General features: G+C 57.9%; 96 protein-coding genes and 22 pseudogenes (2 of these 118 only partly in view). 66 read left to right on the top strand and 52 right to left on the bottom strand.

Translation table 11 applies throughout. The features are described from left to right. Positions 1-141: the start of a transcriptional regulator NodD2 gene (nodD2, locus tag AM571_RS24610; RefSeq protein WP_004677768.1), read on the bottom strand. The gene continues 816 nt to the left of window position 1, outside the view; only the first 141 of its 957 coding nucleotides appear in the window; it begins with the start codon at positions 139-141; its stop codon lies beyond the left edge, outside the window. Positions 142-528: 387 nt separating this feature from the next. Here nodD2 and AM571_RS36590 point away from each other — a divergent pair. Beyond that, positions 529-696: pseudogene (locus AM571_RS36590) on the top strand (IS3 family transposase); the annotation flags it as partial. A gap of 111 nt (positions 697-807) precedes the next feature. Here AM571_RS36590 and AM571_RS24600 read toward each other — a convergent pair. The 4 genes from AM571_RS24600 to AM571_RS24585 all read right to left on the bottom strand — a co-directional run bounded on the left by AM571_RS24600 (position 808) and on the right by AM571_RS24585 (position 4,897). Then, positions 808-2,397: a class I tRNA ligase family protein gene (locus AM571_RS24600; RefSeq protein WP_074063730.1), complete on the bottom strand. Its 1,590-nt coding sequence runs from the start codon at positions 2,395-2,397 to the stop codon at positions 808-810. 1 nt (position 2,398) lies between these two features. Continuing rightward, positions 2,399-2,728, bottom strand: coding sequence for a cupin domain-containing protein (locus tag AM571_RS24595; protein ID WP_004677772.1), 330 nt, complete (start codon positions 2,726-2,728; stop codon positions 2,399-2,401). Positions 2,729-2,749: 21 nt separating this feature from the next. After that, on the bottom strand, positions 2,750-3,529 hold the full coding sequence (locus AM571_RS24590) for a phytanoyl-CoA dioxygenase family protein (RefSeq protein ID WP_004677773.1): 780 nt from the start codon (positions 3,527-3,529) through the stop codon (positions 2,750-2,752). 81 nt (positions 3,530-3,610) lie between these two features. Beyond that, complete coding sequence (locus AM571_RS24585) at positions 3,611-4,897, bottom strand: lysine N(6)-hydroxylase/L-ornithine N(5)-oxygenase family protein (protein ID WP_004677776.1); 1,287 nt, start codon at positions 4,895-4,897, stop codon at positions 3,611-3,613. Between the two features lie 681 nt (positions 4,898-5,578). On the opposite strand from AM571_RS24585, the gene AM571_RS24570 reads away from it, so the two are divergent. Beyond that, positions 5,579-6,681 (top strand): IS3-like element ISRel21 family transposase gene (locus tag AM571_RS24570; protein ID WP_085994809.1). Its coding sequence is split into 2 segments (ribosomal slippage): positions 5,579-5,840 and positions 5,840-6,681, totalling 1,104 coding nucleotides; the frame shifts between segments, so codons are not numbered across the junction. 301 nt (positions 6,682-6,982) lie between these two features. Here AM571_RS24570 and AM571_RS24565 read toward each other — a convergent pair. After that, positions 6,983-7,897, bottom strand: a complete 915-nt coding sequence (locus tag AM571_RS24565; protein ID WP_010034735.1) for a hypothetical protein — start codon at positions 7,895-7,897, stop codon at positions 6,983-6,985. 935 nt (positions 7,898-8,832) lie between these two features. Here AM571_RS24565 and nodA point away from each other — a divergent pair. Next, the gene (gene nodA, locus AM571_RS24545; protein ID WP_004679687.1) at positions 8,833-9,420 is read left to right on the top strand and encodes a nodulation N-acyltransferase NodA; all 588 of its coding nucleotides are present in this window, start codon (positions 8,833-8,835) and stop codon (positions 9,418-9,420) included. Positions 9,421-9,830: 410 nt separating this feature from the next. Here nodA and AM571_RS37100 read toward each other — a convergent pair. Continuing rightward, positions 9,831-10,289, bottom strand: a pseudogene (locus AM571_RS37100) (GDP-mannose 4,6-dehydratase). Between the two features lie 231 nt (positions 10,290-10,520). On the opposite strand from AM571_RS37100, the pseudogene AM571_RS35900 reads away from it, so the two are divergent. The 9 genes and pseudogenes from AM571_RS35900 to AM571_RS24475 all read left to right on the top strand — a co-directional run bounded on the left by AM571_RS35900 (position 10,521) and on the right by AM571_RS24475 (position 18,639). Next, positions 10,521-11,465 (top strand): annotated as a pseudogene (locus AM571_RS35900) (IS630 family transposase). Positions 11,466-11,715: 250 nt separating this feature from the next. Continuing rightward, positions 11,716-12,609, top strand: coding sequence for a nitrogenase iron protein (gene nifH / locus AM571_RS24520; RefSeq protein WP_004675840.1), 894 nt, complete (start codon positions 11,716-11,718; stop codon positions 12,607-12,609). Positions 12,610-12,716: 107 nt separating this feature from the next. Further along, a complete protein-coding gene (nifD, locus tag AM571_RS24515) occupies positions 12,717-14,219 on the top strand; it encodes a nitrogenase molybdenum-iron protein alpha chain (RefSeq protein WP_010023084.1) in 1,503 nt (500 codons plus the stop codon). 123 nt (positions 14,220-14,342) lie between these two features. Then, positions 14,343-15,884, top strand: a complete 1,542-nt coding sequence (gene nifK / locus AM571_RS24510; RefSeq protein ID WP_004677342.1) for a nitrogenase molybdenum-iron protein subunit beta — start codon at positions 14,343-14,345, stop codon at positions 15,882-15,884. A 58-nt stretch (positions 15,885-15,942) separates the two neighbouring features. Further along, positions 15,943-16,245: pseudogene (locus AM571_RS24505) on the top strand (nitrogenase component 1); the annotation flags it as partial. Positions 16,246-16,278: 33 nt separating this feature from the next. Further along, positions 16,279-16,767 carry a NifX-associated nitrogen fixation protein gene (locus AM571_RS24500; protein WP_004679071.1) on the top strand — a complete coding sequence of 163 codons (489 nt, stop codon included), beginning with the start codon at positions 16,279-16,281 and terminating at the stop codon, positions 16,765-16,767. Positions 16,768-16,791: 24 nt separating this feature from the next. Beyond that, positions 16,792-16,995: a CCE_0567 family metalloprotein gene (locus AM571_RS24495; RefSeq protein ID WP_009991124.1), complete on the top strand. Its 204-nt coding sequence runs from the start codon at positions 16,792-16,794 to the stop codon at positions 16,993-16,995. Next, complete coding sequence (gene fdxB / locus AM571_RS24490) at positions 16,992-17,309, top strand: ferredoxin III, nif-specific (protein ID WP_004677870.1); 318 nt, start codon at positions 16,992-16,994, stop codon at positions 17,307-17,309. The genes AM571_RS24495 and fdxB overlap by 4 nt, the downstream gene beginning before the upstream one ends. An 874-nt stretch (positions 17,310-18,183) precedes the next feature. Next, complete coding sequence (locus AM571_RS24475) at positions 18,184-18,639, top strand: phasin (protein WP_012489581.1); 456 nt, start codon at positions 18,184-18,186, stop codon at positions 18,637-18,639. Positions 18,640-18,652: 13 nt separating this feature from the next. On the opposite strand, the gene AM571_RS24470 is transcribed toward AM571_RS24475, so the two are convergent. Further along, positions 18,653-18,883, bottom strand: a complete 231-nt coding sequence (locus AM571_RS24470; protein WP_225880318.1) for an NAD(P) transhydrogenase subunit alpha — start codon at positions 18,881-18,883, stop codon at positions 18,653-18,655. 478 nt (positions 18,884-19,361) lie between these two features. On the opposite strand from AM571_RS24470, the gene hemN (AM571_RS24460) reads away from it, so the two are divergent. Then, positions 19,362-20,714 (top strand): oxygen-independent coproporphyrinogen III oxidase, encoded by a 1,353-nt coding sequence (hemN, locus tag AM571_RS24460; RefSeq protein WP_004674397.1) that lies wholly within the window; start codon positions 19,362-19,364, stop codon positions 20,712-20,714. A gap of 965 nt (positions 20,715-21,679) precedes the next feature. Here hemN (AM571_RS24460) and AM571_RS24445 read toward each other — a convergent pair. Together AM571_RS24445 and AM571_RS37095 are read right to left on the bottom strand one after the other, a co-directional pair. Further along, positions 21,680-22,123: a pseudoazurin gene (locus tag AM571_RS24445; protein WP_004674399.1), complete on the bottom strand. Its 444-nt coding sequence runs from the start codon at positions 22,121-22,123 to the stop codon at positions 21,680-21,682. Positions 22,124-22,429: 306 nt separating this feature from the next. Beyond that, positions 22,430-23,147: pseudogene (locus tag AM571_RS37095) on the bottom strand (cyclic nucleotide-binding domain-containing protein); the annotation flags it as partial. 241 nt (positions 23,148-23,388) lie between these two features. Between AM571_RS37095 and ccoN the strand changes: the two are divergent. The 10 genes from ccoN to AM571_RS24390 all read left to right on the top strand — a co-directional run bounded on the left by ccoN (position 23,389) and on the right by AM571_RS24390 (position 32,332). Beyond that, entirely contained in the window at positions 23,389-25,011 is a 1,623-nt protein-coding gene (gene ccoN, locus AM571_RS24435; protein WP_004674403.1) for a cytochrome-c oxidase, cbb3-type subunit I, read from the top strand. Positions 25,012-25,019: 8 nt separating this feature from the next. After that, positions 25,020-25,754, top strand: a complete 735-nt coding sequence (ccoO, locus tag AM571_RS24430) for a cytochrome-c oxidase, cbb3-type subunit II (protein ID WP_004674404.1) — start codon at positions 25,020-25,022, stop codon at positions 25,752-25,754. 8 nt (positions 25,755-25,762) lie between these two features. Next, positions 25,763-25,915 (top strand): cbb3-type cytochrome c oxidase subunit 3, encoded by a 153-nt coding sequence (locus AM571_RS24425; protein WP_004674411.1) that lies wholly within the window; start codon positions 25,763-25,765, stop codon positions 25,913-25,915. Between the two features lies 1 nt (position 25,916). Continuing rightward, entirely contained in the window at positions 25,917-26,780 is an 864-nt protein-coding gene (ccoP, locus tag AM571_RS24420) for a cytochrome-c oxidase, cbb3-type subunit III (protein WP_004674413.1), read from the top strand. A gap of 11 nt (positions 26,781-26,791) precedes the next feature. Beyond that, positions 26,792-26,977 carry a hypothetical protein gene (locus tag AM571_RS24415; RefSeq protein WP_004674416.1) on the top strand — a complete coding sequence of 62 codons (186 nt, stop codon included), beginning with the start codon at positions 26,792-26,794 and terminating at the stop codon, positions 26,975-26,977. A 167-nt stretch (positions 26,978-27,144) separates the two neighbouring features. Next, positions 27,145-28,719, top strand: a complete 1,575-nt coding sequence (ccoG, locus tag AM571_RS24410; RefSeq protein ID WP_004674417.1) for a cytochrome c oxidase accessory protein CcoG — start codon at positions 27,145-27,147, stop codon at positions 28,717-28,719. Then, the gene (locus AM571_RS24405) at positions 28,716-29,201 is read left to right on the top strand and encodes a FixH family protein (protein WP_004674419.1); all 486 of its coding nucleotides are present in this window, start codon (positions 28,716-28,718) and stop codon (positions 29,199-29,201) included. Before ccoG ends, AM571_RS24405 begins: the two co-directional genes overlap by 4 nt. Beyond that, positions 29,198-31,480 (top strand): cation-translocating P-type ATPase, encoded by a 2,283-nt coding sequence (locus tag AM571_RS24400; protein ID WP_004674422.1) that lies wholly within the window; start codon positions 29,198-29,200, stop codon positions 31,478-31,480. Before AM571_RS24405 ends, AM571_RS24400 begins: the two co-directional genes overlap by 4 nt. Beyond that, positions 31,477-31,635 (top strand): cbb3-type cytochrome oxidase assembly protein CcoS, encoded by a 159-nt coding sequence (gene ccoS, locus AM571_RS24395; RefSeq protein WP_004674425.1) that lies wholly within the window; start codon positions 31,477-31,479, stop codon positions 31,633-31,635. The genes AM571_RS24400 and ccoS overlap by 4 nt, the downstream gene beginning before the upstream one ends. A 31-nt stretch (positions 31,636-31,666) precedes the next feature. Next, complete coding sequence (locus tag AM571_RS24390; RefSeq protein ID WP_004674428.1) at positions 31,667-32,332, top strand: Crp/Fnr family transcriptional regulator; 666 nt, start codon at positions 31,667-31,669, stop codon at positions 32,330-32,332. A gap of 274 nt (positions 32,333-32,606) precedes the next feature. Here AM571_RS24390 and AM571_RS24385 read toward each other — a convergent pair whose 3' ends face one another. Together AM571_RS24385 and AM571_RS24380 are read right to left on the bottom strand one after the other, a co-directional pair. Further along, positions 32,607-32,810, bottom strand: coding sequence for a hypothetical protein (locus AM571_RS24385; RefSeq protein ID WP_004674430.1), 204 nt, complete (start codon positions 32,808-32,810; stop codon positions 32,607-32,609). A 214-nt stretch (positions 32,811-33,024) separates the two neighbouring features. Further along, positions 33,025-33,342, bottom strand: a complete 318-nt coding sequence (locus AM571_RS24380) for a hypothetical protein (RefSeq protein WP_018247218.1) — start codon at positions 33,340-33,342, stop codon at positions 33,025-33,027. A 118-nt stretch (positions 33,343-33,460) separates the two neighbouring features. Between AM571_RS24380 and AM571_RS35885 the strand changes: the two are divergent. Continuing rightward, a pseudogene (locus AM571_RS35885) lies at positions 33,461-34,405 on the top strand (IS630 family transposase). A gap of 140 nt (positions 34,406-34,545) precedes the next feature. Here AM571_RS35885 and AM571_RS24365 read toward each other — a convergent pair. After that, positions 34,546-34,921: pseudogene (locus AM571_RS24365) on the bottom strand (nodulation protein NodZ); the annotation flags it as partial. 125 nt (positions 34,922-35,046) lie between these two features. Between AM571_RS24365 and AM571_RS24355 the strand changes: the two are divergent. Further along, positions 35,047-36,149, top strand: a protein-coding gene (locus AM571_RS24355; protein WP_085994809.1) for an IS3-like element ISRel21 family transposase whose coding sequence is annotated in 2 segments (ribosomal slippage) — positions 35,047-35,308 and positions 35,308-36,149 — 1,104 coding nt in all. Because the reading frame shifts where the segments join, the coding sequence is not laid out codon by codon here. Between the two features lie 104 nt (positions 36,150-36,253). Here the strand turns inward: AM571_RS24355 and AM571_RS38260 are convergent. Next, positions 36,254-36,623 (bottom strand): annotated as a pseudogene (locus tag AM571_RS38260) (nodulation protein NodZ); the annotation flags it as partial. A gap of 401 nt (positions 36,624-37,024) precedes the next feature. On the opposite strand from AM571_RS38260, the gene nodB reads away from it, so the two are divergent. The 9 genes and pseudogenes from nodB (at position 37,025) to AM571_RS35880 (ending at position 43,861) form a co-directional block, all read left to right on the top strand. Continuing rightward, complete coding sequence (gene nodB, locus AM571_RS24345) at positions 37,025-37,684, top strand: chitooligosaccharide deacetylase NodB (protein ID WP_004679213.1); 660 nt, start codon at positions 37,025-37,027, stop codon at positions 37,682-37,684. Further along, positions 37,684-39,015, top strand: a complete 1,332-nt coding sequence (gene nodC, locus AM571_RS24340) for a chitooligosaccharide synthase NodC (RefSeq protein ID WP_004679211.1) — start codon at positions 37,684-37,686, stop codon at positions 39,013-39,015. Before nodB ends, nodC begins: the two co-directional genes overlap by 1 nt. A 15-nt stretch (positions 39,016-39,030) precedes the next feature. Further along, positions 39,031-39,648, top strand: a complete 618-nt coding sequence (gene nodS / locus AM571_RS24335) for a nodulation methyltransferase NodS (protein WP_010028264.1) — start codon at positions 39,031-39,033, stop codon at positions 39,646-39,648. Between the two features lie 36 nt (positions 39,649-39,684). Then, the gene (locus tag AM571_RS24330; RefSeq protein WP_004679207.1) at positions 39,685-39,942 is read left to right on the top strand and encodes a carbamoyltransferase N-terminal domain-containing protein; all 258 of its coding nucleotides are present in this window, start codon (positions 39,685-39,687) and stop codon (positions 39,940-39,942) included. 66 nt (positions 39,943-40,008) lie between these two features. After that, positions 40,009-40,301: pseudogene (locus tag AM571_RS36580) on the top strand (carbamoyltransferase C-terminal domain-containing protein); the annotation flags it as partial. Positions 40,302-40,400: 99 nt separating this feature from the next. After that, positions 40,401-41,315, top strand: coding sequence for a nodulation factor ABC transporter ATP-binding protein NodI (nodI, locus tag AM571_RS24320; protein ID WP_018247215.1), 915 nt, complete (start codon positions 40,401-40,403; stop codon positions 41,313-41,315). Positions 41,316-41,318: 3 nt separating this feature from the next. Continuing rightward, positions 41,319-42,107 carry an ABC transporter permease gene (locus tag AM571_RS24315; RefSeq protein WP_004679202.1) on the top strand — a complete coding sequence of 263 codons (789 nt, stop codon included), beginning with the start codon at positions 41,319-41,321 and terminating at the stop codon, positions 42,105-42,107. Positions 42,108-42,313: 206 nt separating this feature from the next. Continuing rightward, positions 42,314-42,730: a cupin domain-containing protein gene (locus tag AM571_RS24310; protein WP_004679201.1), complete on the top strand. Its 417-nt coding sequence runs from the start codon at positions 42,314-42,316 to the stop codon at positions 42,728-42,730. Positions 42,731-42,915: 185 nt separating this feature from the next. Beyond that, a protein-coding gene (locus AM571_RS35880; protein WP_165918605.1) for an IS630 family transposase occupies positions 42,916-43,861 on the top strand; the annotation gives its coding sequence in 2 pieces (ribosomal slippage) (positions 42,916-43,254 and positions 43,256-43,861; 945 coding nt in all). A 268-nt stretch (positions 43,862-44,129) separates the two neighbouring features. Here the strand turns inward: AM571_RS35880 and nodD1 are convergent. The 6 genes and pseudogenes from nodD1 to AM571_RS24275 all read right to left on the bottom strand — a co-directional run bounded on the left by nodD1 (position 44,130) and on the right by AM571_RS24275 (position 49,910). Next, a complete protein-coding gene (gene nodD1 / locus AM571_RS24295) occupies positions 44,130-45,074 on the bottom strand; it encodes a transcriptional regulator NodD1 (protein ID WP_018247214.1) in 945 nt (314 codons plus the stop codon). 166 nt (positions 45,075-45,240) lie between these two features. Then, positions 45,241-45,573 carry a nodulation protein NolE gene (gene nolE / locus AM571_RS24290; RefSeq protein WP_018247213.1) on the bottom strand — a complete coding sequence of 111 codons (333 nt, stop codon included), beginning with the start codon at positions 45,571-45,573 and terminating at the stop codon, positions 45,241-45,243. Between the two features lie 542 nt (positions 45,574-46,115). Then, positions 46,116-46,660, bottom strand: a pseudogene (gene istB, locus AM571_RS24285) (IS21-like element helper ATPase IstB); the annotation flags it as partial. Then, positions 46,626-46,929, bottom strand: a pseudogene (locus AM571_RS35875) (transposase); the annotation flags it as partial. The pseudogenes AM571_RS35875 and istB, both read right to left, overlap by 35 nt. Before the next feature lie 74 nt (positions 46,930-47,003). Then, the gene (locus tag AM571_RS24280) at positions 47,004-47,450 is read right to left on the bottom strand and encodes an FkbM family methyltransferase (protein WP_269466793.1); all 447 of its coding nucleotides are present in this window, start codon (positions 47,448-47,450) and stop codon (positions 47,004-47,006) included. A gap of 402 nt (positions 47,451-47,852) precedes the next feature. After that, the gene (locus AM571_RS24275) at positions 47,853-49,910 is read right to left on the bottom strand and encodes a carbamoyltransferase (RefSeq protein WP_004679190.1); all 2,058 of its coding nucleotides are present in this window, start codon (positions 49,908-49,910) and stop codon (positions 47,853-47,855) included. A gap of 1,350 nt (positions 49,911-51,260) precedes the next feature. Here AM571_RS24275 and AM571_RS24260 point away from each other — a divergent pair. Further along, positions 51,261-51,935, top strand: a complete 675-nt coding sequence (locus AM571_RS24260) for a transcriptional regulator (protein ID WP_008536492.1) — start codon at positions 51,261-51,263, stop codon at positions 51,933-51,935. A 128-nt stretch (positions 51,936-52,063) separates the two neighbouring features. Then, a complete protein-coding gene (locus AM571_RS24255; RefSeq protein ID WP_004679185.1) occupies positions 52,064-52,603 on the top strand; it encodes a hypothetical protein in 540 nt (179 codons plus the stop codon). A gap of 550 nt (positions 52,604-53,153) precedes the next feature. Here the strand turns inward: AM571_RS24255 and hemN (AM571_RS24245) are convergent. The 4 genes and pseudogenes from hemN (AM571_RS24245) to AM571_RS24230 form a co-directional block, all read right to left on the bottom strand. Beyond that, positions 53,154-54,500 carry an oxygen-independent coproporphyrinogen III oxidase gene (gene hemN, locus AM571_RS24245; protein ID WP_018247211.1) on the bottom strand — a complete coding sequence of 449 codons (1,347 nt, stop codon included), beginning with the start codon at positions 54,498-54,500 and terminating at the stop codon, positions 53,154-53,156. An 88-nt stretch (positions 54,501-54,588) separates the two neighbouring features. Continuing rightward, positions 54,589-54,786, bottom strand: a pseudogene (locus tag AM571_RS24240) (hypothetical protein); the annotation flags it as partial. Between the two features lie 107 nt (positions 54,787-54,893). After that, positions 54,894-55,787: a nitrogenase iron protein gene (gene nifH, locus AM571_RS24235; RefSeq protein ID WP_004675840.1), complete on the bottom strand. Its 894-nt coding sequence runs from the start codon at positions 55,785-55,787 to the stop codon at positions 54,894-54,896. An 887-nt stretch (positions 55,788-56,674) separates the two neighbouring features. Further along, the gene (locus AM571_RS24230) at positions 56,675-57,379 is read right to left on the bottom strand and encodes a nitrogen fixation protein NifQ (protein ID WP_004673813.1); all 705 of its coding nucleotides are present in this window, start codon (positions 57,377-57,379) and stop codon (positions 56,675-56,677) included. Between the two features lie 1,290 nt (positions 57,380-58,669). On the opposite strand from AM571_RS24230, the gene AM571_RS24220 reads away from it, so the two are divergent. From AM571_RS24220 to fni, 10 genes are all read left to right on the top strand, one after another. Then, complete coding sequence (locus AM571_RS24220) at positions 58,670-59,107, top strand: DUF3846 domain-containing protein (RefSeq protein ID WP_004673815.1); 438 nt, start codon at positions 58,670-58,672, stop codon at positions 59,105-59,107. A gap of 64 nt (positions 59,108-59,171) precedes the next feature. Beyond that, positions 59,172-59,342: a CCE_0567 family metalloprotein gene (locus AM571_RS38500; protein ID WP_004673816.1), complete on the top strand. Its 171-nt coding sequence runs from the start codon at positions 59,172-59,174 to the stop codon at positions 59,340-59,342. A 1,579-nt stretch (positions 59,343-60,921) separates the two neighbouring features. Continuing rightward, on the top strand, positions 60,922-61,101 hold the full coding sequence (locus AM571_RS37685; protein ID WP_004673817.1) for a hypothetical protein: 180 nt from the start codon (positions 60,922-60,924) through the stop codon (positions 61,099-61,101). Between the two features lie 68 nt (positions 61,102-61,169). Continuing rightward, positions 61,170-62,450 carry a cytochrome P450 gene (locus AM571_RS24195; protein WP_004673818.1) on the top strand — a complete coding sequence of 427 codons (1,281 nt, stop codon included), beginning with the start codon at positions 61,170-61,172 and terminating at the stop codon, positions 62,448-62,450. Positions 62,451-62,455: 5 nt separating this feature from the next. Next, the gene (locus tag AM571_RS24190; RefSeq protein ID WP_004673819.1) at positions 62,456-64,057 is read left to right on the top strand and encodes a cytochrome P450; all 1,602 of its coding nucleotides are present in this window, start codon (positions 62,456-62,458) and stop codon (positions 64,055-64,057) included. Further along, positions 64,044-64,886: an SDR family oxidoreductase gene (locus AM571_RS24185; protein ID WP_018247209.1), complete on the top strand. Its 843-nt coding sequence runs from the start codon at positions 64,044-64,046 to the stop codon at positions 64,884-64,886. Before AM571_RS24190 ends, AM571_RS24185 begins: the two co-directional genes overlap by 14 nt. Continuing rightward, complete coding sequence (locus AM571_RS24180; RefSeq protein ID WP_018247208.1) at positions 64,886-66,229, top strand: cytochrome P450; 1,344 nt, start codon at positions 64,886-64,888, stop codon at positions 66,227-66,229. Before AM571_RS24185 ends, AM571_RS24180 begins: the two co-directional genes overlap by 1 nt. Before the next feature lie 773 nt (positions 66,230-67,002). Beyond that, the gene (locus AM571_RS24170; protein WP_018247207.1) at positions 67,003-68,556 is read left to right on the top strand and encodes a hypothetical protein; all 1,554 of its coding nucleotides are present in this window, start codon (positions 67,003-67,005) and stop codon (positions 68,554-68,556) included. Next, the gene (locus tag AM571_RS24165) at positions 68,553-69,455 is read left to right on the top strand and encodes a terpene synthase family protein (protein WP_004671966.1); all 903 of its coding nucleotides are present in this window, start codon (positions 68,553-68,555) and stop codon (positions 69,453-69,455) included. The genes AM571_RS24170 and AM571_RS24165 overlap by 4 nt, the downstream gene beginning before the upstream one ends. Further along, positions 69,442-70,608: a type 2 isopentenyl-diphosphate Delta-isomerase gene (gene fni / locus AM571_RS24160; protein ID WP_018247206.1), complete on the top strand. Its 1,167-nt coding sequence runs from the start codon at positions 69,442-69,444 to the stop codon at positions 70,606-70,608. Before AM571_RS24165 ends, fni begins: the two co-directional genes overlap by 14 nt. Positions 70,609-70,796: 188 nt before the next feature. Here the strand turns inward: fni and AM571_RS24155 are convergent, their stop codons facing one another. The 4 genes and pseudogenes from AM571_RS24155 to AM571_RS24145 form a co-directional block, all read right to left on the bottom strand. Then, the gene (locus AM571_RS24155; protein WP_004671969.1) at positions 70,797-71,726 is read right to left on the bottom strand and encodes a polyprenyl synthetase family protein; all 930 of its coding nucleotides are present in this window, start codon (positions 71,724-71,726) and stop codon (positions 70,797-70,799) included. Positions 71,727-72,562: 836 nt separating this feature from the next. Next, positions 72,563-72,702, bottom strand: a pseudogene (locus tag AM571_RS37090) (IS5/IS1182 family transposase); the annotation flags it as partial. 86 nt (positions 72,703-72,788) lie between these two features. Next, positions 72,789-72,905 (bottom strand): transposase, encoded by a 117-nt coding sequence (locus AM571_RS36575; RefSeq protein WP_008536526.1) that lies wholly within the window; start codon positions 72,903-72,905, stop codon positions 72,789-72,791. A 32-nt stretch (positions 72,906-72,937) separates the two neighbouring features. Then, positions 72,938-73,213 (bottom strand): hypothetical protein, encoded by a 276-nt coding sequence (locus AM571_RS24145; protein ID WP_004671970.1) that lies wholly within the window; start codon positions 73,211-73,213, stop codon positions 72,938-72,940. Positions 73,214-74,827: 1,614 nt separating this feature from the next. On the opposite strand from AM571_RS24145, the gene AM571_RS24135 reads away from it, so the two are divergent. Beyond that, positions 74,828-75,331: a helix-turn-helix transcriptional regulator gene (locus AM571_RS24135; RefSeq protein WP_018247203.1), complete on the top strand. Its 504-nt coding sequence runs from the start codon at positions 74,828-74,830 to the stop codon at positions 75,329-75,331. A gap of 512 nt (positions 75,332-75,843) precedes the next feature. Here the strand turns inward: AM571_RS24135 and AM571_RS24125 are convergent. Further along, a pseudogene (locus AM571_RS24125) lies at positions 75,844-76,523 on the bottom strand (IS481 family transposase); the annotation flags it as partial. A gap of 63 nt (positions 76,524-76,586) precedes the next feature. Between AM571_RS24125 and tnpA the strand changes: the two are divergent. From tnpA to AM571_RS24100, 4 genes are all read left to right on the top strand, one after another. Beyond that, positions 76,587-76,994, top strand: coding sequence for an IS66-like element accessory protein TnpA (gene tnpA / locus AM571_RS38495; protein ID WP_074063725.1), 408 nt, complete (start codon positions 76,587-76,589; stop codon positions 76,992-76,994). Next, entirely contained in the window at positions 76,991-77,425 is a 435-nt protein-coding gene (gene tnpB / locus AM571_RS24110) for an IS66 family insertion sequence element accessory protein TnpB (protein WP_018247201.1), read from the top strand. Before tnpA ends, tnpB begins: the two co-directional genes overlap by 4 nt. Then, a protein-coding gene (tnpC, locus tag AM571_RS24105) for an IS66 family transposase (RefSeq protein ID WP_100225622.1) occupies positions 77,401-79,033 on the top strand; the annotation gives its coding sequence in 2 pieces (ribosomal slippage) (positions 77,401-77,873 and positions 77,872-79,033; 1,635 coding nt in all). The genes tnpB and tnpC overlap by 25 nt, the downstream gene beginning before the upstream one ends. Next, complete coding sequence (locus AM571_RS24100) at positions 79,033-79,332, top strand: hypothetical protein (protein WP_004671980.1); 300 nt, start codon at positions 79,033-79,035, stop codon at positions 79,330-79,332. The genes tnpC and AM571_RS24100 overlap by 1 nt, the downstream gene beginning before the upstream one ends. 27 nt (positions 79,333-79,359) lie before the next feature. Here AM571_RS24100 and AM571_RS24095 read toward each other — a convergent pair. Beyond that, positions 79,360-79,627, bottom strand: a pseudogene (locus AM571_RS24095) (IS481 family transposase); the annotation flags it as partial. Between the two features lie 442 nt (positions 79,628-80,069). Between AM571_RS24095 and AM571_RS24090 the strand changes: the two are divergent. From AM571_RS24090 to AM571_RS24075, 5 genes and pseudogenes are all read left to right on the top strand, one after another. After that, a complete protein-coding gene (locus AM571_RS24090) occupies positions 80,070-80,576 on the top strand; it encodes a helix-turn-helix domain-containing protein (protein ID WP_004671987.1) in 507 nt (168 codons plus the stop codon). Between the two features lie 447 nt (positions 80,577-81,023). Beyond that, positions 81,024-81,200 (top strand): annotated as a pseudogene (locus AM571_RS38255) (hypothetical protein); the annotation flags it as partial. A gap of 42 nt (positions 81,201-81,242) precedes the next feature. Then, a pseudogene (locus AM571_RS24085) lies at positions 81,243-81,790 on the top strand (adenylyl-sulfate kinase); the annotation flags it as partial. A 158-nt stretch (positions 81,791-81,948) separates the two neighbouring features. Next, complete coding sequence (gene hisC, locus AM571_RS24080) at positions 81,949-83,052, top strand: histidinol-phosphate transaminase (RefSeq protein WP_004671991.1); 1,104 nt, start codon at positions 81,949-81,951, stop codon at positions 83,050-83,052. A 533-nt stretch (positions 83,053-83,585) separates the two neighbouring features. Continuing rightward, positions 83,586-84,542, top strand: a complete 957-nt coding sequence (locus tag AM571_RS24075) for an IS481 family transposase (RefSeq protein WP_010030077.1) — start codon at positions 83,586-83,588, stop codon at positions 84,540-84,542. Here the strand turns inward: AM571_RS24075 and AM571_RS24070 are convergent. The 17 genes from AM571_RS24070 to AM571_RS36570 form a co-directional block, all read right to left on the bottom strand. Continuing rightward, on the bottom strand, positions 84,539-85,477 hold the full coding sequence (locus AM571_RS24070) for an SIR2 family NAD-dependent protein deacylase (RefSeq protein ID WP_004678511.1): 939 nt from the start codon (positions 85,475-85,477) through the stop codon (positions 84,539-84,541). The two genes, AM571_RS24075 and AM571_RS24070, sit on opposite strands and share 4 nt — an antisense overlap. A 30-nt stretch (positions 85,478-85,507) precedes the next feature. Then, entirely contained in the window at positions 85,508-85,720 is a 213-nt protein-coding gene (nifT, locus tag AM571_RS24065; RefSeq protein WP_004678514.1) for a putative nitrogen fixation protein NifT, read from the bottom strand. Between the two features lie 4 nt (positions 85,721-85,724). Further along, positions 85,725-86,042: a nitrogen fixation protein NifZ gene (locus AM571_RS24060; protein WP_004678515.1), complete on the bottom strand. Its 318-nt coding sequence runs from the start codon at positions 86,040-86,042 to the stop codon at positions 85,725-85,727. Positions 86,043-86,106: 64 nt separating this feature from the next. Next, positions 86,107-86,313, bottom strand: a complete 207-nt coding sequence (locus tag AM571_RS24055) for a 4Fe-4S binding protein (protein ID WP_008536545.1) — start codon at positions 86,311-86,313, stop codon at positions 86,107-86,109. Between the two features lie 34 nt (positions 86,314-86,347). Continuing rightward, positions 86,348-87,826, bottom strand: a complete 1,479-nt coding sequence (gene nifB / locus AM571_RS24050) for a nitrogenase cofactor biosynthesis protein NifB (protein WP_004678520.1) — start codon at positions 87,824-87,826, stop codon at positions 86,348-86,350. A 213-nt stretch (positions 87,827-88,039) separates the two neighbouring features. Further along, positions 88,040-89,728: a nif-specific transcriptional activator NifA gene (gene nifA, locus AM571_RS24045; RefSeq protein WP_018247198.1), complete on the bottom strand. Its 1,689-nt coding sequence runs from the start codon at positions 89,726-89,728 to the stop codon at positions 88,040-88,042. Positions 89,729-89,948: 220 nt separating this feature from the next. Further along, complete coding sequence (locus AM571_RS24040) at positions 89,949-90,248, bottom strand: ferredoxin family protein (protein ID WP_004678523.1); 300 nt, start codon at positions 90,246-90,248, stop codon at positions 89,949-89,951. Positions 90,249-90,260: 12 nt separating this feature from the next. Beyond that, the gene (locus AM571_RS24035) at positions 90,261-91,568 is read right to left on the bottom strand and encodes an FAD-binding protein (protein ID WP_004678525.1); all 1,308 of its coding nucleotides are present in this window, start codon (positions 91,566-91,568) and stop codon (positions 90,261-90,263) included. Positions 91,569-91,577: 9 nt separating this feature from the next. Next, positions 91,578-92,687 carry an electron transfer flavoprotein subunit alpha/FixB family protein gene (locus AM571_RS24030; protein ID WP_004678527.1) on the bottom strand — a complete coding sequence of 370 codons (1,110 nt, stop codon included), beginning with the start codon at positions 92,685-92,687 and terminating at the stop codon, positions 91,578-91,580. Positions 92,688-92,702: 15 nt separating this feature from the next. Then, the gene (locus tag AM571_RS24025; RefSeq protein WP_004678528.1) at positions 92,703-93,551 is read right to left on the bottom strand and encodes an electron transfer flavoprotein subunit beta/FixA family protein; all 849 of its coding nucleotides are present in this window, start codon (positions 93,549-93,551) and stop codon (positions 92,703-92,705) included. Between the two features lie 176 nt (positions 93,552-93,727). Beyond that, positions 93,728-94,111: a nitrogenase stabilizing/protective protein NifW gene (gene nifW / locus AM571_RS24020; RefSeq protein ID WP_004678534.1), complete on the bottom strand. Its 384-nt coding sequence runs from the start codon at positions 94,109-94,111 to the stop codon at positions 93,728-93,730. 339 nt (positions 94,112-94,450) lie between these two features. Next, positions 94,451-95,647, bottom strand: a complete 1,197-nt coding sequence (gene nifS, locus AM571_RS24015; RefSeq protein WP_004678544.1) for a cysteine desulfurase NifS — start codon at positions 95,645-95,647, stop codon at positions 94,451-94,453. 969 nt (positions 95,648-96,616) lie between these two features. Continuing rightward, entirely contained in the window at positions 96,617-96,934 is a 318-nt protein-coding gene (locus AM571_RS24005; RefSeq protein ID WP_004678546.1) for a HesB/IscA family protein, read from the bottom strand. Positions 96,935-97,462: 528 nt separating this feature from the next. Continuing rightward, on the bottom strand, positions 97,463-98,914 hold the full coding sequence (gene rpoN / locus AM571_RS23995) for an RNA polymerase factor sigma-54 (RefSeq protein WP_004678547.1): 1,452 nt from the start codon (positions 98,912-98,914) through the stop codon (positions 97,463-97,465). A 75-nt stretch (positions 98,915-98,989) separates the two neighbouring features. Then, positions 98,990-99,529 carry a peroxiredoxin gene (locus AM571_RS23990; protein ID WP_004678566.1) on the bottom strand — a complete coding sequence of 180 codons (540 nt, stop codon included), beginning with the start codon at positions 99,527-99,529 and terminating at the stop codon, positions 98,990-98,992. An 862-nt stretch (positions 99,530-100,391) separates the two neighbouring features. After that, positions 100,392-101,108: a Crp/Fnr family transcriptional regulator gene (locus AM571_RS23985; RefSeq protein ID WP_026188843.1), complete on the bottom strand. Its 717-nt coding sequence runs from the start codon at positions 101,106-101,108 to the stop codon at positions 100,392-100,394. 446 nt (positions 101,109-101,554) lie between these two features. Then, positions 101,555-101,878, bottom strand: a complete 324-nt coding sequence (locus AM571_RS36570) for a hypothetical protein (protein ID WP_132662505.1) — start codon at positions 101,876-101,878, stop codon at positions 101,555-101,557. A 306-nt stretch (positions 101,879-102,184) separates the two neighbouring features. On the opposite strand from AM571_RS36570, the gene AM571_RS23980 reads away from it, so the two are divergent. The 3 genes from AM571_RS23980 (at position 102,185) to AM571_RS23970 (ending at position 104,395) form a co-directional block, all read left to right on the top strand. Further along, the gene (locus tag AM571_RS23980; protein WP_018247194.1) at positions 102,185-103,363 is read left to right on the top strand and encodes a cytochrome P450; all 1,179 of its coding nucleotides are present in this window, start codon (positions 102,185-102,187) and stop codon (positions 103,361-103,363) included. Between the two features lie 20 nt (positions 103,364-103,383). After that, entirely contained in the window at positions 103,384-103,638 is a 255-nt protein-coding gene (locus tag AM571_RS23975) for a ferredoxin (protein ID WP_004678571.1), read from the top strand. Positions 103,639-103,867: 229 nt separating this feature from the next. Then, positions 103,868-104,395, top strand: a complete 528-nt coding sequence (locus AM571_RS23970) for a nuclear transport factor 2 family protein (RefSeq protein WP_004678573.1) — start codon at positions 103,868-103,870, stop codon at positions 104,393-104,395. A 393-nt stretch (positions 104,396-104,788) separates the two neighbouring features. On the opposite strand, the gene AM571_RS36565 is transcribed toward AM571_RS23970, so the two are convergent. Then, a complete protein-coding gene (locus AM571_RS36565) occupies positions 104,789-105,184 on the bottom strand; it encodes a hypothetical protein (protein WP_155774533.1) in 396 nt (131 codons plus the stop codon). Here AM571_RS36565 and AM571_RS38490 point away from each other — a divergent pair. Continuing rightward, entirely contained in the window at positions 105,138-105,353 is a 216-nt protein-coding gene (locus AM571_RS38490; protein ID WP_348646384.1) for a hypothetical protein, read from the top strand. The two genes, AM571_RS36565 and AM571_RS38490, sit on opposite strands and share 47 nt — an antisense overlap. A gap of 140 nt (positions 105,354-105,493) precedes the next feature. Here AM571_RS38490 and AM571_RS23960 read toward each other — a convergent pair. From AM571_RS23960 to speD, 3 genes and pseudogenes are all read right to left on the bottom strand, one after another. Then, positions 105,494-105,781 (bottom strand): annotated as a pseudogene (locus AM571_RS23960) (reverse transcriptase domain-containing protein); the annotation flags it as partial. Positions 105,782-105,919: 138 nt separating this feature from the next. Further along, positions 105,920-106,018, bottom strand: a pseudogene (locus AM571_RS38485) (IS630 family transposase); the annotation flags it as partial. Between the two features lie 173 nt (positions 106,019-106,191). Next, on the bottom strand, positions 106,192-106,677 hold the full coding sequence (gene speD, locus AM571_RS23955; protein WP_018247191.1) for an adenosylmethionine decarboxylase: 486 nt from the start codon (positions 106,675-106,677) through the stop codon (positions 106,192-106,194). A gap of 53 nt (positions 106,678-106,730) precedes the next feature. On the opposite strand from speD, the pseudogene AM571_RS23950 reads away from it, so the two are divergent. Beyond that, a pseudogene (locus AM571_RS23950) lies at positions 106,731-107,910 on the top strand (IS256 family transposase). Positions 107,911-107,941: 31 nt separating this feature from the next. On the opposite strand, the gene AM571_RS23945 reads toward AM571_RS23950, so the two are convergent. Further along, the gene (locus AM571_RS23945) at positions 107,942-109,276 is read right to left on the bottom strand and encodes a hypothetical protein (protein WP_225881315.1); all 1,335 of its coding nucleotides are present in this window, start codon (positions 109,274-109,276) and stop codon (positions 107,942-107,944) included. 559 nt (positions 109,277-109,835) lie between these two features. Here AM571_RS23945 and AM571_RS23940 point away from each other — a divergent pair. The 5 genes and pseudogenes from AM571_RS23940 to nifK (AM571_RS23920) form a co-directional block, all read left to right on the top strand. Continuing rightward, positions 109,836-110,524: pseudogene (locus AM571_RS23940) on the top strand (transposase). A 33-nt stretch (positions 110,525-110,557) separates the two neighbouring features. Then, positions 110,558-111,232 (top strand): annotated as a pseudogene (locus tag AM571_RS23935) (IS3 family transposase); the annotation flags it as partial. Between the two features lie 418 nt (positions 111,233-111,650). Then, positions 111,651-112,544 (top strand): nitrogenase iron protein, encoded by an 894-nt coding sequence (nifH, locus tag AM571_RS23930; protein WP_004675840.1) that lies wholly within the window; start codon positions 111,651-111,653, stop codon positions 112,542-112,544. 107 nt (positions 112,545-112,651) lie between these two features. Further along, complete coding sequence (gene nifD / locus AM571_RS23925) at positions 112,652-114,154, top strand: nitrogenase molybdenum-iron protein alpha chain (protein ID WP_018247185.1); 1,503 nt, start codon at positions 112,652-112,654, stop codon at positions 114,152-114,154. A gap of 123 nt (positions 114,155-114,277) precedes the next feature. Then, positions 114,278-115,343: the 5' portion of a nitrogenase molybdenum-iron protein subunit beta gene (nifK, locus tag AM571_RS23920; RefSeq protein ID WP_018247184.1), read on the top strand. 476 nt of this gene lie beyond the right edge of the window; only the first 1,066 of its 1,542 coding nucleotides appear in the window; its start codon is at positions 114,278-114,280; its stop codon lies off the right edge, out of view.

Raw genomic sequence — 115,343 nt, 5'->3', positions numbered from 1 at the left:
ATAGTCCCGAAGCCTACCAATGGCGGCACTCATTGCTGGTTGACTTAGATTGATACTACGTGCGGCAGCCGTTAGGTTGCGCTCGGTCGTGAGCGCATCCAATGCAACGAGCAGGTTTAGATCAAGGCCCTTGAAACGCATCTTTAGTCACATCCAAACAACGGATATTTTATATCCAAACAATCGATTTTTCCAGTACAGAACCTTCCAGCATAGATCCAATGAAGGTTCGTCGAAAAGGCTTAGGTTAGTTTGGTGATCAATTAAGTAGGCCGCATAGTTACGATAGACGTTATAGTTGCAGATAATCCACTTTAAATATCGAATGGCACCTTAGCAATAGGCGATGTGGAGCGGCGTCACCGAGCGACATGAAATGCTAGTGAACGGATGGGCGGAAGTAGGTTCATCATATCGCGATACCGGAGAGGCTTTGCCGTACGCTGGCTATCGACTGGCGGGCTCCTTCTGTTTGGAAGCATGTTCAAGATATTGGTGGCGTGCCAGTAATTTGTGATGAAAAGATCAACGCGCCTGAAGGCGCTTGAGGAAGAGAACGCCACACTGAAGAGACTGCTCGCCGAGCAGATCCTGGATACGGCCCCACTTCCCGAGCTCCTTAAAAAAATAGAAAGGCCCGCCGCCAAGCGCGACGCCGTCGCACGCCAGAAAGCCGTCGTGGGCCTTTCGGAACGAAGTAGGTCGCCCGACTGCCGCCTTGCGTTCTCCGCTATCGAGATGCCGTCATCCGGTCGGCGTCCGCGTTACTCGCCTCGGGATCGTCAAAGCGGTTGCCGTCATTAAAAGCTAAGAATTCGGCCGGACTTGCCTAAATCGTCTTTCATAAGCCTCTATGAAGGCTTCCGGAATCGGGTCGCTAAACAATGGGAAATCAACCGGTTTGCGTAAGCCGGTGCTTGGCCGGATAGTGCCGCCATCGAGCCCCGGCCGCCATCCGGCTCCGAAAAAGAAAGCACCATACCGCGCCGCAAGCATCGGGGTCACAGGATTAAGAAGGCTTAGAAATACGGAAACTTCCGCTGCGCTGACTGAGGTATCTGCCCTTGAAAAAGACGCAACGTCGAAAAAGGCGTCTATGGCGTCCATGGCATCCCAGACGCGCAAGTCCTGCACCGCTTCGGAATATCGTTTAACATTGTGGTTCTGCTCGACTGTCAGCTTGTCGGCCGTCAGCGTCTCGTTACATCCGGCGTACTTGCGCAAAGCCGTTTCGAAAGCACGAATTCTAGCCGCGGTCTGAAGCAGCCCCTCGATCAGAAAATCGTTGTCGTTTGCGCCAAATGGCTTGGCGATGCTAGCCAAATAGTAGCGCAGCACGTTCGTGTCGATATCTGCTGCCACCTCGTCAGCCCACACAGCGTGGTCACGGCTAGTAGAAAATTTCGCCCCTTCGAGCTTATAAAAGTCCTGAATTGCATGGTTGTATGGAATCGCATAACCGCGCGAGAACAAACTAGCAGTAACGCCGATCGTGTAATAAAACCGGTTATCCTGACCCATGAAGAATACGAGTCTCGTGCTCGCGTTGCGCATAGTGTCATCGAGATCTGCGCCATTTTGCTTGCAGAGGCGTTCGATTCCTGTCTCATAGCACCACAATCCTTCAAACCAAGTCATTAAAGTTTGGCCTGCCACCTCCACCGGGGAGTTCAAAGTCACACCACGGTCGAAATGCCGCGACATCGGCAATGCCATCAGTTTTGACCGTAGCCAGTCAAGTTCTTTGCGCTTTATGGATTCCGGCCATCCGCTCGCCTCAATGGCGTGATCGAGCCCCGGAGCAAATTTTTCAAGCTGAAAATGAACCTGTCGAATCGGGCGCAAGATAAGGCTCTGGCCGCATGTCGTGTGAATCGGGTTGCGTAGTAGATTGTGTTGCAGCGCCGAGCCGCAATCTTCGCAAAGGTTACTATCTGTTGGCGCGTTACAAGCTGGACACTCTCCGACCGCGAGTGAGTCTGCGGCGAACTCTTCGCACGTCCCGCAATACAGTTGCTCTCCGTCGCGCAGCTCAACGTAGCCGGACGCTCTTAGTTGGTCGTAGATCGCCAAGCTGCGGTCTTTGTGGTCTTCGCTTGAAGTCCTTACAAATACGTCCGGTTCAATATCAACTGACCGCAGACACTGCAGAATTTCTTCAATGTGCATGTGTGCGACGTCATCAACCGGCCTGCCAAGCTTTCGGGCTTTCACCAGCGTGTAAGTGCCATGTTCGTCCGCACCTGTCACGTGATAGGCCGCGTTGCCTACCATGCGGTGGTAGCGTACGAACACGTCGGCGAGAAGGTACACGCCACCTATATGCCCAAGATGCAGCTTGCCGTTCGGGCACGGCGGCGCCGAGCAGGCAAAAAAAGTATGTTGGTTTGCTCTCAATTCAATCCCACCATATCGAAAGGAACTTTAAGCTGGTTTGAGGGCTGCTATTTTTGATCGCGTGTTTTTGGTGCGGCGCTATATAGACCATCGTGTCCCCACTGACTGCGGAGGTTTCTCCATCGGATTGAAACACGCCGCTGCCCGAGATCAATACCCAGAGTTCGTGCTCTGGGTGCGAATGAAGATCGACCGCATCGCCAGGTACCACCTCCACAATCGATGTGCCGAAAGCCGTTGCGACTGCCTGCGGTAGATGCTCAAGTAACCGGCACACCAGAACGCCATACTCCTGGCGCATGATTGAGCGGTCGATCTGTTTCGTATACATGTTTGCCTCTGTCCTCTGCCTTCAATCGCGATAGAAAATGCCGTTCGGCGGCTTGAGCTCGTCGATGTTGGAGACCTTGCCCTCGGGAGGGTTGTAGGCGCGTTTCAGTTTGTTGTATTCGGCCCTCGTTGGCCCACCAGTTGAGGCACGCTGGAACACGAGATAAATCACCCTTCGAGAATTTTCACTTTTGTTGGGCTTTGAGTAATGTGGGGCATAGTCGTCAAAGATGAAAATGTCACCGGCCTTCCACGTTACGGGCTCCCAGGCCAGCCTGTCCGCGACCTCGGGGTACATTACGCCGCCGGCGTCCATTGGGAACACGCCCTTTTTGTGGTTCCCGGGGCTGAAGAAAAGCCCTCCGTTGTCTGGGCCGGAATCGTCGATGCCTATTGCAACAATCGCGTGCACCATCCGGTCTGGTAGCTTATGTGGGATATGGTAGATGTCCTGATGCGGGCGATAGCCGCCGCTGTCGGAGTACTTAAAGATCAGCAACTCTTTGAGCATGCGGGCATCTTCCCCCAGTAACTCTTCGACGATCGACTCGATACGGTGGTCAGCCAGCAGTAAATCACGCAGGGGGGCGTTAAATTCGAGGAAGTTCTCGACCTTCGAAATGATCCTCCTACCGTCAGTTGTTTTTTCGAACCATATCAGCCATTTGTCTTCACTTGTCTCCCAGCACGAAACATCAGCCACAAGAGCTGAAAGTTTATCTCGGCTTTCTAGATCGAGAAATGACTCAATCCTAATGTATCCAACGTCATCCCATGTTGATTTTTGTTCTTTGGTTAACATGTGTAACTCCTTTTTAGATTTAAAGCCGCCTGGTAAAGCTGCGTCGTGAGCAGGCGCCCCGAGCTGCACTGCACTGGAGTGTTATCTTGCGTTTTGTGTCTCTTGAGCGGGAAGTAAACCTAGGCACCCAAGGATCGGCCGATCTGGGACGTTCAGATAGTATTCACGCCGAAGCAGGCTATTGATGATGCGACCGTTTCGGTAGGCGACGAGCGATAGATTCACACTCTGCAAGCCACTTTGGACTGGGGATCGGTTTTGCAGATATACCTGGCCGGCGGCGTTGTCCTCGAATTGAACGGAGTAATCGTCCTTCACGACCGGCAGACCGCCTTCCATAGAAGCGGAAGCCAATAGGCGATCGATAAACGCTAGCGGGCGAGGCTCGAAACCGGTGGCGAGTACGACCCGATCAGCCACTACAGTCGGTCGCTGACAGGTGCCGTGCGAAGCCAACAGCGCGTGCCAACCGTCCGCATGAGGAGACAACTCCTTCATGACGACTGCGGGTAGCAGTTGAATGACATCGTCAATATTGCCAGTCGCGCTGCGGTGATAGATAGTTTCGTAAATGCGGTTGCTCAATTCTGCTGAAATGCCGTCACTGGTGAGTTTTTCGTCGTCGACAATAGTGCGACGTTTTTTAAGTGGCAGCGAATGAAAGCGCTGGCTGTAAGACGGCGTGTATGACACGTTGATAAAAGAGCTGTCATCCCTCGTGAACAGGTTCCCGCGTGACGTCACCCATGTAATTTTACCGATACCCGGACTGCCCAATAGGTGTTCAACAACCTCCGCACCGCTCTGCCCCCCACCAACGACTAATACGCGTTCACCGATGTCGATTTGTGGCCGATCCAGATAGCTCGCCACATGGTAGACCTTCTCGCCCAGCCAAGGTTTGGCGCATTCGGGAATTGTTGCAACGACACCGACGCCAATCGCAACTGAGCGTGCATGGTAGTGATCTCGAGTCGTCGTCACGCGGTAACCCTCGTCTAATCTGGTTACGTCGGTAACCTCCTCCCCAAACCGGAGTTGTGGCAACTGATGCGCAACCCATTGGAAATACTGTGTGAACTCTCTTCGCGACGTGGTCGCGTCGCACCGGTTTACGAAGCTGTACAGCCGTCCATGCACCGCGAGGTAGTTGAGAAACGAAAACGGACTGGTCGGATCTGCAAGTGTCACACAGTCCTTCAGCGGAGATACCTGCAGGCGACTGTTGGGCAGCAGCAGCCCAGGATGCCAATCGAAGCCGCTTTCCTTTTCGAAAAAGGCAGTGCGCAGCGGCGTCGGACACGCGAGTGCTGCAAGACTAAGATTAAAGGGTCCGATGCCTATACCGATGAGATCCAGCACTTGCATAAACACACTTCCTTTGGTTGGGCGGGCACGTGGGCAGCGATACGGAAATCATTATCGAAGGACGTCTGTCTCCTACACCGCCCTCCACAATGTCTGACTGGCGATTGCGATGTTGAAACGAACCCACGAAAATAAGCGAGTGTAAAGACTTGGGAGGCCGTTGAGATTGACAGACCACGTTCGCCAGCGAGGTTCACCACCATCGCATTCAAGGTCGAATAAGTGAGACCGTAGCCTATCGCAAAGAGAACGGTGGCGACGACGTACAGCAGCTCGCTTCCCGGGTTCAAAACCAAAAGTCCGATCCCAATCAGTGTCGTCACGAAGAGGGTGAGTGCTAGGCGCCCAAGCGGCAACTTACCGATCATACCCGCGACGGAGAATCGCAATGTGACAGTCGTGACGGTGAATGTCAGAAAGAAGACATTCGGTGAGAGTCCGCGCGTTTCGGCATATATGCTTTGAAACGTGGACAGGCCTGCGAACGTACAAGCACCGATCGCCAACATGACCACCGGCAACACCGTTCTCCCCCACAAAATAGACATGGTCGTCGGATCGGATAAGCGACGGCGCTGGTAGAAAGTTGCGGCTGATGCTGATCTGAACCCTTCAAACTGGACCAGTTTTGGTTAGAGTTTTCCGGTGCATTTTCCTGGCTGGGAAAGGGACCAGAAGACGATGAAAGCGTCGCAGTTTTCGGACGCTCAGAAGGCGTTCATTCTGAAGCAAGGTGATGAAGGCGTGTCGGTTGCTGAAATCTGCAGGAAGGCGGGGATCAGCCAGGCGACTTATTTCAACTGGAAGAAAAAATACGCGGGCATGCTGCCACCGGAGATGAAGAGGCTGAAACAGCTCGAGGACGAGAATTCGCGCCTGAAGAAGATCGTCGCGGATCTGACGCTGGACCGCGAGATGTTGCAGGATGTCATCCGCCGAAAGCTCTAAGGCCTGCTCGGAAGCGGGAGATGGTGAAAGGCATGTGCTGCGATTGGGCGATCTCGATCCGACGTGCTTGTGGAGCGTTGAACTTCGATCGATCAACTCACCACTATACCTCTCGCCGTGCTGATCAGGCCGGTCTGGAACGTCGTATTCGCGAGATCTGCGAGATCCGTGTGCGGTACGGCTATCGCCGCGTGCATGTGCTGTTGGAACGCGAGGGTTGGGGCACCAACATCAAGCGAACCTACCGCATTTACAGGGACTTGGGGCTACAGTTGCGGAACAAGACACCGAAGCGGGGGGTAAAAGCCAAGCTTCGCGAGGATCGGCACATGGCCGTCGGACCCAACGACGTCTGGGCGATGGACTTCGTTCACGACCAACTCGCAACGGGTAAGAAACTGCGCGTGCTGACGGTGGTCGACACCTTCTCGCGCTACGTGCCGGTGCTTGATCCACGTCATAGCTATAGAGGCGAAGACGTTGTGCAAACCCTTGAACGGGTGTGCCAAAAAGCCGGCTATCCGAAAACGATCCGTGTCGACCAAGGGACCGAGTTCGTGTCGCGCGACTTGGACCTGTGGGCCTATTCCAAGGGTGTGACGTTGGACTTCTCACGCCCCGGCAAGCCGACTGATAATGCTTTCATCGAAGCGTTCAATGGCCGCTTCCGTGCAGAATGCCTGAACCAGCATTGGTTCCTGACCCTTGCGGATGCCCGCGAAAAGATGGAGGATTGGCGTAGATACTACAATGAGGAAAGACCTCATGGTGCGATCGGCAACAAGGTGCCGATCTCGTTGGTGAATTCGGGAGGCGCAACCAGCCCGCCTCCCTGAATGAAGCCGGAAAACTCTAGCATCCGGTGGTCCAACGTTTGGGAGCGTTTCAAAGACCGCCGAGGCTCTAATCGCCGCCGGATGAAAATTCAGTGGCAGGTCATTTGGTCTCGATGTTGCACAAGGAGCCAATTCCAGCGGCCACGAAGTACTTGGTATGCACCCGTGGGAACAACATGGGCGCTTCAATTGAACGGAAACTCAAATTTATGGCTGGCTCTGACAAATTACGGACGATCAGCGATAGTTCGGGTCTCCAGCGGGATTGCAGCATGAGGCCGGCAGTCAATACCAAAGGACATTACTGCGACTTCGCCGAATGCCGGTAATAGACATCCGCCAGAATGTGGTGGTCATGGCGGTAGACTTCGGCCATGATATTATAGAGGCTTGGATCGTGAGCCTCGAAATCTTCTGATGTGGCAATGGTGAGATTGCCTCGGCTGTAAGCCAAGTTCGTATTGAACCAAAATCGCGTGCCCTCGGCCCAATACTCATCGACGTTGTTCTCCATATAGGAACACGCCCAGAGGCCTTTCTCGTAGGCGTGCGAATAGGCACGTTCAACTCGTGCAACGAGATCAGGATCTACCGTGCGCAGCGCGTTGAAAATATTATGTGAGAATTCGTGAACAAGAATGTTCCCGCCGTAATACCGCGTGCCCGGCACGCCCATCAAATTCTCCACAGCTCCCGTCGTGTAGAGCCCGCCCATGCCGCGCGCCCTTTGTGCCCAGTAGTCTCGGGCAGTCATCTTGCCGATCGTGTTGGCGTAATCCCGCCGCTCGTCAGGGGTGAGACGTGGATCATCGGGAAGAGGCTTCTTCCAATCCCGCTGCTCGGGAATATCAGTCGTCGTCTCGTCAATTGCCATGACGCCCACCCGCGCTCCAGCCTGGATTAAAGCATCGCGGACATCACGGCGTTCTGACAACATGTAGAGGACAATGTCACGTGAGATCAATAGTGCCGTGTCTGGAACCTTGTTTGACGAAATAATAGGTATGCCCGCTGCGTCAGCATATTTGGCATAAAATGGATCCAGATTGAGTGATGTCGGTGGGCTGCGAACTATGAAAGTCTCGAAACTCGATACATCAGCCGCGGACAAAGGCGAGTCAGATAAGACATTCTCAGCGCCGCCGAGTCTGCCTGCGGATGCAGCAAGAAGGTACCCACCGCACAACACCATCCCCATCGAGCATACATCCATCATCGTGACCTCTCGTTAACGGCTGTCTTTCGTGAGACGACGCAACAACCGTGCCAGTCACTAAGTATTTCCTCGGGGGCTCATCGGCGCCGCCGGCTCTGTACCAGACCATGTGCGTGACGATCGGCAACCGGTGACCAGGGTATGACGATCACCTCATACCGTTATCTAGGAGAAAATTGCGATCTCGCGGCCGCCTCGCCAGTCCTGGGAGGCGTTTGCTGTGTCCGGGGTCCTAAAAGCTTGCACCGGAAACGCACTGATCTAGGAATCCATTCCTGTACCCATCATCTTCTCCCGAGGTCGGGATCGCCAGGCAAGTATGTCCTCTGGCAATCTTCGCCGATACCCAGCGTGCCGGTCCATGGGCTGCGATAGCCAAAGCGAACCAGGGCGTTTTGCGAGGGGAACCCCTTTCAGATTCAACAGGAGAATGCTGCTGCCTATCGCCGCGTCCCATTTTGTGTGGAATCAGACTGTCGCAAACCGAACATTCCGAAAAAACCCCTCCGCCAGGTCGGGTCGTTCGACGACTTTCGACGCCGGGATAGACCAGCCCGGTTCCGCCGAGGGTTCTAATGTGATCTCGACAATTTGCCTGATTATCGCCGAAAACGTCTTTGGCTTGCTTCTGCCTGAGTAGCGAGCCTCTCAGTCATGGTCAACTTTTCAGTTCAATGTCCTGGATGCCTGATCAAGATGATCCAGCATGATGGACAAGGCGGCATGTTCACGAAGAAGTTGGAGCAGCCGCTTCATCTGGCGTCGGCAGCCGATGGCAGGCCGATTGATTGGAACGCATCCATTGGACGGATGAGTTCCATCCAAACAAATGATTTCACCAGCTTATACCAGTGCCATTAGAAGCGCCCCAACGAGTGCGTATCAAGTAGTTGCTCTGTCGACGCCTGGACAGAGTATTAAGTGGAGGTTTAGGTATGAGCCCTCAGGTGCGGTGGAAAGTGTGCTGGGAAAACGAGTTGGAGCTCTCTGACCACACGGAGCTCGCAGATTTCTTTCGGAAGACCTATGGGCCAACTGGAGCTTACAACGCCCTTCCATTCGAAGGTGCTCGTAGTTGGTCAGGAGCTAGGCCCGAGCTTCGCGTAATAGGCTATGATGCGCACGGTGTGGCCGCTCACATGGGGTTGTTGCGTCGTTTCGTTCGGGTTGGCGAGGTCGATCTACTCGTATGCGAGCTTGGATTGTGGGGCGTGCGTCCAGATCTTGAGGGGTACGGCATTAATTCGATGCGCATTGTTTACCCAGTGCTGCAGCAACTTGGCGTTCGGTTTGCGTTCGGCGGTGTTCGGCAGGCGTTGCGCAACCTTGTTCTCAGGCTCTGCCGAAATGGTCTTGCGACGGTTTTGGAAGGGGTACGCGTGCGATCCACCCTTGCCGATGTTTATCTCAACCTCCCGCCGACGCGCTGTGAAAACGTAATTTTGGTAGTATTCCCAATAGGATGCTCAATGAGTGATTGGCCATCGGGGACCTTGATCGAGCGGAATGGCCCTGAGCTATGAAAGAGCATGGTCCCATAGCTGAAGTTATCCGAAGAGACGGTGGCGGCCCAGTGATCGGTGCGTCTATTTAACCCTCGATGACGGACCGACCCACACGATGACACATCCCGCACCTTTCGATCTGCGAACGCTTAGACGTCAAGCGTGAGATATTCGAGACAAGCAGGACCATCAGGAACATATGCCCCGAAGCCTCGGTACCGCAATCCGGGCACCTGGTGGAAGTATGAACATCATCGGCTAATGCCGTATTTTTGCGCGCTCGCGGGTTCACGATCCGCGCTCCTCGTTCGACCCGCTAACTGACGCCACTGCCGCAGAGCACGGCATCGGAGCCTGCGCACAAGCGCACTGCCGACCATACTGCGATGGCCGACAACCCAGATCTTCTTGTTGGACAAGTCGTACACTCAGAGCTCTTCCCGGCTGTTCAGGGCCTTCCAGTGCTTGACATCCTCGCGCACCATCTCGGCGACGAGCTCCTGAACCGGGGCCTTGTGTTGCCAGCCCAGCTTCTGGCGGGCCTTGGTCGGATCACCGGCAGAAGATCAACTTCCGTCGGGCGGAGGTATCGAGGATCGACTTCAACAAGGCAGGCACCGGACGCGGAGTCGTAGCCAGTCGACGCCGGACGCCTTCCATTCCAAAGTAATGTTCACGTCGGCAAAAGCCCGCTCGAGAAATTGGCCGACACTCGTCGTCTCGCCGGTCGCCAAGACGTGGCCATCCGGTTTGTCCTGCTGCAGCATGCGCGACATGCCCTCGACATACTCACGTGCGTGGCCCCAGTCGTAGCTCCTGGCGCTGTTTTTGGCCAGCTGTCGGGCGCGGCGGGCCTGCGCGATCGAAGTTGGCTTGTTCAGCCACAAGGCGAAGCTCTATCACCTGGGCGCTCGCAGCGTCTCCCGTGCGATACGCCATTTCTCTCTTGGCTACAGGGATGTGCGATTGTCTCCTGTTTTCAAAGCTCTTTGTCCTGCTGATGGTCGCGGTCGCGCTGGCGCGCGGTCGACCTAGACATGTCCTGCGATTGATGAATCGATTGTGAGGTGACGAGAGCGACCGAAGCTGATTCAACATCCACAGCGGAGAGGTGGATGATGGGACAGGCCCTGAGCGATGATCTCCTAATACGGGTTTTGAAAGCGTCTGCGGCGGGCATGTCGGCTCGACAGGCTGCGGCTCGTTTCGGAGTTGGGATTTCGACGGCGATCCGCTGGATTGAAGAGCGAAAGAGGGTGAGTTAACTGCTCTGCCACAGAGCTGGAGACGACCTTCGGCAGTGGATGCACACGAGGAATTCGTTGTCGCGTTGATCAACGAGCGTAGGGATGTGACGCTCGATGAGATGGTTGAGCGCTTGTCCGTCGAGCGGCAGGTGAAGATCAGCCGCAGCGCACTTGGCGCCTGGCTTCGAGGCCGTGGGTGGACCTTTAAAAAAAGACCGCACACGCACTGGAGCAGGACCGACCGGACGTCCTGAAGCGCCGGCGCGCCTGGTTCGATGGTCAATTGGACCTCGATCCGGAGAAACTGATCTTCATCGACGAAACCGGCCTCTCGACCAAGATGTCACGGTCTGCGCGGACGTGTATTGCGAGGTGAGCGTTTGCCGTGCCGGCGTGCCGCACGGCCATTGGAAAACAACGACTTTCACCGGTGCGTTGCGCCTCAGCGGAATGACCGCCCCATTCGTCTACGATGGCGCGATGAACGGCAACGTCTTCCTTGCGTATGTCGAACAGGTGCTGGTGCCGCCCCTGGAGATCGGCGACGTCGTCATTATGGATAACCTGCCTGCACACAAGATAGCCGGTGTCCGCGATGCCATCGAACGTGCCGGCGCCAAGCTCATGTTCCTGCCGCCCTATAGTCCGGACTTCAATCCAATCGAGAACGCATTCTCGAAGCTGAAAGCCATGTTGCGAGGCCGAGCCGAGCGAAAGATCGATGCTCTATGGGATGCGGTCGGGGCCTTGATACCTCGCTTCACTGCGGCAGAATGCGCAAACTACCTTAAGGCCGCTGGATATGACCCAGATTGAGCAGGATTTGCTCTAGCGGTGCAAGTGATGCCATCACGACACCGTCTGTCGGCTTTGTCTGATCGGCGACATTAGGTTTGTTTGGCAGTTTCCTGTGGTGGTTCGGAGTAACTTTCTGAAACCCAACAAAAGGATCTTTCCTTTGGCTCGATCGGCCCACATGGCACGGGTTTTGAAGATTGCCATGCGAGGCGGCGCGAGCTGCCTGCCTTTTACTCAGCGATGGATGGAACGAAAGAAGGAAGGCGATATGTCAGATTTGCGTCAAATCGCATTTTACGGCAAAGGGGGGATCGGCAAGTCCACCACCTCCCAAAATACGCTCGCAGCGCTTGTCGACCTCGGGCAGAAGATCCTGATCGTCGGATGCGACCCGAAAGCCGACTCCACCCGGCTGATCCTGAACGCCAAAGCACAGGACACGGTTCTGCATCTGGCAGCGCAGGAAGGTTCGGTGGAAGACCTTGAGCTCGAGGACGTGCTCAAGGCCGGCTACAAAGGCATCAAGTGCGTGGAGTCCGGCGGTCCGGAACCGGGCGTCGGCTGCGCCGGGCGCGGCGTCATCACCTCGATCAATTTCCTTGAAGAGAACGGTGCATATGACGATGTCGACTACGTCTCCTATGACGTGCTCGGCGATGTGGTGTGCGGTGGCTTTGCGATGCCGATCCGTGAGAACAAGGCCCAGGAGATCTACATCGTGATGTCCGGCGAGATGATGGCGCTCTATGCCGCCAACAACATCGCCAAGGGCATCCTGAAATATGCCCATTCCGGCGGCGTGCGGCTCGGCGGCCTGATCTGTAACGAGCGCCAGACGGACCGCGAGCTCGACCTCTCCGAGGCGCTGGCTGCCAGGCTCAATTCCAAGCTCATCCACTTTGTGCCGCGTGACAACATCGTCCAGCACGCCGAGCTCAGGAAGATGACGGTGATCCAGTACGCGCCGGACTCCAAGCAGGCCGGGGAATATCGGGCGCTAGCCGAGAAGATCCATGCCAATTCGGGCCAAGGGACCATTCCGACCCCGATTACCATGGAAGAGCTCGAAGACATGCTGCTCGACTTCGGCATCATGAAGAGCGACGAGCAGATGCTGGCCGAACTACAGGCCAAGGAGTCAGCGGTGGTTGCGGCTCAATAACTGCCGCTGTCGACAGGACGCGCTGGCCCTTGCGCCAGCGCGTCCTTCCAAGAAAGCCGCTTCGGCGACGACGACCTAACCCGAACCTTGAAAGGGGGCAGGGGCCCATGAGCCTTGATTACGAGAATGACAGCGTTTTGCATGAACAGCTCATTGCGGAAGTATTAGCGCAATATCCAGACAAGGCGGCGAAGCGCCGCAAGAAGCACCTCAGCGTCGCAACGAGCGGCGACGAGCCTGGCGATGAGCCGAAGGCCCTTTCCGAATGCGACGTCAAATCGAACATCAAGTCCATTCCGGGCGTGATGACGATCCGCGGCTGCGCCTATGCCGGTTCCAAAGGCGTGGTATGGGGGCCGGTCAAGGACATGGTCCACATCTCGCACGGGCCGGTCGGTTGCGGTCATTATTCCTGGTCGCAACGCCGCAACTACTACGTCGGCCTGACGGGCATCGACACGTTCGTGACGCTGCAGTTCACCTCAGACTTCCAGGAAAAGGACATCGTGTTCGGCGGCGACAAGAAGCTTGAACAGGTCATCGACGAGATCGAGGAGCTTTTCCCCCTCAACAACGGCATCAGCGTGCAGTCGGAATGCCCGATCGGGCTGATTGGCGACGACATTGAGGCGGTGTCGCGCAAGAAGGCCAAGGAGCACGAAAAGACGATCGTGCCGGTACGCTGCGAGGGCTTCCGCGGCGTCTCGCAATCGCTCGGCCACCACATCGCCAACGACGCCATCCGTGACTGGGTTTTCGACAAGAACGAAGTCGAGTTTGAGACCGGCCCTTACGATGTCAACGTCGTCGGCGACTACAATATCGGTGGCGACGCGTGGGCTACGCGCATTCTATTGGAGGAGGTGGGGCTGCGCGTGGTCGGCAACTGGTCGGGTGATGCCACGCTCGCTGAGGTCGAGCGCGCGCCAAAGGCCAAGCTGAACCTCATCCACTGCTACCGCTCGATGAACTACATCTGTCGGCACATGGAGGAAAAATACGGCATCCCGTGGATGGAATACAATTTCTTTGGTCCGTCCCAGATCGAAACCTCCCTGCGCGAAATAGCCAAGCACTTCGGTCCGGAAATCGTCGACAAGACCGAGGCTGTCATCACCAAGTACCGGCCCCTGGTCGATGCTGTCGTCGACAAGTACCGGCCGCGCCTCGAAGGCAAGACGGTGATGCTCTATGTCGGCGGCCTGCGTCCTCGCCACGTCATCACGGCCTATGAGGACCTCGGCATGCGGATCGTCGGCACCGGCTACGAGTTCGCCCACAACGACGACTATCAGCGCACCGGCCATTATGTGAACAAGGGTACGCTGATCTATGACGACGTGACCGGTTACGAGCTGGAAAAGTTCATCGAAGGCATCCGCCCCGACCTTGTTGGGTCCGGCATTAAAGAGAAGTATCCGGTGCAGAAGATGGGCATCCCCTTCCGCCAGATGCACTCCTGGGATTATTCCGGCCCGTATCACGGCTATGACGGCTTCGCCATATTCGCCCGCGACATGGATCTGGCCATCAATAATCCGGTGTGGGATCTCTACGACGTCCCCTGGAAAAAAGAGGCCGCGCCAGCTGAGGCGGTTGCGGCCGAATGAGAGCCTGGCCTGTCTTGGGAAGGGGCAGGCCAGGCTCTTCCTATCGGACTTGATCCGCACTCGTGACAGATGACATCCCATTGCCGCCACCGGTGCGGCGCGATGAAAAGAAAGGTGCTTACTATGCCGCAGTCGGCGGAAAAAGTTCTCGACCATGCTCCCCTGTTCCGCGAGCCGGAATACAGGCAGATGCTCGCCGAGAAGAAAGCCAATTTCGAATGCCCCCACCCGGATCAGGTCGTTGCCGATCAAAACGACTTCACGAAGACCTGGGAGTATCGCGAAAAGAACCTGGGCCGCGAAGCCCTGGTCGTGAACCCGGCCAAAGCCTGCCAGCCGCTCGGTGCCGTCTTCGCAGCCGCAGGCTTTGAGCAAACGATGTCCTTCGTCCATGGCAGCCAGGGCTGCGTCGCTTATTACCGTTCGCATCTGTCGCGTCACTTCAAGGAGCCTTCATCAGCGGTCTCGTCCTCGATGACGGAGGACGCGGCAGTGTTCGGCGGGTTGAAGAACATGGTCGACGGGCTCGCCAATACATACAAGCTCTACGATCCGAAGATGATCGCCGTCTCGACCACCTGCATGGCCGAAGTCATTGGAGACGACCTCCACGGCTTCATCGAAAACGCAAAGAACGAAGGGTCGGTCCCGCACGACTTCGATGTTCCTTTCGCCCACACGCCTGCCTTCGTCGGCAGCCACGTCGATGGCTATGACGGCATGATCAAGGGCATTCTGGAGAACTTCTGGAAAGGCAACGAGCGGAAGGAGGTTGCTCAAGCCATCAACATCATTCCCGGCTTCGACGGCTTCTGCGTCGGCAACAACCGCGAACTGAAGCGCCTGCTCGACATGATGGGCGTATCCTACATCTTCATCCAGGATGCCTCCGACCAGTTCGACACGCCGTCTGACGGTACGTACCGCATGTATGACGGCGGCACGAAGATCGAGGACTTGAAAACGGCGTTGAATGCCGAAGCGACCCTGTCGCTGCAGCACTATAACACGCGCAAAACGCTGGAATATTGCAAGGAGGTCGGTCAGGTTACGGCTTCGTTCCATTATCCGCTGGGTGTTCAGGCGACCGACGAATTCCTGATGAAGGTCTCGGAGATTACCGGCAAGGAAATTCCTCCGGCAATCGGCCTGGAACGCGGCCGTCTCGTCGACGCTATGGCAGATAGCCAAGCCTGGCTGCACGGGAAGAAATACGCGATCTACGGCGATCCTGACTTCGTCTACGCCGTTGCCCGGTTCGTCTTGGAAACCGGCGGTGAGCCGACCCACTGCCTTGCTACCAACGGCACGTCGGCCTGGGAAGCCGAGATGAAGGCGTTGCTCGCATCCTCGCCCTTCGGCAAGGATGCCCAGGTCTGGGCGGGCAAGGACCTGTGGGCGTTGCGCTCGCTGCTCTTTACCGAGCCGGTTGATCTTATGATCGGCAATTCCTATGGCAAGTATCTCGAGCGCGACACCGGCACCCCATTGATCCGGCTGACCTTTCCGATATTCGACCGGCACCATCACCACCGTTTCCCGCTCATGGGCTACCAAGGCGGCCTGCGCGTCCTGACGACGATCCTCGACAAGATCTTCGACAAGCTCGATCGCGAGACGAGCGAGCCGGGTGTGACGGACTATTCTTACGACCTGACCCGCTAGGAGCGGCGGCGGTCGGCCTTGTGAGGCCGGCCGCCTTCATCTGAACTTGGAGACCGCAATGCCCTTGCTCAATGCTAAAGTCCAGGATGTCTTCGACGAGCCTGCCTGCGAGAAGAACCGCAGCAAGGATTCCAAGGCGCGCAAAAACGGCTGTTCGAAGCCGCTGATCCCCGGGGCGGCAGCCGGCGGATGCGCTTTCGATGGCGCCAAGATCGTGCTGCAGCCGATCACCGACGTCGCGCACCTGATCCATGGGCCTCTCGGCTGTGAGGGCAATTCCTGGGACAATCGCGGATCGGCTTCCTCAGGTCCAACGCTCTGGCGCACGAGCTTCACGGCGCTGACCGAAGCAGGCGCCATTGAAAAGAAGCCTTTCGATGAGGAGGACTAAGAAATGGGTACATTGACAGGAAGTACGAATGGCCCTGCTGTCAACGAAGATGGGGATCTCGCCACCCCTTTTCTCAGATGCCTGATAAGGCTCATCCGCGCTCAGGATGCCCATGGGGCGTGGGAAGGCAAATCGGACGCTGACCTGCTGGCCGACTTCATCCTCACCAAGGAGCAGCGCCGTAAGATCCCGATCATAGGCGATCCGGATCCTGATGTGCTGTGGAGGCTACAGAATTTTTACAGTTGCGTGGGGCTTGTGATCGAAGAGTGCACAGGCCTGTTGGCATCGCCGATCATGACGATCGGCCATGAGGGCTTCGGCCGCTTGCTTTTCACGACTGGACGGTTGGTCGTTCTGTCGAAGACCCTGCGCGATGTCCACCGGTTCGGCTTTGAGACGCTAGGCAAGCTCGCCGAGACCGGCACGAAAATGGTCGATGACGCTATTGAAGTTATCGAAACCTATCCCGACGTGGCGCGGGCATCATGAAATCAATTTTCGAGGAAAGAGATCATGTCAGACATTGTGGAGCAGCTGAAGAAGGTCCGCAAGCTGCAGTCCCGCGCCGCCGCTGCGAAGATGGAGTTGCACGATCTTGCCGAGGACCTTCCGATTAATTGGGCTAGAATCAAGACCATTGCAGGAGAGACGTTCGACGCCTTCGCCGAGTTGAACGCTGCGAAGGAAGAGCTCGCTGCATTGGAGAATTCACGATGACTGGCCCTTTCGTCACGCGCGACGGCTCCAGCTGGGTGCCGGAGTACCTGACCTGCATCGATGCTACAACCTGCATCGGCTGTGGCCGATGCTTCAAAGCCTGCTCTCGCGAAGTCATGCACCTCTATGGCGTCGGTGAAGCGGGTGAAATCCTCGGCATCTGCGACGACGAGGAGGAAGACTTCGATGGCGAGCTCAATCGTATGATCATGGTTGTCGATGAGGCCGGCCGCTGCATTGGTTGCGGCGCCTGCGCGCGCGTCTGCCCGAAGAACTGTCAGACCCATGTCGCGGCAGACAAGGTTACTGCGTGATCTCGCGAACAAGTCAACGCTGTTACCTTCAGATCGTTTGTTGTCTCCTGCTGCTCGTCGTCTGCGCAAACGAACGAACGTAGTTACTTCGTGTGGCATTCCATCCACAAAGTTAGCGCTGCGATGGTGGCTAGTTCGTCGCTTCTTTCAATAGGACTTTTTTAAAAGCGCGAAGTGGCGATCGCTGTCTCGTCGCCCTCGGCGATGAACTTATCCGGTTGCCAAGGCAGATGCCCCGCGATTGGATCGCCACAGATCGTGCCGTTCGTGTCCCATGCCTGATCCGCGGATGCGGCGGTTCTAATCAATGGCGGCCGGTGCAAAGAAGGCACTGCAATTGCACGCAATGTCTCGCGCAAGCTGACCGTCAAGGTAAGCACCAGTGCGCAGCTGACGGAGGCACTTGCGGCGAGGACCGCAACGCCACTTTCCACCCCGCAGGCTCAATACGATCCGACACAGGACGATCCTGAGCGCGGTTGAATTACATGCTAATTCCCTTGTCCCCAGCGCAACCGTCGACATTTCTCGCAAATGTCGGGCATCCGCCACTTTTGTCAGGTTTGTCGTGATTGGAACGTTTTGTTCGCCGGTCTCTCCGTCAAATACACATCAACCTGCCCTCAACCCGCCCATTGATAAAAGAAAATCATCTTCTTGGCGCGTCGGAGCAGTTGGCATGGTGTTTGCTGATCCCTGGTTACAAGCGGCAGAAAGCAGTCTGCATGATGCCGGTTCATGAAACGAACGGAACGGAGGCCACCTGACCGTTCGTCATCGGATCCGCGTTCTACCAAGCGGCCATGCATCCGCCGGCGGAAGGGTCAATCCCGATGTCACAGCTTGCAACCAACTCAAAGAGAAGGAAAATGCAATGACCAAGATTTCCGAAAGATCCTTTGAAACGATCGAAAACCCGGGGTCATCGTCGCTCAAGGTGCCAGATCAGTTCGGCGCATCTGTTGAAAAGGGGAACAAGAAGGTGACAGAGGCTCTTTTGAAACTTGCGTCCGGCGCTGAAGCGACACAGAAAATGCTGCCTCCGATCCTCGAAACGACAAGTCTATTCGGCAACGAATTGTGGTGGAAGACGATCGCTGCACTGCAGGCCGACGCCGAGGCCAGCTTCTCACATTTGCAAGCTTTGCTGGGCGCGAATTCGCCGTCGCAGATCCTCGAACAGCAGTCGACCTTTTTCCGCAAGCGCGTTGAGACAAGTTTGCAGCACGCCAAGGAAGTCCGGGTGCTCTCAAGCAGGGCGGTGGAGGAAATCTCAAAGCCGGTCAAGGATGCTTTTGACAAGGTGCTGACGGACCTCAAGGCGACGTAAAACTGAGGAGACCCTAGAAATACCGCGCGGTGATCTGCCCGGTGAAGAAACACCTGAAGTTCGCACTCGCTTCGATGACCGCCCGGTAACCCCGATCTTTCCCATTCATCTTCTGTGCACGGCTGATGCGCGGGACCATGTCTATGGCGCTTATATTCGCGCCCGAATGCAGAGCCCGCTTGAGCAACTCATTGTTGGCTGCGGGATAGAAGAAAGCGATTAGCGTCTTTTCAGGCGACAGCAGGGCGACCTCATTGATCGAGGCGCACCTTGACGATCACGTCGGCGGCCGCGGCGAGGGCCTGTGGAATTGGAAAACGACCACGACTTCCGCGTTTCGGTAGGCTTCGCTCGAGATTCCCGCCGTTAGGCCGGCACCAGTTCCACTGGCGATCAACAAACTATCGCCGGGGGCCAGCGCATGGAGCGAGCCGAAACCGTGGGATGGCTCGACCGGCGACAGCACGCGGACACCAATTTGTTTCACCCGTTTTGCGTATCAGTCATTCTTGCTCATTTCCTTGTGGCACGTCTCTTCGAACAGCCGGGACCGCGGCTCGACCCATGTCAGAACGAGATGTTAGGCGGGTTCGAAAGTGCTGACTTTCACAGCGGACAAAGATCCGGCTGATTCTGGCCTGAGACGTCATCATTGATTTGGGACAAGGAAGCCGGCGCGGCCGGAGGTCATAAAGCATCCTGTTTTGAAAAGGGATGCGAAAATGTCTGATGATCTGATCGCCAAATACGGCGATGCGCGGATTCCGCGTTATACGAGTTACCCGACGGCGGCGGCTTTTTCTGCAGCCGTGGGGCCGGATGAATATGCCGGCAATCTCGCCCATATCGCCGCGGCTGGCCCGGTTTCGGTTTATCTCCACGTCCCGTTCTGCCGTTCGATATGCTGGTACTGCGGCTGCCACACGACCATCACCCGGCAAGACGCTCCGGTCGCCGACTATCTCGACGTGATGAAGGAAGAGATCGAGCTCGTCTCTTTTGCGGCCGGAAACGACGTGCCCGTCAAGTACGTGCATTTCGGCGGCGGCACGCCGTCGGTCATGAAGCCGCAGGAATTTTCGGCTCTAATGGCAAAGCTCAGGAGTGCCTTCACGTTTGAAGCGAAAGCCGGCGTCGCAGTCGAGATCGACCCTCGCACATTGGTCGCCCCCATGATCGATGCGCTCGCCGAAAACGGCGTCGACCGCGCAAGCCTCGGCGTCCAGAGCTACGATCCGATCGTGCAGGCCGGTATCAAGCGGCTGCAATCCTTTGAGCAGACGGAAAGGGCGGTCGCCGGGTTGCGCTCAGCAGGCGTCAGCAGCATCAACTTCGACCTAATTTATGGCCTTCCGAAACAGACTGTCCAATCTTGCATCGAGACGGTCCGGCTGGCTGCAGAACTGCGTCCCGAACGTTTCGCCGTTTTCGGTTACGCTCACATACCCGCTTTTAAGAAACATCAGCGCCTGATCGACGAAGCATCGCTGCCGGACGCAAAACAGCGGAACGAGCAGGCGGAAGTGATCGCCGAGGAGCTCCAGAAGGCCGGATATCTGCGCATTGGGCTCGATCATTTTGCACTGCCGAACGATCAGTTGGCGCTCGCCGCGCGCAACAGAACGCTGAGGAGAAACTTCCAGGGCTATACCACGGATGATTGCGATAGCCTGATCGGCCTCGGCGCATCTGCGATCGGGCGGCTGCCGGCCGGCTATATGCAGAACCACGTGCCTCTCGGCCTCTATGCCGAGCGAATTGCCTTCGGGGTGCTGCCGACCGCCAAGGGATATCTTCTCAGCGAGGAGGACAAGCTTCGGGCGAGGGTCATCGAGAGGCTGATGTGCGATTTCGAAGCCGATCTCGGCCAGTTGAGCAGCGGATCGGGTTTCGACACCGGCTTCCTTGTCGAGCGCAACGACCGTCTCGGCGAGCTCATGGCCGACGGCGTCGTGACGATCAGCGGTGAGCGGATTGTCGTATGCGAGGAGGCGCGCTTCATGGTCCGTGCAGTCGCGGCGGCATTCGACGCCTATTTTAGCTCGCACGGGCACACGCACAGCAAGGCAGCCTAGTACTTGTCGCCGGAAGTGTGCATCGGTTCCGGCGACACGAAACGCATCAAAGGCCGCGCGAGAAGACATCGAGTTCCCGTTTCTCGATCGAGGACCCTGCAGTTATCTTCCCAGGAGTCCCGTCGACAACGGCACGTCGAGGAGGATCGACGTCGCAAGTTCGTGTGAAGCAGGGCGGGCGCACTCACAAATACGGTCATCGGGCCGCCCTGTCACAAGTAGATGGGCGCCCGTATCACCGCCTGGACGTCGAGGTCGTTATCGTCGAGCTTTTCGGCTCATTCAAATACAGCTCGATCTCGGCAGGCCCCGGCCCAGGGTATCGTTGGCGACTGACGTCGAACCTTTAAGGTGGCGTGGGCAAGCGCCGGTCCGCAGAGTTGTGCCCATCGCGATTATGGCGGCCGCGCAGGCGCCTGAAGGAGCCTTTTCGCGAGGTGAGCTACCGAGCGCCACATGATCGACGGCTCTCGCCCTCTCACGAACGCGGTTGTTCGAGCACGTCGAAGGACGAGGCAGGGGTCTCCTAGTTGTAGGACTTGCCTGCCGCGGGGATTTCGATCAAACGTTCGACGGCGCCTTCCGTGCAATTCTTGGGTAACCAGAACGAGACCCCGGGTTTTGGCTGGCATCTCCTTCGCGACTGCCGCGCAAAAAAACGACCTCGTTATATTCGTCGTCAGCGAGATTGCCGCCGGGCTAGTGATCTTGCCCACGCGTTCCTTCACAGGTCTGCCGTGCAGATCATAGCTCTTTTCACAGGCCACATTCACTTTCTCGACGGTCCCACCAGGTTTCGGCATCGGCTTTGCCGACAACCGTGTCCGACCACTGCCTTGGACGTCTTGCCTGACAGCGCCTGGCTCTGCTCGATGCTCACTGAGCATCAGCTGCTCCTGGCGAGGCAAACAGCTGCCACGAAAGCCATCGTCATGGGCTGCGCGGTCATCCGCACCTGCTGTGTCTCACTGGGTGATGTTTGTGAGGTCGGCATCGAGCCGCTTGCGCACCATGTTCGGCACCTTTGCAGTCTTGATCGCTTCGAGATTGGGCGGACTGTCACCCACCTGGATCAGGGCAACCATGCCCATGCCGGAATGTGGGGTGCATTTCAGGACATAGACGCCTGGAACATCGAATTTCGCGCGATATAGCTCATTCGGCTTTGACTTGAAGTCGGCAACGCCATCCGGAATGAGGCCTTTGAAGGTTTCGACGTTGTGGCCCTTGTCGGTGGGGATGAAGGTGACGGTGTCGCCGGGGGCGATCTTCAGGAAGCCAGGCTCGAACACCATCGCGCCTTCCGTGCCTTTGTTGAGCATCCGAACCTGGTGGTCGGCCGCCATCAACGGCGCTGCCGAAACAATCAAGGCTGCCGCTGCAGCGATCAGACCGAATTTTAACCGCATTTGCAAGCTCCTTTTCTGCGAGACCCAATCAGCCTCATGAATGTGTCTTAGCAGATGCCGGAATTGGGCTCTTTGACGCCCGTCAAATTCGGGGAAAAAAGGCAGAAGGTCCCAATTTTTGCCTGCTTGCCCAGCGCCCTTGCGAGGGACATGGCAGCCTGCAAGCGATGTAGGAATCACCGAAGGACAAGCACGCTCGGCGAACGTCGGCGCTGCTGAACAGCTTAGGATTGCCGTGACTGAGCTCATATCGCGTCGAGAAGTTCGCGGAGGGCATGAATGTCGATCCCGCGGCTTGTCGCGTGTGTTGAGGTTTACCCTCTGACAGAAATCCTCGGAAAAATCATCAGTGTCGCCCGATAACCGTACCAGCGGGCAAGATTGACGTTCCGCAGGTCGTGCCTGCCCTCGGGAATAACGATGTTGCGCGACGCAAGTTTCGTAACGGTGTGGGCCAGGGTCTCAATGGTCAGGCCGAGATGATCCGCAATGTCTTGACGATTCATGGAAACGCGCAACGGACCTTGGCGGACGCGGGTTGCGCCGGAATGCAAGCTTCACGATGAAGCTGCAGGGGCGCTCCTCGGCGTTCTTCTTCGGCAACAGCACCATCTGTTCATGCGAAGCGGCCGCCTCCTGCCAGAGCAACGAGAGCTAGGTCGAGCGAGCGCATTAGACCGAGCGACTTCCCCGTGGAAACTCATGTGCGATATCCGGCGGATCTTGCATTTCGTGACGGCCTCAGCCGTAAATAGGAAATCGTTTTGCAGCGACGCGCCGTTGAGATCGCCGGCGAATTGAAGAGCGATTATCACCCGACGATCTTTCGCCGATGATACGAAGCAGGCGCACGACACCTTCTTCCACCTGGACAAGATGGTTGCTTATCACCCTCCCACCAAATCGCCTTACCGGCTGCGACGGCCTCGGCCGCCGAGCCTACGAACAGCGAAGAGAGGGATTGGCCGGCATGTATGGCTTCGCGCCCCTTCGCGCCATTGTCGAACGCGTGGTTGTTCTGCACAGCATCTTCATCGCCCCTTGTGGCAGTGGGTGCGGTAGAAAGCAGCTGCGTCACACGGGAGTAAGCGGGCGGTGCCAAAGGGGGAAGTTTGCAACAGAGTGTAACAACGTCGGTTCGTCCACCGCTTCCAGTCCGCTTGTTGATGTAGATCAAGGAGCCGTTCCCGTCTTCGTGACAGTCCTGCCTCGAAATCCGAGAAAGCCGGCCGCGAGGCGGTCGTCTGCGCACTGGAGACGACATCATGAATTACACGACAGAAACGATGGTGATCGCGGTCGCAGCGTTTCTGGCGCTGCTCGCGGCCGCATTCGCGCACGATCATCTGTTTGCAGTCCATATGGGTATACTTTGCCTCTGCCTGGTTGCGGGAACGCTGCTGCTTGTCAGAAACGCAGAGTTTTCGCCGACGGGCCAACAGCGCAAAACAGAGCTTACGGGCTATTGCGACGAGGTAATCCGCTACGGCCTGATCGCTACGGTGTTCTGGGGCGTCGTCGGCTTCCTCGTCGGCGTGATCATCGCGCTGCAGCTCGCCTTTCCCGACCTCAACATCGCGCCCTATTGGAATTTCGGAAGATTGCGGCCGGTTCACACATCGGCGGTGATCTTCGCCTTCGGCGGCAACGCGCTGATCATGACATCCTTCTATGTGGTGCAACGCACCTGTCGCGCGCGTCTCTTCGGAGGAACACTCGCCTGGTTCGTCTTCTGGGGCTACCAGCTGTTCATCGTGATGGCTGCGACCGGCTACGTGATCGGCATCAATCAGTCGCGCGAATATGCCGAGCCCGAATGGTACGTCGACCTGTGGCTTACCATCGTCTGGGTCGCCTATCTGGCCGTCTATCTCGGAACGATCCTGAAGCGCAAAGAGCCGCATATCTACGTGGCAAACTGGTTCTATCTCAGCTTCATAGTCACCATTGCGATGCTGCATGTGGTCAACAACCTCGCTGTTCCGGCGTCGTTCCTCGGCTCCAAGAGCTATTCTCTCTTCTCCGGCGTCCAGGATGCACTCACCCAATGGTGGTACGGCCACAACGCCGTCGGCTTCTTCCTCACCGCCGGCTTCCTGGGGATGATGTACTATTTTGTGCCGAAGCAGGCCAACCGGCCGGTTTATTCCTACCGGCTGTCGATCATCCACTTCTGGGCCCTGATCTTCATGTATATCTGGGCCGGCCCGCATCATCTGCATTACACGGCGCTGCCTGACTGGGCGCAGACGCTCGGAATGGTCTTCTCCGTCATGCTCTGGATGCCCTCCTGGGGCGGCATGATCAACGGTTTGATGACCCTTTCGGGCGCCTGGGACAAAATTCGCACCGACCCGATCATCCGGATGATGATCGTCGCCATCGCATTTTATGGGATGTCGACCTTCGAAGGCCCGATGATGTCGATAAAGGCTGTCAATTCGCTCAGCCACTATACCGAATGGACGATCGGTCACGTGCATTCCGGAGCACTTGGCTGGGTGGGTATGATCACCTTCGGGGCGATATACTACCTGACGCCGAAACTGTGGGGGCGCGAGCGCCTCTACAGCCTGCGGATGGTCAACTGGCACTTCTGGCTCGCGACGCTCGGGATCGTGATCTACGCCGCGGTGCTCTGGGTCGCGGGCATCCAGCAGGGGCTGATGTGGCGAGAATACAATTCCCAGGGCTTCCTCGTCTATTCCTTCGCTGAAACGGTCGCGGCGATGATCCCCTATTACGTGCTGCGTGCCGTCGGCGGAGCACTCTACCTAGCGGGTGGCCTCGTCATGGCCTGGAACGTGTTCATGACGATCCGCGGCCACCTGCGCGACGAAGCGCCAATCCCGACCAGTTTGGTGCCCCAGGCACAGCCTGCCGAGTGAGGTGAGACATGGCATCGTTACTTGATAAACATAAGACCCTCGAGAAGAACGCGACGCTTCTTCTGGTCGGCTCGCTGCTGGTCGTCAGCATTGGCGGCATCGTTGAAATCGCACCGCTGTTCTACCTGCAGAACACGATCGAAAAAGTGGAAGGCATGCGGCCCTACACGCCGCTAGAGCTCGCCGGACGGAACATCTACATCCGTGAAGGCTGCTATCTCTGCCACAGCCAGATGATCCGGCCGTTCCGTGATGAGGTCGAACGTTACGGCCATTATTCGCTCGCCGCGGAATCGATGTACGACCACCCGTTCCAATGGGGATCCAAGCGGACAGGGCCCGATCTGGCCCGCGTCGGGGGGCGTTACTCGAACGAATGGCACGTCCAGCATCTCGCAAATCCGCGGGCCGTGGTGCCGGAATCAATCATGCCGAGCTACGCCTTCCTCGAAGAGAAGGAGGTGACGGTCAGGAGTATCGGAGAGGACCTCAAGGCCAATGAGGACGTGGGCGTGCCTTACAGCGACGACATGCTGGCGAATGCCGAGGCCGACATGAGAGCCCAGGCCGATCCGAACGCGGACACGGCGGCTCTACTCAAGCGCTACCCAAATGCGAATGTCGGCGATCTCGACGGCGATCCAACCCGGCTGACCGAGATGGACGCGCTGGTGTCCTACCTGCAGATGCTCGGAACGCTGGTTAATTTCTCGACCTATGACGACGCGACCGGCTACCGGTGAGGTGATCCATGGAAACTTACACTGCAATGAGACACTTCTCCGACAGCTGGGGCCTCCTGGCAATGGCCGCATTCTTCGTCGGCGCGGTCATGCTCACCCTTCGCCCAGGTAGCAAGCAGACGGCCAAAGATGCCGCCGATATTCCCTTGAAGGACGATTGAGATGTCGCAAAAGCATATCGATGAACTGAGCGGCGTCGAAACGACGGGTCATGAATGGGACGGCATCCAAGAGCTCAACAATCCCATGCCGCGCTGGTGGATCTGGACCTTCTACGTGACGATCCTCTGGGCGATCGGCTACGCCATCGCTTACCCGGCCATCCCGATGATCACTTCCGCCACTAACGGCTATCTCGGTTATTCAACGCGCGCCGAGCTGCAGCAGGACCTCAATCTCGCTAAGTCATCGCAGACGGAGTTCCATGACCTGATCGCTGCCAAGACAGTGGAGGAGATCGACGCGGATCCTGCTCTTCGTAAATTCGCGATCGCTGGCGGCGCATCCGCTTTCAAGGTGAACTGCGCGCCCTGCCATGGATCGGGAGCGAGCGGCGGTCCGGGGTTTCCGAATCTCAACGACGACGACTGGCTGTGGGGCGGGGATCTGAATGCCATCCAGGCCACGATCTCTCATGGCATCCGCTTCGACGGCGATACGGATAGCCATTCCTCCGAAATGCCGCCCTTTGCCGGTGTTCTGGAGCCCATCCAGATGAAGCAGGTCGCCGCCTTTGTCTGGGGGCTGACCAATACGCCCTCGGATGTCGGTCTGGCGGCGGCCGGAAAACAGGTTTTCTTCGACAATTGCGCCCCATGTCACGGCGAGGACGCCAAAGGAAAGGTGGAAATGGGTGCGCCGGATCTCGCCGACGCAATCTGGCTGAAGTCGCGGGGTGAAGACGCCATCCTTCGTCAGGTTGCCTCTCCCAAACATGGCGTAATGCCTGCCTGGGCAGCGCGCCTGGGGGACACAACGGTAAACGAGCTTACTATTTTCGTTCATGCGCTCGGCGGCGGCACGTAAGGAGAAAAGACATGACAGCCCACGACCGCAATCCGATCCTCCCTCTCTACGGCGCGCCGCGTGCTGTTATCCGATCGCGTGTCTCAGCCCGCGCCCAACAGATGCCTGCGTCTTCGGAGCAGGACGACCCGGCAAAAATCGGCAATTCGATGGTGAGTTTGATCTGCCTCAAAGACCACAAGCAGACGAGCCGATAGTTTCAGCTCCTGTGGAGGACGTCCCAGCGGTTTCTCCGCCGCTGTCCTCCGGCCACGCCCTTACTCTGGGGCGTGGCCTTTTCGCTTCTGCACGGTCGTTCTTGATCTGCATCAAGGAACGGATCCGCCACGGCTGGGAAAAGAGTGGTGAAAATCGGACAGGTCCTATGAATCTCTATACCCGCCCTAATCTAAATGACATTGACCACGTTCGCGTCGAACCCGTCAACGCCCGGCGCAACCGCCAGTCTCTCTATGCGCCGCGCAAGAAGATCTTTCCGAAACGAGCCGAAGGGCCCTTTCGCCGGTTCAAATGGGTCTTGATGCTGCTCACGCTTGGCACATATTACCTCGCGCCGTGGATTCGCTGGGACCGCGGTCCCTATGCGCCCAATCAGGCAATCCTCGTCGACCTCGCCTCGCGGCGCTTCTTCTTTTTCTTCATCGAGATCTGGCCGCAGGAATTCTACTATGTGGCGGGCCTGCTCGTCATGGCGGGCTTCGGCCTCTTTCTCCTCACCGCCGCTGTCGGCCGCGCCTGGTGTGGCTATGCCTGTCCGCAGACCGTCTGGGTCGATCTCTTTATCGTCGTCGAACGCGCCGTCGAAGGCGACCGAAACGCTCGGATGAAGCTCGATGCCGACCCCTTCACTTTCGACAAGCTCAGGAAGCGGGTGATCAAGCACGCGATCTGGTTGCTGATCGCCGTCGCCACGGGCGGAGCATGGATCTTCTATTTTGCCGACGCGCCGAGCCTGGCGGCTTCACTGTTTGACGGCAGCGCTCCTGCCGCTGCGTATGCCACGATCGCCACCCTGACCGCGACGACCTATGTGCTTGGCGGCCTCATGCGCGAACAGACATGCACCTATATGTGTCCGTGGCCGCGCATTCAGGGCGCGATGCTGGATGAGAATTCGCTTGTTGTCACCTACAACGACTGGCGGGGCGAGCAGCGGTCGCGCCATGGCAAGAAGGCTCAGGGTCTGCCGGTGGGCGATTGCGTGGACTGCAATGCCTGCGTCGCCGTCTGCCCGATGGGGATCGACATCCGCGACGGCCAGCAGATGGAATGCATCACATGCGCCCTCTGCATCGACGCCTGTGGCGGCGTCATGGACAAGCTCGGGAAGCCACACGGCCTGATCGCCTATGCGACGCTCAAGGAATATTCGAGCAACATGTCGCTTGCTACTGACGGAGGACGGACAGCCATCCAGCCCTCCAATGTCCGAAACGACGACGGAAGCTTCATGCCAGCTGTCCGGAATTTCGACTGGCGCATCATCTTCCGCCGAAGAATTGTCTTCTACGGTGTCGTCTGGGCATCGATCGGCGTCGCCATGGTCGTCCATCTCGCCTTACGCGATCGGCTCAGGCTCAACGTTATCCACGACCGGAACCCTCAATATGTTCTGGAAAGCGACGGCTCCATCCGAAACGGCTACACGCTGCATGTCCTCAACATGGTGCCGAAGCCGCGGGACGTGACCATCACCCTCGTCGGGCTGGAGGGGGGCACAATGCGCATTCCCGAGTTCGGCAGGCAGGATGCCCGCAGCTTCACCGCTCACGTCGAACCCGACGCGGCCACGACGCTCAAGGTCTTCGTCACGCGCGCCCCAGACGGGGCAGAGATCAACGAATTCCTCTTCGTCATCGAAGATATAGGTCAAGACGCAGGTCAAGCCGACCGGGCGAGCTATCGCGCCGCGTTCAACGCGCCGGGAGACGTGAAATGAAGACTTCTACTCAGGGCTTTACCGGCTTGCACGTGCTGCTTGCCACCTCGGCATTCTTCGCCGTAGTGATCGCCGTAAACGCCACCATGGCCTTCTATGCTGCGTCCAGCTGGAGTGGCATCGTCGTGGAAAACACCTATGTGGCCAGCCAGGAATTCAACACCAGGGCGGCAGCGATGAAGGCAATGGCCGCCTCCGGCGTCGAGGGCGCGCTCGTCGTTAAGGGCATCCAAATCCGTTACGACATCCACGACAAGGCCGGCACGCCTGCGATCATCGATGATGTCACGCTGAACTTCAAACGGCCCGTCGGCGATCATGAGGATTTCCGCGTGACGCTCCGGAAGACGGGCGAAGGGCGGTTCGAAGCCGATCACCAGGTTGTCGCCGGCGACTGGATCGTCGAGGCCATATCGAGAATGAACGGGGCGGTCGTCATGCATGAGGCCAAACGCTTCGACACCGCGGAGTTCCGCCAATGACCTGCTGCTCGATGGATGCGGAAAGCGTTCTCGGCCTCAGCGCGACATCCGCCAGCGCCGAGGAGGTATGCCTTGCAAGCCACCCGCTCGGGGCAGGGTTACGCCAGATCGACCTCAGCGTACCCGACGTCCACTGTGGCGGCTGCATATTGACCCTCGAAAAAGCGCTGTCGGCGCTTGCGTTCGTCAGGAAAGCCCGGGTCAATCTCACCGCCCGGCGTGTCACCTGCGTCTATCAGGAAGAGATCGAGGCGAAGGCGACCGATCCCTCCGAAATCCTCGCCGCGATCACCTTGGCCGGATACCGCGCCCATCTCATCACGTCGACAGCACCCGAAACCGACAGGATCCGGAACCAGCTACTGCTGGCGATTGGAGTTTCCGGCTTTGCGGCCGCCAACATCATGATGCTCTCGGTGTCGGTATGGTCGGGCGCCGATGCGGCCACGCGCGACATGTTTCACTGGATCTCGGCGATGATCGCGGCGCCGGCGCTGATTTATGGTGGACGCTTCTTCTTCAAATCGGCCTGGAGCGGGCTCAAGCGTAGGCGCACCAACATGGATGTTCCGATCTCGCTTGCAGTGACGCTGTCCTATGCGGTCTCCCTATGGGAAACCATGCACCATGGCGAACATGCCTGGTTCGACGCGTCGGTGTCTCTGCTGTTCTTCCTGCTGATCGGCAGAACCCTCGATCATGTAATGCGGGAAAAAGCCCGCGCCGCGATCAACGGGCTTGCCAGACTGGCGCCGCGCGGGGCGCAGCTGATGATGCCGGACGGGTCGCGGCACTACATCCCGGTCGAAGAGATCGCCGTCGGGGATAACATCGCGATTGCCGCCGGCCGACGCATTCCCGTCGATGGCATGATCGTCAGCGGCGAGAGCGATGTTGACCTCTCCATCGTCACCGGTGAAAGCAGCACGGTCGCCGTCGCCGCAGGCAGCGCGCTGAATTCGGGTGCGATGAACCTGACCGGTTCGCTCGTCCTGCGGGCGACCAAAGTGGCAAGGGATTCGCTTCTTTCCGAGATCATCGGCCTGATGGAAGCGGCCGAGGGCGGCAGGGCTCGTTATCGCCGGGTCGCCGATCGCGCCGCAGCACTTTATTCTCCCGCCGTGCACCTGTTGGCGCTGGCTTCCTTTCTCGCCTGGGGCTTGCTTGGGGGCGATTGGAAACAGGCCATGCTGGTCGCGGTCGCGGTGCTGATCATCACATGCCCCTGCGCATTGGGCCTTGCTGTACCGGTGGTCCAGGTGGTCGCCGCCGGCGAACTTTTCCGCAGGGGCATCGTGGTGAAGGACGGTTCGGCGCTCGAAAGACTGGCCGACGCGGACATGGTGGCCTTCGACAAGACCGGCACCCTGACGATGGGCCGGCCCCGCCTCGTCCGAAGCGACGCGATCGCGGGCAATAGCGCCATCGTTTGCGCAATGGCGGCGCATTCACGGCATCCGCTTTCCCAGGGTCTGGTGCGGGACATAGACATCTCTTACCCCTTCGCCTTCGACAGGGTCACGGAAATCGCCGGCGGGGGGCTGGAAGCCTGGAAAGGAGCGGACTTCTATCGGCTCGGCAACCGGGCCTTTGCCTGCGGAACCGGGCTCACGCCCGCGGGCGATACTCCGTTTTCGGAGGTGGTCCTGTCGAAAAACGGCGTCGATCTCGCCCGTTTCCTGTTTGACGACACGCTTCGTCCGGGCGCCGCCGAGGCTTTCCGCCAGCTCGCTGCAGCCGGTATCGAAACGCTGATAGTATCCGGCGACAGGCAGGCCGTCGTCGACAACACAGCGCGGGCTCTCGGTATCGGCAAAGCTCTGGGCGACCTGGCGCCGAAACAGAAGGTCGAGGAACTCCAGAGGCTGGGCGCCGAGGGCTATCGTGTGCTCATGGTCGGCGACGGGATCAACGACGCACCGGCGCTGGCCGCCGCGCAGGTCTCGATGGCGCCCGCAACCGCATCCGACGTCGGCAGGCAAGCTGCCGACCTTATCTTCTTCAACGATCGTCTCGATGCCGTTCCTGAGGCAATCGCCGTTGCGCGAAGATCCGCCAGCCTCATTCGACAGAACTTTGCTCTCGCCATCGGTTACAACGTGCTTGCGGTACCGATCGCAATCGCCGGCCTGGCAACGCCGCTGATAGCGGCGGTGGCCATGTCGACTTCGTCGATCATCGTCGTGACGAATGCGCTGCGATTAAATGCCTTCGGCAGGCGCCCCGGCCTACGGAGCGAGCCGCTTGCCGGCGGACGTGCGGAAGTTGAAACCACATGAACATGCTGATCTATCTGATGCCGATCGCACTGCTGATGGGGGGAATGGGTCTCCTGGCGTTCCTCTGGTCGCTGACGAGCCGCCAGTACGACGACCTTGAAGGAGCAGCTTGGCGAATCCTCGTCGAGGACGAAACCGATTGCAAAAGACCTTGAACCGCTCACGGCCGAAACGAAAGGAAGATCGATGCTATCGAGACATCCCATACTTTTGCGATCTGACCTGTTTCACGGCCTGGACAAAGCAAGGATAGAAGAACTGGCCGACACGGCTCAGTTCCAGATCTTCGCACCGGACGAGCGGATTATCGCCGAGGGCCAGCAGGCGTCGTTCGTCTATTGCGTGATGCGCGGCTTCGTGCGACTTTCGAAGTCGGAATCCGCGGGGCGCCAGGCAGATATCTGCATCTGCGAACCGGGCGAGACGTTCGGCGAATATCTCCTGTCGGGAGGCGGCTCCTACACCTACAGCGCATGGTCCGCCGACGGCGCAGAGGTCGCGTTGTTCGACCTTGTGGAGTTGCGGGCGCTTGCCGACCGGGACCCCGTCATGCGTCGCAACGTGATGCGCATCATGGCCCGGCATCTGCTCGGTGCCATGGATTGCATAGCGGGAGACCGGCTGCACACGGCTGCACAGCGTGTTGCGAATTACCTCGTCAGCCGCTGCCCGGCCTCAGCATCGCAGGCCACCTTTCGCCTGCCTTACCGGAAGAGAATTCTGGCCGGCAAACTGGGGGTTGCGCCCGAAGCCCTTTCGCGGGCTTTCGCTGCCCTCGGTCCTGCAGGGGTCGAAGTCAGAGGCAGGGTCGTCGTGGTCGACAGCGTCGACCTGCTGCGGAAGGCGTGCTGACCTCGGGGTAGGGCGATAACCGCGCCGGAATTCGACCGCCGTCAATGTGGCGATCGCTTGCTCCGTTATGGCCAGGCGCAAAATGTACCAGGACGTCATGCTCATCGGGATTGTTCTTGTCATCTCGACTGTTTTCATCGCTTGCTTCAGGCCTTGTCCGCATCAACGGTGGCGCTGACGACACATGCGGATACCGTCGGACTGGCGGGCTTAATAGGGAAGTGCAGACGAACGGGCGCAACGAGCACCAACATGCGACGGAGAGCGTCCGGCGTTATTCTTCGAGGAGCAGGGCCGTCGCGAGATAACCCATGCTGATGGTGCTTGCGAAGAGGTAGATGAACAGGCCCTGCGCGAGATAACTCTCAACCGTGCCTGCCGCGGCAAATCCATTTTGCCAAACGAAGAAGCCCACGGCGGATCCAATTGCGAACCCCGTCGCCAAACGCGTGAGCATGAACCTGATCATGCGAGGCATGGCACCACCTCAGACTTACTCATTACAAATGGCCGGGCAACGGGAATGGTGGCTGGCCAATTGAGTTTTGTCAACGACTGGCGCAAGCCGTCATGCAAGCAGCGGCGGGAGCCGGAGACTACAACAGTGCATCTTCTGTCTTTCGCAGCCGGCGTTATCACGCCTGCGAATGCGTCGAGGCTGAGGGAGTTGCGAGTTGCAAGGACGATGCGCGCTAAGGACCTAGCGCGGCGGCGGCTTCTGTGGTCGAGCGGTTTGCCAGACGTGTCGGGATGCGGGAATAAAGAACGGCTCCGGCCACGCCCACGACCGCATAGAGCACGAACATCAGCTTGATGGCAATCTGTCGACCAAGCCCGACGAACGCCCTCGCATCAGGCAGGGCGTCGGCTAAGGCGCCGACGAGGCTGTGGCGCGCGAACGTCCTCGTCCCATCGGAATCGCCGACGTGCGAGCTTGCTATGCCAATGATGCGGGTCGAGCGCGCGGTGCCGTTTCCACTCACCGAAGGCGCCCAATAGCTACCCTTCACAACAATGATCCAGCAAGCCTTTGGACGCGCTAGAGCAAGTCCTGCGATCGATGAATCGATTGTGATGTGACGGCGTCCATCGATGCTGATTCAAACATCCACAGAGAAGAGGTGGATGATGGGACAAGCACTGAGCGATGATCTTCGAATACGGGTTTTGAAAGCGTCTGCGGCCGGCATGTCGGCTCGACAGGCTGCGGCTCGTTTCGGAGTTGGGATTTCGACGGCGATCCGCTGGATTGCAAGAGCGAAAGAGGGTGAGTTAACTGCTCGGCCACAGGGCTGGAGACGACCTTCGGCAGTGGATGCACACGAGGAATTCGTTGTCGCGTTGATCAACGAGCGTAGGGATGTGACGCTCGATGAGATGGTTGAGCGCTTGTCCGTCGAGCGGCAGGTGAAGATCAGCCGCAGCGCACTTGGCGCTTGGCTTCGAGGCCGCGGATGGACCTTTGAAAAAAGACCGCCCACGCACTGGAGCAGGACCGGCCGGATGTCCTAAAGCGCCGGCGTGTCTGGTTCGACGGCCAACTGGATCTCGATCCAGAAAAGCTGATCTTCATCGACGAAACCGGCCTTTCGACCAAGATGGCACGGCTACGCGGACGTGCACTTCGAGGTGAGCGTTGCCGAGCTGGCGTGCCACATGGCCATTGGAAAACAACGACCTTTACCGGAGCGTTGCGCCTCACTGGGATGACCGCGCCGTTTGTCTACGATGGCGCCATGAACGGTAATTGTCTTCCTGGCTTACGTCGAACAGGTATTGGGGCCTACCCTGGAGATCGGCGACGTGGTGGTCATGGACAACCTACCGGCTCACAAGACAGCGGGTGTACGCGACGCCATCGAACGTGTCGGCGCCACGCTCATGTTCCTGCCCCCTTACAGCCCAGACTTCAATCCGATCGAGAACGCCTTCTCCAAACTGAAGGCGATGCTGCGAGGTCGGGCAGAGCGAAAGATTGACGCCCTCTGGGATGCAGTTGGCGCCCTGATACCCCGCTTCACCCCCGCAGAATGCGCCAATTGCTTCAAGGCTGCTGGATATGATCCGGATTGAACAGGATTTGCTCTAGACGCTAGGAGAGGATGCGCCCCCGCCTTGTCTCGTCGCGTGCTGCGCCCACATCGCGATCCAGTGAACACCTCTCCTCAATCCTGCGAGGGCGCCGAGAATTTGTTCAGCGGAGTGCCGGTTCATCAAGCCGGCTCATGCTCGGACGATTCATCAGTCAAGATCAAGCGAGTCGGATCTTTCAAGTCAAACTCAATAACACGTGGCACGAAGAGACGGGCATAGCGCGTGAAGGCGCTGGCCGGCGGAAAGCGAATTACCGTATCGCATCGGGCGAGAAGGTACATCTCTGTAAGAGCAGAGATACCGCCGTCCACTCCGAGCGATGCACTGTGTAATGGCCGGCCTGGGCCGCCTGAAAGCATTTCGGGATAGTGATTGATCGGGAAATACACCGAGTAAATGGTCCCGTACCTGCGCGCTGTCCGTACACAAGAAAACCATCACAGGGCGTCGATGCGGTATCGCTTTGGCCTTTTCGATGGCAGTGCACACTGACCTGCCACTGAGAATTTCCTCCAGAATGGATTAGAGTCCGGCCCATTGATCTGAACCCTTCAAACTGGACCAATTTTGGTTAGAGTTTTCCGGTGCATTTTCCTGGCTGGGAAAGGGACCAGAAGACGATGAAAGCGTCGCAGTTTTCGGACGCTCAGAAGGCGTTCATTCTGAAGCAAGGTGATGAAGGCGTGTCGGTTGCTGAAATCTGCAGGAAGGCGGGGATCAGCCAGGCGACTTATTTCAACTGGAAGAAAAAATACGCGGGCATGCTGCCACCGGAGATGAAGAGGCTGAAACAGCTCGAGGACGAGAATTCGCGCCTGAAGAAGATCGTCGCGGATCTGACGCTGGACCGCGAGATGTTGCAGGATGTCATCCGCCGAAAGCTCTAAGGCCTGCTCGGAAGCGGGAGATGGTGAAAGGCATGTGCTGCGATTGGGCGATCTCGATCCGACGTGCTTGTGGAGCGTTGAACTTCGATCGATCAACTCACCACTATACCTCTCGCCGTGCTGATCAGGCCGGTCTGGAACGTCGTATTCGCGAGATCTGCGAGATCCGTGTGCGGTACGGCTATCGCCGCGTGCATGTGCTGTTGGAACGCGAGGGTTGGGGCACCAACATCAAGCGAACCTACCGCATTTACAGGGACTTGGGGCTACAGTTGCGGAACAAGACACCGAAGCGGGGGGTAAAAGCCAAGCTTCGCGAGGATCGGCACATGGCCGTCGGACCCAACGACGTCTGGGCGATGGACTTCGTTCACGACCAACTCGCAACGGGTAAGAAACTGCGCGTGCTGACGGTGGTCGACACCTTCTCGCGCTACGTGCCGGTGCTTGATCCACGTCATAGCTATAGAGGCGAAGACGTTGTGCAAACCCTTGAACGGGTGTGCCAAAAAGCCGGCTATCCGAAAACGATCCGTGTCGACCAAGGGACCGAGTTCGTGTCGCGCGACTTGGACCTGTGGGCCTATTCCAAGGGTGTGACGTTGGACTTCTCACGCCCCGGCAAGCCGACTGATAATGCTTTCATCGAAGCGTTCAATGGCCGCTTCCGTGCAGAATGCCTGAACCAGCATTGGTTCCTGACCCTTGCGGATGCCCGCGAAAAGATGGAGGATTGGCGTAGATACTACAATGAGGAAAGACCTCATGGTGCGATCGGCAACAAGGTGCCGATCTCGTTGGTGAATTCGGGAGGCGCAACCAGCCCGCCTCCCTGAATGAAGCCGGAAAACTCTAGCATCCGGTGGTCCAACGTTTGGGAGCGTTTCAAAGACCGCCGAGGCTCTAATCGCCGCCGGATGAAAATTCAGTGGCAGGTCATCTGAAATATCTGGCGTTCGGCAGCTTGGTCGCACCGCCACATTAACAGGCATCACAAACTACCGTGTTAGCATCAGTATCGTCCTGGGCTTAAAGAAGCTCGGTTCACGTTCCCGGAAAATTTGTTCATCGGGGCGGTAAACACTCTCGATTGAGGGCTTGTTCCACCATGATGGGAAGAACGGTCCCGGAAATGAGAACTGGTGATCTGGTCATCGCAAATAACCCGTACGCCAGCAATATCTTGAATCGGCTCATAAGTTCTTCCAGGGAACGACGACGCAAGTCCCCCGCCAGTCACGACAACAGGCTCGGTCCGTTAGCAGGAACCGTGGAGCTCGAATTTTATCTATGCTGTGAATGGGTATCATCCAAACAATCGATTTTACGAATTGAATGGCGTGATCCATTAGACGAGCATCTTGACGGAAATCAAGTCGTCGATGGCGCGCCCAGTGGTGTAGAGGGGTCAAATGTGTGGCTTTGGAATGTAATGCTTGCATAAGCGGTCGATCAGCCCATTGCATCACCTTGCAATCGTCGACAGCTCGGGGGTTCACCACCAATCGCACTCGGTACAGTCCGCAACGAGCCGCGGTATTGACAGATTCAGACGAGGCGGCCTGGTGACCGCTATTTTGGGGAAACGGCGTACGCTACACGCTGCCACGCGCGCGTTTCGACCTGCGTCCACGCGCGGCGTCATCATCCTACCCTTTGGTGGCCGGTCTCCGAATGCCACCAGGATAATTTACCGGAAAGGACGAGAGCAATGACGCACCTCGATTGCTCGTGCGAAGTGCACGGTGAGCGCGATGACGGCACTGGTAGTCACAGCGTTTATTTGACGTTCGACGACGGTCCGCATCCATTTTGTACACCGGAGATTCTCGATATTCTGGCTGAACACCGGGTGCCGGCAACATTCTTCGTCATCGGCGAGTTCCTGGCCGATCAATCTAAATTGATCCAGCGAATGATTGCAGAGGGACATGAAGTCGCCAACCACACAATGACGCATCCAGACCTGTCTGACTGCGAACCCGACGAGGTGCAACGTCAGATACTCGAGACAAACAGAGCCATAAAAATGGCGTCGCCTCAGGCGGTGGTGCGGCACATCCGGGCTCCTTACGGCATCTGGACCGAAGAAGTGCTCAAGGTTTCGGCGAATGCGGAACTCACTGCCGTGCACTGGTCGGTAGATCCGCGAGACTGGTCTCTTCCCGGGGCCGACGGCATTGTCAATGATGTGCTGCAGTCTGTCCGGCCGGGGTCAATCGTGCTCTTGCACGACGGTTGTCCCTCCAGTGAAATGCAACAAGGAACTGACCGCAGTCTGCGCCACCAGACTATCATGGCGTTATCTAGCATAATTCCAGCTTTGCATGATCGCGGCTTTGTATTCCGCTCGCTTCCTCGGGAGTTCTGATGGATATGCTTGACACAACCAGCACTGTCGCCGTCTCGCTTTATGCACTTCTCTCGACTGCTTATAAAAGCGTGCAGGCCGTTTATTCTCTGCCGACCGATGTTTCATTGGCGTCCCAGAGCTTGGCCGGCTTTGAGGAGCTGCCCAGCGTAGATGTCATCGTGCCAAGCTTCAACGAGGATCCCCGCACGCTTTCGGAGTGCCTGGCTTCTATTGCGGGTCAGGAATACGGGGGAAGGCTGCAGGTTTACCTAGTTGATGACGGTTCCGAAAATCGCGAGGCTTTGCGACCTGTGCACGAGGCCTTCGCACGAGACCCCAGATTCAATATTCTCCTGCTTCCCCAGAATGTTGGTAAACGGAAGGCACAGATCGCCGCGATACGCCGCTCTGCTGGAGATATGGTGTTAAACGTCGACTCCGACACGATCCTCGCATCTGACGTCATCAGGAAGCTCGTGCCTAAAATGCAAGATCCGGCTGTCGGCGCGGCCATGGGACAGTTGACGGCCCGCAACCGAAACGATAGTTGGCTGACCCGTTTGATCGATATGGAGTACTGGCTGGCTTGCAACGAGGAGCGTGCGGCACAAGCTCGCTTCGGAGCCGTTATGTGCTGCTGCGGTCCATGTGCTATCTACCGTCGCTCTGCGCTCGCTTCGCTGCTTGACCAGTACGAATCACAGTATTTTCGGGGAAAGCCAAGCGATTTCGGTGAGGATCGGCATCTCACCATTCTTATGCTGAAGGCAGGCTTTCGAACGGAGTACGTGCCGAGCGCCATCGCAGCGACAGTCGTTCCGAACAAGCTAGGACCGTATCTGCGCCAACAACTACGCTGGGCGCGGAGCACGTACCGGGACACGTTGCTTGGGCTGCGCCTGCTGCCCAACCTCCATCGCTTCCTTACGCTCGACGTTGTCGGACAGAACCTCGGACCGCTGCTTCTGGCACTATCAGTGCTGACGGGGCTCGCACAGCTTGCATTGACGGGCACCGTGCCTTGGTTGGCATCCCTGATGATCGTGGCCATGACGATGATCCACTGCAGCGTTGTCGCGCTCCGGGCCCGCCAACGACGGTTCCTCGGGTTCTCTCTGCATGCATTCATCAATATTTTTCTGCTACTGCCCTTGAAAGCCTACGCGCTGTGCACGCTGAGCAATAGCGACTGGCTGTCGCGCAGCTCTGCTGGCAACTCGAATCAACATCCGGCGACTGATGCGCGCACTACAGAATGTTCTGGACATGCGACAGCGCCTCGAAGGCTCAACCCCGCCCGCGATTCTGCCAGGCGAACGACGTCTGACTGCATGTGCAGCGACGAGTAAGATCTATTTACCGAGGTGAACGAGTTGACACAGAGCGACAATTATCAATTGCTGAATCGGGAACTGGCTGCACCCGATCCATGGGGACTCGACGCCAATCCATTCGAGCGTGAGCGTCACACGCAAATGCTCCGCTTGGCGCTTGCCCAGGGATCCATCTCAAATGCGCTCGAAGTGGGATGCGCTGCCGGCGCATTTACGGTGCAGCTAGCCCCCCACTGCAAACGGCTCACCGTGATCGATGTTGTGCCTCACGCTATAGAAAGATCGCGTCGACGCATGAGGGATTCTCCGCACATCAGCTGGATAGTCTCTGATGTTCAACAGTTTTCACCTGACGAGAGGTTTGATTTGATCGTTGTGGCGGAAGTGCTCTACTACGTTGGAGGAATAGCCGAGATGAGAGGGGCTGTTCGGAATTTAGTGCGGATGCTTGCGCCAGGTGGATATCTGGTTTTCGGATCGGCGCGCGACGCCAATTGTCGTCGCTGGGGCCACGTTGCTGGTGCTGAGACGGTCCTCGGCATGCTGAACGAAACTTTGCTCGAGCTAGAGCGGCTTGAGTGTCGGGGTGGGTCGGTCAACGAAGATTGCTTACTCGCCTGTTTCCGGAATCCGATTTCTGCCTCTTAACGGCCCCAACCCTCGACGTTCAGACATGGAGACACTATGCGCGTCTGTGGTACAAAATTGACCCGTGACGGAGCGGACGCGCTTGTCGAGGATGGGTGGCTCGCCTCCTGCGTCGAGCAGGAGAAGCGGGGCAACGACCCGCGATATGAAACTCTAGACAATCTCGACGTGATTGGCGCCGCATTGGCGCAACACGGTCCGGATCAACGCGTTATTGATCAAATCATCGATGGAAGGGGTGCAATGCTGACAGTTCTCTCGAATCCGTCGAGGGCCCCGGTCTCGTTCCAATGACAGGGCATTTCCCTGCAAGAACTATTATCGTGATAGGTGCCGCGCGGCCACCGCAGCCCGTGGCTCCGCCTCGTGGCGCCGATCTGCCTGGAGGAGCGTGCGCCTTATATAGTCATCCCTCGAACTCCGGATTGTGAAATGTTGTTTAAGCATCAGACGCGGATGAGATGCCAGGACAGAATTCCGGCTGTTGTCCATCTCGATGAATCTGCACGATTGCAGACCATCCCAGGCACTCTCTCCGTGAAGTCGCCGAGCTACTCTTCGAATGTAACAAGCTCAGGGACATTCGGCTGCTCTGCAACACGAGTGCCAATTACCACGGACGAGGCGTTTTCCCGGATGCTGCTGCGGCCCTTTAATGGAGACGCAATGAACACATACGGTGCGATGGACCAAGAAGAACACAACCAACCGAAGAAATGCCAGTCAACGGCGCCCGACGGTCAGATGAGCGCATGTTCATGTCCGCAATAGATTTTTCCGACGTAAGCAAGACATATGGCGACAAGGCCGTGGTCAACGCGCTATCGTTCCGCGTTTCTCCGGGGCAATGCTTCGGGCTGCTTGGACCGAACGGCGCGGGCAAGAGCACGATCGCACGCATGATCCTTGGCATGACAGCCCCTGATGCGGGGAAGATTACTGTGCTCGGCGTGCCGGTGCCTGCCCAGGCTCGCTTGGCGCGAAAGGGTATCGGCGTGGTGCCGCAATTCGACAACCTTGAGCCTGAATTCACTGTGCGCGAGAATCTGCTGGTCTACGGCCGCTACTTCGGCATGAATACACGCAAAGTCGAGGCGGTCATGCCGTCGCTCCTTGAGTTTGCACGCCTAGAGAGCAAGGTGAATGCGCGTGTGTCTGAACTTTCAGGCGGCATGAAGCGGCGCCTGACGCTAGCGCGTGCGTTGATCAATGACCCGCAGCTACTTGTCATGGACGAGCCGACCACCGGTCTCGACCCGCACGCGCGCCACCTGATCTGGGAGCGCCTGCGTTCCCTGCTTACGCGCGGCAAAACGATCATCTTGACCACCCATTTCATGGAAGAGGCCGAACGGCTATGCGATCGACTCTGCGTACTCGAAAGAGGTCGCAGCATTGCCGAAGGGCGTCCGCATGACCTGATCGATGAACTGATCGGGTGCGAAGTCATTGAGATCTACGGCGGCGATCCGCATGAATTGGAATCGCTGGTCGGGCCATATGCCGATCGCGTCGAAATTAGCGGCGAGACCCTTTTTTGCTATGTGTCCGACCCGGAGCAGGTGCGTGTGCGGTTGCGGGAGCGCGCGGGCTTGCGCATTCTGCAGCGTCCGCCGAATCTTGAGGATGTGTTTTTGCGGTTGACCGGGCGCGAGATGGAGAAGTGAACGATGGGTGAAGGTTGTGCCGCGGCTCTGCCCGCCAACGCTTTTAACTGGATTGCGATATGGCGACGCAACTATCTGGCATGGAAGAAAGTAGCACTTGCGTCAATTGTTGGAAGTCTGGCCGATCCTATGATCTACCTTTTTGGCCTCGGCCTTGGCCTCGGAATTATTGTGGGTCGCGTTGACGGCACAACTTACGTTGCGTTCTTGGCGGGCGGCATGGTGGCGACAAGTGCGATGACCTCTGCGACGTTCGAGACGATTTACGCGGCCTTTACGCGAATGCACGCCCAACGCACCTGGGAAGCCATGCTCTACACACAAATGACACTTGGGGACATCATCCTGGGTGAGTTGGCATGGGCAGCGAGCAAGGCATTTCTTGCCGGTACGGGAATCATAATCGTCGCCACCGTGCTAGGCTATACGACGTGGCCATCAGTCGTCTATGTGCTGCCAGTTATCATGCTCACTGGATTTGCATTCGCGAGCCTTGCGATGGTAGTCACGGCGCTTGCGCCCAGTTACGAGTATTTCATTTTTTACCAGACGCTCGTCCTGACACCAATGCTGTTCTTGTGCGGCGCGGTGTTTCCAATCGCGCAACTGCCCCAGGCCTTTCAGCAGGTAGCGCAGTTCTTGCCTCTAGCGCATGCGATCGACCTCATACGCCCGGCAATGCTTGGGCGCCCCGCGGGCAGCATGGGCATGCATATAGGCGCGCTTTGCATCTACGCGATTTTGCCGTTCTTCCTGTCGGCAGCGCTGTTGCGTCGGCGCCTGATGTCTTGACGCTACTCGCCACCACGCCATGAGGGGTATTGCGATGCAGTATCTTGAAAAGACCCGCAGAGCTCTGAAGATAATCATCATAGTCCGGGAACAAATGAACCCGTGTCGGCGCCGGTGAGACGATGCAGGTTTGTCGCTCTGCAACTGGCCGAACTCGGAAGCAAACACCCTTCAGGAAGATCCGGCGTGTATCAGGAGAAAAGCAAATGAAGGTCATCTCAATCGCTACGGCGCTCTTTGCTCTGGCGTGTCCCGCGAACGCGTTCGAAAACAATGCGGTCGCGGCTACGCCTATCTTAAGGACCGATCGTACGATTGCCGGTCAGCCCATCATCGTTCCACGGAAGGATGTCGAGGTCATCGCTTCGATTTATGAGATTGCGCCCGGTGCGACGTTGCCAATTCATCAGCATCGCTATCAGCGCTATGGCTATGTGCTTTCCGGGGAGATCACGGTCACCAATACAGAATCTGGGAAAGAAAGCATTTTCACGGCAGGGAATTTTATCGTCGAGTCCTGGGGGATATGGCATAAAGGGGCGAACAACGGCACCGAGCCGGTAAAGCTGCTCGTGATCGATCAGGTGGAAAAGGGCAGTGAGAATGTTCTGCCGCAAAAATAAAGACGTTGAGGTATCACCGGAGGGCAATCTGGCGCCACGGCTCGGATGTGGTGAACCCGTCCCATATTAGGGGTTGGTTTGCCGCTCCTTGCTAGAGTCTGTCAGCGCTAATCGGAATCGTGCGGAGATTCCCTTGCCTTCAATTTTGTGATTCAAGGTCATTGCTGGTGTGGAGGCCGGCAATGATGGTGCGACCTCTTTCTCTGGATTTGCGAACGCGCATTGCGACAGCGTTGAGTGATGGCATTACGGTTCGCGCCGCAGCGGAGCGGTTTGGCATATCGGCTGCGACAGCGGTGCGGATCGGACAACTCGATCGTTCAGGTAAAGGCCTGGTGCCGGCGAAGATCGGCGGCTATGTCAAACCGACACTGAGGGGTGCGGCCGCCGATGCAGTGCGTCAGCGGCTACAAGTCAAGTCCGACTGGACGGTGCGCGCACTGTCGGCGGACCTGAAGGCTGCGGGGATCAACGTGTCTCACGACACCGTCTGGCGCTTTCTGCGCAGCGAAGGCAAGACCTTCAAAAAAAACGATGGTGGCAAGCGAGCAAGACCGCCCGAAGGTGGCCCGGTTCCGGATGCGATGGAAGACCCATCAGCACCGGCCTGATCCGGACCGTCTCGTCTTCATCGACGAGACTTGGGTCAAGACCAACATGACGCGCACCTGCGGCTGGTGTCAGCGGGGAGAGCCCCTCATTGCAAAAGTCCCTCATGGTCATTGGAAGACACTGACCTTCCTGGCCGGCTTACGCCGCGATAGCATCGTTGCCCCCTTCGTCCTCGATGGTCCCATCAATGGCATCGCTTTTACCGCATGGGTTCGCCAATGTCTGGTCCCGACACTCAAATCCGGTGACATCGTCATCCTCGACAATCTGGGAAGCCACAAGGGAAAGCCGGCCCGCGATGCGATCCGAGATGTCGGTGCACATCTCTTTTTCCTGCCGCCCTACAGCCCCGACCTCAATCCCATCGAGATGATGTTCGCAAAGCTCAAGACACTCGTCAGAAAGGCAGACGAACGAACCGTTGAAACTACATGGAGACGCATTGGAGAACTCTTGAAGGCGTTCAGTCCCCAGGAGTGCTCCAACTACCTCAGACATGCAGGGTATGGTTCAGAATAACCCTGACAGACTCTAATGTCGATTGGAGCTGCGTGAACCTTCGACTTGCGTCGTCGACAAACTGTCGAGGAGGTTGTTTCATTGGTCGTTGAACGGCGGGCGTAGGAGAGCATCTGTCCAGTTCCTCCATACTTGGTCGTCAGTCAGCGCGGCTGTTGGGCCAGCGGGACAGGATCGATCATCCGTGAGACTGTAGCGGCGACGTCTCAAAGAGGCTCCTCATTCCGACGCCATGAATCACGCCGAACGACAAAACCACGAAAGAATGCTAGGAAATCCTGAGACGTCTCATTACCTCATGGGGCGAGGGCATGCGGGATGCTTCCTGACATAGCACGTCCCGCATCCAGAGGCTTGCCTGACCACTATTGTGAAGCGCGGGCCATTGGAGGGCCTGTGTGAACGCGGGCAGCGGTAGCGGAAGGTCGGCGATCCGCAGGGGTATTGTCTTTTCGAGCTGCTTGACCAGGCGTAAGGGCATTGTCGCTATGCGCTCGGTCCCTGAAAGCATGAACGGAACCATGCTGAAGCCCTGCACGACTACTTCGACATGTCTCTTAAGCCCATGCCCAAGCAAACACCATTCCTCGAAGGAAGCCGTCCTAGCGTTCCCAAACTTCACCACAACGTGTCCCATCGACATATACCTCTCGAGTGTAAGTTGCTCCGAGAGTAGCTTGTTCGAGTGGCAGCCCACGCACACGAGGGTCTCCTCGAATAACGCCACCTTAGGATGTGCGCGCGACATGAGCAATTCCGGAAAGATGAGAAAATCGGCGTCACCGCGCCGCAAGTACTCATCGTAGTTATCGGCGATCGGCAGCAACTCGAAGCTGACGGCGGGCGCTTCTCGGGCGACACGCGTCACGACCTTTTCAAAAAAAACGAGTGCGGCGTAATCGGAAAGAATAACTCTGAAGCAGCGATCCGATTGAGCAGGGCAAAACGGATCCCAAGATATGATCGAGACCTGGATGTGAAGCAGAGCCTCGCGGACCGAAGGCGCGAGCCGCTCCGCACGCGGGGTTGGAACGAGTTCGCGACCGACCATGGTAAAAAGGTCGTCATTGAAATAGGTGCGTAACCTGCCGACGGCCGCGCTCATGGCCGGTTGGCTCAAGTTGATGCTGCGCGCTGCCGCCGTGAGATTACGCTCGGTCATCAGGGCGTCGAGTGCGACGAGGAGATTCAGATCAAGGCCCTTGAACCGCATGTCTTCATCCGTAGCGAGGTGGCGAGATAAAAGGTGAAAAGGCTTGGTGTCGCAATGCGGCGCCACGAGAGATCAGCAAGCAAAGGGTCGCCTAAAATTGAGAAAGTATCGATGTTCCAGCCGCCGTGGCTTTGATGGTCTTACTGCTACCTTCAACCGACACGATTCAGTGGTGCCTGATCATTCTGGCGAGTAGCAGTGTTTTCCGCGGATAAAAGTTTCGGTCTGCGACGTCGATCACTTCGGCGCCTTCAATACGTACTTCGGGGGGTAAGACGCACTCGTAGCACTCACCTTCTTCGGCAGGAGTATCTTGGCAATTGAAGTCTTGAGTGTGCTCCGCTGAATGGGCTTTGTCAGCACCATTCAGGTTTGCGCGGGGGTCACTTGTCGCCGGGCCGCAATCTTGGTTACGATCATCTGCTGCAAGTGACGGCCCGGCCCGCAATGCCAATGCGAGCAACGCTGCAACGATGACGTAGTAACCAGTAACCTTCATGAGACGTTTCCTTTCTTCGGCTAAGGCCAGGCGATACCAGGTAGGATTGATGCCATTCCCGCCGCCAGTGCTTCGGGGCTACAGGCGTTGTTGGATTGGTTGAGAGCCTTTCAACGGATCATACCCGGTGGAGTGGAGACGGCCGTCTATGGAGCATCCGCGAAAATTGGTGAAATCTATTGTTTAAATGCGAGTCATCCATTCGATGCATGTAGACGACGTCTTGCCTGCCCGAACCAACAAGTGTCGCCAAACCCACTGTTTTCAGGGGCGTCTTTTCACCCAGTCCTTCTATCCTCAGTGGGCTTGCGCATGTCGTTGCCGCCATCCCCTTCATCCGGGATAGCAAAGGGCGCCGCATGCGGGAGGGACACCCCTGCGTCTCCCGTCAGGCTACGACATTTTGTTCGATCGGCTGCCTTGTATGGAGAAGACCGGATTCCTGACGTTTCAGTGTCATCGTTTTGCAATGAGATAGAGGTAATGGCCGCAAGCCGGCTGGGTCGACCACGTTTGGCTTCCATCGCGGAACGTCGCCGTTAGCTTTCGACGTTCATTTCGAATGATCGTAGCGTGATGAACAAGTCGGTCCACCGCGGCAAGCGTCATGGCCGGGTCCGGAAAGACGCGGTTCCATTCTCCAAAGGGCTGATTGGCGGTGATGATGATGGAGCGCCGCTCATATCTTGCGGAGATGAGTTCGAAGAGCACGCGGGTTTAGGCCTGGTCCTAGTGACGTAGGCCAGGTCGTCGAGGATAAGCAGATCGAACTTGTCGAGCTTTGCGACGGCGGATTCGAGCTGGAGTTCACGCCGTGCGACCTGCAGTTTCTGGACGAGGTCGGTCGTGCGAGTGAACAGCACCCGCCAACCGTTCTCGATCAGCGCGAGGTCGAGGGCCGCGGCGAGATGGCTCTTTCCGCCGCCCGGCGTACCGAACATGAGGATATTGGCACCTTTCGCGACCCAGCTGTCGCCAGCGGCAATGGCCATGACCTGGGCCTGGAGAGCATAGGGACTGCATCAAAATCAAAGCTGTCGAGCGTCTTTTCCGGTGGCAGGTTTCGCCTGGGCAAAATACGCCGACGCTTTGCGCACAATCGCGTTGGCCTGACGAAGCTCGCGGCTCTCCCGCTCAAGAGCCTTCATATTCTCAGCGACATCGTTCGGCCGGCCTGCTCGCTTACCGCTATCGACCTCGGTCTTCTTCACCCATTCGTGCAGCGTGCGTGGCCGGCAAGAAACCGATCTTGGCCGCGATAGATGAAACGGCAGCCCACCGCGCGGGGTGCTCGGCTTCGTGATCCAGCACCATGCGGAGGACTTCAGGCGAGAAATTGTTCGTTGTCTTGCTCATATCGGCTCCAATCTCTCATGAGTTGAAGCCTCCGGCAAACTCGCGCGGTTCTTGAATCCCAAAAAGGGAACCGGCTATAGGCTTGAGTTTTTAAGCAAAACGTCACCCTCCACTCCTCGGGGATACTCAACTACCACCTGGAAGGAAGGTAAGAGCTCAAGAATGGCGCGCAGGGGAAGCTGACCTTCATAGAGCTCATGATCACTATACTCAGCATATATGTAACGCGTTCTCATCAGGATCTGATTGCCACCGGCAATAACGTCGGCCTCGGCTCCCTGCACATCCATCCAGATGAGATCTATGTTCTCTAGGCCAGCTTCGCTGCACCAGTCATCCAGCCTCCTAGTCTCAACCGAAATCGGAGGGTCAAACCGAACCCACTCGTACTCAGAAAGATGGTTCTTGGGACGGCGTATCGAGCCCGAGAGATCCCATTCCTTAGCGCTGTCATTGCCATTGCTGGGATGAAACTCGATCCTCGCGTTTCGGTCGCTGATCGCAACCTCGGATAGCCTCATCCGATCCCGATCAGAACCCATTTTTCCTTGAAGCGTGCAGCGGCTCTGGGGTCTGGCTCAAAGCAATAGAGCTGGGCGCTCGGAAGAAGGCGCAGAAAGCGTTGAGCATCGCTTCCGTCATTGCACCCAATGTCAAAGATTACAGGGTTAGGCTTATCGAGAAGCGAAACGATCTGTCGATGTACGTCTAACCCACACACCGGATCCATCACATTCTCCTTAAGTTTTCGAAGTGCCACTGCTGAACGAGCTCGGGCAGGATATCACTGAAATACCGAGCCATTTGGCCCTTCTTTCGACATGGTTGTTGACGCTTCGCCGTGCGATAGGTGGGCACGGCGCATTGTCTGTCGCGGGCTTTGTTATTCGCGAGTTTGTTTGGCGTAACGAAGCGACCCCAAGCTATGCTGAAAGCCCACTAGTCACCGAGGCCTCAGCGGGGACGGATACCTGTGATTTGCGGCCACGTACCGGGCTTAAGCATATGCAACGCTGCTCCCAAATCTGCCGAAGTTCATTTAGGAAAGTCTCACGACTACCTGAAACCGGCGCGATTCCATCCAAAATGTCTCCAACCAGGGCTTCTCCCTCAATCCTAATTAGCTGTTCAAACAACTCCGGTGAAATACGCACGGCCTGCAGGCTGGAGGCGCCTGTGCGGATCTCACATACAGTCTCTTGCCGATCCAGGGTGGAATATGCACGCGCCTGATGGAGACTTGCGTAAGGTGGCAAGGAAACTGCTAGTTTATTCCACTCCTCCATCGTTGAGATTCGCTTCTTGACGAGAAATGGACCGATCACAAGTGCATCCAGGTCGGTCGTCAAAAAAGTCGTTACGGCATCCCTAACCGAATCTACTACCGGCTCGGCGTTGTTGTTAAACGACGTGTTGAGCAAGATCGGAACGCCGGTTCGCTTCCCGAAAGCATTGATTAGCTCCCAATATGCGGGATTTGTCTCGCGTGACACTGTCTGCAAACGAGCCGTACCATCTACGTGCGTGATGGCGCCTAGCGAACTACGCTTGGGTTCGCGCACAGACACTACGAAATTCATAAAAGGAAATTTGCGCAAGGTACCTGGCAGATCAAAGAATTCCACGGCGTCCTCCTCCAATACCGAGGGAGCAAATGGGCGGTAGCCTTCCCGCTTCTTGACCATCATATTAATTCGATCCTTGTTTGACGCCGGCCTCGGTTCAGCAAGAATACTCCGGTTGCCTAGCGCCCGTGGACCGAACTCCGAACGCCCCTGCACCCAGGCGATCACGGCGCCATCCGCAATCCATTCGGCTGCTTTGCCTGTCACGTCATCACTGCGTTCAATTTCGAGATGCTGGCCCCAAGCAAAAAGTTCCTCCTCCACGCTTCCTTCGCTCTCCAGGTCGGGTCCCCAATAGACGTTTTGCAAACGCTCACGAGGTGCCGGATGCCCCAGATCATGAGACGCCATCAATGCGGCGCCTAGTGCGCAGCCAGCGTCATGGGCCGCCGGTTGCACGAAGATGTCGTCAAACATCCCCGAGTACAGCAGCTTGCCATTCAAAGTGCAGTTGTGTGCCACTCCTCCGGCCAAACACAGTCGTTCGATGCCCGTAACCTTGGTGTAATGCCGTAGGACGTGGAACACGATCCGTTCCAGTGCTTCCTGCAGTGAAGCACTCACATCTTTATGCTGCTGCGTGAACGGCATGCCTTTCTGGCGTATTTGAATGTTACTGAGCAACGTAGGACCAACTCGGTCGAGATGGACCCGATAACCACCGTCGTCTAGGAGTTCGTAAAATTGTTCGAAGATCTCGCGGTACGAAGCGGGATTGCCGTAAGGTGCCAGACCCATGATCTTATATTCATCGAACGCGCCATAACCTAGGTAGCGGATCGTTTCCAAGTATAGCAGCCCTAGAGAATCATTCTCCGGGAATGTCACGAGTGGCTCAATCTCCGTGCTGGAACCAATCGCCAAAAGCCCCGAAAGAAAGTCTCCACCGCCGTCAATTGAGAGGACCAAACTTCGCTCGAAGCCCGACATGAAAAACGAGCTCACGGCGTGCGACATATGGTGGCTCACGAAGGACACACGTGAGGGATCAATTTCGGCACCAAATTCTTGCCCGAGTAAGCCGCACAAAAACAGTCTCGCATCCGGTATTGGGGTGCTTGGGTAAGAGAGGCGCACGCGCTCGAGCACAGCGTTGCAATAGGCCTCGGTCGCATAATACGCGATGCGGTCGATGTCGCTAAGCTGAACACCTGCAGATGCGAGGCAATATTGAATCGAACGCGTTGGTAACTTGTTGGAGTGCTTGATCCGGTTAAGGCGCTCCTCCTCGACCGCCGCTATCACTCGCCCGTCGCGAACGAGAACCGCAGCCCCATCGTGCATAAAGGTGTTCGGTAGATCGAACGAATTTTCGTAGACTCTGCTTAGACCGCCACTGAGCCCTAGACACAGCATGTTGCTCTCCAGTTCGTTTCGAAAGGTAGGTCGCTCTGGCCTGGCCACCGGCTTTCGTAGTTTCATAGGGTGGCGCTTGACAGTGCAGCTAGAGTTCACGGGTCGAAGCCGAAATCAGATCGTGACCGGATCGGTGAGATTGCCGACAATCGGCGCTAACAGAGCCCCAGACCGAAGCATTTGCGGCAGTAACGCCGCGTAACGTATCCACATTACCCAGTCCTTCATCTTTCCGCCCGACAGCCACAACGACGTTTGGTGGTCGCTACAAAGGTCGCAGACCGTATCCTTGCAGCGGCGAGTGCGCCTGCGTTGGCTCCGAGGCATAGCACACAGAATTCCGCCGCCGGCCTCCGTCATTCGCATATGCGCCAGTACCGAACTCAGCTACCACGCGGTGGGACCGCCATTGATAATCACGTCGAACGGCGCCCACGGCGTGAGAACCGATCTGCAACAACGCTAGAAGGGGAAGCAGTAGAAAGATGACCAGCGCGCGGTGAAGACGAATAGGAGGCGGCATCGACCGGGGCAAAAGTGCGTCCCGTGAGAGCCCACTGAAACGTCGAGAAGCAACGACCAAGATTCTACTCGATCACGTCGAGCGCAAGATAACGATCGAGACCAGGCAGCAGACCGACTGCCTCATCTCGTTTTCCCAGCACAGTCTCCACGGCACCCGAGGACCCATTTTAAGAACTCCGAATTACGGCTTTTACAAAACGCTTCTTCAGCGTCTTCTAATGGCAACCGTTTCGATCAGTAAAATCGATTGTTTGGATGGAATGCATTCACGAAAACGATGGCGTGACTCAGCAGTGAAGCGAGCGGCGACCCCATCCTTCTCTCTATGGCGGCCGTGTGCAAGGCAGATCCGCCTGTGACATTCGACCGACAAACTCCTCGTGTCTTGTCATAAAAGCAACACTCCTTCGCTACTCTTGTTTCAGCCGACAAAGCCAAGCCGCATGTTCGTCTCGGCACATCAATGAGCCTAATGGCGGCGCTAGCTGCAAGGAAACTGCGTTCGGTCTTGGTCAGCACCGCCGCTGCGAGTGCCGCGAAACGTGGGCCAAGCGCTTCAACATTTTCCCCGGCGTGAGTGCGCAGCATCTGGTCTTTGAAGCGCCAGCCGACGAAGGAGAAGCCTGGGTTGGTGCGCGGCTCCTTCACCACTTAGGGACCGGGACGATAAATCGGCAGAGGCCGCGGTAACTCCAAAAAATAACGCGGCGCTAAAAAATTGGCCTCAGGCTAGACCGTGGGTATAGACTGGTAGTCCGGTAGGCGCTATTCGTGCTGTTCCAGCATAACATCAGCCACCCCGTGGATTCTCCAAGGCCTCTTATATTGAAAAAAGTGCAACGCAGTTTTGCCGTCGAGTACAAGAACGGCAGGCGAAAACTTGATGCCAGATCGAACTCGATCTGGGGCAATGTGGATCTAAAGTCAGTCGCGCGCGATCTAGAGGAAGAGGCATTGCCTTTTCTGTCAGGTAGCTCTCAGAGTGGCAAACCCGACAGCGAAATGTCTTTGCCGGAACAAGATCAGGCCGAGCAGTTGTTGACAGCGCCTCTCGGGCCGTCGACAACTGCATCAGATACACAGGAGATGAGCATGGCCGACGAGACTAATACGACAACCAAGGTCGATGGACAGACCGTTGTCGAAACGCCTAATGCGCCGAAGAAACAGCGCAAACCGCGCGCCAAAAAAGTCGCGGCACTCGAGACCGCGTTAGCTGACGCTACGGCAGAGCCGGCAGCTGCGCTGGCCGGGGACGGTGGTGTGAAGAGGAGAGGGCGCAAGACAAAGGCTATCGAAGCCACGGCGAGCGCCAAACGCGCACCTGTGCACCGTGCTCCAAAGGCTGTGCAGGCAGCGCCGGCTGCCCCGATGACGGCGAGCGATGAAATGGCAGACCTTTTGCAGTTGGAAGAGGAAAATCAGCGGCTGCGCAAGCTTCTTGCTGAAAAACTTCGCGCTGAAAATGAAGATCTGCGCAAACGGCTCAAGCTCGATTGATATAAGCAGCCGGTCAATAAGCGACCGTATCTACATTCTTATCGAGACAAACAATTCGGCAACGGTAATGCTGTTGCCGGACCCCAAACTCACTGCCTGCTTGCGGGATAAAACGCGAGGTCGGATAGATGGCGTCTCCCTGGAAACTTCTTGCCCGACTGATCTCACCGGGTCGCGAACAAAAGCGAGAAAACGGTTCGGACCAGAAGGTTACGCCGGACACATTGGCCATTGCCGGTCCGACCGAAACGCCTGCCGAGAAGAGCCTGATAAGCGCCGTTCGACCGGCAAGCGAGGGGCCTCCCCGTCACGGCCATTCTCCTGCAATTTCCACCGAGTTTGTCGTTTCTAAGGAAGTCGGAATCGGTGGCCACGATCAGGTAGAAGGCCAAGATGCCAAAAACGTTGAGGCGGCCGATCCACCTCCATTCGGCGGGCTTAGTACCGACATCGCCGCTGGGCACGATGCTACGAGGCTCGAGCGAACTCTCGAGGTCGCCCCGCGTAAGAAGGCATCAGCCGCGATTGCAAACGCTGCCCCGGCAGTTCACACTGCGGACCAGATGAGCCTCGACGAAGACATCAGGGTGCTCAGGAGGCAACTAGCCAGAAAGCTAAGGCTGCAAAACGCGCAGTTGAGAACAATGCTGGAGCGGTTTGAACGGTGACCTGTCGCAGTGCAACAACCTGTCGCCCCGGGCATGTAGTGGAGCCAGCGGCAGCATCACCTGTGTACGGCAAGGACAAATAATTGGGGTCCGAACACGGTCCCATTTCGTCGAGATCAACGACAAGAGTGTTTAGGCCATGTTCTAGGCATTTAACCGCGCTCGATCGCCACCGTGGACATCGAGCCTGCCGCAGGTTTCCTGGATGCGCGTCTCCGCCGCCTGCGCAATCGAAGCCGCATTGGTGGCGTCAAGCTGAACTGTCCGGGCGTCTGGTCCGTTTTGAACGAAGGTGTCGCCTGCTTCAAGTTGGCGCGCTCAACCGAGCCGGTGAAGCCGTGCTGCGCCAGACCTTTCACGATATTTGACGGCGGATTTCTTTGCCAGTGGCGAGAGCTGAACTGTGACGCGATCGAGACCGACACATGCCATGGACTGCGAATTCAGCGATCGATTTAAAATCGAGCAATTGGGGGCTTGCCTCCTGCCTAACATCTCGACGAACTCGAGCTCGATTATGTGATCACTCCAAGGCCCTCCGTTTGCCAGTCTAGATCGGCTGGCGGCCAAGATAAGCATCGAACGCGGCAGCGACATGGCGAAGGGCAGAGCGACGTTCGTGCCGCACACGGACTAAACCGTTGTCAAACTCAACGATCCCATCCTCAGCCAGAATCTCTAGCTGCTTAGCTGAACTCACTAGATGGGTCTGATCAAATCCCTGAGCCGTACAGATTGCTGATATGTCCGCCTCCAAGTAGCACATGAGCTGTTCGATGATTGCAGCTCTTACGCGATCCTCGGTAGTTAAACGGTAGCCCCTTGAGATCGCCAAGCGGCCGGATGCTATGTGCCGGTTATAACAGCTTTGCGTGAGATCGTTTTGAACGTAACCGTCGCCGCAACGACCAATGGCGGACGCGCCCAAACCGATGACAGTTGAGCAGGTTTCGGCAGAGTAACCAAGCGAATTTCGGCGCAGACGACCAGCTCTCTGTGCTATTGCAAGCTCGTCATCCGGCAAAGCAAAATGGTCGAGACCAATTTGCAGATAGCCTGCTGCAACTAACGTATCGGCCATGGCTGAGGCCTGCTCAGCTCGCGCGGCTATATCGGGCAGTGCTGCTGTGTCAATCAAGCGCTGATTTTTTCGAAAAGATGGAACGTGGGAATAACCGAAAACCGCGAGGCGGTCGGGACGCATCGCAATAGCTAACATAGCGCTCTCGAGACAGGACTGGACGGTTTGGTTCGGCAAACCGAACATCAAGTCGAAATTGATACGCCTGACCCCATACAGGCGGAGGTTTTCGACGGCGGTCATCACTTGCGCCTCGCTCTGAATCCGGTTGATCGCTTTTTGTACGACGGGATCGAAGCTCTGCACACCGACGCTTGCGCGATTCACACCGGTCCTTTCTAGGGCTTCGGCCATATCGGTGGTGAACGTGCGCGGGTCGACCTCAACGGCAATGGTTGCACCTCGCTCAATCGCAAAACGGCCGCGCAGGAGTTCCATTAGCGACAGGAAGTCTGCCGATGGCATAATGGTCGGGGATCCGCCGCCAAAGTGCACGTCACCCACTGAGAGTGCCTGCGGCACTTGCTCGGCGACCAGGCGGATTTCCTCGCGCAGCATTGCTAGATAATTGGTTATCAAAGTGTCCCGACGAGTGATGCTAGTCGGAAAACCACAATACCAGCACATCGAGCGGCAGAATGGAATGTGGAGATAGAGCGAGACAGCGTCATCAGTTCCCTGGCTTCTCAGCCATTGCTCATGAGTGTGGGCGCCGATTTCTGAAGAAAACTCCTGTATTGTTGGGTAGATAGTATACCAAGGCAACTGCACCCCGCTATTTGTGTTCGGAACGAAAATCGACGACGGTGCGCGCAAAGACTTTCGCCTGCAGTCCGTGTCACGTTCACATACAATATTTGACACGTTTTTTTCCTTCGAAAGCTTGGTCCTATTGGGCACATGCCACGCCCGGAATGGACTTGATGTTCGATTTGACGTCGCATTCGGAAAGGGCCTTCGGCTCATCGCCAGGCTCGTCGCCGCTCGTTGCGACGCTGAGGTGCTTCTTGCGGCGCTTCGCCGCCTTGTCTGGATATTGCGCTAACACTTCCGCAATGAGCTGTTCATGCAAAACGCTGTCATTCTCGTAATCAAGGCTCATGGGCCCCTGCCCCCTTTCAAGGTTCGGGTTAGGTCGTCGTCGCCGAAGCGGCTTTCTTGGAAGGACGCGCTGGCGCAAGGGCCAGCGCGTCCTGTCGACAGCGGCAGTTATTGAGCCGCAACCACCGCTGACTCCTTGGCCTGTAGTTCGGCCAGCATCTGCTCGTCGCTCTTCATGATGCCGAAGTCGAGCAGCATGTCTTCGAGCTCTTCCATGGTAATCGGGGTCGGAATGGTCCCTTGGCCCGAATTGGCATGGATCTTCTCGGCTAGCGCCCGATATTCCCCGGCCTGCTTGGAGTCCGGCGCGTACTGGATCACCGTCATCTTCCTGAGCTCGGCGTGCTGGACGATGTTGTCACGCGGCACAAAGTGGATGAGCTTGGAATTGAGCCTGGCAGCCAGCGCCTCGGAGAGGTCGAGCTCGCGGTCCGTCTGGCGCTCGTTACAGATCAGGCCGCCGAGCCGCACGCCGCCGGAATGGGCATATTTCAGGATGCCCTTGGCGATGTTGTTGGCGGCATAGAGCGCCATCATCTCGCCGGACATCACGATGTAGATCTCCTGGGCCTTGTTCTCACGGATCGGCATCGCAAAGCCACCGCACACCACATCGCCGAGCACGTCATAGGAGACGTAGTCGACATCGTCATATGCACCGTTCTCTTCAAGGAAATTGATCGAGGTGATGACGCCGCGCCCGGCGCAGCCGACGCCCGGTTCCGGACCGCCGGACTCCACGCACTTGATGCCTTTGTAGCCGGCCTTGAGCACGTCCTCGAGCTCAAGGTCTTCCACCGAACCTTCCTGCGCTGCCAGATGCAGAACCGTGTCCTGTGCTTTGGCGTTCAGGATCAGCCGGGTGGAGTCGGCTTTCGGGTCGCATCCGACGATCAGGATCTTCTGCCCGAGGTCGACAAGCGCTGCGAGCGTATTTTGGGAGGTGGTGGACTTGCCGATCCCCCCTTTGCCGTAAAATGCGATTTGACGCAAATCTGACATATCGCCTTCCTTCTTTCGTTCCATCCATCGCTGAGTAAAAGGCAGGCAGCTCGCGCCGCCTCGCATGGCAATCTTCAAAACCCGTGCCATGTGGGCAGCAGCATATAAAACAGTTGTTTTGCTGATCTTCAGCTATTTAATTCCAAACTTTCGAAGGCGGGATCGACAAACTCTTGTCTCGAAACCGCCAAACTGGATGAAGCGGCTGCGAGGTCTTGTCGGTTGGAAATCGCTTGCGTCAAAGATCAACAAATCTCGTCCGTATCCTTACATCTCAGGCGAGGGACAGAAGTAGTGTGGCAAGTCGTAGAGCCAAACAGATCGGCACCGCATTGACGGCCAATCGGCTTCGCACCGCGCGTCGGAATTAAGGCCGGATGATCAGCAGAACGCATATGAAGGCACAGTAGAGATTGTCGCTTACAACAAGCTCGCTGTTATGCTGTCTCCACGAACAAATAGGAGGAATGCCGACAGCTTGGCAGCTGAAGTCTTGCAGGCCCGGATTGTTCCGCCATTGGCGAGATTGACAACGGAGCCGGTTTCGATCGTCAGCGGGCCAAATTCTGGAGGAAATGCTCGAAGGCTACAGCAAAGATCGTGAGCAAGCTATCAAGTTAAAGCGCTAGTCGCGGATGCTTTTTTCCGGCCGCACGCTCAGCTCCGACAAATTGTAGATCGCGTAGTCGAATATGGCGAAGAGCTTAAGGCAATTTTAGTAGGCGCTATAGAATGGACCGATGATCATTATCCGACGACGACATCACCGCTCATATTTAGGAAAGCGACATTTGCGCGTGCCCGCACAGTCGCAACATCGGGAGCAATAATCCCCCGTATCGGTTCAACGTCGCCGGACAAGCCCGCCAAGATTGCATCTGTGGCCTTTACGTTTTCAAGATCTCGTGCCCGACGAACTCTGCCGCTCCAGAAAGACTTCCGCTTTCCTCAGGGAGAAAGCATTCATTAAAATCGCCGCATTCCTTGCAGCTGGGAGCGCTACAAAGGGAAAAGCCTTCAGCTTCGCAAATCTTGCGGTAGAAATATTTTTTCCACCTCATGTTGCAGGTGTTGCCTGCCGCCAGCGCCGGAAAATGCGCGAACAGCAATCTCCTAAGTTCGGCTTTGTCATGCAAGCCGAGATCCCGCCAGAGGTGGTCTTCACGCATGGAACGTCGCGCAATGATCTTAGCAAAACGCACGCCCTCAGGGTCGCCTGGCCGCACATGCGCTAGGAGCATGTCGCGCAACAGTTGCTCCTCCGCATCAGGCACGCAATCACTCGCCTCTTGCAGGGCAAAGGCGCGGATAAGCCTTGCTGGGAAACTGCGGGTTGTATCCCGCAGCTCCCTAAGCGAAAGGCCGGTTGCCTCGGTCGCGGTGGCAATCCCCATCTCAATTTCTTCAAGTGCGCGCGAAAAAAAGCGGAAGAGCACATAGTCATCAAATAACTTGAGACCCATCTGGCATGGTCGGCTGAAATAGAGTGTTTGGCAATCGTCGCAGTGGTCGACGGCTAGGCCGGTTTGACGTGCGGCGTCCACAGTTGGTACCGCTACCGTCAAGACCCCGATGTGATGCACATTTGGCATGCGCTTCGTCGCTTTCTCCAATAATCGAATTCAGTTGGCTGCTTTGGTCCCCGGAAGGCGAACATTCAAAGGTTGTGCCAACTTGAGCAAGTGACAATTGAAGCCGGCTTTTCAATCACTCGATCGCCTGTGCAGCGGGAGGCGATCCCGCCTCCCGCTGTCGTCAAACGGACAAACGCAGGCTTTCAATCTGCGGCGCCGATTGAGCAGTCTGAGTGCGGCAATCTGAGGGAAGATCGAAGATCAACTGCTGCGCAACGACGCCTTAGCCGTCGATGAGAGTTATCATATGTCTCTTCGATAGTCCTCAGAGTAGTTGGAGACCGGGCCTGTTCGCCACACTCCGAGGGCCGCCGCCATAGCGAGCAACATGGCGGCGGCAGTATCTCTCCGGGATACGCAATAAAATCTGCCGCTTCCTATCTATTGCATTTTTTACGTTTCTCCGCTGACGTCGCGATCACCTTGTTTGGTTAGACGCTTTGATCATGCACCAAGGTCGCTAATCAGGAAAAATAGATTGATTGGATGCCGTCATCCGCGTTTTGAATAGCACTAAAAACGCGGCACCAAAAACGCCTGGGGACCGAGCGCGAACTCGCGACCGCGGCACTCAGCACACTTTAAGTAAGCCAACAGTGAGCGCGGCTGTTGCCCCGGTTGCGCTAGCCAAATGTCGTGATGCTCGGATGGAACTTGCCGATTGCAAATTTTCTTTCTGCTTCAGCGTCGCAAGGGGTGCCTTGATAGAAGCTCCACTCGTCAGCTTCTCGCGTCTGCAGCATGGGAGATGATTTCCAATTCTGCCGGGGTATTCGTACAGCGTACAGCTCTCGTCAAACTTGGAACACGCACCCGTTTGCATAGCCTGCCCAAGGTCGGGATCCCGTTCCGCAAATTTGGGACAAATGTCGAGCCATACGAGCGGCGACGCCGATGGCCGCCACGTTCGATTGCTGAACTCGCCTTAGTCCACTGCGCGGCTGCTGGTATGGTCCAACATCGTCGCGTACATGTTTGGCGCGGAATTGGTATGGGGGCGCGCCGGAATAAAACCACGCGTATTCAAATATCTAAATAAAGTCAACGATATGGGCGACATTGGAGCGACACGTCCGGAGCGTGACTTGAATTGAACCGAACCGAATTGGCGCAGGACCATTTACACAGCACGCTGAATCTGCATATTGCCGCGCGTTGTCGCTATCCCGAGTTGATGCACGAGTCGCTTTCGCTCCCGTCAAAAGCAGCTGGGCACGGGCTCTTTTCAAGAATTTAGAAGGCAAGGATATGGAAAATTTTGTGTATCTGTTGGAGCCGGAAAGTGCGATCTTTCGCGCCGCTGAGCTCCCTGATCGCAACAGCATTGCATCGATCTCCGGTTTAATTGGCAGTGATCTTATTCAGATGATCCGCTTCGACGACATGCACTCGCTATTTGTTGGGGAAGAAGCTTTGCGAGTTGGGTTAACCGCCTTCACGATCTTTGACGGGTACCCGATCCCTCTTGCCGGGCAGATAGCGCTTTTGGGAGGCGACGGTAGTAAACCTTATCGTTCACCGTCAATAACGATGACGGAAGCCGCGCGACGTTTTGAATGTTGCCGGCCGGTGCTTGATCCTGTGTTTGCTCCGATGGACCGAGTGGCGAACAAGGGCCTCATCGTTGCGGGCGCACTGGAAAGCCTGCAAGTGCGTATTGATCGCCGCTCCCCGGTGCTCCTATGAGCGCAATGACGAATGATAGGATCCAGGTCGCGCCGATTCGCTCAGAGTCCGCGAGTGTGCCGACATGGGCTGGAGAAACGGAAAGCTGACGCCTCAAAGCGGCGTTCACTACGTTGCCGAAGGCCTCCCGTTCAACTGGACAAAGGTCAACACTGAAGGGCGGAAGACGTTCAGTGCATTTGCCGAGTTGGAAGCCGCGAAGGAAAAAGTCGCCATTTTGGCGTGTTCGCGCTGACCCGGCTTTTGGCAACCTATGGCACCAGCTGAATGCCGAAGTAGTTGATCGCTGTCGACGGCGCAACCCGCTTTGCATGCAGACGCTGTTTCAACGCCTGCTCTCGGCGAAGTCATGCACGTTCATAGCGTAGACGAACCGGGCGAAATCATCGGCGTCGACGCAGTTGAAACATTGGACGAACGAACGGGAGCAAGACCTTGCCCTTTAGAACCTTTTTTTGCATCCTGCTGCTGGTCACGTGCACCAGCGCTGTTTCGGCCTACGCCGCCTCGCTTTCCATCTTCAAAGCGTTCGCCGTAACCTTAGCGGCTTCGGTTTTCCTTCAGGTCGTTTATTTCTTGAGCCTGCTATTTATGTCCTTCCGGCCCACGCGCGAGAGCGACAGATCGATACATTCAGGAACTCGGCAGGCAGACCAGCCACAAAAACGTGATCGCGATAAAACAGAGCAGTCCAACGTCCCCAAGCTTGACCCAAGGCGTAAACGGCGCACCCCTTAGCGGTGTAGGTATTGACCGAATTCATCAGGCGTAAGCTCAATTCGATGTCATGGAACTATTCAACAACCTCCAGCAACCGAGGACCGCTTTTTTCACCACGGTGCGGCGGTCCATGAGATGCTGCATTGGTCTCCCGATTGCTTCATCTTCGGCATGGATCGGGCATCGTCTGGTTTAGAAGGTCTCCGACTAAGGCGACTGCTGCCGACCGCCGCTTCTGATTAGATGACATGTTTCCGGAAGAGAACATGCCTCGAAATTTGATCGTTTCCCGTTGCCTTTTAGACCTACGCCGATCGAGAAGCTCGACCGTCTCGGTAAGCGCGGGGGTGGAAACATTGAGAACAACGTCAACGAGATGACTGCAAGCTCGGAACTTGCATCTGGCGGAAATAAGCTCCGCAAACTTTATTACCGGAGGGTCGAGGCGGGTCCAGTCAGATTTGCCCAAAGCCGGCGCTTTTAACGCGGCGGCGCAGTCGACGACGTTCCCGCCCATGGGACGAAAACTGGCGGGGCAACTTCGACGTCGAAGATGGCGCGGATTGTTGCACGAAAGCTCGCCTCGGGGCATCCCATGCAGGTCGCCGACTGTCGGACGCAGACCGGCGTTAGATCAGGCTTTTGTCAGACATGTACTCCGCGGTTGTCGGCATTGAGACTGAATGGCGGGAGCTTGACACTACGCGCTGCTACGAAATGCCTGCTGAGCCCACGAATTCACTTCGGCACGCGATTTGCTCTGGTCACGGTATGTCGCCAATCGCAGCGCGATGGTCTTCGGGCGGCGCGTCGCTGTTCGCGTCTCGTGAGGTCCGATGGTTTGCTGTGGCAATGATAGTGGCTCGGTTGTGCGCCGGGAAAATGTGAGGAGTGTTGGATGCGATCTAGAGTTCTTCGTTTGCGAGCCACACACGTCGCGAGCGGTACAGCCAAAGCGGCGGACCTTGAGCCAGGCGGGAAACCGGGCGTGTGGGACTGGTTTGGAAGTTATGTTTGCGGACGGGTCGGTGGGCGGGTGGGGTCGAACCTGCTGCGCGAATTCCTACGGTCGGCCGACCTATGGCGTTACCGACATGTTCGATTTCAACCGGCTGCAAAACCCGCACCTGCCCCTCGGCCAGGGGCCGCATCTGTGCGTGGGCGCTGCGCTGGCGCGCCTGAAATTGGGACGTGCCTTCCCCCCGCCGTTCGTGCGGCCGGAGGATCTGGCGCTGGCAATCGCCAAGGAGGACGTCGTCTACACGCTGTCTTAACTCATTTGCTGCCCGCAGTCCGCCCGTCATCTTCCGCCCCTTCCGGGCTTAAAGAGTGAAGCGTCACCATGTCCGAACAATCCTTGCCGACGCTGCCGATGTGGCGGGTCGATCACATCGAGCCCTCGCCCGAGATGTTGGCGCTACGCGCCAAGGGTCCGATCCACCGCGTGCGCCTTCCGTCCGGGCACGAATGCTGGTGGGTGACAGGCTATGACGAGGCCAAGGCGGTGCTGTCTGACGCGGCATTCCGGCCCGCGGGAATGCCTCCGGCGGATTTCACCCCAGATTCGGTCATTCTCGGTTCGCCGGGATGGCTGGTCTCGCACGAAGGGGACGAGCATGCTCGGTTACGCACGATCGTGGCGCCGGCCTTCAGCAACAGCAGGGTGAAGCTGCTTACGCAGCAGGTCGAGGCGATCACCGTGCAGTTGTTCGATACGCTGGCGGTTCAGCCCCAGCCCGCGGACTTGCGACGCCATCTCTCCTTTCCGCTTCCGGCCAAGGTAATCAGCGCGCTGATGGGCGTGCCCTTCGAGGAACACGCCTTTTTCGCAGGGCTCTCCGACGAGGTGATGACGCACCAGCATGAAAGCGGCCCGCGCAGCGCGTCCGGCCTGGCCTGGGAAGAGCTCCGCGCCTACATCCACGGCAAAATACGGGGCAAGCGACAGGATCCGGGCGATAACCTGCTGACGGATCTGCTAGCCGCGGTCGACCAGGGCAAAGCGACCGAGGAAGAGGCGATCGGCCTCGCGGCGGGCGTGCTGGTGGCGGGGCACGAGAGCACCGTCGCGCAGATCGAATTCGGCCTGCTGGCCATGTTTCGCCATCCGCAACAGCGCGAACGCCTGGTCCGCGATCCTTCCCTGGTGGACAAGGCGGTGGAAGAAATACTGCGCATGTATTCGCCTGGCGCGGGGTGGGACGGCATCATGCGCTATCCCCGGACCGACGTTAACATCGCGGGCGTGCATATACCCGCGGAGAGCAAAGTACTGGTCGGCCTGCCGGCGACCTCGTTTGATCCGCGCCATTTCAAAGACCCGGAAGTCTTCGACATCGGACGCGACGCAAATCCCCACCTGGCGTTCTCCTACGGGCAGCACAATTGCATCGGGGCGGCGCTGGCGAGGCTGGAACTGAAGGCCATATTCGGTTCGATCTTCCAGCGCTTTCCCGCGTTGCGCCTGGCCGTGGCGCCCGAAGAACTGAAGTTGCGCAAGGAGATCATTACCGGCGGGTTCGAGGAGATGCCGGTGCTCTGGTGCGGACGCCCCCCGGCATCGCAATCTTCTCATTTGGCGGCGCCTGGCGCGCACCGGTCAGATCAGCCACTCGACAGGTAATCAAGATGGACGTGCAAGACACCACGGCAGCATGCCACGACGCCTTCGCCGAGCTGGCGTCGCCAGCATGCATCCAAGACCCGTACCCGTTCATGCGGTGGTTGCGAGAGCACGATCCGGTGCACCGCGCGGCGTCGGGCCTCTTTCTGTTGAGCCGCCACGCCGACATCTACTGGGCGTTCAAGGCTACGGGCGATGCGTTTCGGGGGCCGGCGCCATCCGAACTGGCGCGCTATTTCCCGCGTGCGGCGAGCAGCCTGTCGCTCAATCTGCTGGCGTCTACGCTAGCCATGAAGGAACCACCGACGCATACGCGTTTGCGCCGGCTGATTTCGCGCGATTTCACCGTGGGCCAGATCGACAACCTGCGGCCGAGCATCGCGCGCATCGTCGCAGCTCGCCTGGATGGCATGGCGCCCGCACTGGAGCGAGGAGAGGCGGTGGACCTGCATCGGGAATTCGCACTGGCCTTGCCCATGCTTGTCTTCGCTGAATTGTTCGGCATGCCCCAAGACGACGTTTTCGAGCTCTCAGCGATCGTCAGCGCCATTCTAGAAGGCCTGAGCCCGCACGCCAGCGATCCACACCTCGCCGCGGCGGACGTGGCCAGCGCCAGGGTGAAGGCCTATTTCGGCGACCTCATACTGCGCAAGCGCGCCGATCCCCGCCGCGACATCGTGTCGACACTGGTCGGCGCACACACCGACGACGCCGATACGCTCTCGGACGCGGAGTTGATCAGCATGCTGTGGGGCATGTTGCTGGGCGGCTTCGCCACCACTGCTGCGACTATCGACCATGCGGTGCTGGCGATGCTGGCCTACCCCGAGGAGCGGCACTGGCTGCAGGGAGACGCCGCAGGGGTGGAGGCATTTGTAGAAGAAGTACTGCGCTGCGAGGCGCCGGCCATGTTCAGCTCCATTCCGCGTATCGCCCAGCGCGACATCGAACTGCATGGCGTGGTGATCCCGAAGGACGCGGACGTGCGCGTGCTGATCGCGGCCGGCAATCGCGACCCGGACGCTTTCGCTGATCCCGACCGCTTCGATCCGGTGCGGTTCTACGGCACCAGGCCTGGCATGTCGAGCGACGGAAAGATTATGCTGAGCTTCGGCCACGGCATCCACTTCTGCCTAGGTGCTCAACTCGCCAGGGTGCAACTGGCCGAGAGCCTGCCGCAGATCCAGGCTCGCTTCCCCACGTTGGCCTTGGCCGAGCAGCCGACCCGGGAGCCCTCAGCGTTCCTTAGGACGTTCCGCGCGCTGCCGGTGCGGCTGCACGCGCAGGCGGCGGCTGAGGTTCGCGTCGTGGTCGACCAGGACCTGTGCGGAACCACTGGTCAGTGCGTGTTGACGCTGCCGGGCACCTTTCGTCAGCGGGAGCCGGACGGCGTGGCGGAAGTGTGCATGGCGACGGTCCCGCAGGCGCTGCACGCCGCCGTGCGCCTAGCAGCCAGCCAGTGCCCGGTCGCGGCCATTCGGGTGATCGAAAGCGAAGCCGGCGATGACCATTGCACCAACCCCGGCCCTACGCCCTCTCCGGCAGACGCTGAGCGACATGCAGCGAAAGACCTACGCAATCCAGGAGAACATGATGGAACGATTTAAAGGCAAGGTGGCCGTGGTGACCGGCGCCGGCGCCGGGATCGGCAAGGCATGCGCCCTCGCCATCGCGCGCGAGGGCGGCAGAGTGGTGGTGGCCGACATTGATGGCCCCGCTGCCATCGCCTGCACCGCACAGATCGCAGCCGAAGCGGGCCAAGCGCTGGCCGTGGCCATGGACATCGCAGATGCGCAGGCGGTGGCAGAGCTGTTCAAAACGGCGAAGCGGCGCTTCGGTGGGGTCGACGTGCTTGTGAACAATGCGAGCGCCATGCATTTGACTCCGCACGACCGCGCGATCCTCGACCTGGACGTGGCGGTCTGGGACCAGACCATGGCGACCAATTTGCGCGGCACGCTCCTTTGCTGCCGGCAGGCCATCCCACAAATGATCGGCCGTGGTGGTGGCGCGATCGTGAACATGTCATCGTGCCAAGGGCTCAGCGGCGACACCGCACTGACGTCATACGCCGCGTCGAAGGCCGCAATGAACATGCTGTCGGCCTCGCTTGCCACCCAATACGGACACGCGAAGATCCGCTGCAACGCGGTTGCGCCAGGTCTTGTCATGACTGAACGTCTCTTCGCCAAGCTGGACGAGTGCATGCAACGGCATCTACACCGGCACCAGCTCCTGCCGCACGTCGGCCGCCCCGAGGACGTAGCCGCGCTGGTCGCGTTCCTGCTCTCGGAGGAGGCTGCGTTCATCACCGGCCAGGTGGTGTGCATCGACGGCGGCATGTTGGCGCATGTTCCAACCTACGCCGACGGTGGCAACAGCGCGGCTCGGCCGGCCGGTGACGCCGCCGAAGCAACCGCAGCGTCGCATTGGTGATGGACATGCTGCTCAACCCGCTGAACCGCTGGCGCCGGCTACGGGACGACATCCCGGTCATGCCTGGCGCTTTCCCCCTGGTCGGGCATCTCCCCGCCATCGTCTGCGATCTGCCGCGCCTGCTGCGGCGCGCGGAAAGGACCCTAGGCAGCCACTTCTGGCTGGACTTCGGCCCGGCCGGACACCTGATGACATGCCTGGATCCAGATGCGCTCGCATTGCTCCGGCACAAGGAAGTGTCCTCGGCACTGATCGAAGAGATGGCGCCCGACATCCTTGGCGGAACGTTGGTCACTTTGGACGGTAGCGCGCACCGGCAGGCGCGCGATGGGATAAAAGCGGCGTTTCTGCCGAGGGGTCTGACCGAGGCCGGCATTGGCGAGCTGTTCGAACCAATTATTAGGGCTCAGGTCAAGGCGTGGCGCGACCGCGGTGAAGTCGCTATCCTGCCAGACACACGCAACCTGATGCTCAAACTCACCTTCAGTCTCATGGGCATCCCCGCTCAAGACCTGTCGGAGTGGCATCGCAAGTACCGGCAACTGCTGCAATTGATGGTCGCGCCCCCGATCGACCTGCCGGGGATGCCCTTGCGACGCGGCCGCGCCGCCCGCGATTGGATCGACGCGCAGTCGCGCCAGTTCATCCGGGACGCGCGCGCGCGCGCCGCGCGCACCGGGTTGATCAACGACATGGTGAGCGCCTTCGATTGCAGCGATGGCGCGCTCTCCGATGACGTCCTGGTCGCCAATATCCGCTTGCTGCTGCTTGCCGGCCACGAGACCTCCGCCTCGACGATAGCCTGGATGGTGATCGAGCTGGCGCAGCATCCAGAGCTGTGGGACGCCCTGGTCGAAGAGGCGCAACGCGTGGGCGCGGTGCCGACCGGGCACGAGGACCTGGCGCAATGTCCGGTCGCAGAGGCGCTGTTTCGGGAGACGCTACGAATGCATCCGGCTTCCTCGCTCGTACCGCGTCGCGCGATGCAGGAACTACAACTCGGCCAGCGGCGCATTCCTGCGGGCACTCATTTATGCATCCCACTACTGCATTTCTCGACCTCGCCGCTGCTGCACGAAGCGCCCGATCAGTTCCGTCTGGGGCGGTGGCTGCAACGCACGGAGCCGATCCGGCCGGTGGACATGCTGCAGTTCGGTGCCGGCCCACACGTCTGCATGGGCTATCACCTTGTATGGCTGGAGCTGGTGCAGTTCAGCATCGCCTTGGCATTGACCATGCAGGAGGCCGGGGTGCGGCCGCGATTGATGAGCGGCGTCGAAAAAGGCCGGCGCTATTACCCGACCGCACATCCGTCCATGACAGTCCGCATCGGATTCTCATGAGCTGGGATCCTCTGCCCCGTGTCAAGAGGCAGCGGCGAAGACGATGGGCGGCATTGCTGCATTCGGCGCGCGCGCGCGGTGCGACGCCGGCAGCACCGCGGCGGCTCGCCGCTCGCCGCGGCATTCTCTGTCAGGTAGAAGGAGATGAACAACATGCAGAAGGGTTCCACGCTAAACGACGACCGAACTGGCGTTTCCCCGTTCGGCGGATCGGGCGCGCAGGCGTGCGGCGGATTGTTGGTGCGCGCGTCCATAGGCATGGGCGCGCTATGCGCCGTCGCGGAGGATGCCGCGCGTTACGCTGTACCGCGCACTGGATCGCTATCGCGCCTGTTTCGGCCTTGTATTGTAGGTGGTCGAGGATGACATGCCAGCGGATGACGCGACGCTGGGCAAGCCGCCGGCAAGCATGCGGCGGAGAAGAAAGCAACCGGCGTGCCGATCACGAAGCTGCATGCAGCGCCCCAGTCAGTGCCGGGCCTATGGCCAGAGGCCGAGGAAGCCATCACCTCGATGCGCCCGCGTGCGGAGCGGTTGGCGCAGGCCGTGCAGCGGGCCAAAAGGGTATCTGTTCAAGCACGCGCCGTGCGCATTGGCGCCGGTCCGCACGGAGGCGCCGCCGTACCGCTGCGATCGGCCGGCGGCACCGCTAGATGCTACATTGTGTTCGATTCCACGGCGCAGATCGGAGCGGTTGCCCACCGCGGACCGCCGCCAGCATAGGTGCGCTTCGCCGCGCTTCTCGTCAACTGCCTGCAGAGGGAACATCCCGCATGAGTGCGCTGTCCGAACAGATCCTTTCTGAATTGCGCCACTTGCTGAACGAGACGCGCGATGGCGGCAGCGTGAGTCCGTCCGTTTACGACACGGCGCGCGTTTTGCAGTTCAGCGGCAACGTCACCGGTCGGCAGAACGGATACGCGTGGCTCATGGCGCAGCAACAGGCCGATGGCGGATGGGGAAGTGCTGACTTCCCACTGTTCCGCCATGTACCCACGTGCGCGGCGTTGCTTGCATTGCGGCGTGCCGATTCTCTTCCCGGCGCTGCGGACGCAGTTCAGGCTGCAACGCGGTTCCTCGAGCGCCAGCCGGATCCCTACGCGGATGCGGTGCCGGAAGACGCGCCGGTAGGCGCGGAGCTGATCCTGCCGCAGATCTCCGGCGAGGCCACATCCTTGGTGGGCGACGTGGTGTTTCCGCGCTACCCGGCGCTGTTGCCGTTGCGGCAAGCGTGCCTGGTTAAGTTGGGGACGGTGGGACCGCTGCCGAGCGGCCATCCGTTGTTGCACTCCTGGGAAGCCTGGGGGACGTCGCCGACCACGGCATGCCTGGACGACGACGGCAGCATCGGCATCAGCCCGGCGGCAACCGCCGCGTGGCGTGCGCACGCCCTCACACAGGCGAGCGCGCCACAGGTCGAGCGTGCCGACAGGTATCTTCAGGCCGCATCGCGCGCGGCGCGCAGCGGCATCGAAGGTGTCGTTCCCAGCGTCTGGCCGATCAACGTGTTCGAGCCATGCTGGTCGCTGTACACTCTGCATCTGGCCGGGTTGTTTTCGCATCCCGCGCTCGCCGAGGCGGTGCGCGTGATCGTCGCGCAGCTCGATGCCTGTCTGGGCGTGCGCGGTCTGGGTCCGGCCTTGCACTTCGCGGCCGATGCGGACGACACTGCTGTTGCGTTGTGCATCCTGCGCCTAGCAGGACGCAACCCGGCTGCCGACGCGTTGCGCCACTTCGAAATCGGCGGGCTGTTCGTTACCTTCCCCGGCGAGCGCAATGCCTCGGTGTCGACCAACATCCACGCCCTGCATGCGTTCAGACTGTTGGGAAAGCCCACCGCCGGTACCAGCGCTTACCTTGAGGCCAATCGCAACGCGGACGGTCTATGGGACAATGACAAATGGCATGTTTCGTGGCTGTATCCCACCGCGCATGCAATCGCTGCGCTCGCGCAAGGCGCGCCCCAGTGGCGCGACGAGCGCGCGCTGGCGGCGCTGTTGCAGGCGCAGCGCGATGACGGCGGCTGGGGCGCGGGTCGCGCGTCAACATTTGAGGAAACCGCCTATGCGCTGTTCGCGTTGCACGTGATGGATGGGCGCGAAGAGCCGACAGGGCGCGCCCGCATCGCGCTGGCGGTCGCGCACGCGCTGGAGTGGATGCTCGCTCGCCATGAGGCGCATGAATTGCCGCAGACGCCGCTGTGGATCGGCAAGGAATTGTATTGCCCGACCCGGGTCGTGCGCGTGATCGAACTCGCCGGCTTGTGGCTGGCTCTTCGTTGGGGGCGGCGCATCCCGACCGAGGGAGCAGGAGGAATAGCGCAATGATCCCGACCGAAAGCGCGCTGCAGCAAGTACTGGAGTGGGGGCGTTCCCTGACCGGATTCGCCGACGAGCATGCCGTAGAAGCAGTTAGGGGCGGACAGTACATCCTGCAGTGTATCCAACCGAGCTTGCACGATATCAGCGCCCGCACCGGCCGAGATCCGCAGGACGAAAAGCTGATCGTGGCGTTTTATTGCGAGTTGGCGCTACTGTTTTGGCTCGACGATTGCAACGACCTTGGCCTGATCGCGCCGGAGCAGCTGGCCGCGGTGGAGCAGGCGCTGGGGCAGGGCGTGCCATGCGCGGTCCCCGGTTTCGAGGGCTGCGCTGTGCTGCGCGCTTCCCTGGCCGCGCTCGCCTACGATAGGCGCGACTATACTGAGCTTCTAAACGATACCCGGTGCTACTGCGCGGCGCTGCGCGCCGGACACGCGCAGGCGGCGGGGGCTGAACGCTGGTCGTACGCCGAATACTTGCACAATTCCATCGATTCGATCGCCTACGCGAACGTGTTCTGTTGCCTGTCGTTGCTATGGGGGCTGGACATGGCGACCCTGCGCGCGCGTCCGGCGTTTCGCCAGGTGCTGCGGCTCATCTCCACGATAGGGCGCCTGCAGAACGATCTGCATGGATGCGCCAAGGATAGGGCGGCGGGAGAAGCCGACAACGCTGCCATCCTGCTCCTGCAGCGTTATCCGGCTATGCCTGTGGAGGATTTCCTCAACGACGAGCTGGTCGGCCATGCGCGCATGCTGCACCGAGTGATGGTGAAAGAACGCTTTCCTGCACCATGGGGACCGTTAATCGAGGCCATGGCGGTCATTCGCGCGAAGTACTACCAGACCTCGATCAGCCGCTACGGCAACGATGCGGCGGGGGGAGGCCAGCGTGCGCCGGCGTGAACGCGCGGGAGGCGGCGGCGTGCGCGCGGCGCCCTCGGTCCGATCCGACGCAACGCCAACGCCCAATACGGCGGATCGAGCGAGCGGGTGCGACGACGCCCTGACCCGGCGCAAGGACGACCATCTGGACCTCGTGCTGGATCGGCGAACGGCGCCAGCCACGGTCGCTGCCGGCTGGGAGCAAATCCGGTTCGAACACTGCGCACTGCCCGAGCTGGACCTGACGCAGATCGAACTGCGCACATCGCTGTTAGGCAAGCCCATGCGTGCGCCGCTGCTGATCAGTTCCATGACCGGCGGAATGCCACGCGCAGAGGCCATCAATCGGCACCTGAGCGAGGCGGCGCAAGCCTTGGGGATCGCCATGTGCGTCGGTTCGCAGCGCGTGAGCCTGCAATCGCGCAATTCCCAGGGGCTGACGCGCGCCCTACGCCGCCTGGCGCCTGACATTCCCTTGCTGGCCAATATCGGCGCTGCGCAACTGCGCGAGGCCGACGGCCTTGATCTGGCGCGCCGGGCTGTCGATGCGCTGGAGGCTGATGGGCTGATCGTCCATCTCAATCCGCTGCAGGAAGTGCTACAGCCGGATGGCGACCGCGACTGGCACGGCGTACTGGCGCAGGTGGCTCGCGCCGCGCGTAGCGTGGGCGTGCCGATCGTGGCCAAAGAAGTCGGGTGGGGCCTGTCCGCCTCGGTGGCCTGCGCGCTCGTCGAGGCGGGTGTTGAGGTGATTGATGTCGCCGGAGCCGGCGGCACCAGTTGGGCCGCGGTGGAGGGCGAGCGCGCCCGCGATGCCGCCGGCCGTGCAGTGGCGATGGCGTTTGCCGATTGGGGGATCCCGACACCGGCCAGCTTGCAGGCGGTCCGTCGGGCACTGCCAACGGTGAAGCTTATCGCGTCCGGCGGGATCCGCGACGGCGTCGACGTGGCCAAGGCCATTCGCCTCGGAGCGGACATTGCCGGGCAGGCAGCCGGCGTGCTGCCGGCGGCTACGGTATCGACCGAAGCGGTCGTTGCGCATTTCGAGGTCGTCATCCGCCAGTTGGCCGTCGCCTGCTTTTGCACCGGCTCACCTGATCTGGCGACGTTGCGCCAGGCGCGCTTGTTGCCCTCCGCGCACTTGTTGCCCTCCGCGCATCCGCCAGTCGGATGATGCCGGCGTCGCCCGCTCTGTCGGCCGGCCCTCCAAGCTGGTTGCAAAAACCGTTAACGCTAAAGCTAGACCTCTAATCCACCTTGGCCCAGCGGTTCGATGCAGGGAACGAAGTGTTCATGAAGCAGCTGTTGACGATGAAGCGGTAATGATGCCGCCGGCTAGGTTATGCGTACCGTAACTCGGGCTTACAAAGGCGCGCAATCCAGCGCCGTTTGTTGAATCAGACCGGCTTTTCCCGGTCCAGCCACGCCTTTGCAAAGTGCATGATTAAGCCAGTCAACGAAGGACCGTTTTTGAGGGCTGGCAGGAATGGCGTCACCTATCTGTTCGAGATACGCATAAAATCTGGCGGCTGCGCTGTCCAATCCTTGGCCGCGAACGATACTGGGTCGATTCAGCTGCGTGTCCACGGCAGGCAATTTGCCAAGCACTTCTGCGCGGCCGACTGTATCTGCGATGTCGTCGGCGATCTGATACGCGTGCCCGAGCAATTCCCCCACCTTAGACCATGGGGCCGGATCTGCACCACTTGCCAGGGCACCGCAAGTGGCCGCCGCGACAAAGAGGGAGCCGGTCTTGTAATGGTGATAGCGGTCGATTGGGACGTGCGTCATTGCCTCCATCGACTGTCCGGCGATCAGTCCGTGACTGGGGCCGACCGCCTCCGCAACCACCTCGATCATGCGCGCGCCCAACTCAGGTGTTAGCGCAGCCTGCAAGCTGAGGTATTTGAAAGCCATCACAATCAAGGCATCGCCGGTCAAAACGGCGATAGGCTCTCCGAAAAGCCGGTGCACCGTTGGTCTGCCGCGGCGTAGCGCCGCGTTATCGAAGCAAGGCAAGTCGTCATGCACCAACGAGGCACAGTGCAGCAATTCAATTGCTGCCGCGGCTCTTGTCGCCAGCTCAGGATCTTTTTCGCCGCACACATAGGAGACTTTCAAGCAGAGCTTGGGGCGCATCCGGGAGCCCCCTGGAAACACTGCCGCGTCCAGCGCTCCACGCAGGTGAGCCGGCGCAGCCGGACTTAGAGCAGTATCCATGGCAGCTCGCAGTGCTTGCTCGATGAGCTTGTCGCTATCGCCAACCACGTCGGCTTGGTGATTCGAAATCATATCGCATCTCCACTTTTGAGACGAAAACGAAAACGGGCCTAGTCCAACCGGTGCCAAACAAAAGGCCGATTTCGCTGTGTCTCTTCAGGTTCTAGGGCACCGTTAAGTTTAGCGGATTGCGGCGGCCAACATGCGGCACCGGCGTGACCAATGAAACCGTGTGCCAGTGGGAGCCTTAACTCGGCAAGGCGATCTCCCACTGGAATCCCTTGAAGCAGTCTCATTCGCGGCGACATGACATCTGAACGTCGGTTACTTCGATCGCGCGCGAAGAACATTGGCTCCGGCGGAGCTGTCGGCCAGAATGGCATCGCTCTCAACGTCTTGATCCAAAGCTGAAGAGGCTCCCGCGCTGAGCAGTGGCTGGTGACAAAGCTCTTTGGATCGGCTGCACGCCGCCGCGCGTGATGATCGCTGACGAGCTCCGTTCGTACGGTACGACATGCGCGAAGATGGGCCTTACATCTAAAGGTGTTGGTCATCGTCGATAGTAGCCACTGGAGCTTGGACCGGAACCATTGCCGGCAGAGATCTGGGCTCCTACAAGCAATTGGTGTGCCACCAGATCATTGTTAGTGAATGTTTCAATGGCGACAGAAGGCGCCTTCCGGTGCTCCGTGTGTCGGGAGGCGCGGATTATGCCACTCCGCCTAGTATTTGAACAGCGTCAACCTTGCGAGCGATCCGTCCGAAGGCCAACCCAGCATTGGAGTGATTTGGGTTGAGGTCACAATGCACGTCGGCGCTTGCATCATGCCAGCCTGTCAATGTGCGCGATCGCACACGACTGTCAGCTTTGCGTCAATTACGATCGAACCGGTGCTTTTGACGTTTCCGAGGTTACGCTGCCGATAGACCCAGCGTGAGAAGACGACTGAGCCCTTCCAGTTGTTCTTCGGCGCGATGTTGCCGAAGCCTTACACTCGACCGGCTTGGCGAGGATTTCAGCGCTGCCGTAGCCCTTGTCGGCCGGCAGGAAACCGCTTCGAGAAGTCGGTCCCCTACCGCCTTTTGCTAGCGGACTAAAAGGGCGGAGCAGGTGGATCTATACAGCGCTTTCTTTCAAAGCCCTGGTTGCGCCTTGTGTTCGTCAGCGATCAGGAGCGCCTTCGGCTCGACATGCTTGGCGACGGCCGCCCATGCATCCTTGCCGTTCTCGTCCAGGATCACCCGCGTCACCGTTCTGTTCGGTGCATGGCGGTTGGCCTCCCTCAGCGCCAGAACTCACATGCGCTTGCCGTTCTGATTTTCCTTCTTGCGCCCGTCCTTGCGCTCTTCCTTCTTGTCACCTTGCGGAGGACGCCGCCCACATACTTGCCGTCGATCTGCACCGTACCGTGCAGCTTGATCGCATCACGGCGAAGGTCGGCTGCCTCCCGGAGCTTCTGCAGCAGGAAGTAGGCGGTCTTATACTGGACGTTGACCTTGCGGCTCAGATGGAGCGCCGCCATGCCCTTGGCGGCCGTGATCTCCTCCCAGATTGCCATGATGATCTTCTTGAATGAAAGCTTGCGGTTGGCGAAAACCGAAAATTCGGCGCGGCATTCCGGCTCCGAGCATCAGAACGACGACGCCGTACGGCTCCAGGCAGCCACAGCGAGGGCAATATGGCTTCCCGACGTTCTTGGGCCAACGGAAGTCGACGAACAGGCCGTAGGTGTCGTCCTCGGCTGCCCGAAGCCTCTCTCGGGTCAGGCCAGGCGCACTGGTCGTATTTCGAACCTCCGGTCTCCTGCGGAGAAGGCGTCGTAGGAATTCGGTCTCAGGATGGGAATTCGCTCCTGCAGCATGTTCAGGCTTCCGGTCGATACGCGAGACATAAGCAGACAACTCCGTCGTAAGGACGGAAGCGAAAGGTCAGTGCTCTATTCGTATCGATTTGAACATGAAAGGGCCCTTACCAGGAGAACGAAACCACGTTCAGGGGTTAGCACTTTCGTAAGGTTGTCAAACCCGTGCCCTTATATCGGGAGAAAATTCAATGTCTCAGAGCCAGACTACCCAGCGCAATCACTAATCCAGTTCAGTGAATGGGTCCAGATCGTGAGAGCTGTCTTCGGGTGACCGCGCCTCATGACGACTATTAACGACTCCTTCCCAACAATCGAACATCCGCAAGGTAGATTCACGTTCGAGCATCTTGTGCCTACCTCTGTATGCCTTACTGGGCAGGTAACCTTGCCGTTTCAGGCCCTGTCCTGACCTCTGGCCTTAATGATCTTGTTGTTTATTACCTTTTCCCGAGCAGATCAGACGAACACAACGTAGAACTGGTGGTAAAAAGCGCTGATCAGAAAGAAATTAATTTCAGCCGCATCAAGCGAAGGTGTAGCGTCTGCCAACTCGTAATAAAGGCTCATTTCCAGCAAATAAGGGTGCCCTAGAAACAAAAAAGGCCCCCTAAAGAAGCCTTCCCATGGCGTTTCCGCCGAACGCGTGTGCCTTACCGTGGTGTACCGACCTCTAAGGGTGCACCTGCAACAGCGACCTTTCGGAAGCCTCGTTGTCTGCTGCTTACAATGATGTAACCCTCACGGTCGACTATTTCAAGCCCTTTGTGTGGATGCGATAAGGTGGCGGCTTCGTTTAGCAAAGTTCACGTTTGTGGCACTTGCTCCATGATGCCGGAATTTTCAGAGAGCATCGAACCTACACGCTAGCGGGAGCGGTAACTGATATGGGTTCTTGGCTGAGTGATTTCCAGCACGGCGGAGCTTTCCCAGCTAGCCAAATGGGATATCGTGGGACGGGGAAATGGATCGGTTTTCGAGGATTATGTCTTATCGTCCTCAACGAAGACCGCTTAGAAGATGTTGAGCATTGAATGTGAATTTTCGCTCAAATTCGACGCAACCTAGATGATTCAGTGCCGGGTGCGGCCATAGCCGACTCATCTTTCATGGAACTGGGCCACCGGTCTAGCGAGACTGTTTTGAATGCATTCATGAAGCAATTTGGCTAAACTCTCAAATATTTGCTATAACGCAAAAAATGCCCAAAATGGGTATTTAAAACGGTTGTAGTCTGGCGATGGCAAGTGGTTCAAATCGGTTCAGGTTGGCTCAAGTCTACAACGAGTGGCAGGAAAATAGGGACGTGCGGTGACGGAAGATCTAGCAAGCTACAGAAGTTCGAGAGGCCTCGTCAGCACCGCCGATCCGGAGGTTGACAAGGCGATCTATCGAAAGCCAGGTTTCGGCGGCGAAATTACATCGTTGGGTCACATGGAGGAATTGATCAGCGCGTTCCTGAAAAAGACACGCGAAGCGCAGGGCCTGTCCCGCGCAGACGTTGCTCCAATGCTTGGTCTGTCCATCCCTGTATACGGACGCTACGAGCGGGCATTTTCCAAAATGACTGTTACTCGGATGATCCATCTGTGTGAGATTCTTGGCTTCATGCCTATCGATATGATCTTTGAAGCTGCGCCACATCTTTGGGGCCGCACATCGGAGGAGGCCGAGGATTGTCTCACACTGGCGAGGATTCTTAGGAGACTTCCGAACGGCACGACGCGCGATCTTATTCGGCTCCTGCAGCGAATGACCCCCGATGACGACGAGAGCGACAGAGGTATCAGTGATGTAGCGGAGCCCGTGAAGTGAGCTGGGTTTGTCTATGACGCCCCCAGTAGTTAGCAGTATTGGTGATAGCTGTCGCAGCCGACGCGCTGTCGTCGGTGTGCAGACACCCGCAATCTCACAACTTAGTTTTTCACTCGAATTTCCGTCTGATCAACAATACGCGCCGATTGCCCAATTTTTCGATCTTTGGTTGGCGTTGATCTCGCTCGATGCTCGAGCGATTCGTCGGCGAGCGACGCCAAGTCTATTTGCATGCGCTTTGCTTCGACAGTAGGGGCTGTGTTAAACTCCCTCGTTGGGTTTTCCCGCTCAATGCCATGTGGGTATTCGAGCCGCCGGCGCGCATGCTTTGATTTCGATTGCTGAATCTAAGCCCGTCCTCTCCGCGCCTCCGTTCCATCGCGCCGATCCTTTTTGCCATTCGGCTCGGAAATAGCCTTTTGACATCACGATCAGGTTCCGCGAAAACGGGGTCGAGTCGCTGAGACTGGAAACGCTGTTCATGGCTGTCGCCGTTCAGGTAAGGGCATCGCCTAGATGTTTAGTCCCGGCATTTATGGATGGGGTCGATGATGAATCGATCCGGCTCCAAAGTCCATTGTCTGCAGATGAACTCGTAAGGCGTAAGGCCCTTTAGCGTCTTGAGCCGGCGCCCGAAATTGTAGGCGTCGATAAAGTCAGCCAGATGTTTTTTCAACTGCGCATGATCGTCGTAGTGGAAGCGCTTGACGGTCGCCTCCTTGATCGTTCGGTTCATCCGTTCGACCTGTCCGTTGGTCCAGGGATGCTTCACCTTGGTCAGGCGATGCTCGATGCTGTGATCGTCGCAGACCCAATCGAAGATGTGCTGGAAGGCATTTCGATCACAAGCTCGGTTGGTGAACTGAATGCCATTGTCGGTCAAAACGGTGTGAATGGTGTAGGGCACTGCCGTGATCAGATTGCGCAAGAACTGAGCGGCATTCATCTTGCCGGCTTTGGTGTAGAGTTCCGCGAACGCGAACTTGGATGTTCGGTCAATTGCGACAAAGAGATAGAGCTTGCCCTCGGCCGTCTGCACCTCGTCAATATCGATGTGGAAGTAAGCGACCGGATAGCTTTTGAACTTCTTCTTCGGCTCCTTGTCGCCTCTGACCTCCGGCAGACGTGAAATGCCGTGGCGCTGCAAACACCTGTGCAACGACGAACGCGTCAGATGTGAAATGGTCGGCTGATGGTACCCATCCGGCGAAGGCCGTCTGTCCTGACTTGCTGATTGGCTTTAAGTCCATGCCTTATGTTATGCGCTACAATCATTTCCCCCATTGAGGTCTTGTCCGTCGACGATCTTGATCGCCGACGGGATTGGTCGGACGAAGAGAAGGTTCGGATCGTCGAGGAAAGTCTACAAGGCTTTCGGCAAGGCTCGGTGACGGCGCGGCGATATGGATTGTCACGGTCATTGTTGACCCGTTGGCGTTGGGAATACCGTAGTGGTCTTCTGAGCAGTTCCGCTACAACGGGCTTCGTGCCACTTACGATTTCGCCATCGGCGGCGGCATCTTGCGAGGTAGCCTCACGGCTGCGATTTGAAGACGACATGACGATCGAGATCGGCCTGCCGAATGGCCGACGGCTGACGATCCCAGCCTCGCTTGATCCGACCATTCTTGCCCGCCTGTTGCCCGTCGTGGATGGGTCATGATCGCGTTTTCCGCGGGGGTAAAGGTGTGGATCGCGGGCGGGGTGACGGACATGCGTTGCGGCATGAACAGCCTGGCGCTGAAGGTTCAGCAAGGTCTTGGCCGCGATCCTCATGGCGGCGAAGTCTTCTGCTTCCGGGGTCGCAAGGGTGACCTGATCAAGGTCCTCTGGCATGACGGCGTCGGCATGTCGCTTTACCTGAAGCGGCTGGAAGCTGGAAAGTTCATCTGGCCGGTCAGCCAGAATGGCTCCGCCGTGCCTGTATCGTCGGCGCAGCTCGGCTATCTCCTGGAAGGGATCGACTGGCGCAACCCGCGCTGGACGCAGCGGCCTTCGAAGGCAGGCTGGCCGCCTGCATTCCTCTGTTTTTGTTGGGCTTTCGGCATGCGGCATGGTAGCTTTCGGCCATGGATGATGCTGCTTCGGAGATAGCCAGACTGCGCGCCGCGCTTGCGGCATCGGAAGCGCGTGCCGCCTCTGCCGAGGCCGACCTCGCACAGGTGCGCGCGGTCGTGACGACGTCTGAGGCGATGATCCGGCATCTCAAGCTCGAGATCGCCAAGATACGTCGCGAGCAGTACGGCCAGAGCTCGGAGCGCCGCGCCCGGCTGATCGAGCAAATGAAATTGCAGCTCCAAGAACTTGAAGCCGACGCCACCGAAGACGAGATCGCTGCGGAACGCGTGGCGACGAGAATCACAAATGTCTCCGCTTTCGAACGCCGCCGGCCGGCCCGCAAGCCGTTTCCCGAGCACCTGCCGCGCGAGCGCCTGGTCATCGATGCCCCGTCGACCTGCACCTGCTGCGGCTCGCCCCGCATCGTGAAGATGGGCGAAGACATCACCGAGACGCTGGAGATCATTCCGCGCCAGTGGAAGGATCCAGACGGTGCGCGAGAAGTTCACCTGCCGGGACTGCGACAAGATCAGCCAGCCACCGGCCCCCTTCCATGCGACACCACGCGGATGGGCGGGACCCAACCTGCTGGCGACAATCCTGTTCGAGAAGTTCGGCCAACATCAGCCATTGAACCGCCAGGCTGAGCGCTACGCCAGGGAAGGCGTCGCTCTCAGTCTCTCCACACTGGCCGATCAGGTCGGAGCCTGCACGACGGCCCTGCAGCCGATCCATGACCTGATCCGTGCCCATGTTCTGGCCGCCGAACGGCTGCATGGTGACGACACCACCGTGCCGCTTCTGGCCAGGGGAGCAACAAAGCAGGCGAGGCTCTGGACTTACGTCCGCGATGACCGCCCTTTCGCGGGCGGCGCGCCTCCCGCCGCACTCTTCCACTTCTCTCCCGATCGCGAGAAGACCCACCCCAACACGTATCTCGCCGGATGGCACGGCACCCTGCAAGCCGATGCCTATGGCGGCTACAACCACCTCTATCGTGCCGACCGCCGCCCCGCGCTGGTGATCAGCGCACTTTGCTGGAGCCACGCGCGGCGCAAATTCTTCGAACTCGCTGACATCGCCGGCAACGTGCGCAAGGGCAAACCTGCCCACGAGATATCGCCTGTCGCGCTCGAGGCCGTTGCCCGCATCGACGCGCTCTTCGACATCGAGCGCGGCATAAACGGAATGCCTGCCGAGGATAGGCTCGCAGCGAGGCTGCAACATGCTCGCCCGCTCGTCGAAGAACTGCACGATTGGCTCATGGCCCAGCGCGGGCAAATGTCGAAGCACAACCCCGTCGCCAAGGCGATCAACTACATGTTCGAGAAGGAGGGTCGCTGGGAAGCCTTCGCCCGGTTCCTCGACGACGGCAGACTGTGTCTGACGAACAATGCCGCCGAACGAGCCCTGCGCGGCGTTGCTCTCGGAAGAACGGCATGGCTATTCGCCGGCTCCCAGCGTGGAGGCGAGCGTGCCGCTTTCATGTATTCCCTGATCGTCTCGGCAAAGATGAACGATATCGATCCGCAGGCCTGGCTGGCGGACGTGCTCGCCCGCATGCCCAGCCTTCCAGTATCAAGGCTGCCGGAACTATTGCCGTGGAACTGGTCCGCCGTAAGCGCCCGGCAGGTGGCGGCCTGATGGCGCGCCCGACGCATGTCTACACGATCGACTACGTTGCCACGCTGATTGGCGAGAACCTCGAACTCATCCAGGAGGTTGCCAGCAACTCCGACAACATCGACTATGGTGAGATGATCCATGCCCATGACGGCAGCGAAGAGGGCATCACGACCTTCACCGACCGGGGCATCGAAAGCTTGAAGGAGTTCCTCGCCGATATCCGCACCTGGGAAGGAGGTGTTCGGCAGTTCCTTGTCGACGAGCAATGCGATCGCGACAAGATCGAACGCATCATGGCAGACGAGCCGAAATCATAAGCCCTCGCGGCCTTCGCCGGATGGATACGGCTGATGAGCGTAGAGGCAATCATCGAGCGGCAGCAACGTGTGCCGGCGGAAGGCGACGATAGCGGCCTCTTCTTCGAGGGAAAGGGTCGTCGAGTGTGGGTCCTTGGGCCTGTAGGAAGGTCGACCAACGATGTCCGCTTCTTCCATTTCGCCACGGTTTTCTGGTTGATCCCGTATCGCTTCGAAAGCGTTCTCAGGCTCTCTTCACTATTGCTCGACGGATTGCCTCTGTCGTCGTGGCGCTCCCGTGTAGAACCTGGCCCATAGTGCTTCCCTCCATGCCAAGGAAAATATTGCACCATCAAATGCCGGAACCAAACACCAGAGCAGCCAGCGCGCGGAGCCGTGATTGGTTTGCCGTGAACCGAGAGCTCCGCGTGCAGGACAAAAGGCCACCATGCCCGCACACGACGTCCCGGGAGCTAGACGAGGAAATGAAGCGACCGTTATCACCAAAATCACTGAGGGTCATAGCCAATTTGGCGCAAGTGGATAATCCTTGCGTGAAGCGATTTCGGTGTGATCTATGTGTATGTACTTGCAATCACTGATATATTTTGGTGAACGATAGCTATCGGGTGAGGTCCGCGTGGCCCAAAATGCGCCAAATGAGATCGAAACGAAACATTGGTGGTTCCAAGCACATCACTTTCCGTATAAAGAGCTTCGGCGCATTTACCTCAGTCGGAGCAATGTCAGGACCACCATTGAAGCAATGGATTAATGAACTCGGTTTGCAACAAGTCGATGATCCAGGCATAGACAAGCCGGTCTATCGAAAACCTTTTGACGGACGGATTGCACTTAGCGCCGAACTCGAAAACTTGATCAGCATCAGCCTTCGCGAAGCCCGCGATAAGCGAAAACTCCCGCGCTCGAAACTGGCGCCCTTGCTTGGCATCACTAAGCAGGTCTACGGCCGGTACGAAAATGGAGTATCCCGCTTGACCGTGAGCCGACTGATTCATCTGTGTGAGGTTTTGGATGCCACTCCGGAAGAAATTATCGCCCCGGCGGCACCTTATCTTTGGGGCGAAACGGAAACCAAAGCGGTTCTGCTGCTGGCTACTATCGTGAAGTTGCGGACTTTCGATGAAGAGATCTTGCAAGATATTTTCAGCTTACTAAGCCGCATAGACGAGACCGGTAGCGATAGCGGCGATCGTGCCATGAAAGTCGCGTCTACCAGCGCCACTGCAGACGATCGCGAATAGGACGTAGATCGCTAGCTTCAATAAACAGAACGTGCGTCCCTGATGAAGTTCCATCAGAAACCGCGACCAACCGCTCGCGCCGTTGCAGGTTGCCGAAGCGAGCTTTGCGCAGGCGGTTAGGACTAGCTGGCGACCGTTCATCGCCACTCCGGGACATAGGTGGGTAAACCGGGGAGGGCGCAGTTGGGTCAACTGGTCCAACGTATCCCTGCTTTCGGCCGCTGGAGGGGACGCGCGGTCGTCTTTACGCCGCGAGTGCCAGGGAGGTCACGTCAAAGTCTAAGAAACCCGTATATTCGACATACAAAGCATCGATAATTCCATTCATACAATCCATTTTACCAATCTCCCGTGATGATGCATTAGGAATGATCTCAGACGCGAGTGACGGCGAAACATTTGACGATCCGGACTGGCTATAGCGCGAACCCGAGCAACGGCGCCGACATGCATCGGGGTGGCCACTGCTTCGATCGCACAGTGCGTGCTTCAAAAACAGCAGCAGGAAATACCAAAGGAGGTCTTTGCATGCGTTCTGAGGTGCGGTGGAAGCTGTGCTGGGAAAACGAGCTGGAACTCATCGACCACGTCGATCCTCCCGAGCTCTTTCGCAAAGCCCAAGGGCCGACCGGGGTCTTCAATTTCAGTGGCAGCCAAAGCTGGGCAAGGCGCGCCGACAACCTGCATTGGCAGGCGACCGACGCTGACAAGGGCGCGCGCGGCGATGAAGAGTCAGCAGCCAGCCGTCCTCCTTTTGTTCACTGGACTTTCCGGCTCCGGCAAGTCGACAATCGCCAATGCGCTCGACCGGCTGCTGCATGCCCACGGGAAGCACACCTACATCCTCGACGGCGACAACGTGCGCCACGGGCTCAATCGCGACCTGGCTTCAATCAACCCGATCGCGTCGAGAACATCCGCCGCGTTGCCGAGGTCGCCGAGCTGATGGAGGAGGGGAGCTTATTGAAATCCTCGTCGACACGCCGCTTGAGGAATGCGCGCGACGCGATCCGAAGGGGCTTTATCGGAAGGCGCTCGCCGGCAAGATCGCCAATTTCACCGGCGTTTCCTCGCCGTACGAAATCCCTGAGGGCGCTGAATTACATCTCGAAACGGTTGGCCACGACCCTGCGGCGTTGGCGTTTGAGATCGAACAGTTCCTCGAAAGGCGAATGGAGCAAGTGACGCATGAGTGTGAGAGTGGGGAGGCTTGACCATTGGCGGCTTGAAGCGGCCGCGGCGGTCCCTGGCCTATCAACTACGCGGCGACCGTAGCAGCCCGCAGGCGGGCCGCGCCAACGTCCGATGTGGCTTCAACAGGAGACAGCCGATCACGCGCTCACGACTCGGCTTACTGAAACGGAGAAAAGATATGGCTGATGCAAAGCTGCAAGCCGTGCTTTCGGCTCTTTCGCCGATGGCGAGACAGCTAAATGCGCTACCCTCCAATCAACCGGGGCGAGATGCGAACTGCGTTAAACTAAACACGAATGAGAATCCGTTTCCGTTGCCGATGATGGTGATGCAAAGTGCGCTGGCGGCCCTCGAACGGCATTATCTGTATCCCGAAGATGACAATCTGAGCTTGCGCGACGCAGCCGCCAGCGCGTATGGCCTCTCCCAGGATCAGGTGGTCGCCGGGAACGGCTCGTCGGAGCTGCTTGGGCTCATCTACAGAGCATTCCTCGACCCGGGAGATAGCGTTGCGATGATATCGCCAGGTTTTTCCTTTAACCGCAAACTGGCCAAGTTGCAGGGTGCCAGATTTCTCGAAATCGAATGGGGCGAGTCTTATTCTCTGCCAATCGAGCAGCTGCTTCTTGGTCCAGCAAAAGATGCAAAATTCATACTGCTGGCCAATCCGAACAATCCAACGGGAACCTTCGTTCCGGTGGCTGAAATCGACCGCCTCGTCGCGCAATCGGACCAGTTGATAGTGGTGGATGAAGCGTATGTCGACTTTGCACCCGATGATGCCCTGCGCCTTGTCGATCGTCATCCAAACCTTCTAGTATTGAGAACACTTTCGAAAGGCTTTGCAGCCGCGGGAATTCGCGTCGGTTTCGGCTTTGGTCATCCTGAACTTATTGGGAGGCTACGCAACCTGCAAAATGTCTTTAACATGAACGTGATCGGCCATGCGGTGGGCATTAGTATCCTTTCGCACCGCGCCGACTACGACGAGAACCACAGATATATTAAACATGAAAGACACAGAACGACCACTGCCTTGTCTCAATTGGGCTTTTCTGTCATTCCCTCCCACACAAACTTTTTGCTAGCTCGGGTGCCACCCGGACGAGATGGCAAATGGTGGCAAGCGTCTTTGGATAGGCAGAACATACTTGTAGCCGTCTTTCCCGATGCCGGTTTGGAAAATTTTATCCGCGTCAGCATCGGCACCAGAACCCAAATGGACGGGTTCCTTTCAGCCGCCAGGGACATCATTTCTGGAAGTATGAAGACGCAGAGCTAGGCGGTTAGAATTATTGGCCACACTGCTTGTCACTTGGAAACACCAGGTATCGAAGTCCATATTGTGGGATAAAGATCACAAATAAGCGCAAGACCGTAAAGCGTGTGCCGTCTCGATCCCGTTGATTACGCGTGTTATTGGCGCACGAGTGGAGCACCCGGTGGCCGATGCGAGGCTTATTTCTGGCGATTCCGGCCGCGGCTCTGCCGCTGTATTGGGAATGGTTTAGGTTTCTTCATAATCGGTCCTTCGCATTGACATTGAGCGAACAGTAATCTGCGGTCGTCGCCGATCTTCCGTCGATCACCTGCGACAGAACCTCGATCCGCTAAAGATCACGCTCGCTCATCGCCATTGATCCCACCCGCAATCCCCTACGCCAGCAAACGTGGGCAGTATGGCATTCGAACTTGGCAGAAACAGAACTTTTTCAATCTGCGGCACTCTAGCTGTGAGCTTCCAATAGGTTGTCCATTCGATCCGGACCGGGAAAGCTGAGGTTGTCGAAGCTTCAGTGATTCTCGGGGGACCGAATGGACATCCATATGAATGCCCGCCTCACGCCGCTCAGTCGAGCGGTAATTGCGCACCGCGTGCTGATGGAAGGACAGCGACCGATGGCCGTCGCTGCGGCTTTCGGCGTCTGCGTGAAGACTGTCTATAAGTGGGTAAGGCGCTATCGACGGGAGGGCGAGGCCGGTCTCAATGATCGCAGTTCCCGACCGCACCGCCTGTATCATCCGACCTCGCAGGCCACCGCCGCCCGGATCGAGACGTTACGCCGCCTGCGCATGACCGGCCAACACATCGCCAAGGAGACGGGTGTCTCGCCAGCCACAGTCAGCCGCATCCTCAAGCGCCTTGGCCTGAACAAGCTCAAGGCCTTGGCCCCGGCTGAGCCGGTGCGGCGCTACGAACGCGACCAGCCCGGCGAACTCATCCATATCGACATCAAGAAACTCGGCAAATTCAACCGAACCGGCCACCGCATCACCGGCGATCGCACGGGGCAGAGCAACAGCCGCGGCATCGGTTGGGAATACGTCCATCTGGCCATCGACGACCACTCACGCCTGGCCTATTTGGAAATATTACCCGACGAGACGCGACGCTCCTGTCTGCGCTTTCTCTTCAATGCTTTGCGCTTCTTCAAAGCCCATGGCGTCAAGGTCCAGCGCGTCATGACCGACAACGGCACAAGCTTCCGTTCCCATCGATACGCCAAGGCGCTGCGGCGGCTCAGCATCAAACACATCCGCACCAAACCCTATACGCCGAAGACAAATGGTAAGGCCGAACGCCTCGTCCAGACCGCACTGCGCGAATGGGCATATGCCAAGGCCTACGAAACCTCGCAGCAGCGCGCCGCCGACCTGCCGCTCTGGCTCCACCGTTACAATTGGCATCGCCCGCACGGCAGCCTACAATCCAAACCGCCCGTCAGTAGCCTCGGCCTGATCAAGGACAACCTGTTGAGGCTCCACATCTAGCCGCTACAGAGATTCGAAGCGGGAGCCGTGCGGCCATGGTCACCATCCGCCTTGCTACCAAATGGTACAAGCAGAGCCGCGGCTTCGCCGATCGGCAGGTCGACCACCGTGATTCCGCTTGCTGCAAGGAAACGGCGCTCGTTTTTGGTAAGGCCTTCCGCATCAAGTACTGCAAAGTGGGGGCCGTGAGAGCGCTTGATGATCTGTCGAGCGTAGATCCGGAGCATCTGATCGTTGAAGCGGCAGCCAATGAAAAGAAAACCGCGATCTATACGCCGTTCTTTCACCATTCCAGGTATTGGCGTCTGGATATCGATTTCGGTTAGGACTTCCACGTAATCGGAATCGGACACCAGAAAGTTCGAAGCTGGTATAACACTGCCGTACGGCGCATAGAGGACCGTCTTTGGCGCTGCGACGCATTCGACGTCTCTCCCGGACAGATCGTAAGTTTTTGTCCAAATGTCGCCGCCGCCGTTTGCACGCGTGACGCCCTGAATCTCGACGACATCCGTTCGACCGGTCTTCGCGAAAGCCGCACGCATTGTCCCGTCGTACCAACCGTCGACGATAAGGGAGAGCGGCAGCGTTGCGAGCCAGTCGTGGAGGGCGGTCGGCGCCACGGGTGCTCCAAATATTTCTGCCATCCAGGCCTGAAGCGTCCGGCGATGCCGTCGCTGTTCAATAAACTGCGCGACTGACCACATATTGCTGCGTATCCTGGAAGGGGCAGGTGTGCGTTCGTTGAGTGCCGCGGAGACGGCTTCCGGGGTGTCCGGTACAGGTGGTTCCGTGGATTGCAGCCGAAGGAGATCCGGACCGAGATAGGGAACGATCCGATCCGCAGCGAGCGCTTCCTGAAGCAGCCTAAGTCTTTTTTCGGCGTCACCGTTGCGAATGATCAGGAGACGGTCCGAGGTCAAAATTTTATTCATGCTGTTTTCTCTTACCTCTCGTTTGCAGCATCAGTCCTCGTCAGGAATCTTCCTTGCGTGGACGGTGATCGGCAGAGGCGTATCCCGCGATAGCTTGGGCAAGACGAGTCTCCAGCCGTTCCTGAGAGTGATCGTGCCGCCCCACATGTCATCAGCCTCGACATCTACGATCGGCTCTTCGAGATCTTTCTTTGGTACGTAAGCCGACAAGCCGGCGCTCGTTCTCCGAATCATTATCTTCATGTCGCTATTCCTCCGTTGGGGGCCCCGCGATTTCAGCAGCGCCGCAAGCAGCGGCGTTGTCTAGACTCGTCAGTTCACGGGCACGCATGCCGACGATAGTGCCACGTTCGACCCATTCGACGGCATAGATGTAAAACTGCTGGAGAAAGGTGCCGATGTCGCGCACATAGCCTTCGTCGCCCTTCCGCACCAAATTTTCCCCAATTTTTTTGCCAGCATAGGTGCCGTCATTCTTTACGTGAAGTCTGGCCCGCACCCGCTCGCCGGGTGTAAATCGTGGAGGCCTGTGGATTTCGACCTCCTGTTCACGTCCAAGGCCCATGGGCATTCCTCCTTGCAGGATATCATTGAAGGCTTCTCCGCAGGAGCCCCGACCATGCTGAAGGTCAAATCGCAGGTGCGGCGGGGACGCAGGTCTTCGGCACGGGGCAAACCTCCGCGCATTGCTGCGTTTCGAAGGTACCCTTGCATTCGGTGCATTTTTCCGGGTCGATAACGTAGATCTCACCTTTGAACCTGATCGCACCGGAGGGGCATTCGAACTCGCAGGCACCGCACTGGGTGCATTGGGACGCTATGATCCTGAAGGCCATTTTTAAACTCCTGAAGATGTTGGATTAAGAGCGCTCACGCCGTCGCCGCTTGTGGTTCGACGCCAAACTTGGCGGCGTAGAGGGTGCCGATGGCGGTCTCGATGTAGTCATAGCAATAAGCATCCGTTGCCCGAACCCCGGCCTCCATGAGCTTAGTCTTAGGGCACTCCCCGATCTTGGCGCATAGCACGACGTCAATACCGACCAGCGCAGTTATGATGCCGTCGAGGGTGGCTTCCTCGCCCCTGCCTCCGAGGCAATACTGTTCGATCTTGCGATGCCCGACGTAGGTGATGCCTCTCGACGAAGCTTCGTATACTTGGAACTCCTTCGCATGGCCGAAGTGCTCGTTGATGCGACCGCCACCCTTTGTCGCGACCGCGACGTGGAGGGACCCATCGCCGGCTGCTTTGACTGTCTCGATTGCCTCGCTCTTGGCGGTCGCGTGATCGCCGCGTTCGCGGGCGATCACTTCCCGATAGGCCTCGCGCTTACGGGCGTCATAGGTGATCTCTCCGGGAAGCTGGTCGAGTGCGAACTCCTGGCCCCGATCATCCCCAAGCAGGCCGACGGCATCGGCCCTACATTGCCGGCAATGGCGCATTAGCTTTGCGCCGCCTTCGAGACGATCCTGGAGCGCCTTCAATTCGAGCGCCCGCGGGCCGCGCTGTCCGGTCAAGCCGTAGTAGGTGCCATGGGCCGGATCGGAAATAAGCGGCATGACGTTGTGCAGGAACGCCCCCCGCTCCTTGACCCATTTATTTACCTCGACCAGGTGTTCGTCGTTGACACCAGGAATCATCACCGAATTGACTTTGGTGATGATGCCGCACGCGGTCAGCATCTCCAGGCCCACCATTTGCCGCTCGTGCAGAATTCTGGCAGCTTCGATGCCGGTGTAACGACGGTTGCGGTAAAAGATCCAGGGATAGATCTCTGCGCCGATTTCAGGGTCAACCATGTTGATCGTAATTGTCACGTGATCGACATTCATGTCGACAAGTTCGGCGACGTGATCCGGCAGCGCAAGCCCGTTGGTGGAGATGCACAGCTTGATGTCGTGGATCTCCCCCGCAACTCGTTCGAACGTTTCCTTTGTCTTCTTCCAGTCGTAACAGGCATCGCCCGGTCCGGCGACACCCAGCACGGAAAGCTGCGGCACTTCGTTGGCGACGGCAATGACCTTGCGCAGCGCCTGGTCTGGCGTCAACTTTTCCGAGACGACCCCAGGGCGGCTTTCGTTGGCGCAGTCATATTTACGATTGCAATAGTTGCACTGGATATTGCAGGCTGGTGCGACCGCGACATGCATGCGCGCGAAATAATGGTGAGCCTCTTCTGAATAGCAGGGGTGGTTTTTGATCTTCGCCCAGATAGCCTGGTCCACGTCGGCCGGTTTTGTGGACACGCCACATGACGAGGATGTGCAGCCACTCGGTTTCGCGGTCGCCAGCAATTGATCCAAGGATGTCGTGCTGGTCGCACTTTCAAGCGAAATCATCGGTGCGGACATTGAGTGCTCCGTTGCTAGTTGACGTCGCCTTTCAAAACGCAAAAGCCATGCCATCCCAAGGACGGGATTTGCTTTAAGAATTTGCGTTTATTGCTCTATTCCGACCGTGTTCGGACACAGACTTGTCAAGCTTCCGACAGTCGACAAAAGAGTTGTCCGTAAGCCACCAAACCAGGCATTGGAGATCGAGAAGGTCCAACATCACCCAGGCGCTTAAAGCTTTTTCACCTCGATGCGATGCTGGCGTAGAGCATAGCCGACCTGACGAGGCGTAAGGCCGAGAATACGAGCCGCTTTGGCCTGAACCCACCCGGCCTTTTCCATCGCCTCGATCAACCGGTCCCGTTGCGTGAGGCGCGACTCCATTGCGGGACAACCGGAACCGTGCGGATCACAAGCCTTGACGGAAGATACCTCGTCCGACGCACCGATGCTCCCGCCCGAGCGCGGCGATGAAGTCGGCATCACATTGCTCCGGGCATGCCCATCGACGGTGATGCCGCCGGGCGACCCGTCGGTTTTCCAGAGGAGCGACGAAAGGCACTGGCTGTTCTTGCAGGCAAAATCAGACGAAACGATCGAGCTTGAACGCGCAAGGGTGGCAGTCCTTCGCACGCAGTTTTCGAGTTCCCGGACGTTACCTGGGAAATAGCATTGCGACATCACCTCGATCGCCGACGACGAAAACGTCAGCTCGCGTTGGTTCTCCTTGTTGAATCGGTCAAGAAGAGCGTTCGCAAGGCGTGGGATATCGCCGGGTCGCTCTCGAAGCGGCGGCAGGACAATTGGAACTACGCTGATGCGGTAATACAGGTCGGCCCTGAATTCGGCGTTTGCAACAGCCATCTCGAGGTTCTTATTCGTGGCGCATATGAGCCGGACGTCGACCGCAAGCGTCTTGGTTCCGCCCACCCTCTCCAGTTCGCCTTCCTGCAGGACGCGCAGCAGTTTGGCTTGAAAGGCGGGCGAAATCTCGCCAATCTCGTCAAGCAGAAGCGTTCCGCCATTTGCCAGTTCGAAGCGTCCGGCGCGCTGCGCGATGGCCCCGGTGAAAGCCCCTTTTTCATGCCCAAACAGCTCCGATTCCAGGACGCCTTCGGGCAGCGCGGCGCAGTTCAATTTGACGAACGGCTTGTTTTTACGAGGGGAAAGTTCATGGATCGCCTGTGCAAAAAATTCCTTGCCGGTGCCGCTTTCGCCCCGCAGAAGCACGGTGGAATTCGTCCTCGCCACCACCGAGACGGTTTCAACCACCTGCTGGAGAGCCGGGCTATCCCCGATAATCCCGTCGATTTTGACGGGTGGATGTCGGCCCGGCGCGCCCCTTTGCGCGATGATCGGCTTCTCCGATCTCTCCTGTTCGCCGATAGGTCGCCGACCCTCCAGGTTCAGGAAACGATGAAGCCTGATCGTCCGACTGACCAGATTGGCGACCATGGTCAGAAAGCGAACGTCCTCGTCGGCGGGGAAGGGGGCGGCGTCGTTCCTGACGCGATCGATCGATATTGTGCCAAGTATTTTATTATCGGCTTTTACCGGAACGCCAATAAAAGAAATTGGGACGGTGCCGCTGCTCCAAGGCGGTTGCGGCTCAGCCTGAAATAATTCGGACTTGCTGACATCCTTTACGATTAAGGGCATACCGGTCGTCGCGATATGGTCGATTACGGCCTTAGGTATAACGCCTCGAGCGGCTGATTGAGAGGATGGGGGGATGTCGCCAGTTGCGGCAATCTCGGGCTGACCTTCAGCGTCTAGAACAACGATTGCTCCGCATCGAATCTGCAGAAAGGAAGAGAGGACGTTCACGACGTTGGCAAGCGTAATCTCTAGCCGGGCGGGGGCAGTCAGTACCTTTGATATCTCGTAGATTCCGCTGCGCTGCGTGCCCGCTTGGCGCATAGGTCCAGCAGGTAGCGCAGATAGGGGTTCCGCTCCATCGACCGGTCGGGCGGGCATGTGGGTCATTATATGGCCTTGGGTTGTCTAACGTTTCTTATAACCCTTGCTTGCATGTATATATAGTAATTTCTAATGCCAATCTGCAACGCGCACCTCTGCAAGTTTCCGATGCGCCCGTCTGCAAACCCAAGTTAGTTCTGAATCGTGGAGTTGCAAACCCTTATCCGAACTTGAAGAGAACGCCGAAACCGCCTCTCGGATAGTTCCACTCGATATCTCCACTTGCCTCGCAGAGTACGCGGCACGTGCCGCACTCCATGCACCCATCGGCGATAACCTCCACTTGGCCCTGGTCATTCAATTCGTAGCACTTGGCCGGACAGACACTTGTGAGGGCATACAGATTTACGCTTGGCCAATCGTGTGGACGCACCCTAATATGCGGGCGTCCGGCATCGACCACGTATCGATTTTGGTAAAGCTTGTCCTCTACGCGTATGTTCGTCACTGCAACCGTCATCTCATCTCTCCTTTATCGCCACGCGCGCGCCAAGCGAACCGCGTCACCAAACAGCCCCCAGCGGGAGCGTGCCTTGATGAAGGTGCCCGTGGTCGCCCGTTCCTTGTCGATCTTCGGGGTGCCATCGACTCGCACAAAGTTCTGTGCGGCCTGCGACAGCAACCTTGGATAAGTCGTGAAGAAATTGCGGGAATTGGTGTGCAGCAGGGCAGGCATGTCCTTGTATTTCCGCAAGTCTTTGATAACGAACGACTTTTCAAGCATCGACTTGTAAAGGGAGAGGTTCTCCTTGACCATCGGCTTTTTGCGATTCTTGATCTGGACGATTGCTTCGCCGGCGATGCGCCCCGACGTCATGGCGAGGTTTGACCCCTCGCGGTGCACCGCATTATTAAGTTGTGCCGCGTCGCCGACGACGACCCAGCCGTCACCAAAAAGCTGCGGAATTGCCTTGTAACCACCTTCTGGAATGAGATGCGCCGCATATTCCTTGACTTCCGCTCCTGCGATCAGCGGCTTTACCGACGGATGGCTTTTGAATTTTTCGAGCAGATCATAAGGACTTTCCATTGTTGCCGCGAATTCGGAGACAAGGCAGCCAATGCCGATCGAGATCGATTCTTTGTTGGTGTAGAGGAAGGCAAGCCCGGCCATGTTGCGAGAGATCGTGCCAACTGCCTCGATGACGCAGCCTTCATTGGCCTTGAGGCCGAACCGCTGGTCAATTACCTCTTCGGCCAGGAAATGCATTTCCTTGACGGCGAGCGCGACAGTTTCCGGTTTTGGCGTGTCACGCAATCCAGCACGCGTGCCGAGCAGCCCATTGACGCCCTCTGCGAGAACGACCACGTCAGCAAGAATCACGTCGCCGGCGCGGTCGGTGCGAACGCCAATCACCTTGCCCTTTGGATCACGAACGAGTTCCGTCACGGTCGTCTCGCATAGAAGCGTCGCTCCGGCCTCGCGCACCTTGCGTGAAAACCATTTGTCGAATTGGGCGCGAATGACCGTGTAGCGATTGTGTCTCGACTCGTTGAAGTCGTCCGACCGGTATTGCATACCGATGTGGGACGAGTCGTCCATCATCCAGAAGCGCTGCTCGACTAAGTGCCGCTCCAGAGGCGCATCATCCCGGAAATCCGGCAGGATTTTCTCCAGCATGTCCGCGTACATGATGGCGCCCTGCACATTCTTGGAGCCCGGATACTCGCCACGCTCCAACTGCAGCACCTTCATGCCGCGGTTCGACATCGTGTAAGCAGCTGCGTTTCCGGCCATGCCGGCCCCGATAACTATGGCGTCGAAGTTTTCCTCAGTCATGGGGCGCCCTCAGTTTGCAAGCTTATCGCGACTGTGCGGCGACAGTCGATGGGTGAAGAGTTCCGTTAATGACGGCAGTAAACGGATCGCATCGGTGACGACGCCGAGGTGGGCGAAATCAAAAATCGGCGCGTTAGGATCGGTGTTAATGGCTAAAATAAGATCAGCTCCCTCGACGCCAACGCGATGCTGGATGGCGCCGGAAATGCCGGCTGCTATGTAAAGCTTCGGCCGGATAGTTTTGCCAGTTTGGCCGATCTGCCGATCAGCAGGCATCCAGCCCTTTTGGACGAGGGGGCGCGAACAGCCATAATCGGCCCCGATCGTCCGCGCGAGTTTCTTCATAAGCTTCACGTTCTCCACCGCGCCGAGACCGAGGCCTCCAGCAACCACGACGTCCGCATAGGCGAGATTCGCCGTCGCCGACTGGCCATCGGACAAGAAACCGAGGACCTTAGTGACGATCTCTTCCTCGATCATCGACACTTTGTGTTGAATGACGCGTCCGATCTTATTATTCCCGCGCGGAGGCATGGCCATGACCCTCGGCCGGACCGTTGCCATCTGCGGCCGGCAGTTGAGCGTGTAGATCGTGCAAAGCAAGGAGCCGCCGAAAGTCGGCCGGGTCGCCGCAAGCGAGCCGTCCGCATCCACATCAAGTTCGGTGCAATCCGCCGTGAGCCCTGTCAACAAGGTCGTCGCCACGGAACCGGCAAGGTCGCGCCCGAGCGTCGTTGCCCCTAAAAGAAGGATTTCCGGTTTGTAGTTAGTAACCAGATCCGTCAATGCTTTGGTGAAAGGCTCATTTCGGTAGTCGGCGAGCAGTGGGGCCTCGACGAGGTAGGCCAGGTCGGCGCCATAAGCAAAAGCCTCGGCGATGGCAAACCACGTGGCCTCTCCCGGTGGTCCGAGAACGACGCCGGCAAGCTGGACGCCCAGCTTGTCGGCGAGCTTGCGGCCTTCGCCGAGCAGCTCGAAGGAGACGGGATGCACCTGATCGCGCTCCAGCTCGATGAAGACCCAAACGTGCCGATGGTCCTTAAACTGATCGGGCAGCTCTTTCTTCATGGCGGCACGGCCAGCGGCTGGAGGAGGGCTCTCTCGATTCGTGCTCAACATCGTCGCTCCTTGCCTTCATTCGCCGTCAAAGGCGAGTTCGCTTTCGAGCGCCGGCTGGCGCAAAAAGATCCCAGCGATCAACTCCTCCGCGAGATCGCGCGGTGTTTTTTCCGCGGTGTCGATCTGCTCCGCCTTTTCCGCCCGCTCAGGAGGGGCAAAGACCCTCTTAACGACGGTTGGCGAGCCACGCAGGCCGCACTTGGTGAGGTCCTCTATGCCAGCGTCGGCCGCATTCCACTTCACGATCTGGCTGCGCGCGGCCCGTAGCGCGTCATCGAGCGAGCCGCGGCGGATTTCGTTTGTGCCTTCGAGCATTGTAATTAGGCAAGGGAGCTTGCTCATCAGCGTCTGCGTGCCCCCTTCCGAGCGGCGCTCCACCGTAATCTCGCGCCCATTGATGTCGACAGAGACGATTTTGGCAACGTAGGTGAGCTGCAGGAGGTCGAGGCGCTTGGCGATGCCAGGCCCAACCTGGGCGGTATCGCCGTCGATGGTCTGTTTGCCCGTAAAGACGATATCGGGCGTACCGAAGGCCTCTCCGATCTTCGCGATGGCTCGCGAAAGAGCAAACGAGGTCGCCAGAGTGTCGGAGCCGGCAAAATGACGGTCGGTCAAGAGTACGGCGCGGTCGGCGCCGTAGGTGAGCGCCTTGCGCAACGCGTCCTCTGCCATGGGCGGCCCCATGGTGAGCACGGTCACCTCGCCGCCATGGCGGTCGCGCAACTGGAGCGCCTCTTCAAGGGCGAACAGATCATAGGGGTTGATGATGGTTGGCACCCCCTGACGCATGATTGTGTTCGTCACCGGATGCACTCGTATTTGTGCGGAGTCCGGTACCTGTTTGATACAGATAACTATGTGCATGGCGGTTTCTTACTCCCTCCCTCTATGGGTGGCGGGCTTGTCAGTACACATGCTTGCGTGCATCATTCGTGCCAACCGTTTGGCGTTCTCTATCACATTGAAATGGCTTCGATTCCGACGTTGCTAGCATATGACTGAATTGTAAGCTTCCCGACATTGTCGTGTCGCAACCGTGCTCACTTCTTTTCGAACGGCTTCAGGAAAGAGTCTAACGGGACAACGGTGCGGCCGGGTGTGACAGGTCTGTTCGGATTGTGGTCCTTGAGCACCTTGAAGACCCGGTGCGAGAGCGGCGCGGAGGTCGCGAAATCACAGTAGGCCCTTTCCAGTATGGCACGGGCACGAGCAGCGATTACCCGGTCTGGGAGATGGGAGAAGTCCTCTGCCGCGAGGTATTGGCCCATACGCTTCATGATATGGAGTCGTGAGACATCGAGAACCTTCGGGTCATAGGGGACCCCTAGGGCTTCGAAGAACTCCTCCGCAGCCGAGAGAGATTTCAGCCGATTGAGGATGTCTTTGACATCGACGGGACTGCTGTCAGCGGAGCAACGGCACATAAGATTCCCCCTGGTCGTGAGCGGTGATCGCGAGATCGTTCTCCCGTAGCTTAAGCTGCAACGTACGGAATGCGTGGTTCGACGCGGCTAGGCGCAAGGCAGTCGCGTTGCAACTGGAGTCGGCATAGGCTGATGGTCGGATGCGATCCACCGATGGTGTCGAGAGATTGATTAAGATGATATGGCGCTGGGCCCCCTCCATGAACACGCATGGGCGGTGAACCGGCGATCTATGTGACTGAGAGCCCCGGCTTTTACCTGATCGTTCATACGATGCCGGTGCCGTCATGCAGGTCGTATCGGTGAAAAGGAATTGCCGTTTCATGAGCGTGCCTGCTCCTACTCCCCTGAACGAACCCGGCTGCTCGTGTCGGCCACGTGGCCGGAACGGGATTGGCTCCGGAGCCTTTCAACGATGCCCGGTAAAACTTCGAGCACCCGGTCGACATCCTCGTCACAGTTATCGCGCGAGAACGAGAAGCGGATTGTTCCGTGCGCCATAGCATGAGGGATATCCATTGCCCTCAAGACATGGCTCGGCTCCAGCGAACCGGAGGAGCAAGCAGAGCCGGAAGAGCAGGCGATGCCATAGCGGTTGAGAAGAAGGAGCATACTGTCTCCTTCGACACGTTGAAAGGCGATGTTCGCCGTGTTCGGCAACCTCTTAAGCCTATCGCCGGTTACGAAGGCGCCTGGAACACGCTGGACAATGCCGTTCTCCAATCGATCTCGGAGCGACTTTAATCGGGTGCTCTCGTCGTCTATTGATTTCAGGGCGAGTTCGGCAGCCTTGCCTAAACCGACAATCCCGGCCGTATTTTCTGTCCCTGCGCGTCGGTCGCGCTCCTGATGACCTCCCTTGATCAGTGAGGAGAAAGATAAGCCCCGCCTGAGATAGAGTGCACCAATGCCTTTTGGTCCATGGAATTTGTGTCCGGACAACGAAAGCATGTCGATTGCAGTAGGTTGGAGGTCCATTGGAACCTTGCCGACCGCCTGGACCGCGTCGGTGTGGAAAAGTGCACCGATTCTCTTGGCCATCTCGGCAAGCTTAGCGACCGGGAAAATGGTTCCCGTCTCGTTGTTCGCCCACATGATCGAAGCAATCGCTACACGATGAGTGAGGGCGGTCTCATAGGCGTCAAGATCGAGACGTCCATGTCGATCCACTGGGATCCTGTGTACCTTAATGCCGCGCGTCTTCTCCAGATGGCCGCAGAGTGTCAGCACCGCTGAATGCTCGACTGCGGAAGTCACGATCTCTGTGCGCTCAGGCATCACCTCCAGCGCCGAAAGGATCGCCGCATTGTCGCTTTCCGTCCCCCCCGAGGTGAACACGATCTCATGATCGAACTCGGCGCCGATCAGCGCTTGCAATTGCCGGCGCGCCTTCCTCACCGCCTCGCGGATAGAGGAGCCAAAAGCGTGCGTCGACGAAGGGTTTCCAAACTGATCCGCAAAGAACGGCAGCATGGCTTCAACCACTTCAGGATCGACTCTGGTCGTTGCATTATTGTCGAGATAGATCGCTCTCATGGGTGGATCTCGACTGAGGGGAAGCGGTGACAATGCTGCGGCGTCTTGCACATGCTGTTGTTTGCTAACCTCGGGCAAGCAGCGCGGGGTGGAGTCGTGCGATGGCGCGTCATGCGATCTTGTTGGCATCGATAACGTCGCATCGCCGCCATCAGTAGGAAGGGAAGAACGTTGTGCGCTCGCGCCTTTTCCAACGGTTGGATTCGCCGCGGCTGCTTAACTAGATGGGTCGCCAGCTTAGCTTGTCGCTGAGAACTGAACTGTTGCAGGCTGCGGCGATTTTTAGACCCTGTCCTACGCGATTGCCGGCTACAACATCGATTTCGACCCTGCCAATTTCTCCAGGCCTCAGATTTCTGTTGTGACGGTCTGATCGTCCTCCTCTGCCGGAGCGAGGCTTTCGACGACCAGTACTGTATAAACCGCTGACACGTCTTCGACGGCTTGAACGAGTGTCGTCCGTCTACTGCCAGATCTAGCGAAGTGAGCGACTTGGTCATGAAATCAAGCCTCTTGACACGCACGCGTCTTCGCTCACCTTTCCTCGGCGCGGAACTGCTTGCAGAGGGAGCGTCTCCTTTGGAATCCTGGCCCGGATGCCCGCCAAAAAATTTTGCTGCCTCAGGATAATCCGTTGATGAGCAGACCTTTTTCTCCGGCAGCAAACCGCTTAAAAAGCCTGCTGTCTCCTGACGGACGTTTTGAGGCGCTTCGGCGGGCTTTAGGGTTATGAGTTCGGCCAGCGCTGGCGAGAAGGCGGTCGCTGGGTTGGAACGCAAGGACGACGGCGTCACCAGAAACGCTCCCACCGTTGGATCGACTCCAATTATCAATTCAGGCCCTCTACCGTAGGAAACTGCCGCGGTCTCGCTGAGGGGATTTTCCTGCACGCCGTCGTTCTTCGGATTGAAAAAGGAAACCATGACCTTTTCGCAATAATTCCGCATGGCTCTCTCGCTTTCTCGGTGATCAGCCGAAGGATTTGCCGCAAGTGCAGTTCTGGTGCGCATTGGGATTGTCGAAGACAAAACCGGAGGTTTCTGGTCCCGTCACGAAGTCGATCGTCATGCCGTTGATGTGTGCTTGGGAGTCTGCGTCAACGAACACCTTGACCCCATTTGTTTCGATCACCGCGTCGCCCTCGCCCTGGACGCTTTCTAGCCCCACCAGGTATTTGTAGCCGGCGCATCCACCTGCCTCGACCGCGATGCGAAAGCCTTCCGCCTGCTCGGCTCGGGAAAGCGTTACGTTCATGATGGCGGCGGCATTCTCTGTGAGCTTGATCATGGGATGATTCCTTTTTGTTCGATGGCGCATTTTCGGATTACCGTGCATGCGTCGTGCCAAGCGGTAAGGAAGGCCAAGAGTTCGATCAGCCCGCGTGTTGTATTCCTGCGTCGTCGAACATCGGAGATCTCGAAAGCGCGCCAACTCCAGAACGTCTGCCCGCGTATCTCCGTCTATCATTTTCGGTTGAGGCTCTCGTTGCCGCCGCACCGAAATCCCAGCGGTTCGGCGAAAATGAATGGGAGGCGACAACTGCTTCTAGATTTGTCGCTTGCGCGACATAAAAATTCTGCACGAGTTTCGTGATTAACCGCTTAGCCCCTAAGCGCTTGGGCTATGGAACAGACATCTAATCTTTTCTGGAACGTCAGCTTAAGCGGCCGGAACAACTTTTGAAGCTCCCGTGACGAGGCTGCGGTCGCCAGCCCATATGAAGTCGATCCTCCATGGAGAGGACTAAGCACAATGTCACATGTGCCTCAGTTCCGCGGTTTTTGGGAAAAGGGCATCACCTACGGTACAAAGGACTTATCCCTCCGCGGCCGCCAGTACAAACCGTTTCTCCCGCCGGCGTTGCGCGGACGAGGGGATGTTCATCGCCTCGCGATATTTGGCGACTGTGCGGCGAGCAATGTCGACGCCTGTTTCCTTGAGCTTGGCAACGATGCCATCGTCGGACAGCACATCATGGAGCGTCTCTGCGGCAATAAGTGCCCTTATCTGATGGCGCACAGCTTCGGCCGAGTGCGCGTCACCGCCTTGTGAGGACGGGATCGCGACGGTGAAAAAATACTTGAGCTCGAACACGCCGCGGGGCGTGAGAATGTATTTGTTCGACGTTACCCGACTTACAGTGGACTCGTGCATGTCGATCGCGTCAGCGATGGTCTTAAGATTGAGAGGGCGAAGATGAGCAATGCCATCTTCCAAAAAGACATCCTGGTGGCGCACGATTTCGGTCGCCACCTTAAGGATCGTCGTGGCGCGCTGATCGAGACTCCGAACCAACCAGCTCGCGCTCTGGAAGCATTCGTTGAGGAATGACTGATCTTTCGAGCTTTGGGCGGTTAGGCGAGTAACTTGCGCAAAATAGGTTTGGTTGATCAGTACCTTGGGCAAAATCTCCCGATTAAGCTCGACGTGCCATCCGCCTCCCGGCGAGGGTAGGACGAAGACGTCGGGTATGATGGATTCCGACCTTGCGGACTGGAACTGGTTTCCAGGCTTTGGGTCAAGTGCACGAATTTCGTTCAACATATCGAGAAGGTCGTCTTCATCGACCCGGCAACGTCGCTTCAGTGCTCGAAAATCGCGTCGCGCAAGCAACTCGAGATTTGCGACCAGAGCTGCCATGGCCGGGTCGAACCGGTCTCGTTGGCGCAACTGAATCTCGAGGCATTCGCCCAGACTTCGCGCAAATATGCCCGGCGGGTCAAATAGCTGCAAAGCCTCAAGAACCCGCTTCACTCCAGCCTCAGGGCTATTTAGCCTCTCTGCTAGCTCCTGAAGGTTCACTTGCAGATACCCAGTGTCATCCAGATGGTCGGCAAGCGCGCCAGCAATCAGCCGCTCCTGGGGTGTGAAGGCAGTGAGGGCGATCTGATGGGCGACATGTTCGTGCAATGTCTCAGTTGAGGCGGCGAACTCATCCAGGGAAGGCCTTTCCCCCGGCGAAAGGTTGCCTGTGTCACGGATTGATTTCCAGGGACTAGACAGCTCAGGCATGTCCGTCCTGGCCGGTCCATCAACGTGGTCTTCGCGTGCGCTGATATTTGGATCATCCGCCGCAGTTGGCGATACGCCAGAAGCCCCGCCGTCATTCGACGCCAGGTCGAGAAATGGGTTCTTCTCGATTTCCTGTTCCACGAACTGATTCAGTTCGGTGTGCGCCAGCTGCAGCAAGCGAATAGACGCGATGAGCTGGGGCGTAATAACCAGCGATTGCTGCTGACGCTGATGAAGGCTTGTAAAGGACTTCATGGTTCGAGCAAAACTCCTATCATTCGGCGCAGGTGTGCACGACAAGTCGTAGCTGCTGGTCGTTGGCTTCAATGCTCATACGAAGGCTGGGGCCTTAAGGCATTTCAAAATGTTTTGCGGCGAAGAAACGCCATACGGATCGGTCGCGCAGTTGTCGCCAAAGCCTTCTTCCTCGAACCACCCCTCCACGACGCCATTATTGATCACGGCAGCGTAGCGCCAGGAGCGCAGACCGAAACCGAGATTGTCCTTGGCGACGAGCATACCCATTTTCCGAGTGAATTCTCCCGAACCGTCCGGGATAAGCTTGACATTTTTCAACCCCTGAGACTTGCCCCAAGCATTCATGACGAAGGCATCGTTGACGGAGAGACAGTAGATGTCGTCAATGCCATTCTTCTTAAACTCGACATAAAGACTTTCGAAATCAGGCAGTTGGAAGGTGGAGCAGATTGGCGTGAAGGCGCCCGGCAGCGAAAAAAGGATTACCCGCTTACCGCTGAAATAGTCGTCGGTCGTCTTGTCTTCCCAGCGGTAGGGGTTGGGACCGGATATAGACTCGTCGCGAACCCGCGTGCGAAAGGTGACAATAGGGACCTGCTTTTCCATGGTCATCAATGAAGCTCCTCTAGGAAAATTTATTTGCGGCCTCTCAGTCACGGCTAACACGAATCCGACCTCGGCCCACACGCCAGGGCAAGCAAGCGTCATGCCATTTGGCCTGAAGGAGATGGACTTGCGGTCAGCACAGGGCCTTCGTCGCCGCACTCGTGCGCTGCTCGTGCGGGCGAGCGAATTGTGAAGCCGTTGTGCCGCGCTGACGGCCGGGCGCTGTTTCGGCTACTTCCGACCGCATCTCGATCAAGGTTTCTCTGTCGCCTTTTAGAACCTTAGCATACTGCCCGCCAGTCCGGTCGCGGCGGGAAGGCGCGGGTCACGGGGCTTGAGGTTCTGCTCGTGCGTATGTCTACCCGCGCACGTTTTCTTGTTTGAAACTGCACAAGAAAGTTTGAGGTCCGACAAAAGGGGGCGCCAGGCTCGGACCGCGCATCGAAAAATGGTGAAACGCAAACGGCTCCGATAATTTCGTCACAGAAGACGACGATGGCGGATATCCGCAGGTTGGGGGCGTGAAGAGCTCGCAGCCGCCAATATCGATCGGCTGATGCCGACCGGCACCCGGGTCGCGCTATGTAGCCTTTGGCCTACGAGCATTTGTTGCTCGGCTGACGTCGCCGCGGAGCTGATATTTTGTTCCATTCACCACTCACCGCTCAGCTCGCTGGCGACGTGCTGGGCGCCCGGCGCCGATGGCGACGCCACCCACCTGCCCGGCGGCTATCCCGAGCTGCAAGCCGGCGGCTCCGGGACTAGAAGTTTTCTCGCCCGGAATGCTCGATGTGGTAGCGCCCGGCACGTCCGTCTGCATCCCGACAATGCCGCCTAGTTCTTTACGCTGGCGATACGCGGGTGGCAATTACCCGCTGATTTTCTTTGCGAGCGCATCCATGTCGGGCACGGTGATATGCCGGATGTTCTCGATGCGGATGACGCCCTCTTTGCGAAGCCGGGTCAACTGGCGGCTGACGGTTTCGATCGTCAGCCCGAGAAAGTCGGCAATCTCGGCACGCGATAGCGGCAGATCGAAGGCAGTGCTCGTCGCCGTCTCGGCGTGGGCGGCAATGAGGTGGAGCAGGCTTGCGACCTTCTCCTCGGCGGTCCGCCGGCCGAGCGTCAGCATCCATTCGCGCGCGGCATCCAGCTCGTTCAGCGCCTGAGCGTGCAGGCTACGCTGCAATTCCCTAGTCTCCAATATCATGCGTTCGAGCAAATTGCGGGGGAACACGCAGATCTCCGCATCGGTCGCGGCCTCGGCCGACAGCGTGCTTTCGCGCACGAAGGGGCGGCCGACGAAATCGGGGGCGAATTGCAGGCCAACGATCTGCTGGCGCCCGTCCGACATCACCTTGCAGAGCTTCACCACGCCGCGCGTGATGTTCGAATAGAAAGAGTTTTCCGATCCTTGTGCAATGATCTCGCAGCCTGCGTCGACCTTGCGGCGCAGCGAGTGGCGGCCAAGTTCGCTAAGCTGGCCAGCCGACAAGGCGCCGCAAACGACGCCGTGCCGCGCCTGGCAGGAACGGCAAGCGACGGAAGTGCTAATCACGAGAACCTCACCGCGTGCGACGTCCATGTCCTGATCCCTTCGAAAACCGCCTATGCCGGACATGCCCGAGACGACCACGCGGCCGTTGCGACTTCGGCTATCCCTATTTCTTCCAGCGCGTCTTTGATGGCTATCAATTTCATCAGGATTGCGATTTGATCCAGATCAAATCTCCGTACCCACGCTCTTGCCGTGCCAGGCAGGGCAGTTTTGTGGATTTGTTTCGGACGGCATTTTCGGCCCGCCGCTTGAGCGGGCTTTCTGCGGCCATCGCCTTCCGTCTCGGCGGACGGTAGGCCACCATATCCATTGCTGTCAGACAACACCCAATCGGCAGATTGCCGCCGACTCTTAGGGTGGTGTCGTCGGGCTGGTAGAACTGACATTCAGGACAAAGGAGTAGCACGCTTCGAGCTTTTCCCGGAATTCCGCCGCTAGCTCGATGCCACAATTCAAAGCTACCCACCCTCAAGCTATCCCACTGCATCGCAGTACATCAGGACATTCGTTGCTCGTCGCGCTGTCTCTGGCCCCCGGCTGTGGTGGCTGGGAAAAAGTCGCACCTGAATAGATGGCATCCGGCACCTGATGTCGGGTTTTGTTAGATGCGCGACACGGCCTTGATCAGCCAATCTTTGTTCTGCCTTGAGCCAAAGCGCTGAAAGGCAATTGAAAAATTTCTTTCCGGCCAAATCAATCAAATTGGCATGAACTTTGAAGTTCTTCTTGCGGGGCGGCAAGGACTGTCGGCCGGTTTCTTTGGTGACCGCCATGGAGCGGAGGAAATCAAAATGCATCTGTGCTCAGAACGCATTTACCGGAAGAGAGGTACCCGTGAAAATCCGATGTCGACCGGAAGGGCGGGCGAGGCATCCAAGAAATTTCGACTTCGGCCAACAAAGCAGCGTGGATTTCGAGCCGCACGGCGATCTGATCGCTGCATCGCATGTCATTGGCGCCTCGCGCTGCTGAGATTGGAAATCTGGCGCTCAACGATTTTGCTCGCTCCCTCTCCGAGGAGAATTCGTTCTCGGCGAAGGGGCTTTGATGACAGGAGAAAAGCAGTGGCTACCATTAGGGTTCCAGAACATGTCCCTCCCGAAATGGTGAAGGACTTCAGCCTGTTCACGTCGCCCGGCATGGAGCGCATGCCAAATGGGGATCCGCACGCAGCTGTCGCTTGCCTCCATAATGGACCGAGAATCTTTTATTCTCCCTGCAATACGCGCGATGGCCGAGGTACCTGGGTCATCGTTCGCGCTCAGGACCAACGCAAATTGCTGCAGGACACCGGAACCTTTTCCAGCCATCGGAGCCTTTTCGCCTCGGCGCTTGGCGAAAACTGGCCGCTGATCCCGCTTGAACTCGACCCCCCGGCTCACAGCGTGTTTCGCTCACTTCTCAATCCGCTGCTTTCGCCCAGGCGGATAATGGAGCTTGAACCGGCGGTCCGTGATCGGGCGATTGCGTTGATTTCCAAGATTTCCGCGTCGAGCACAAGCTGCGACATCTTGACGGACTTCGCCTTTCCTTTTGCGGTTAGTATCTTCCTCCGTTTGCTCGGCTTATCCGATGAGCGCCTCAATACATTCGTGGGCTGGGGGAAGGACCTGCTCCACGGCGACGGCATCAGACGAACCGCAGCCGCCCGAACAATTTTGGCGTTCATCGATGAACTTGCAGCGATGCGCCGCAAAGAACCGGCCGACGATTTCATGACCTTCGTCGTGCAGGCAAAGGTCGACGGCCGCCTGTTGAGAGACCAGGAAATCCATGGAATAGGCGTGCTTCTATTCGTCGCGGGACTGGACACCGTGGCAACGGCGATCGGCTTTGACCTGGCCTATCTCGCGCGCAATCCGACAGAACAGGAATTGCTGCGGAGCAAACCGGATCGAATTGTGCTCGCAGCCGAAGAACTGCTTCGCGCCTATTCGACCGTGCAGATGATCCGTGTGGCGACGAAAGATATCAATTTCGAAGGCGCGCCGATCCGTAAGGGGGACTACATTTCCTGCGCCACGATGATTGCCAATCGTGATCCGGTGGAATTCGAAAATCCGAACACGATCGATTTGGCACGAGAAGACAATCGCCACACCGCTTTTGCGTACGGTCCCCATCGCTGTCTTGGATCACACCTTGCCCGGCGAGAGATCGTCATCGGCCTGGAGGAGTGGCTGTCGCGCATCCCTGACTTCCGTATCAAGGATGGTACGGCGCCCATCACCTATGGGGGCCACGTGTTTGGAATAGAGAATCTGATCCTGGACTGGTCCTGATAATTGAGAGGAGGAAAGACATGGAGTACCGTATGCGCGTCATAGTGCACACTTCCAAATGCCAAGGTCATGCAAGATGCTGGGCCCAAGCGCCCGAAATATTCAATCTTGACGACGAGGGATACATACTGCCCGGTGCAATCGATGTCGAGGAGAGGGACGAACTGTTCGCGTCGCGAGGCGCTCGATCCTGCCCTGAACGTGCGCTGGAGATAGATTGCGTTTCGGATGCGTTGCTCGATCGCCTTTTGTTCAACCAACATTGTGGGGGTTGAAACGCAACGCAACTGGTGCATGACGGCGCCGTCGCTGTCCAAACACCTTACCCGCAGCTCTCCCATTGATGTCTACTTCTAAGGGCAGTTGTTTACATGCATGCCTAAGCAGAGGGAGGGTTTTTCCTTACGTCAGCCGAGCAGTTGAAAGCTGGCTGCGTCACTGGATGGGTAAGCGCCCCAATATCAGATGTGCGACAAGCGATGAAACACAAAAAAAATTACCGAATTGCTCGACCGCGAGGCGCTCCGCGACTGCCTCTATCGGTATTGCCGCGGGATAGACCGCGCCGATGAAAGGGCGCTGCGCAGTTCCTACTGGCCCGATGCACGTGACAATCACGGGACCTATTCCGGTTCGGCCGAGGGCTTCATCGAGTTCGCCCTTGGTGTCTTCAAGACGGGACCGCGCAACATCCATCAAATCACGAACATTCTGATTGAGTTCAGCAGCCCGGAAAAAGCCGCCGTCGAAAGTTACTTCGCCGCACTGCAACGCGCACCGAACAAGGCCGGAACGCTAAGTCAGGCCCTGATCTGCGGCCGCTATTGCGATCTGTTCCTGAAAAAGGGAGGGGATTGGAGAATTGCCGAACGGACGGTGGTCTATGATCTAGTCGAGGAGCAGATCTTGGCCGCGGCATCCGAGACTGAGCAGTTCGGCCACCGGCAGCCGATCGGAGCATCATGTCCCGATGACCCCGTCTACGCATTTAGGAAGACTGCATTCCTTCAAGAGGGTGAAAGTGAGACTTGATCGATCAGGATTCAGCCTCGAGATCGTCAACGTTGGTCAGGGAACTTTTACGTGCGCATGCCGATGGTTTCGGAACTTGAACGCGCGGGCAAGATAGACCTCACCGCGGTGCGCAGCCGGGTGCCAATGGGTCGCGTGGCGCGTCCAGACAAAATTGCCCGAGCGGTGCGCTTTCTCGCCAGCGCGCAAGCGTCACCGGGTCTGTGGTGACCGTCGACGGTGGCTGGAGATCGTTTAGTAACCGGGGTAGGCGCACCCGCCATGCCCGGGACGCCACGAGCCGAACTCTTCCCTCCTGCCGAGCACTCCACTGCGCGCATTGCGCTTGTCATGGCGGGGCGGACTGCATAGGCGCTGCCGTTGTGCGCCGCTTTGCGGAACACGGCGACGCGCTTACCAGAACACTGCCGGAGCTGCTCGGAGTTTTCTCCCTCGTCTGCGGTTGATTGGCGCGCATGCGGCGCTGCCGATTTGTTGAAACGCGACGCGATATTGTTCGGGCGCTGTTGATGCAGTTGCATTTAGGCTCCGAGCAAATAGGAAAACTTTTCCTAGGCTCTTTTTGCAGCTGGCACGATTTTTGGATCTACCACATGCCGAGAGATTGGAGTTTTGTTTATCAGCAATGGGCGCCGAGTCGACCGTAATGGTGAAGTGGGGCTTCATACGACCGTATGGGCCTCCCGAAGCCGCCTTATACTTCTTGACAAGCTGGAAAATCGCCAGCGATGGGTTGGGCCAAATGAAAGGCTCGAATTGGAAGGAATCCCAGAAATCAAGAAAGATCATCCAATCTCCTCCGCCTTGGGTCGCCGGTTTGGTTTCGAAACTGGACGGCGAGCATACACTACCAAGGATACTGAGCGAGCTTAAATCAGAACGGTATGACGTCACCAAATGCGACGTTCACGATTTCGTCTCTGCCCTTGCTAGCTGTGGCCTCATTGAAGAGAGCTGAGCCACTTAAGTTGGAGACTGGGGTCAATCGGGCAATGGTTGCCCCATGTCCGGCCGCGGCGTTGGAACTGGCTAAAAGGGTTTCTCATCAAGGGCGATCACGCAACGAGCGTTCGACGACAAAATGGGGTTTCGATTAAAGAGATCATGCGGAAGATTGTCGAACAGCCCTTTGATGTCGAATTCCAGAACCCAATCGTACTTCCAGCACCGCTGACGCGTTACCCCAACGGCATCCAAAGCCGACTTCATCGGCCTGTAGCCATAGGAGTCTGGCAAGAAGAGCGGCTCTAAATCCGGCTCAATCATCTGCTTGACCACCATCTGAGCGATCCGATCACTGACCGTCGGCACACCCAAAACCCTTTCGCCTCCGGTCTTCTTTGGAATGGAGACGACGCGCACCGGCGGCGGAAAGTAAGCCCCAGCCACCACGGCTCTTTACCGCAGCAGCTCGGACTGGTTTGAGACCCGCTCCTGAAAGCCGATCCCGGAGGGCCATCCTCCATCATTCACGCAGCTTCACGTTACGGGGTTAGCTCATACTGAACTCCTTCCGTGCCTCTGCAGCACACTTTCGTCGATGAAGATCAGCTGTTCTGGATCGAGATTCAGTTGGCCGTCGAACCAGACACGCCGGCGCTTTAGGACATCCGGCTGGTTCCGCAAAGCCAATTTTTTCGCCGATACCAAGCTCGACGAATACCTCAAAGCCCTTTTCTGTGTAGTACGGCACTTCATTCGGCACGATCATAGTGCGGAATTCAGAAGGGTATTTTTCGCGCACGAAAACGATTTGTCTAGACATGTTCCGCCTCGATTTCGGAGAATACTTTCGGCTAAAGCGCTTCCACAATATTTGGATGCGTTATTCTTGTTCCAAGAAGACGCTTGTGCTCGCTAATATCGATCCGGGATGGACGAAATACGTCGCGCAACGCGGTGATACTCGCGTACGGGTCTAGCGAACCACAAAAAAATACGTCTATCGCGACCATGCGTTCTTCGTGCCAGGTATTTACGCAAATGTGCGATTCAGCGAGAATTGCGAAGCCCGTGACGCCCCCATCTTCGCTATATTTTCTATAACTCGATTCCAACATCGTTGCGCGGCAGTCATGAACGGCTTGCGCTACCGCCGCCTCAATCGCTTCAGCATTTCCCGTATTTTCTGCATCCCACATATCGATAAAGAGATGGGTTCCGGCGCATACTCGGTCTGAGCTAGGGTAATTTATTCCGCCTTTAGGCGCTCCGTTCAGCATATATATGCTCCGCTTCTTGATCGTGTCCAATGGAGTGGTGTAACTGGATTTCATAGCCATCGGTGATTTCCGGTAGGGTCGGGTTGCTTGAGCCAACCTGAGGGACACCACCGATGACCGACGACATGATGAACCTGCGCTCACTCGTTGAGAAGAGCGCCGATGCCGATTTGCTGCGCGAGATGATCGGCTTTACTGCCGAGAAGCTGATGGCGCTGGAGGTCGGCACGAAGACCGGCGCGGGCTATGGCGAGAAGAATGGCTTCCGACTGGCCCAGCGTAACGGCTATCGCGACCGGGATTGGGAGACACGGGCGGGCACCGTCGAGCTGCGCATTCCCAAGCTTCGCACAGGCAGCTATTTCCCGAGCTTTCTCGAACCACGCCGGATGGCCGAGAAGGCCCTGACTGCGGTCATCGAAGAAGCCTATATCCAAGGCGTTTCGACCCGATCCGTCGATGACCTCGTCAAGGCCATGGGCATGAGCGGCATCTCCAAAAGCCAGGTATCCCGGCTGTGCGAAGAAATCGATGAGAAGGTGAAGGTCTTCCTCGACAGGCCCATCGAAGGAGAATGGCCCTACCTGTGGATCGATGCGACCTCCCTCAAGGTTCGGCGCGGTGGTCGTATTGTCTCCGTCGCCGTAATCATCGCCGTCGGCGTCAACACCGACGGTCGACGCGAGGTGCTCGGCACGTCCGAGGCCGAGGCGACCTGGACGGAGTTTCTTCGAAAGCTGACCAGGCGGGGTCTGCGTGGCGTGAAGCTCGTTGTCTCCGATGCGCATGAGGGCATCAAGGCCGCAGTATCGAAGGTGCTCTCCGCCACCTGGCAGCGCTGCAGGGTCCACTTCATGCGCAATACCTTGGCCCATGCTGGAAAGAGCGGACGCCGAGTTTTCTCCGCCTTCATTGCCACGGCCTTCGCTCAGGACACGCCGGAGGCGGCAAGCACTCAGTGGCGCAACGTCGCCGACCAGATCAGGCCAAAGGTACCGAAGCTCGCCAGTCTTATGGACAGCGCCGAGCAAGACGTGCTCGCCTACATGTCCCAAGCAGCATTGGGCCAAACTTCACTCGACCAACCCGATTGAGCGATTGAACGGCGAGATCAAGCGGCGGACAGAGGTCGTCGGCATCTTCCCCAACGACGACGCCATCGTGCGCCTGGTCGGTGCGCTGCTGCTCGAACAGAACGATGAATGGGCCGTCCAGCGATCCCGCTACATGACACTTGAGACAATCGCCACAATGAGCGATGATCCCCTCATCAGCCTGCCAGCAGCAAGCTGACACTCATCCGGCTGGGATGAGCCGTGGTCGTCTAAGCTACACCACGTCCTGGGACATGATCCGCTTCTTGCTTTTGCATTGGGTGTGCAGGCGGCATAGCCATGATCTCCGTGGTGGCTTGGAGAATATCCTTTACGGAGGCTTCGTCTGGGCTTGTACCGCCGGCAATTGGATAGATCTCAGAGGACTCGCCAAAATTCCTTAACAACGACAGCATGGGACCGGGCGACACCGCCCAATCCAAATAGGTATATTCATTCCCCTGAACCGTGTTTCTCAAAGGGTGTTGGACGGCCCAGTTCATGCTGATTGTGATCAGAGAGCCCGTTTTCCGCCAGCTTTCTAAGGCCGAAAACAATTGCTGCCTTTCAGCAGCTCCCTCGCCCATGCCAAATAGGAGGGATACCCCAACCTTGATTCCGGCTTCGGACAAGATCTCAACTGCTTTGTCCCCGCGTTCCATCCACGAACCCTTCTTGGTGGCGATGTTCTTGTGAAGACCTCCAACAAGTTCTGGGCGCGGTGTCTCGACCCCGATGAAAAGATATTCCAGGCCCATGCGGCCTAGTCTTCGTGCAAGGGCTGGGTTATTGACAATTTGGTCAATGGTCGCTTGTCCGCCAAGCCGCACAGGATTTTCGAGTGGGTCGAATACCTTTTCAAACTGGGCTACGAGGGCCGAATTCCATCCAAGAAGAGTTGAGTCTTCAATGAACGCCGAGACAGGAAAGTTTTCGCCGTAATCTGCCTTGACTACGCGGCGGGCTGCTGCGAGTTGGCCGCATAACCGGTGGGGGCTTATCTTGAACTGTCGAGGAGGCCCGACAACGCTGATCCTCTCACTGCAGAAGATACAATCATAGATACAGCCACGCCCGATGTCGCTGAAGACGTGCGCGGTAGGCGCGCCACCAAACACGTCAAAGCTCGTTGTAATTCCGAACATTTCGGCTGGGGATGGCATCCCATTATAATCGAGCGGCATGCCCGAAGAGCACACAGTGTGGACCTGATCGTCCATGATTGTGCCGGCGATCCAGTGCCCCGGGGTGGTCGTCAGGTGGCCCAATGAGAATTTCGCCTGCCTTGGCGAAAAACCTCTTGCTTCCAAGGAAGCTACGACGCACCCAATTTCCGCGATAAAGTGTTCACCATCTCCGGAGAGCACGATGTCGAAACAGCTGGAAACTTTTCCGTCAGCAATTAGCCGCAGAGGGGACGCTAGATGATGTCTTACACGATTTTCGTCATCCCGATATATTGTTTCGGTGGCGTGGCGACCGCCAAGAACGATACAAACGTCATCGCCTAGAAACTCTCTGATGTATTTCGCTGTCTCAATCGCACCGCGGAAGCATATCGACATCGCTCCTATGAGAACTAAATTGGGCCGGACCCGGACTAATAGCGGCGTTAGCCTTCGCTGCACATCGTCCATGTCAGATAGCAGAAGCGTTGATTGTCGCCTGTCACTCCTGGTGCCGCGCCAATTGCTTTCGCCCCATGCACCTTCCGCCTTGGATGCCAGTGACGCAGCATATCTGCAGGCATTGTAGAGGCTTGCCGGATCGGCGCTTGATAATGCCATTTCGCCCGCCTCGCCGTGAGAAAACTGGGGAGCAGAACACGCGATTACACGTAAGCCCACGGGCTTCCTCCACTATCTGTAATATTTTTGAAATGATTCGGGCGGTTAAGCGATCTTTTCTCCGGTATTAGACTCGGTCGTATCCGATGGCATAAGTATTGATACAACAAATATGGCTAGTATAACCGCGAAGCACGCAGAATACACCAAGTGGTAATGCCCGGTATATTTGATAATCCGCCCTCCGCCGAAATTGCCTAAGAGCCCGATTTAAAAGAAGTTGAGCGATAACAGGCAGTTGTGATTCCCTATTGGTGCTAAATCAAATGGGGTTTCGATGAGCTGGACTGCTATCGCTCGCCGTGAGCATAACCGAGACGTGCTTCGTTTTCCAAGTGATTTGAAGGACCTGGAATGGGCGTTGATCAAACCGCTGATCCCGCCAGCGCGTCGTGGCGGGCGGCGTCGGACGACGAATATGCGCTCGGTCGTGGAGGCGATCCTCTATATCGCCTCGAGCGGCTGCCAATGGCGCATGCTGCCGGGCGATTTTCCGCCGGTTTCGACAGTGCGCGGTTATTTTTATGCTTGGCGCGCGATCGGACTGTGGCAGAGCATCAACCAGCTTCTGGTGATGGCGGCGCGGGAAATCGAGGGACGGGAGGCGCAACCGACGGCAGGGATTATCGACAGCCAAAGCGTAGCGACGGCGCACCCCATGTCCTCAAGGCGATCCGCCGCCGTTTTCCGTGGCTGCGCCACATCTTCGCCGATGGTGGCTACGCCGGAGCCAAGTTGAGGCGAGCAATGTGCGGCCATGGTGACTGGACGATCGAAATGGTCAAGCGTTCGGATCACGCCAAGGGCTTCGTCGTCCTGCCCAAGAGATGGGTGGTGGAAAGAACTTTCGCCTGGCTTGGACGCTGCCGCCGTCTCGCCAAGGATTGGGAGAAATCGATCGAAAGCGCAACCGCATGGGCGCAAATCGCTTCAATCAGAATGCTCACAAGGCGCATCGCAAGATAACGGATATACGAATGAACTTTTGAATCGGGCTCTGAGACGCGGGTGCGCTACGGCTATCGTCGCGTGCATGTGCTTTTGGAACGCGAGGGTTGGGGCACCAACATCAAGCGAACCTACCGCATTTACAGGGACTTGGGGCTACAGTTGCGGAACAAGACACCGAAGCGGAGGGTAAAAGCCCAGCTTCGCGAGGATCGGCACATGGCCGTCGGACCCAACGACGTCTGGGCGATGGACTTCGTTCACGACCAACTCGCAACGGGTAAGAAACTGCGCGTGCTGACGGTGGTCGACACCTTTTCGCGCTACGTGCCGGTGCTTGATCCACGTCATAGCTATAGAGGCGAAGACGTTGTGCAAACCCTTGAACGGGTGTGCCAAAAAGCCGGCTATCCGAAAACGATCCGTGTCGACCAAGGGACCGAGTTCGTGTCGCGCGACTTGGACCTGTGGGCCTATTCCAAGGGCGTGACGTTGGACTTCTCACGCCCCGGCAAGCCGACTGGTAATGCTTTCATCGAAGCGTTCAATGGCCGCTTCCGTGCAGAATGCCTGAACCAGCATTGGTTCCTGACCCTTGCGGATGCCCGCGAAAAGATGGAGGATTGGCGTAGATACTACAATGAGGAAAGACCTCATGGTGCGATCGGCAACAAGGCGCCGATCTCGTTGGTGAATTCGGGAGGCGCAACCAGCCCGCCTCCCTGAATAAGCCGGAAAACTCTAGCATCCGGTGGTCCAACGTTTGGGAGCGGTTCAAGACCGCCGAGGCTCTAATCGCCGTCAGCGGCAGGTCAGGATCGAAAGCTTCAACATTTTTCGATTGGGAGCTGGGTGCGATTGTCTCCAGTTTTCGGATCCGTTGTCCTGCTGATAGTCGCGGTCGACCTAGCGGTGCAAGTGATGCCATCACGACACCGTCTGTCGGCTTTGTCTGATCGGCGACATTAGGTTTGTTTGGCAGTTTCCTGTGGTGGTTCGGAGTAACTTTCTGAAACCCAACAAAAAGATCTTTCCTTTGGCTCGATCGGCCCACATGGCACGGGTTTTGAAGATTGCCATGCGAGGCGGCGCGAGCTGCCGGCCTTTTACTCAGCGATGGATGGAACGAAAGAAGGAAGGCGATATGTCAGATTTGCGTCAAATCGCATTTTACGGCAAAGGGGGGATCGGCAAGTCCACCACCTCCCAAAATACGCTCGCAGCGCTTGTCGACCTCGGGCAGAAGATCCTGATCGTCGGATGCGACCCGAAAGCCGACTCCACCCGGCTGATCCTGAACGCCAAAGCGCAGGACACGGTTCTGCATCTGGCAGCGCAGGAAGGTTCGGTGGAAGACCTTGAGCTCGAGGACGTGCTCAAGGCCGGCTACAAAGGCATCAAGTGCGTGGAGTCCGGCGGTCCGGAACCGGGCGTCGGCTGCGCCGGGCGCGGCGTCATCACCTCGATCAATTTCCTTGAAGAGAACGGTGCATATGACGATGTCGACTACGTCTCCTATGACGTGCTCGGCGATGTGGTGTGCGGTGGCTTTGCGATGCCGATCCGTGAGAACAAGGCCCAGGAGATCTACATCGTGATGTCCGGCGAGATGATGGCGCTCTATGCCGCCAACAACATCGCCAAGGGCATCCTGAAATATGCCCATTCCGGCGGCGTGCGGCTCGGCGGCCTGATCTGTAACGAGCGCCAGACGGACCGCGAGCTCGACCTCTCCGAGGCGCTGGCTGCCAGGCTCAATTCCAAGCTCATCCACTTTGTGCCGCGTGACAACATCGTCCAGCACGCCGAGCTCAGGAAGATGACGGTGATCCAGTACGCGCCGGACTCCAAGCAGGCCGGGGAATATCGGGCGCTAGCCGAGAAGATCCATGCCAATTCGGGCCAAGGGACCATTCCGACCCCGATTACCATGGAAGAGCTCGAAGACATGCTGCTCGACTTCGGCATCATGAAGAGCGACGAGCAGATGCTGGCCGAACTACAGGCCAAGGAGTCAGCGGTGGTTGCGGCTCAATAACTGCCGCTGTCGACAGGACGCGCTGGCCCTTGCGCCAGCGCGTCCTTCCAAGAAAGCCGCTTCGGCGACGACGACCTAACCCGAACCTTGAAAGGGGGCAGGGGCCCATGAGCCTTGATTACGAGAATGACAGCGTTTTGCATGAACAGCTCATTGCGGAAGTATTAGCGCAATATCCAGACAAGGCGGCGAAGCGCCGCAAGAAGCACCTCAGCGTCGCAACGAGCGGCGACGAGCCTGGCGATGAGCCGAAGGCCCTTTCCGAATGCGACGTCAAATCGAACATCAAGTCCATTCCGGGCGTGATGACGATCCGCGGCTGCGCCTATGCCGGTTCCAAAGGCGTGGTATGGGGGCCGGTCAAGGACATGGTCCACATCTCGCACGGGCCGGTCGGTTGCGGTCATTATTCCTGGTCGCAACGCCGCAACTACTACGTCGGCCTGACGGGCATCGACACGTTCGTGACGCTGCAGTTCACCTCAGACTTCCAGGAAAAGGACATCGTGTTCGGCGGCGACAAGAAGCTTGAACAGGTCATCGACGAGATCGAGGAGCTTTTCCCCCTCAACAACGGCATCAGCGTGCAGTCGGAATGCCCGATCGGGCTGATTGGCGACGACATTGAGGCGGTGTCGCGCAAGAAGGCCAAGGAGCACGAAAAGACGATCGTGCCGGTGCGCTGCGAGGGCTTCCGCGGCGTCTCGCAATCGCTCGGCCACCACATCGCCAACGACGCCATCCGTGACTGGGTTTTCGACAAGAACGAAGTCGAGTTTGAGACCGGCCCTTACGATGTCAACGTCGTCGGCGACTACAATATCGGTGGCGACGCGTGGGCTACGCGCATTCTATTGGAGGAGGTGGGGCTGCGCGTGGTCGGCAACTGGTCGGGTGATGCCACGCTCGCTGAGGTCGAGCGCGCGCCAAAGGCCAAGCTGAACCTCATCCACTGCTACCGCTCGATGAACTACATCTGTCGGCACATGGAGGAAAAATACGGCATCCCGTGGATGGAATACAATTTCTTTGGTCCGTCCCAGATCGAAACCTCCCTGCGCGAAATAGCCAAGCACTTCGGTCCGGAAATCGTCGACAAGACCGAGGCTGTCATCACCAAGTACCGGCCCCTGGTCGATGCTGTCGTCGACAAGTACCGGCCGCGCCTCGAAGGCAAGACGGTGATGCTCTATGTCGGCGGCCTGCGTCCTCGCCACGTCATCACGGCCTATGAGGACCTCGGCATGCGGATCGTCGGCACCGGCTACGAGTTCGCCCACAACGACGACTATCAGCGCACCGGCCATTATGTGAACAAGGGTACGCTGATCTATGACGACGTGACCGGTTACGAGCTGGAAAAGTTCATCGAAGGCATCCGCCCCGACCTTGTTGGGTCCGGCATTAAAGAGAAGTATCCGGTGCAGAAGATGGGCATCCCCTTCCGCCAGATGCACTCCTGGGATTATTCCGGCCCGTATCACGGCTATGACGGCTTCGCCATATTCGCCCGCGACATGGATCTGGCCATCAATAATCCGGTGTGGGATCTCTACAACGTCCCCTGGAAAAAAGAGGCCGCGCCAGCTGAGGCGGTTGCGGCCGAATGAGAGCCTGGCCTGTCTTGGGAAGGGGCAGGCCAGGCTCTTCCCATCGGACTTGATCCGCACTCGTGACAGATGACATCCCATTGCCGCCACCGGTGCGGCGCGATGAAAAGAAAGGTGCTTACTATGCCGCAGTCGGCGGAAAAAGTTCTCGACCATGCTCCCCTGTTCCGCGAGCCGGAATACAGGCAGATGCTCGCCGAGAAGAAAGCCAATTTCGAATGCCCCCACCCGGATCAGGTCGTTGCCGATCAAAACGACTTCACGAAGACCTGGGAGTATCGCGAAAAGAACCTGGGCCGCGAAGCCCTGGTCGTGAACCCGGCCAAAGCCTGCCAGCCGCTCGGTGCCGTCTTCGCAGCCGCAGGCTTTGAGCAAACGATGTCCTTCGTCCATGGCAGCCAGGGCTGCGTCGCTTATTACCGTTCGCATCTGTCGCGTCACTTCAAGGAGCCTTCATCAGCGGTCTCGTCCTCGATGACGGAGGACGCGGCAGTGTTCGGCGGGTTGAAGAACATGGTCGACGGGCTCGCCAATACATACAAGCTCTACGATCCGAAGATGATCGCCGTCTCGACCACCTGCATGGCCGAAGTCATTGGAGACGACCTCCACGGCTTCATCGAAAACGCAAAGAACGAAGGGTCGGTCCCGCACGACTTCGATGTTCCTTTCGCCCACACGCCTGCCTTCGTCGGCAGCCACGTCGATGGCTATGACGGCATGATCAAGGGCATTCTGGAGAACTTCTGGAAAGGCAACGAGCGGAAGGAGGTTGCTCAAGCCATCAACATCATTCCCGGCTTCGACGGCTTCTGCGTCGGCAACAACCGCGAACTGAAGCGCCTGCTCGACATGATGGGCGTATCCTACATCTTCATCCAGGATGCCTCCGACCAGTTCGACACGCCGTCTGACGGTACGTACCGCATGTATGACGGCGGCACGAAGATCGAGGACTTGAAAACGGCGTTGAATGCCGAAGCGACCCTGTCGCTGCAGCACTATAACACGCGCAAAACGCTGGAATATTGCAAGGAGGTCGGTCAGGTTACGGCTTCGTTCCATTATCCGCTGGGTGTTCAGGCGACCGACGAATTCCTGATGAAGGTCTCGGAGATTACCGGCAAGGAAATTCCTCCGACAATCGGCCTGGAACGCGGCCGTCTCGTCGACGCTATGGCAGATAGCC

The sequence above is a fragment of the Rhizobium etli 8C-3 genome (assembly GCF_001908375.1).
GTDB classification, from domain to species: domain Bacteria; phylum Pseudomonadota; class Alphaproteobacteria; order Rhizobiales; family Rhizobiaceae; genus Rhizobium; species Rhizobium etli_B.
Note: the sequence above shows the minus strand (reverse complement) of the source record. Positions and strands in the feature narration are given on the sequence as shown.

Bases quoted from the DNA above. Each gene is read 5' to 3' on its own strand.
- AM571_RS24035 (WP_004678525.1), bottom strand. From the start codon at position 91,568: ATGACTGAGGAAAACTTCGACGCCATAGTTATCGGGGCCGGCATGGCC.
- AM571_RS24415 (WP_004674416.1), top strand. From the start codon at position 26,792: ATGACAGCCCACGACCGCAATCCGATCCTCCCTCTCTACGGCGCGCCG.
- AM571_RS24385 (WP_004674430.1), bottom strand. From the start codon at position 32,810: ATGCCTCGCATGATCAGGTTCATGCTCACGCGTTTGGCGACGGGGTTC.
- nifT (WP_004678514.1), bottom strand. From the start codon at position 85,720: ATGAAGATAATGATTCGGAGAACGAGCGCCGGCTTGTCGGCTTACGTA.
- AM571_RS24155 (WP_004671969.1), bottom strand. From the start codon at position 71,726: ATGATTTCGAATCACCAAGCCGACGTGGTTGGCGATAGCGACAAGCTC.
- AM571_RS38490 (WP_348646384.1), top strand. From the start codon at position 105,138: ATGAAAGGCTCGAATTGGAAGGAATCCCAGAAATCAAGAAAGATCATC.
- AM571_RS36570 (WP_132662505.1), bottom strand. From the start codon at position 101,878: ATGCATTTTGATTTCCTCCGCTCCATGGCGGTCACCAAAGAAACCGGC.
- AM571_RS24185 (WP_018247209.1), top strand. From the start codon at position 64,044: ATGGAACGATTTAAAGGCAAGGTGGCCGTGGTGACCGGCGCCGGCGCC.
- AM571_RS24170 (WP_018247207.1), top strand. From the start codon at position 67,003: ATGAGTGCGCTGTCCGAACAGATCCTTTCTGAATTGCGCCACTTGCTG.
- nodB (WP_004679213.1), top strand. From the start codon at position 37,025: ATGACGCACCTCGATTGCTCGTGCGAAGTGCACGGTGAGCGCGATGAC.
- ccoN (WP_004674403.1), top strand. From the start codon at position 23,389: ATGAATTACACGACAGAAACGATGGTGATCGCGGTCGCAGCGTTTCTG.
- AM571_RS24405 (WP_004674419.1), top strand. From the start codon at position 28,716: ATGAAGACTTCTACTCAGGGCTTTACCGGCTTGCACGTGCTGCTTGCC.
- AM571_RS23975 (WP_004678571.1), top strand. From the start codon at position 103,384: ATGGAGTACCGTATGCGCGTCATAGTGCACACTTCCAAATGCCAAGGT.
- speD (WP_018247191.1), bottom strand. From the start codon at position 106,677: ATGGCTATGAAATCCAGTTACACCACTCCATTGGACACGATCAAGAAG.
- AM571_RS24280 (WP_269466793.1), bottom strand. From the start codon at position 47,450: ATGAGGCTATCCGAGGTTGCGATCAGCGACCGAAACGCGAGGATCGAG.
- AM571_RS24230 (WP_004673813.1), bottom strand. From the start codon at position 57,379: ATGCCAAATGTGCATCACATCGGGGTCTTGACGGTAGCGGTACCAACT.
- ccoG (WP_004674417.1), top strand. From the start codon at position 27,145: ATGAATCTCTATACCCGCCCTAATCTAAATGACATTGACCACGTTCGC.
- AM571_RS38500 (WP_004673816.1), top strand. From the start codon at position 59,172: ATGGGCTGGAGAAACGGAAAGCTGACGCCTCAAAGCGGCGTTCACTAC.
- AM571_RS24590 (WP_004677773.1), bottom strand. From the start codon at position 3,529: ATGTTAACCAAAGAACAAAAATCAACATGGGATGACGTTGGATACATT.
- AM571_RS23945 (WP_225881315.1), bottom strand. From the start codon at position 109,276: ATGTCGATATGCTTCCGCGGTGCGATTGAGACAGCGAAATACATCAGA.
- nifW (WP_004678534.1), bottom strand. From the start codon at position 94,111: ATGTGCCGTTGCTCCGCTGACAGCAGTCCCGTCGATGTCAAAGACATC.
- AM571_RS36565 (WP_155774533.1), bottom strand. From the start codon at position 105,184: ATGATCTTTCTTGATTTCTGGGATTCCTTCCAATTCGAGCCTTTCATT.
- nodA (WP_004679687.1), top strand. From the start codon at position 8,833: ATGAGCCCTCAGGTGCGGTGGAAAGTGTGCTGGGAAAACGAGTTGGAG.
- nifD (WP_010023084.1), top strand. From the start codon at position 12,717: ATGAGCCTTGATTACGAGAATGACAGCGTTTTGCATGAACAGCTCATT.
- AM571_RS24585 (WP_004677776.1), bottom strand. From the start codon at position 4,897: ATGCAAGTGCTGGATCTCATCGGTATAGGCATCGGACCCTTTAATCTT.
- nolE (WP_018247213.1), bottom strand. From the start codon at position 45,573: ATGAAGGTTACTGGTTACTACGTCATCGTTGCAGCGTTGCTCGCATTG.
- fdxB (WP_004677870.1), top strand. From the start codon at position 16,992: ATGACTGGCCCTTTCGTCACGCGCGACGGCTCCAGCTGGGTGCCGGAG.
- nifH (WP_004675840.1), top strand. From the start codon at position 111,651: ATGTCAGATTTGCGTCAAATCGCATTTTACGGCAAAGGGGGGATCGGC.
- AM571_RS24100 (WP_004671980.1), top strand. From the start codon at position 79,033: ATGGCGCGCCCGACGCATGTCTACACGATCGACTACGTTGCCACGCTG.
- AM571_RS23985 (WP_026188843.1), bottom strand. From the start codon at position 101,108: ATGGACGTCGCACGCGGTGAGGTTCTCGTGATTAGCACTTCCGTCGCT.
- AM571_RS24145 (WP_004671970.1), bottom strand. From the start codon at position 73,213: ATGGCAATCTGGGAGGAGATCACGGCCGCCAAGGGCATGGCGGCGCTC.
- nifH (WP_004675840.1), bottom strand. From the start codon at position 55,787: ATGTCAGATTTGCGTCAAATCGCATTTTACGGCAAAGGGGGGATCGGC.
- AM571_RS24565 (WP_010034735.1), bottom strand. From the start codon at position 7,897: ATGATGGATGTATGCTCGATGGGGATGGTGTTGTGCGGTGGGTACCTT.
- AM571_RS24330 (WP_004679207.1), top strand. From the start codon at position 39,685: ATGCGCGTCTGTGGTACAAAATTGACCCGTGACGGAGCGGACGCGCTT.
- AM571_RS24180 (WP_018247208.1), top strand. From the start codon at position 64,886: ATGGACATGCTGCTCAACCCGCTGAACCGCTGGCGCCGGCTACGGGAC.
- AM571_RS24310 (WP_004679201.1), top strand. From the start codon at position 42,314: ATGAAGGTCATCTCAATCGCTACGGCGCTCTTTGCTCTGGCGTGTCCC.
- AM571_RS24595 (WP_004677772.1), bottom strand. From the start codon at position 2,728: ATGTATACGAAACAGATCGACCGCTCAATCATGCGCCAGGAGTATGGC.
- AM571_RS24190 (WP_004673819.1), top strand. From the start codon at position 62,456: ATGGACGTGCAAGACACCACGGCAGCATGCCACGACGCCTTCGCCGAG.
- nifH (WP_004675840.1), top strand. From the start codon at position 11,716: ATGTCAGATTTGCGTCAAATCGCATTTTACGGCAAAGGGGGGATCGGC.
- AM571_RS24255 (WP_004679185.1), top strand. From the start codon at position 52,064: ATGGCGTCTCCCTGGAAACTTCTTGCCCGACTGATCTCACCGGGTCGC.
- AM571_RS24055 (WP_008536545.1), bottom strand. From the start codon at position 86,313: ATGGCCTTCAGGATCATAGCGTCCCAATGCACCCAGTGCGGTGCCTGC.
- AM571_RS24075 (WP_010030077.1), top strand. From the start codon at position 83,586: ATGGACATCCATATGAATGCCCGCCTCACGCCGCTCAGTCGAGCGGTA.
- AM571_RS24495 (WP_009991124.1), top strand. From the start codon at position 16,792: ATGTCAGACATTGTGGAGCAGCTGAAGAAGGTCCGCAAGCTGCAGTCC.
- nodC (WP_004679211.1), top strand. From the start codon at position 37,684: ATGGATATGCTTGACACAACCAGCACTGTCGCCGTCTCGCTTTATGCA.
- AM571_RS24500 (WP_004679071.1), top strand. From the start codon at position 16,279: ATGGGTACATTGACAGGAAGTACGAATGGCCCTGCTGTCAACGAAGAT.
- AM571_RS24025 (WP_004678528.1), bottom strand. From the start codon at position 93,551: ATGCACATAGTTATCTGTATCAAACAGGTACCGGACTCCGCACAAATA.
- AM571_RS23980 (WP_018247194.1), top strand. From the start codon at position 102,185: ATGGTGAAGGACTTCAGCCTGTTCACGTCGCCCGGCATGGAGCGCATG.
- AM571_RS23990 (WP_004678566.1), bottom strand. From the start codon at position 99,529: ATGACCATGGAAAAGCAGGTCCCTATTGTCACCTTTCGCACGCGGGTT.
- nifA (WP_018247198.1), bottom strand. From the start codon at position 89,728: ATGCGCCAAGCGGGCACGCAGCGCAGCGGAATCTACGAGATATCAAAG.
- AM571_RS24040 (WP_004678523.1), bottom strand. From the start codon at position 90,248: ATGACGGTTGCAGTGACGAACATACGCGTAGAGGACAAGCTTTACCAA.
- AM571_RS24195 (WP_004673818.1), top strand. From the start codon at position 61,170: ATGTCCGAACAATCCTTGCCGACGCTGCCGATGTGGCGGGTCGATCAC.
- hemN (WP_004674397.1), top strand. From the start codon at position 19,362: ATGTCTGATGATCTGATCGCCAAATACGGCGATGCGCGGATTCCGCGT.
- nodI (WP_018247215.1), top strand. From the start codon at position 40,401: ATGTTCATGTCCGCAATAGATTTTTCCGACGTAAGCAAGACATATGGC.
- AM571_RS24060 (WP_004678515.1), bottom strand. From the start codon at position 86,042: ATGGGCCTTGGACGTGAACAGGAGGTCGAAATCCACAGGCCTCCACGA.
- ccoS (WP_004674425.1), top strand. From the start codon at position 31,477: ATGAACATGCTGATCTATCTGATGCCGATCGCACTGCTGATGGGGGGA.
- ccoO (WP_004674404.1), top strand. From the start codon at position 25,020: ATGGCATCGTTACTTGATAAACATAAGACCCTCGAGAAGAACGCGACG.
- AM571_RS24005 (WP_004678546.1), bottom strand. From the start codon at position 96,934: ATGATCAAGCTCACAGAGAATGCCGCCGCCATCATGAACGTAACGCTT.
- nodD1 (WP_018247214.1), bottom strand. From the start codon at position 45,074: ATGCGGTTCAAGGGCCTTGATCTGAATCTCCTCGTCGCACTCGACGCC.
- AM571_RS24315 (WP_004679202.1), top strand. From the start codon at position 41,319: ATGGGTGAAGGTTGTGCCGCGGCTCTGCCCGCCAACGCTTTTAACTGG.
- rpoN (WP_004678547.1), bottom strand. From the start codon at position 98,914: ATGAAGTCCTTTACAAGCCTTCATCAGCGTCAGCAGCAATCGCTGGTT.
- nifB (WP_004678520.1), bottom strand. From the start codon at position 87,826: ATGTCCGCACCGATGATTTCGCTTGAAAGTGCGACCAGCACGACATCC.
- tnpA (WP_074063725.1), top strand. From the start codon at position 76,587: ATGTTATGCGCTACAATCATTTCCCCCATTGAGGTCTTGTCCGTCGAC.
- AM571_RS24165 (WP_004671966.1), top strand. From the start codon at position 68,553: ATGATCCCGACCGAAAGCGCGCTGCAGCAAGTACTGGAGTGGGGGCGT.
- AM571_RS24425 (WP_004674411.1), top strand. From the start codon at position 25,763: ATGGAAACTTACACTGCAATGAGACACTTCTCCGACAGCTGGGGCCTC.
- AM571_RS24445 (WP_004674399.1), bottom strand. From the start codon at position 22,123: ATGCGGTTAAAATTCGGTCTGATCGCTGCAGCGGCAGCCTTGATTGTT.
- nifD (WP_018247185.1), top strand. From the start codon at position 112,652: ATGAGCCTTGATTACGAGAATGACAGCGTTTTGCATGAACAGCTCATT.
- tnpB (WP_018247201.1), top strand. From the start codon at position 76,991: ATGATCGCGTTTTCCGCGGGGGTAAAGGTGTGGATCGCGGGCGGGGTG.
- AM571_RS24220 (WP_004673815.1), top strand. From the start codon at position 58,670: ATGGAAAATTTTGTGTATCTGTTGGAGCCGGAAAGTGCGATCTTTCGC.
- AM571_RS24390 (WP_004674428.1), top strand. From the start codon at position 31,667: ATGCTATCGAGACATCCCATACTTTTGCGATCTGACCTGTTTCACGGC.
- AM571_RS24275 (WP_004679190.1), bottom strand. From the start codon at position 49,910: ATGCTGTGTCTAGGGCTCAGTGGCGGTCTAAGCAGAGTCTACGAAAAT.
- hisC (WP_004671991.1), top strand. From the start codon at position 81,949: ATGGCTGATGCAAAGCTGCAAGCCGTGCTTTCGGCTCTTTCGCCGATG.
- AM571_RS24070 (WP_004678511.1), bottom strand. From the start codon at position 85,477: ATGAATAAAATTTTGACCTCGGACCGTCTCCTGATCATTCGCAACGGT.
- nifK (WP_004677342.1), top strand. From the start codon at position 14,343: ATGCCGCAGTCGGCGGAAAAAGTTCTCGACCATGCTCCCCTGTTCCGC.
- nifS (WP_004678544.1), bottom strand. From the start codon at position 95,647: ATGAGAGCGATCTATCTCGACAATAATGCAACGACCAGAGTCGATCCT.
- AM571_RS37685 (WP_004673817.1), top strand. From the start codon at position 60,922: ATGTTCGATTTCAACCGGCTGCAAAACCCGCACCTGCCCCTCGGCCAG.
- ccoP (WP_004674413.1), top strand. From the start codon at position 25,917: ATGTCGCAAAAGCATATCGATGAACTGAGCGGCGTCGAAACGACGGGT.
- AM571_RS24030 (WP_004678527.1), bottom strand. From the start codon at position 92,687: ATGTTGAGCACGAATCGAGAGAGCCCTCCTCCAGCCGCTGGCCGTGCC.
- AM571_RS24400 (WP_004674422.1), top strand. From the start codon at position 29,198: ATGACCTGCTGCTCGATGGATGCGGAAAGCGTTCTCGGCCTCAGCGCG.
- AM571_RS24475 (WP_012489581.1), top strand. From the start codon at position 18,184: ATGACCAAGATTTCCGAAAGATCCTTTGAAACGATCGAAAACCCGGGG.